Source organism: Corynebacterium glyciniphilum AJ 3170 (assembly GCF_000626675.1).
Lineage (GTDB): Bacteria > Actinomycetota > Actinomycetes > Mycobacteriales > Mycobacteriaceae > Corynebacterium > Corynebacterium glyciniphilum.
Window position 1 is genome coordinate 2,742,546 of sequence record NZ_CP006842.1, and the last position, 115,343, is coordinate 2,857,888.

The window sequence follows — 115,343 nt, forward strand, 5'->3', positions numbered from 1 at the left end:
CCTGGCTTTTCTCACCGGCAAGCGCGTCCCCGCCGTTGTCTTCCTACTCGTGCTCGGCCTGGTGATCGGGCCTTTCGGAGGTGAGCTCGCCAGCAACGGTGAGGCCGTCGACCTGATGCGCGAACTCGGTCTGGGCCTCCTGTTCCTTCTTGCCGGCATGGAGATCAACCCGTCCACGCTGAAGTCCCGGCAAGGCGGCCACGCCCTGTCCACGTGGGTTCTGTGCCTCGTCTTGAGCTTCGGCGGGGCCATGCTGCTGACCTCAGGGGATGCCGGGGTGTCCATCGTGCTGGGGATCGCGCTGACCTCCACTGCTCTGGGAACGCTGATGCCGATCCTCAAGCAGAACAGTCTGAGCAGCACCCCGATCGGTGACAGTGTGATGATCCACGGTGCCATCGGCGAACTCGCCCCGGTGATCGCCATGGCGGTACTGCTGTCCACCCGGACGACGTGGGCCAGCGCCGCCGTGCTCGCCGCATTCTTCGTCGTCGCTATCGTCGTGGCACTGGTCCCCCGGACCGTCCGGACACTGACGCCCTGGATCGGTTGGGCGATCCGGGACGGTGCCGGCTCAACCAACCAGACCGTGATCCGGTCAGTAGTCCTGATGCTCGCCGTCCTCATGGCCGTCGCCGCCGTCTTCGACCTCGATGTCGTGCTCGGCGCGTTCGCGACCGGCATCATCCTTCATCAGATCGTGCCGGATGCCTACCGCCCCGGGCTGGAGGAGCAGATGGAGACAATCGGCTACGGAGTCTTCATTCCGGTGTTCTTCGTGACATCCGGCATGGCAATCGACACCGGCGTGATCGCCGACCGCCCGTGGTTCGTGCTCGCCGTCGTTCCGATCATCTTCCTCACCCGTGGGATGCCGATTTTCCTACGCGAGTTGTGGACCGACACCGGCTCGGAGCTTGAAGGGTGGCGGGAGAAGCTCGAGATGTCGCTGTACTCGGCCACAGGCTTGCCCATCATCGTCGCCGTCACCGGTGTGGCTACCGCGTCGGGCATTATCGGGCAGGAGGAAGCATCCCTGCTGGTCGCTGGAGGAGCGCTGACCGTGCTGATCTTCCCCCTGATTGCACCCGCAGTCGGGACGCCCCGGCGGAAGGACACCACGTCAACTCCGGAACCTGCTTGACGGTAGCCGGCTCTGACAGTCGCCCGGCAGACACAGGCACCGCGTTCCCCGTCGAGTGCACCGACGCGCTACACTATTGCGGTGCGCCCCAGTAGCTCAGGGGATAGAGCACCGCTCTCCTAAAGCGGGTGTCGCAGGTTCGAATCCTGCCTGGGGCACAGATCCTCGAAACGACCGGTCATGGCATATCTGCGTGACCGGTCTTTCTCGTCCTGCCCGGCCACCAGATCCGGTCGCCAAGTATGTGGGTCAACGCCGGCACCAGGAATGACCGCACCAGGAAGGTGTCGATCAGCACTCCCAGCGAGATAATGACCGCAAGCTGCACCAGGAACTGGATAGGGATGACCAGCAGTGCCGCAAACGTAGCGGCCAGTACGATGCCTGCACTGGTGATCACGCCACCGGTACTGACCAAGCCTCGGCTGACGCCGGCGGTGGTCCCGTGCGCCATGGATTCCTCCCGTACGCGGGTCATCAGGAAGATGTTGTAGTCGATCGCCAACGCTACCAGGAACACGAAGGCGTACAACGGTACGGAAGGATCCGAACCGCTGAAGCCGATGAGCGCGAAGATCGCCGCGCCGACCCCCAGGGCCGTACCGAAACTGAGCACCGTGGTCGCCAGCAGCACGAGCGGTGCGACCACCGCCCGCAGCAGCAGCGCGAGCATGACGGTAATGACCAGCAGCACAATCGGAATGATCACGGTACGGTCGGCGACCGACGTCTCCTTGGTATCCAGTTCAGTGGCTGTCGTCCCACCGACCATCGCGCCGAGGTCTGCCACCTCGTCCCGCATGTCCTGGACCGTGTCCTCCGCCGCGTCCGAGTACGGGGAGTTCGTGAGGGTGACCTCCAACAGCACCCGGCCGTCGACCACCGACGGACCGTTCCCTGCGGCTTCTTCGACGGACTGCACTCCGCCCAGTGCCGCGACCGTTGTTGCGACAGCGTCGCCGTTCTCTGCAGGCGCGAGGACGTAGGTGGGGGCACCCGCTCCCGCCGGGAAGTGCCGGTCGAGGACGTCCTGCCCGTCCCGTGCATCGCTCTGCCCGATCACGTAGTCACTGGTGGGCACGCCGTCGGCGTCGAGAGTGAACAGTCCCGCACAGCCGACAAGGAGAAGAAGGCCTACGCCAACCGCAATGCGGCGGGGCGCACGCCCGACAAGATCGGCGACACGTGCCCAGATCCCGTCACGGGCTGGAAGCACATCATCCGGATCCGCCGTCGACGGACGGGGAACTCTGGGCCAGAAGACCCTTCTGCCCAGCAGTGCGAGGACAGCGGGCAGGAAGGTGAGGGAGGTGAAGAATGCTGCGGCAATTCCGACGGCCGCCACCGGCCCGAGCCCTGCATTCGATGCCAGGTCTGACAGCAGGAGACAGAGCAACCCGGCAATCACCGTGGCCGCCGAGGCCAACACAGGCTGCCAGGTGCCGCGGAGCGCCGCCGTGGTAGCGGACCAGGCGCTGTCATGTCGGCCGAGTTCTTCCCGGTAGCGCGCGGTGTAGAGCAGCCCGTAGTCCGTGGCCGCACCGATGACCAGAATGAACAGGATGCCCTGGATCTGGCCGTTGATCATCACGATCCCGGAACGCGCCAGCGCCACATTGACCAGCACCGCAGCACACAACGCGACCATCGAGCTCAGCAGGACGATCAACGGAAGAAACGGCGAGCGGTACACCAGGACGAGGATGACCAGGACCGCCGCGACAGCGACCAGCAGAAGTAGACCGTCGATCCCGGCAAATGCCTCCGATAAGTCAGCGCTGAATCCTGCAGGCCCCGTGACCTGCGCTTGCAGGTCCGTCGGGAGTTCGGACGCCAGTGTGTCCCGGAGCGCGTCAACGGCGTCCGCCGGTGCCGCCGTTTCAGGTGGAAGCACGATGATCTGCACCGCCTCCCCGTCCTCTGACGGCACGGGAGGACTGACCTCCGTCCCCGTTGCACCGGCAGCACCGGCAGCACTGTCCACAGCTGCAGCGAGCCGGTCGGGGAGATCTCCCAGTCCCGCTGGATCCACAGCCTGACCGTCACCCTCGGCGGTGATCACGACGATCGCCGGTGCTGCCCCAGAATCCTGGAAGTCCTCCAACCGGGCGCTGACCTTCGTCGATTCCGCGGACTCAGGGAGGAACGAGGACTGGTCATTGGTGGCCACTTCACTGATCTCGCCGAACTTCGGCCCTCCCACGGCAGCAACTCCCAGCCACAGGAGAATCAGTAATGCGGGGAGCGCCCGCCTCCAGAAAGAGCTGGAACGGGGGGATGGAGCGTCCGGCATGGTGCACTCTCTTCAGTTGGCGTCATGAGTCACCCAAGAATGCCAGAACTCTCCGCCCATAAATTGATGGTCAAAACCACACCGCGCCGCATCCTGGATACTTTAGACCATGTGGTTTAAAATTGAACCGTGCAGTACGAAAATGAGTCGAATAGCCCATCCTTCATAGAACGTGCTCGCCGGGCCCAGATCCTCGCCGCGGCGGTGGAGGTTGTCGCCAACGAAGGCTTCGGCAAGGCGTCACTGGCAAGGATTGCGCGGCAGGCGGGCATCAGCAAAGGTGTCGTCACCTACCACTTCTCCAACAAGGACGAGATCCTCGAACAGATGGTCACGGACTACTTCAATCGCGGTTGGGAGTTCATGGAACCCCGTATCAACGCGCAGCCCACGGCCGTAGGCCAGGTCAAAGCGTGGGTGAGCTCACAACTGGAATTCTTCACCTCGCACCCCGCGGAGTTCTTCGCCATGGCGGCTGTCATGTCCAATCACCTGAACGACGACGGTTCGTCGCGCTACGACAACGACAACCAGGAAGCCGTCGACGGGCTCGCAGAAATCCTGACGGCGGGCCAACAGGAAGGCCAGCTACGCGACTTCAACCCAGCTCGAGTCGCCAACATCATCTTGCGCAGCATCGACGGAGTTCTCAGCTCGTGGGCCACCACGAGGGGTCGAGATGACGGGACCATGAACCTCACGGCCGACATCGAGGCATTGGAAGACTTCATCACCCACGCCATCGAGAAGGAGTCGTCATGAGAGAAATGAGAGAGCCCGTCCACGGCATCGACCGGAAGGCAATTGGATGGTGGATGCTGCAGACCATCGCGGTCATGGTCCCGGTGTTCCTCGGGATGGCCGCCGTAGGCTGGTTCTTCGAGATTACTCGTCCTTTTCTGCCCTATGCCCTCCTCCTCGCCACTGCATTCCTGCTGACCGGAGTGTTCGTGGAACCGTTCTGGCGGTTCCGGGTACACCGGTGGGAGACCACCGATACCGCGGTCTACGCCCGCACCGGCTGGCTGGTGAGGGAATGGCGTGCAGCACCGCTGTCCCGCGTGCAGACCGTCGACGCTAGCCAGGGCCCGTTGGAACAGGCCCTCGGACTCTCCACTCTGGTCATCACCACCGCCTCTTCGTCCGGGGCAATCAAGATCAACGGTCTGGACAAGGGCACGGCAGACCGGGTGGCACACGAACTCACCGACGTCGCAGAGCTGATTCCGGGTGATGCGACATGACCACCACCCCGAGCACGACACCCTCCGCCACGTCAGCCTGGAGTCGATTGAGCTCGCGGGTGATCTGGGTTGACCTCGCGCGGACCCTCCTCTCGTTGATCCCCGGCGTCATTGCGCTGGCGCTGTCTCAGGGAGCCGCATCATCCGGTGCAGTCTGGCCGCTCGTCGCCATCGCCGGATTCGGCGTTCTCGGAGCGTCCGGCGATGCCCTGCGCTGGTTGTTCACCCATTACCGCATTTCAGATTCACAGGTCGAGCTGCGCACCGGTGTCATCCTCAAACAGCACCGGTCATTGCGTCGCGAACGTATCCGAAGCGTGGACATCGAGGCGAAACTTCACCATCGTCTTTCTGGACTTCGCATGGTCAAAATAGGAGCCGGGCAACAGTCCGCCGCCGGTGAAGCAGCATTTACGTTGGACGCACTGTCCCGTGAGGACGCGGTGAAGCTCCAGTCCTCGCTGCTGGCGATCAGCAACGGTGGCCCGCCCACCTCTCCGGACGGGAACCCAGAATCGCGACCTACGCCCGAGACCGACCCGAAAACACCAGCGATTCCCCACCGCGTCTTCGCTACTTTCAGGCCGGGATGGGTCGTGTACAACATGTTCAATGTGTGGGCCTATGTCATGGCACTCGGCCTCATCGGGGGCACCTGGGGAATACTGTCGATGACTGGGGTGGATCTCTTCGGTATCGTCTCCCGGTCGTACAACTGGGAATCACTCGGATGGGTCGGCGGAACTCTCGTTGTCCTTGTCGGGATGACCTTGCTCGGATGGCTCGGCCTGACACTGAATTTCTTCACTGAGTACTGGAAATTCGAGCTAGCCCGAGTCCCCGGTAAGGACGGTACCCAACTTCGCACCCGGCAAGGCATGTTCACGACACGTGAGGTAAACCGGGACGAGAAGCGGATCCGTGGCGTACAGATCGCAGAGCCCCTGTTCTGGCGGTGGCTGAGGGTCACAGACACCCACGTGATCACCACGGGCCTCGATGTGTGGTCATTGTCCGACCCTGCCGCTATTCTTCCCCGGGTTCACCGCAACGTTGCGCGCCGTACAGCTGCCCACGTTCTGGGTGAAGAGCCTGCTTTGTTCGATGCCGCCGTGCGACCGCATCCTGCCGTCGCCTGGGGGCGGCGGATGTGGTGGGCGACGCTCCCGGCGCTTGCCTTGCTCGGGGCACTCGGAGTCGCCGTGTATACCGGGGTCATTCCCCTGTGGAGTCTGTGGGCGGCACTAATTCCCTGGGGCATAGGCCTCGTGGGGGCGACTGTCGCCTACCGTGCGCTCGGGCACACGGACATCGGCCCGTATCTGCTCATCCGTTCCGGACTATTCACCCGGAGCACTGTCGTGCTGCGCCGTGATGCGATCAGCACGATCGCCGTCAGAGAATCACTCCTGCAGAAATGGCTCGGACTACGCACGGTGACCGTCGCGACCGCCGCGGGTTACGGCGGATACGTCATCCCGGATGTTTCAGCCACGGCGGCCACGGAGCTTGCGGAGCGCTGTGCACCCGGGCTGCTGGAGCAGTTCACCACGGACATCAGAACATCACACCCCTGAGTGCCTCTTCAGCAGGGCTTCGAAATCCCCGTCGGGACGTCCGAAACGGGACGGCACGTCGGACTCCGGGACGTGCTGAGCCGCACCTCCACCCTGCCCCGGACGAGACAGATGCAGGGCCAGTTCCGTCGCAGCCTGCCGAATCCGACCCCGGAGCCCTTCTTCCTCGCCGTACTCACCGGTGGCAACGAACACCCCAGTGGGCAGGACTGTCGCCTGCAGGAAAGACAGCAAGGGACGCATCGCGTAGTCGAGGACCATGGAATGCCGCGGTGTCCCGGCCGTGGCCACCAAGCTCACCGGAACCCCCTGCAGGGCATGCTTGTCGAGCGTGTCAAAGAACATCTTGAACAGTCCCGCGTAACTCCCCTGGAACACCGGGGTGGCGGCGATCAGGGCATCGGCACTCCCGACGAGGAGCCGGGCGTCCTCCAGATCCGGAGTCGGGATCATAGTGGTCATAAATGTCGCCAGATCGCCCGCGAGCGCCCGGAGGTCAAGCACGGTGACCTCCACCGCCTCTCCGGAAGCTGCCACCTCATGTTCGGCGGCATAGGCGACCCGGGTCGCGATGTCCCGTGTGCTGGACGGATTGCTCAGGCCCGCGTTGATGACGACGAGCTTTCGGGTACTCACTGTTGGCTCCTCTCCTTCACGGGTTCAACGTCGTGGAACGGATCATTCATTCCTGCCGCTACGAGGGACTCATGCGTCGGCGGCCCGCTGGGCACATGGGCAGGACGCCGAGCCTCGAGTTCGCGCCGCAGCACGGGAACAACCTCGGTACCAAGGATCTCGATCTGCTCGAGAACGACGTCTTTCGGCAGTCCAGCGTGGTCCACCAGGAACATCTGGCGCTGGTAGTCGCCGACGGCGTCGGCATAGCTGAGGTAGCGTTCAATGACCTGGTCCACCGTTCCGACGGTGAGCGGGGTCATCCGGGTGAAGTCTTCCATGCTCGGGCCGTGCCCGTAGACCGGGGCATTGTCGAAGTACGGACGGAAGAACTCCTTGGCCTTCTTCTCGGTCTCCCCGATGAATACCTGGCCACCCAGACCCACAATCGCCTGGTCCGCAGCTCCGTGCCCGTAATACTCGAATCGTTGCCGGTAGGTGTTCACCATAGTCGCGGTGTGCTCGATATTCCAGAAAATATGGTTGTGGAAGAAGCCGTCACCGTAATAAGCGGCCTGTTCCGCGATCTCCGGCGACCGGATCGAGCCGTGCCACACGAACGGCGGGGTGTCGTCCAGAGGACGGGGCATCGAGGTGAAGTTCTGCAACGGCGTACGGAACTCACCCTTCCACGACACGTCCTCCTGCCTCCACAAGGTGCGGAGCAGATGGTAGTTCTCCACCGCCAACGGAATGCCCTTGCGAATGTCCTTACCGAACCACGGGTACACCGGGCCAGTATTGCCCCGGCCCATCATCACGTCCACGCGCCCACCGGTGAGGTGCTGAACGTAGGCGTAGTCCTCTGCCAGACGCACCGGATCGTTGGTGGTGATCAGCGTCGTAGCGGTGGAGAACCGGATCTTCTCGGTCTGTGCCGCCAGGTACGCCATGAGAATCGGCGGGTTCGCCGGGGCGACGAACGGAGGGTTGTGGTGCTCACCAGTGGCGAAGACATCCAGGCCAACCTCCTCGGCTTTCCTGGCGTACTCCACCGTCGCCGAGATCCGTTCATGCGCATCAGGTGCCCGGCCGGTCGTTGGGTCTGGGGTGAGGTCACCGATGGTGAAGATTCCGAAGTCCATGACCCCATAATCCACCCGAAGTAGATGACATGTCAACTACTTTCGAATGCGACGCCCCTTGACCACCCTGTGCACCACCTCAATCACCAGTGCACCGACAGCTCCGACCACCAGTCCGAGGCACATGAGCTGGGTGTTTCCGGGCTCCAACAGAACCAGTTCGCGCAAGAACGGCACCGTGAACAACAGGACATAACCGACCACACACCCCACCAGGAGCAGGATCTTCCACCACACCAGTGGCCGGGCGACGATGCCCAGCACCCAAAGCCCCATCACGATCAGTGCCAGCAGTACCGCCGTCCCCGCCTCGGCCCGCTCAATTTCCGGAGCATCACCACCGGGGTAGACCGCGATCCACATGGCCACCGCGAATCCCCCGACAAGGACGCCGGACGGCACTGCCAGTGACAGCACACGCCGGAGAAACCCGTCACGCGGACGTTCGTTGTTGGGCGCCAACGCGAGAATGAAAGCGGGGATACCGATCGTGAACCAGCCCGTGATCGTCACGTGGATCGGCTGGAACGGGAACGATATGCCCATCACAGCGACGACCAGTGCCAGCACCACCGAGTAAACCGTCTTGGTCAGGAACAGGTTCGCGACCCGCTCGATGTTGCCGATAACCCGACGTCCCTCCCCCACCACTCTGGGCAGGGCGGAGAACCGGTTGGTCAGCAGGACCAGCTGCGCCACGCTGCGGGTCGCGGGAGCGCCTGCTCCCATGGCCACGCCAATATCCGCTTTCTTGAGAGCGAGGACATCGTTGACACCATCGCCGGTCATCGCCACGGTCCTGCCTGCACGGTGCAGGGATTCCACCATCTGCTGTTTCTGCTCGGGGCGCACCCGCCCGAAGACGTTCGCCCTTGCGACCTCCGCGTCGAAATCCGTCTCGGACAGGTCGTCGAGCGTACGTGCGTCCACGGCAACGAGCTCACGGTCCGTCGCACCGCGCGCCACAGCGGCAACGGAGTCAGGGTTGTCGCCGGAGATAATCTTCAGATCAACGTCCTGGGTATCGAAGAAGTCGAGCGTCTCCCTCGCATCAGGTCGCAACTGCTGACCTAATGTCACTAACACCGGCTCGTCGATCGAGGGAGCTTCGGCCATACCGGAACCACCGTCCGGGCTCTGCAGGGTCCCCTCCACACGGCCGAATGCCAGGACACGCAGTCCGCGGTCGCCAAACTCCTGCGCGGTGGTCGCGGCGGGTCCCTCCGACAGCAGAACGTCGGGTGCGCCGAGAATCCATGCATGACCGGAACACTGCACACCGGAGTACTTCCACTTCGAGTTGAAGGGAATCTCAGCACCGTCGAACGGGTCCGGCGCGTCGTAGGCGGCGAGAATCGCCTCAGCGGTGGAGTTACGGTCCTCCTGGGAGGCCACCAGCCGCCCCAGCGCCTCGCGGAATTCATCCGGGGCCGGGGCTCCGTCGGCGGAGTAGGTCCCGTCGAGCTCCATTTCATTGGTCGTCAGGGTGCCTGTCTTGTCGGTGCACACGGTATTGACCCGGGCCAGCCCCTCGATGGCCACAAGCTCATTGACCAGTGCTTTGTACTGTCCGAGGCGGATCACACCGGCAGCGAAGGCGATCGAGGTCATCAGGACAAGCCCCTCAGGAACCATGGGGACGATCGCCGCGGCCATCGACAGGATTGATTCCCGTACATCGGTTCCTGAGCGCACCAGCTGAGTCCAGATCGTCAACACCCCGGTGGGAATCAACAGCCAGGTGATGACCCGCAGGATGCTGTTGATCCCGCTCATCAGGACCGAGTCAGTGAGCGAGAATTCGCTCGCCTCCGCAGCGAGACGCGCAGCGTAGGCCTCCTCCCCCACTTTCTCCGCACGGAAGACGGCGGTCCCTCCGGTGACGAATGATCCGGACAGCACCTCGTCCCCGGCATTCTTGTGCACGGCATCCGCTTCACCGGTGAGTTGCGACTCGTCGACAGCGAACCCGGAGTCCGCGACGACCACCAACGTCCCGTCGACGACGATTTCGTCTCCGGACTTGAGCACGATGAGGTCGTCGACCACGACCTCGGACTGGTGGACCGTGCGGCGTTCCCCGTCGCGTAGGACGGTCGGCTGGGTCTCCCCCACGATGCGTAGGTTGGCCAGCGTCCGTTTGGCGCGGAGCTCCTGGATCACACCAACCGCCGAGTTTGCGATGATCAGCAGTCCGAATGCTGCGTTGATCCATGATCCGGTAGACAGCACGATCACGCACAGGACGCCGAGGATCGCATTGACCCGGGTAAAGACGTTCGCTCGGATGATCTGCCAGACGCTGCGTCCGGTGCTCCGACCGACGGTGTTCGTCCGCCCGTCAGCGACGCGCTGAGAAACCTCGGCCGAGCTGAGACCGGTGAGCGAGACTCCCGTGGTCCTGGCCATCGTCCCTACCGCCCTTCGAAGATCGGGGCGCGCTTCTCCTCACGGGCCCGGCGCGCTTCCGTGACATCCCTGCTGAGCCAGCAGGCACCACCAAGCCGGTCGATCTCCCCGGCAAGCTCGGAATCCGGGTCAGGATTGTTCATCGCCAGTTTGAAGTAGTGCATCGGCATCGGCGCCTGCCGTGACATGGTGCGGGCGAGCTCCAGGGCATCGTGGGATGGTCCACCCAACATCGCGAACCCGTTTGCCACGGCCATGCTCTGGCCGACCTGCGCACCGGCGATGAGGACATTCCGTGCCACCGAGCCGCCCAACAGTTCCACAGCGCGTTGGACCGTCCACCGGTCCAGGCTGAATCCGTGATGGACGGCGGGCACCCACACCCGCGCTTTCGGACCCATCACTCGTAGGTCGCAGGCAAGGACGAGCTGGCATCCGGCACCGACGGCGGGCCCCTGAACATCGGCGATGATCGGGACCGGAGCCTCAGAGATCGCACGGATCATGCGCTCCAGCCCGCTGAAGAAATCTGTGGCATAGACCCCTCCCTTCAGGTTCGCGCCGGCGCAGAAAGCGGGCCCCTCCGCACGGAGAAGAATGACGCGGACCGGATCGCCAGCGGTGACGAACTCCTCAACGGCATCGGCGACAGCACCGCACACATCTGCGTCCAATGCGTTCCGACGGTCCGGGCGGCACAGCGTGATCACCCCGACTGCGGGGACACTCTCGTCCCGCGCCACCCGGATCCCGTCGTTCACCGGCGCATCCTGTCCCTCTGCCATGCCCTCAACTGCCTCTCACCGTAAAGCGGGTTATCCAGTTTCTCTCCGGTGCCCCATTGTCCCCCAAAGTGCAGACAGTGGTGGGCAGACACCGCATTTGAGGGGGGGGTTCCCGGCATCCCCCTATTCCTCGGGAATGCCGAAGGCCGCTTCGCGCGGATCGGCTCCGACGCGCCCGGACGCGTCAGCGTCATCATCCAGGGCGGTGATCTGTGCGATCTCCTCCTCCGTGAGCTCGAAGCCGTTGACGTCGAGGTTCTGACGGACACGCTCCGGCTGACGAGACCGCGGGAAGACCACGATGCCCTGCTGCAGATGCCACCGCACAATCACCTGGGCGGGGTTCACACCGTGTTCCTTTGCGATGGCTGTGATCACGGGATGGTCGAGCAGGCCGCGCCCCAGCGGCGACCACGCCTCGGTGACGATGCCACGCTTGGCATCATCGGCCCGCTGCTCCGGCTGGGAGAGCCCGGGGTGCAGCTCGATCTGGTTGACAGCCGGGACAACACCGGTGGCGTCGATGATCTCGTCGAGGACCTCCGGGTAGAAGTTCGAGACACCGATGGAGGTCGTCTTCCCCGCCTCCCTGGCTGCGATCAGGGACCGCCATGCATCCACGTAGCGTCCGTAGGACGGCAGCGGCCAGTGGATCAACCAGAGGTCGACGTGGTCAAGACCGAGGTTTGTCAGCGAGGTGTCGATAGCTTCGGCCGCCTTGCCCGGAGCCTGATCGGCGTTCCACAGTTTCGTGGTGATGTAGAGGTCATCACGGGTGGCCTCACCGTCGGCGATGGCGTCGGCGATCGCGCGACCCACTTCCTTCTCGTTGCCGTAGGCGGCGGCGGTGTCGATGTGGCGGGCACCGGCGGAGATCGCCGCGCGGGTGGACGAGTAGGCGTCCTCCGGTGAGAGTTCCCAGACCCCGAGGCCGAGCTGAGGGATCTCCTGTCCGTCGTTGAGGGTGACTGTCACACGTGTCTGGTTCGTATCTGTCATGGCGACCAGCGTAGGCTTCCCACGCCGTGCGTGCACTGACGTGAAAACATTCACAGAGGTTGACATAGCATTGTGTTTATACAACACTTTGTGCCATGTCCCCGAAGAAGAAACCGCTGCGCCCGATCCACAACAGGATCCGGGTACTCCGCGCGGAACGGGACATGTCACGCGCGGAGCTGGCGTCGCTGATCGACGTCAACCCCCAGACCGTGGGCGCACTCGAACGGGGCGACCACTCCCCCAGTCTCGACCTCGCTTTCCGCATCTGCGAGGTCTTCGGCCTTCCGGTCGAGGCAGTGTTCAGCCGCACGGAGTTCGCGCCGATGTCCACCGAGATCTACCGGAAGGATCAGCGATGAGCTTCATGGAAGCCCTCAACACCTGGGCCGAGAAGCGGGCAGACCGACGGACTGGACGCTGGATCGCCAGAGCAGAGTCCATCTCCGGTCATCTGCCGAGGTTGCGAACAGACAGCCGGGTACGCGTCTTGATCCGGATCTATGTCGGGTCCCTGGTGGCAGGACTACTCACTGCAATTGGGCAGATCTTCTGGGCCCCGTTTCTGTTCGCATGGATTCCGTTCACCCTCATCGTCTGTACAAGCTGGACTATGCTGCGCACCGTAATCAACAGCCGCGACGTCGCTCCTGACTCCGAACTCGATGAGTACGAAGCGAAGGTTCTCCGTACCTGGCAGGTCGCGGCCTACGGATGGATGACGCTGATCATCCTCACCGTCAGCATCTTCATGGTGTTCGTAGCTGTATTCAACCCCGACAGTCTCGACCGCTGGGTCTACACCGGCGGGCTTCTCACCATTCTCGGAATGATGTCCGCCACGGCCCTGCCCACCATCGCCTACGCGACAACCTTCGGCCCTGTTCCCCCGCCAAACAACTAGTCTGGCCATTGTCACCCCTCAACCAGAGGAGAACTTCATGCCCACCCTCGAACTCGACCATCTCAACAAGACCTTCGGAAGCGGTGATTCCGCGGTCCGGGCACTTACGGACATGACCTTCACCGTGCACCCCGGCGAGATCTACGGTTTCGTCGGCTCCAACGGCGCCGGTAAATCAACAGCCATGCGCATTGCGCTGGGGGTCCTGGCCTCCGACACCGGCGAAGCCAGAGTCGATGGCACGCCGATCAACGACGACATACGACGCACCATCGGGTACATGCCGGAAGAACGCGGCCTCTACGACAAAGAGAAGATTGCCGATCAGCTGATCTTCTTCGGTCGCTTGCACGGCCTCACGAAGCAGGCGGCGACATCCGCCACCACGGATCTCCTGGAACAGCTCGGGCTCGCCGAACGCGCCGAAGCCAAACTCCAGGAACTCTCCCTGGGTAACCAGCAGCGCGTCCAATTGGCGGCATCGCTGGTACACCATCCTGAACTGCTCATCCTCGACGAGCCCTTCAGCGGGCTCGACCCTGTCGCCGTGTCCGTGATGAGCGATATGCTCCTGTCGAAGGCCGCCGAGGGGGTGCCTGTACTCTTCTCCTCCCACCAGCTTGACCTGGTGCAGAGGCTCTGCCACCGGGTAGGCATCATCACCAGGGGTGAGATGAAGGCGGAAGGGACCGTCGACGACCTCCGCAGCCGCGGGCCGGTGCTGTACGAGGTGTCGACGACGGCGCGTGACTGGTATCCGGCCGGCACCCGTGTGATCGCGTCCGACGAGAACTCGGTCGTCCTCGACGCCGGCCATGTCGGCGACCAGGAGATCCTTCACGCCGCCCTCGACGCCGGCACTGTCCACGGCTTCACCCGACGTGTCCCCGATCTCACCGATCTTTTCAAGGAGGTCGTCTCCGCATGAGCACGCGAACAACACCCAGCGCGGGCGCGCCCGGCTACTCGCGGGCCAGCGCCATCCGCACCGTCACAGGACGGGAAATCCAGGTCGCGACGAAGAACAAGGGCATCATAGCCACCTTCATCATTGTCCTGATCGTCGTTGTCGGCGCCATCTTCGTCATCAACTACTTCACCAACAAGGACAGCGACAACCCGGAACTCCTCGTCTCGGGCGCAGACGTAGCCGTCGTCTCTGAAATCGCTGGCGACGGTATCGATGTGAGCACCGTCGATGGCCGGGATGCCGCTGTATCCGCCGTCGAGGACGGAAAAGACGCCGCACTCGTCCGAACCGACGACAGCTTCGAACTCCTCAGTGACGGTAGCCCGGACGCTTCCCTCTCCGCCGCTGCACAGGCTGCGGCCTCAGCAATCGCCCAGAACGACGCGTTAACCTCTGTCGGGGTCGACCCTGCGGAGTTCACCGCTGCTCTTCCCGATGCCACGGTGACCACGACCGACATCTCCGATGACGCGCAGGAAGACACGATCGCCGCCGTGGTCACCACCATGCTCGGCACCATGGTCGTGCTGACCTTTATCATGATCTTCGCCGGAAACGTCGGCGGGCGGGTCACAGAAGAGAAGTCCTCCCGCGTCGTCGAGATCATCCTCGCGACCATCCGTCCGATCGACCTGCTCATCGGCAAGGTTCTGGCCATGCTTGTCATCGGTTTCATCGGTACTGTCGTCATCCTAGGAGTCGCAATGGCTGCCTTGAGCACGACAGGCATGCTCGACGACATCCAGGTAGATGCAGCGACGCTACCGGTTCTCCTCGTCTCCTTCATCCTGGGCATGCTCTTCTTCAGTGCCCTCTACGCCGCTGCCGGATCGCTCGTGAGCAAGGCCGAGGACCTCAGCAGCACCCAGATGCCGGTGATGCTGATCTTCTTCGCGGTGATGTACCCACCGATCTTCGGGTGGAGCGCCCCGGATTCCACGGTGATGCAGGTTCTGTCGTGGGTGCCGCCGATGTCCCTGGGGGTCGCGCCGATGCGTTATGCCGCCGGTGACATGTCCCTCGGATTGTTGGCTGCGTCCTACGCGCTCCTGGCACTGACCACTCTCCTGGTCCTGCTCCTGGTCGCCCGCATCTACCGGGGATCGATCCTGAACAACGGCAAGAAGATGACCTGGATGCGTGCCATCCGCTCCAGCTAGGCGGCGACCAGTGTCATCTGAGCCACCGTAGGGGTCATATTTCTTCTCGGAATTGACCTCTGCGGTGACTCAGATCGTCAACGCTCTCAGCCTCGGGTGTTCACCACAGCGAAACGGGACTGAAATGCACCACCAGTTCACTGGGGAGCATGATTGACACCGTTCCCGTCACCACCGTCGATGAACTCAACAGGATGACTCCCACCCAGGTCGCAGACATGATCGGAGACCTGCTGTATTCCCCCCAGCTCGGAGCGGCCATCGCTGCAGCCGCCCCCTTCAGAAGCCTCGAGCATGTGCTCGACGCGGCTCACCGTGAGCTGTTGCGCCTACCGCGCGTCGAGATCCTCGCCAGTATCCAGGCCCACCCGGTGCTGGGAGAGAAAACCACCGACTCCTATTCACGCGAAGAACAGTCGTTCATCCTCGACTCACCGCCCGAAGTCCTCGTCGAGATCGCCGACCTCTGCCAGCGCTACGAGGCACGGTTCCACCACATCTTCCTGGTCTGCGCCCAGGGCATCGGCGGGCATGAAGTACTGCTCCTGCTCAAACGTCGGCTGGAGAATCCCACAGTCACCGAATGGGAAACCACCGTGCGTGAACTCGGGAGGATCAACGTCCTCCGGTTACGAACGGTGGTCCGGTAGCTCGACCTGCCTGACTGCTAACGCGCGTCCACCAGGTCGATGATGAAGACCAGGGTGCGTCCTGCCAACGGGTTGCCCGCCCCGGCGGGGCCGTAGGCGAGCTCCGGGGGGATGGTGAGCTTCCGACGCCCGTTGACTTTCATGCCCGGGATACCCTCCTGCCAGCCCTGGATGAGGCCGGAGAGGGGGAACTCGATGGTTTGTCCACGGTCCCAGGAGGAGTCGAATTCCTGCCCGGACTCGTAGTCGACCCCCACATAGTGCACCTCGACCATGCCACCGGCCACGGCTTCGGCACCGTCACCGACGGTGATGTCCTCGATGACCAGTTGAGAGGGCGCGGGGCCGGACTGGGGATCGATGGTGGGCTTGCTCATGGAACGTCTCCTGAAGTTTCGCGGGCGTACTAACTGTCTCAGATTACCAGTACACCCCCGGCAGCAGGCGAAACGGCGGATGCCCGGCCGCTGCAGTGTCGCAGCGGCCGGGCATCGGGAGACAGTCCGTCAGACTGCGGCTTTCAACCTAGCGCTTGTCGCGGGAAACGAAGGCGCGCTTGCCCTCGCCGGTGTAGATCTGGCGCGGACGGTTGATCTTCGCCGTCGGCTCGTTGATCTGCTCCAGGTAGTGTGCGATCCAGCCCGGCAGACGACCCATGGCGAACAGGACGGTGAAGAAGTCCGTCGGGAAGCCCATGGCACGGTAAATCAGGCCGGTGTAGAAGTCCACGTTCGGGTACAGCTTACGGGAGATGAAGTAGTCGTCGTTGAGGGCGATGTCCTCGAGCTTCATCGCGAGATCCAGCAGGTTGTCGCCACCGAGGTGGTCAAGGATCTCGTGTGCGGACTCCTTGACGATAGCGGCACGCGGATCGTAGTTCTTGTACACGCGGTGTCCGAAGCCCATGAGCTTGACACCGGGCTCCTTGTTCTTCACGCGGTTCATGAAGTCGGTCGCGTCGCCACCGTTGTCGTGGATCTCTTCGAGCATCTCCAGGACAGCCTGGTTGGCTCCGCCGTGCAGCGGGCCGGACAGAGCGTTAACGCCCGCCGCAATGGACGAGTAGATGTTCGCGTGCGAGGAGCCGACCATACGCACGGTCGAGGTGGAGCAGTTCTGCTCGTGGTCTGCGTGCAGGATGAGCAGCTTGTCCAGTGCCTTGGACAGCACCGGGTCAACCTCGTAGTCCTCGGTCGGGTAGCCGAACATGTTGCGCAGGAAATTCTCGCGCGCATTCAGCTTGTTGTCCGGGTACATGTAGGGCTTGCCCTTGGACGCGCGGTAGGCGTAAGCCGCCAGCATCGGCACCTTCGCCATCAGTCGGTAGGTGTTCTTCTTCTGGAAGTCCGTGTTCAGCGGGTCGAGCTCGTCCTCGTAGTAGGTCGCGAGGATGTTGACCGAGGACGCCAGCACGTTCATCGGGTGCGCGTTGCGCGGGAAGATCTTGAACTGGCTCTTGAAATCCTCGTCGAGCAGCGTGTGACGGCGGATATTGGCGTTGAAGCTTTCGAGTTCCTCGTCATTCGGCAGCTCACCGTTGATGAGGAGGTAACTGACCTCGTTGAAGGTGGCGTTGTTCGCCAGATCAGCGATGTCGTACCCACGGTAACGCAGAATTCCTTCGCCACCGTCGATGTAGGTGATCTCGGAGAGGGTGGAACCTGTGTTCACGTAGCCGGGGTCAACGGTGGTCAAACCGGTTTCGGCGAGCAGCTTGCCCAGTGCGAATCCGGAGTTTCCTTCGTTGGCCTTGACGATCGGCATTTCGTATTCGCCACCGGGGTAGTGGAGAACGGCCTTGTCCTGGTTGTCGGAAGCCATTGACAGCCCTTTCGTTTATTCAGGTACTTCGATGCTTTCGGTTGTGTCCCCTGGGCCGGAGATCACCGACCCGGGGCCCGCCTCGAACCGAGCGGCCCGGCATGAATAAAGCTCATACTGCAGACCGTCGACGATCGTGGGATAGGACACACTGTACCCAATACCCCCCACACGGACACAGTAGGGTCGTACGGTATCCCCGTCAGCCACCCCCGTTGCATCCCGGTGTGTGGGACATCCGGTTCCACGAAATGGCTCGACCGGCTAGGCTGACGACGTTCCCGTACCACCGTGCTTGGAAGACTAGGAAGAGACCAGGAAAGCCGATCATGAGCGACCAGTTCCCCACCCTGCCCGAGAACCTCCTCCCCGCCGACGGTCGATTCGGCTGCGGCCCGTCGAAGGTCCGTCAGGACCAGATTGACGCCATTGTCTCCGGTAGCCGAGACATCATCGGCACCTCGCACCGCCAGCCTGCCGTGAAGAATCTCGTAGGGTCTGTCCGGGAAGGTCTGTCGACTCTCTTCAACCTCCCCGAGGGTTACGAGATCATCACCTCCCTGGGTGGTGCCACCGCGTTCTGGGACTCGGCGTCTTTCGGTCTGATCCGGAACAAGTCCGCTCATCTGACCTACGGTGAGTTCTCCGGAAAGTTCGCCTCAGTGTCCAAGAAGGCCCCGTGGTTGGAGGCGCCCGAGGTCGTCGCTTCCGAGCCAGGTACCGCCCCCTCCCCCGGGCAGCTGGACGGGGTGGACGCCGACCTCGTCGGGTGGGCGCACAACGAGACATCCACCGGTGCGATGGTGGACGTCACGCGTCCTGCGACGGACGCACTGGTCGCCATCGACGCCACCTCCGGTGCCGGCGGGCTGCCCGTGGACATCGCCGAGACCGACGTCTACTACTTCTCCCCCCAGAAATGCTTCGCCTCGGACGGTGGCCTCTGGTTTGCTGCCTTCTCCCCGTCCGCCCTGGAGCGCGTCGAGGAGATCGCCGCCACCGACCGTTATATCCCGGCGTTCCTCGACCTGAAGACCGCTGTGGACAACTCGCGTAAGAACCAGACCTACAACACCCCCGCCGTCGGCACGCTGCTGATGATGGATGCCCAGGTGAAGTGGATGAATGCCAACGGCGGCCTAGACGGGATGGTCGCGCGCACCTCCGAGTCGTCCTCCACGCTGTACAACTGGGCGGAGTCCCGCCCGGAGACCTCTCCGTTCGTCGCTGACCCGTCCAGCCGCTCGCTGGTCGTCGGCACCATCGACTTCGAGGAGTCGGTCGACGCCGACGTCATCGCGAAGACGCTGCGTGCCAACGGCGTCCTCGACACCGAGCCCTACCGGAAGCTGGGTCGCAACCAGCTGCGTATCGGTATGTTCCCCGCCATCGACCCGGAAGATGTACGCACGCTCACCGGCGCGATCGACCACATTCTCGACTCCGGCATCGCCACCAGGTAGCGGCAGAGGCAGGGACACACCCGGACGCCCCGTCACCCTGGTACCCCTGCACCTGACTCACCCCCGGAAGCTCACGGTCTTCCGGGGGTTTCTGCGCTACTGTGGCGGAAAACACCCAGTGGATGGAGGTCCCACCGATGCAGGAACTGCGGTTCGTCAAAGACGACAGCGACCGGGCGTCCCTCGTTCTCCGCATGACCACCGATGAGGGCACCGGCGACACCCCTCGTGACGCCTCTGGTGACGTCACAGAGAGCGCGGGCGTCGCGGAGTTCTTCCTGCCGGTCACCGACGAACTGACGGAGTTCCTCGGCATTCCCACCGCAGTTCCGGAAACGACGGAGACAGAAGACGCCGCAGGGACGACGGATCCCGGGGCCCCTGACACCCCCCGGGACCCGGCCGCACGTGTTGTCGCACCGCTCTCCTCCGGTACACCGGAGCCGGTCGCGGTCCCAACGCGCGAGCGTGTTCACCTGCGGCCCAAGGAGATCCAGGACCGCATCCGCCATGGCGAAACCGTCGAGCAGATCGTCGCGGACACCGGAATGGAAGACCGCCGCGTCCGTCCTTTCGCCGTCCCGATCGCGATGGAACGCAACCGCATCGCCGACATGGCCCGGGACGCGCACCCGGTCCGGGCGGACGGGCCGACGGACAGTCCGCTGCGTGAAGTCCTGGCCGGCGCATTCGCCGCTCGGGGTGAGAGCCTGCGTGCGTCGGAATGGTCCGCAGCGATGGACTCCTCGGACCACTGGGTCATTTCGGTGAGCTGGACGAAGGGGAACCGTGAAGGAGGGTCCCGGTTTGTCGCTGACTTCCGTTACGTGCCTGGCGAGGACGGTCCCGCGACAGCAGAGCCGGTGAATTCGGTCGCCTCGGACCTGATCGACCCCCGTTTCGAACGACCTGTCCGCACGGTCTCGCCTGTCGTACCGACCAGTCGTCAGGACGATGTCGAAGACGAAGACCCGGACGATCCGGCGGGAGAGTCGGGCGTCCCGTCGCGCGACAACGATGCGACCCGCCCGGACAACAGGCCGGTCGATGCGGCATCTGACCCGACGGCGGATGCTCCCGTGGACCTTTTCGGACGTCGCACACACCCTGCTGGCGGGGACAACGACTCAGCCAAGCGGAAGAAGAAGGCCGTCACACCCCACTGGGAGGACGTCCTTCTCGGAGTACGGACGAACCCCAAGGCCAACGGCCGGAACAAGAAGAAGTAGACGACGGTGGGCTCCCCCGACTCCTCCGGTTCCACCGGTGCGCCTGACACGGTGGTGACCCTCTGGTTCGCCACTGCAGCGGTCCCGCGGGACGTTCTCACGGCCGAACCTGCCCCCGACCGCGGTTTCGCCCGGAAGTACCTCGCTCAACTCGGGGTCCGTCTAGAGGCCGAAAGTGACGGTACATCGACCCTCTTCGGGGACTTCTCTTCGCCGACGCATATCGGCGACTTCGACATGAACAGGTCCGCTCCCCCGGGGCGCCGCGAGTTCTATATCGGCGGGTATACGGGTCTATCGATCGTGCAGACGGTCCTCCCCGATGCCGGACTCTTGTCGGAGGTTCCCGTGCCTCTGCGGGACCTCATCGCCGCTGCGGACATTTACGTGACCTGCCGCACCCCGGACGATCCGGACGGGCTTGGCGGCTTCGCCCACTGGTCGGGCGGTGTACTCAAACGGTGCTTCACAGCCACCCGCGACAAGATCCTCGAGGACAACGGGCTTCCCGAACCGTTCGAGGCGCCCTTCTGGGAAGGCAACGTGGAGGCCTCCGGAATTCAGCTGCCGTTCCGCCCCGGGGAATTCGCTGCGGCGGCAGAGGAGTACTGGCTCGGTTTCCGTGTGGAGCGCGAAGGAATCGACATCCCGGTCTGCGCCTTCGCCCTGGACGGGCGCCCGGCGTCACGGCCCGGTCGCAGAGATTCCGGTTCATCAACGGCGCCGCACCGTCCCGTCAGCGCCGTCACCCCGAACACTCCCGGGTACGACGACTACGCCGACGGCAAGGAGTCCGCCACCAAAGCAACCCCCGATCTGCTTAAGGGGGCGGCACTCTCCGCAGTGACCGGGGTGGGACGCGGACTTCGTGGCGGTGTGCGTCTGTTCCAGACAGGCGCACACCGTATCGGCGACGAAGTCCGGCGACGCGCCCGCAACGCCGGACGCTAGGTCACACTCACCGGTCCTCCGTCGCACGTGAATGGTGCTGTCCCCGTGGTGCGAGTGTCGCCAACCCCAGGCCGAAGATAACCCAGGCCGTCAACACCCACCAGGGCATCGTTGCACTCGCGTCAGGGAAGTAACTCACCGTGCGGGTGAGAGTCGTCGTCGCTCCCGGAATGAGCCACTGTCCGATATGCCCGAGCGCTGCCGGCAAGAACTGGTACGGCACAGCGAACGCTGCCCACGGCATGGCCGCGAACAGTGTCAGCACAGCGGATAGGCCAAGTCCCCTCTTTCCGAGAATAGAGTGCATCCCCACGAACAGGGCGCTCGTGGCCGTGAGGGAGAGCGTCAGCGCCAGCCATACCGTCCCGAAGACACCCGGATACACCTGCAGCCATGATCCCAGGACAAGCGCCAGGACGAACCCGGCACCGATGCCGAATCCCAGGACTGCACTGACTCGTTGCCAACGTCCGACGACAGAGAACGATATGAGGACACTCACCAACAAGGCACCCACCGTCAGCGGAATTCCTGCCGTGGTCATCCCCACCCCGTTCGGGTCTCCATCCGAATAGGGAGCGACGTCAGTGTTCTGCACCATGGGCAGGCTACCCGGCACTTCCGATTCCGAGATTCCTTCAGCTACCCCTGCATACGCCTGCTCGCTGACTATCGACTGAAGACGGGAGGATATCTCCGCCATGATGGCATCAGGTACCTGCCCGTTCGCCGAGGCGGTCAGTACCTCAGGCTCCTGTTCAAGCACCAGCGCCCCGATGAAGTCACGTTGCTTAATGCCTTCCACGGCGGCAGGTCGGTCTCCGACGCTCACAAGATCGACGATCTCTCCCAGCTCATTTCCTGCAGCCTGAGTGAACCCGTCAACTGCCTCTGAAGGACCTGCCACAGCCACCGACATACCGTCTGGTTCTGCTTCTGCTGACGGCCAGACGAATGCGAGAACCAGCAACGTCAACGCCAGTGTCGTAGCGGAAACAACACCGCACACTGTGCCCCAACGGCTGGTAGCGTCCTGCACTTCTTCGGTCGTACTCATGCCAACCTCTTCAAAAAACGAATGTTCATTCTCTATAGTGTCCATGAGAAGATTCTCCGGGTCAAGAGGCACGACACAACCATGCCAGTAAGATGTTCCCCACCAACGTCCATGCAGAGAGGCAGCGACCAACTCCATGCCGAGGATCAGTCCTGAACGTCGCCAAGCCCGACGAGAGCAGATCGCCCGTGCAGCAGTGGAACAATTCGCTGCACGTGGCATCCACTCAACGTCGATGGCAAATATCATCGACGCATCGGGCCTCTCGGCCGGGGCCCTCTACACGCACTTCACGGGCAAGGACGAGATCATCACCTATGTGGCCCGCACGACTGTGAGCGGCATCTTCACCGGATTCAGCGAGCTACTTCACCGCTCCCCGCCACCGTCTCCCGGTGCCCTCATGGAACGCATCACAGAGCGGATCGACAGCGCCGATGTTCCTGTCGGGTTCATTGTGCAGGTCTGGTCCGAGGCGGTCACGAACCCGACTGTCCGCGACGCAGCCAACGAAGTCTACGGCGAAGCCTTCGGCTTTCTCCACCAATATTCCCGCTCGTGGCTCTCGACAGCCGGGGGCCTCGACGGTCAGCAAGCAGATGCCCAAGCGCCCCGACAGGCGCGACTGTTTATCAGCCTGATCTATGCGCACATTCTGCAATCCTCGATGCTCGACTCTTACGAGACCCCGACATTCCTCGACGACGTCGCCGGGCTCTTCCCCTCGGGTTGACGCCCCGTCGCAACGCCGGGCAGCCCGGCCGCACGGTCAGCCCGTCCGCTGCAGCAACATAACGGTCATTCCTCGTAACGGTCATGCAACCGCATCCACGTGTAGGGCGGGTCCTGGGGCCACCCTCGGGGCGAGTCCTCCCAGGTCTCCTGGCGTCCGTACGGGGTGAGGTCAAGGAGGTCGAACACCAGCATGAACGGCTCCTCGCCCCGGGCGAATGTGGACCAGGAGTGGAAGAGCTGCTCACCCTGTCGCACAAAAACGCTCAGTGCCTGGCGTTCCTCGCCGTCGACCGTCGCACCGAAATCCTCGTTGAACCTCCGTGCAGCATGTCCCCCTGAGGACACCCACGTGCCGTACGCGCTGAGCTCAGGATAGCCCGGATCGGCACCTACCGACAGGGCTTGCTGGCAGGGCTTGCTGATAGGGCCTGTCGTCAGAACTGCGCGGCGTAGAACCCGATCGCCGCCGACGTCGCCACATTCAGCGAGTCCGTCCCCGGCGACATGGGGATCTTCGCCCGTACATCAGCAGCCCGCATCGCATGTTCGGTCAATCCGGGACCTTCCGCACCGACCATCACGGCCACCTTGTCCGCTCCTGCGACAGCCTCGGACAATGTCGAGTCCGTGTTCGGTGTCATCGCCACCACCCGGTACCCGCGGGACTGCAGGTCGGCAAGACCCCGCTGCCACGTCGTCGGACGGGCACCGATGTGAGCGAACGGGGTGCGCAGCACATGCCCCATCGACACCCGCACCACCCGTCGGTACAACGGATCCGCGCACCCTGCCCCGAGCAATACCGCACCGACACCCAACCCGGCAGCATTCCGGAACAGGGCACCGATGTTCTCGTGGTCGCCCACGCCTTCCAGCACAGCGATCACCCTGTTGTCCGACGGAAGTCCGTCCAGCACGCTCTGCGGCGACGGTTCCTCCGCCCGGTCCGCAGTGGCGACCACACCACGATGCATGTCGAACCCTGCGACGGCAGCAAGCACGTCCCGGGACACCTCGTAGAAAGGCACGCCCTCGAGTCCACGGGCCACCTCCGGAGCAGAGACTGCGACCTGCCGCAGCTGCTCCAATCTGTGGGCGAAACCCACCACCTGGCGCACAGGGAACCGCGACGCCGCCAGTCGAGGCACGACCAGGTTTCCCTCGGCGACCACCAGGCCCTTGCCACCGGGCAGATCCGGGCGTTTGTCAGAGGAGTTCAGGTCGCGGATGTCATCAAGACGGGTGTCTGCCGGGTCAGTAATCGGTACGGGGGCGTCCAACACTGCTCTACCCCACCGCATCCATGATCGGGTCGATGGCGAAGTAGACCACGAACAAGATCGCCACCAGGTACATCAGCCAGTGCAGCGTCCGGCCGCGTCCGGTCACCAGCGCCATGATCGCATAGGCGATGAACCCCATGCCGATTCCGTTGGCGATGGAATAGGTGTACGGCATGATCACGATCGTCAGGAATGCCGGAAGCGCGATCTCGAACCGGGAGAAGTCAATCTCGGTGATCTGCCCCATCATCATCGCCCCGACGACGACCAGCACCGGTGCCGCGGCCTCGATCGGCACCACGGAGTACAGCGGGGTCAGGAACATCGCCGCCAGGAAGATCACACCGGTCACCACGTTCGCCAGGCCGGTGCGGGCGCCGTCGCCGATACCGGCGGCGGAGTCGACGAACACGGTGTTGGACGACGCCGAGACCGAACCGCCGACGGCAGCACCGGCACCTTCGATGATCAGGGCGGTGCGCAGATTAGGCAGGTTGCCCTGCTCGTCGACCAGGCGGCCCTGCTTACCCAACGCGGTCATGGTGCCCATCGCGTCGAAGAAGTTCGCGAGCACCAGGGTGAAGACCAGCAGGCATGCGGAGAGGGCACCGATTTTCGCGAAGGCACCGAAAAGGTCGACGGCGCCGACGAGGCTGAGGTCAGGGACGGAGCCGAGTGAATTCGGGATCTCCGGGGTGGCCATCTGCCATCCTTTGCCCTCACCGAAGTCGCCGGTGAGCGCCTGGACGATCATTGCGAAGACGGTGGTGACAATGATGCCGATGAAGAGCCCACCGCGGACCTTCTTTGCCACGAGGATGCCGCAGATGACCAGGCCGAGCACGAAGGTGGCCGTCGGCCAGGAGGCGATGGAGCCGTCAATACCCAGCGTGACCGGTACAGTGGTTCCGGCTGCGTCAGGGATACGCTGGACGAAACCGGAGTCCACCACGCCGACCATGGCGATGAAGAGGCCGATACCGACGCCGATCGCCGCCTTCAGCGAGTTCGGGATCGCATTGAAAACTGCCTCGCGGAAACCGGTGACTGCGAGGATGACGATGATCACACCGTCGATCACCACCAGGCCCATCGCCTGTGGCCAGGTAAGCCCTTCCGAGGCGACGAACGTGACCGCCACCAGGGTGTTGATTCCCAAGCCAGCGGCGATACCGAAGGGGTACTTCGCAAATACGCCGAACGCGATGGTCATCACGCCAGCGGCCAGCGCCGTAACAGCAGCGACCCGGGAAGTCCCCAGGACATCACCGTTGCCGTCCTCGACCGTCCCCAGGATCAGGGGATTGAGGATGATGATGTAGGCCATCGCGAAGAACGTCACGATACCGGCGCGGACTTCCGTGCCAATCGTCGAGCGACGTGCCGTGATGTGAAAGTACCGGTCGAGGGCCCCTGGTGCTGGTGCGGCGGTCTTCTCGCCGATGGAATCTGACATAAGTAGTAAGAATCGCACCAGGCAGGCCCGCGTGCAACCGGTGTGGCAGCATGGACAGCATGTCCCCTCGCGTTCAGTCGGCGCCGCGTGGCGCACGTACGGTGTCCGTCCTGTCCGTCGCCATGCTGGCGCTCACGATGACCGGGTGTTCTGCAGCCGAGGACGCCGAGGACGCCGTTTCCACCGTCCCGGTGCTGACGGCTGAGATCACAGACGAACACCCCTTCGACTCATCGTCCTTCACTCAGGGCCTGGAGGTTATGCCGGAGGGCGATCTGCTGGTGTCAACCGGTTTGAACGGCGAGTCCAGGATCTACCGTGCCCCCGTCGACGACGCTACCTCCCCCACCGTCAGCGACGACCTGGACGAGCGCTACTTCGGTGAGGGCGCCACCGTACACGGTGACAGGGTATGGCAACTCACGTGGAAATCAGGTGTCGCTTTCGCCCGGGACGCTGACACCCTGGAGGTCACCGACGAAGCCTCCTACGACGGCGAAGGGTGGGGACTGTGTTCCGACGGCGACCGGTTGGTCATGTCGGACGGGTCCCCCACCCTGACCTTCCGGGACCCCACAACGTTCGCCCCGACCGACAGTGTAGAGGTCACCCTCGACGGAGAACCCGTCGACGAGATCAATGAGCTGGAATGCACGGGCACCGGGGATGAACGCACGGTGTGGGCGAACGTGTGGCATTCCGACCGTATCCTGCGCATCGACCCGGCCACCGGTGATGTGACCGGGGTAGTCGACCTGGATCTCCCGGCAGGCGACAGGGACGGTGCCGACGTTCTCAACGGCATCGCCGAGAACCGCGCCGACGGGGCTCCCGACAACAGCTTCCTCGTGACCGGAAAACTGTGGGACACGCTCTACGAGGTGCAGTTCAGTGAGGAATAGCGGTGTGATGTCACGGTCAGCCAACCGGGTGTACGGCCTGATGGGTGCTGACGGGGCGCGCGAATCCGGACTGACCGCACTGATGTACACCTCCATCGCGAACTTCGCGGTGGACGCCGTCCTGGCGGTCTCGCTGGCAGGCACCCTGTTCTTCTCCGCGGCGGAGGCGGAGTCCCGGACATCGGTCGCGGCCTACCTGTTGGTGACGATCGCGCCCTTCGCCCTACTCGCCCCGTTGATCGGGCCCGCACTGGACCGGATCCGCACGGGCCGTCGCCTCGCCCTCTCCCTGACTTTCGCCGGCCGGGTGGTCCTCGCGGCGGTGCTGCTGCAGAACTTCAACTCCTGGATGCTCTACCCTGCGGCCCTGGGCATGCTGGTGCTCAGCAAGTCCTACGGGGTCCTGAAATCCTCGGTCACTCCCCGCGTCGCCCCTGCGGCACTCGACCTGGTGCGCGCCAACGCCCGTTTGACGATCGCCGGGCATATCGGCGGTTCACTGGTCGCCGGCGGTCTGGCCGCGGTGATCGCCTACGTCTTCGATCCTCAGGCGGCCTTGTGGCTCCTGATGGTCGTGGCGTTGTCCGGGATCTACGGATGCGCCCTGATCCCCTCCACCGCCGAACGTGGTCAGGACGAGGTCACGGTCAGCCCGTTTGTCCCGGAAGAGCCTGTGCCAGAGGCGGGGATACGACGGGGGCGTGGTGGGGACACCATAGTCACCCGGTGGCGGCGTTCTATCCGGGTCCGCTTTCCCGATGCTGCACGGACCTGCATGTGGGCGACGGCCCTGCAACGGTGCGGAACCGGGTTCATGACGATCTACGTGGCATTCGTCGCCAAGTCGTCCTCCCATCTGTCGGGTTTTGAACAGCTCTCGATGCTCGCCGCCGTCGGCGCGGCCGGGGGTGTCGGCACGTTCGCCGGGAATGCCCTGGGTTCGCGGATCCGGTTCGCCCGCCCCCGGGTCGCCGTCCTCGTCCTGGGAGCGCTCTCCCTCGGATCGGTGGTGTGCGCGGCGGTGTGGGACGGGGTGGTCACCGCAGCCGTCGCCACCGCTGTCCTGTCACTCGGCAGCGCGATGTCGAAGGTGTGTCTGGACGCGGCGATCCAGTCGGGACTTGACCAGGCGGCCCAGGCATCGGCATTCGGCATCTCGGAGACCGCACTGCAGTTGTCGTGGGTGCTCGGCGGCACGCTGGGGATCCTGCTTCCTCCGGAGCTCACCGTCGGTATGGCTGTACTCGCCGTCGTCGGTACAGTGATGTACGTCAATGTCATCGCCGCGGCGCGCGGTGTCGGTCTGGGAGCCCTGATCGGTCGGGCGAGAAGCCCCCGGTGATCAGGCCCAGCCCCGGCCCCCGTGGACAGGAGTTTCCCCACCGAATGAGCACCGAGAAGCAGCCCCACACACCGGCGCAGAAACCGGCGCAGTCGAAGAAGCAGCGACGCCGGGCCGCCCAGCGTAAGCAGTACATGACTTTCGGGGCGATCGTGCTCCTGGTCGTGGTCGTCGCCGCGGCGGTGCTGGGCTACCAGTACTGGAGCGACAACCGTCCTGCCGCGGATCCCCAGGATCTGAGGGTGACGGTGACCGATGCCGCCGGGGATGAGACAGAGTACGCCCCTTACTCTGTCTGCCAACGGTTCACAGGTGACTGTGACGAAAGCGAGCCCTCCACGATCGAGGTGGGTGCGGACGAGGAAGTCACCCTGTCGCTACCGGACGAGGTCACCAGCCAGGACTGGTCGCTGCTGCAGATCTTCGATGATCAGGCTGCGAACACAGAAAACACCTGGGCGGCCGGCGAGAAATCTGAGGTCACGGTCCGTGGTTCCGCCGAGACCGAAGACGGGGACGGATCAGGCGCCCGCCTCAGTGTAGTGGAGGTCCACGCCCTGATCCTCGGCGAGGAAGACGGCGAAGAGGTGCCCTACGGAGTGGTGTGGGCCTTCAACACCGGCGTGGAGCCGGAGCCCGCCGGCGACCCCACCACCGACTCCGGGGAGTAGCCGGTCAGCTATCGAGTTCGCGGGCGATGGTCCGCAGGATCTCGGCAACCTGCCGCCCCTCTTTCCGGTCAGGGCGACGCCCCGCCTCCAGGCTCGGCTGCACCCGGGACTCCAGCAACGTGACGGTGTCCTGGACCAGCTCATGGAGCTTGTCAGGACTGTACTTGTGACCACGTGCTCCCTGGGACCCCCTGGCCCCCTTCTGCGGTGACGGGGCAGGCCCGTCATCCAGCACCGCCACACGCATGGCCTGCGGGCCCTTTCGTGCTTCGGCGAAGTCGTACTCGAGACGCTGCCCCTTGTGCAGTTCGGTGACTCCGTCGGGAAGTACCTGCGAGCCGACGTAGACGTCCTCACCCTCGGGATTGGAGACGAAGCCGAATCCCCGGTCCGGGTCGTACCACTTCACTTTTCCGGTCGGCATGATGTCGGCCTGTCCTTTCTCTACTTACTCTCTACTCACGGATGGGGAATGCGCCAGTTTACCCGTGGAGCCCCACCGTCGCCTATTAGGTGCCCGCGGAGCCACAGTGCCACCGCGGGGCGAAATGTGATCAAGGTCACAGTCGAATAATAACGGTTCGATAACGTTCGAGACACAGAACGGTAACGCACTGGGCAACGGCGGTTTTGAGCCGGTCCGTGCCCGCGCTCACATCTCGGAACTGCGGACGCAATGCCGCCTGAACAGCCACAAATGTTGCCGATCAGCGTGACTCAATCGTGACAAACCGTTACTGTCGGACCCCAGCAATGAACACCGCGGTGATCCACGGGACCTGATCGCCGCACCACCGACTCCGAAAGGAATCAACCCACATGGGACGACACACCATCCGTAAGAGCAGCTTCAGCACTAAGCGCCTCGCCGTCGCCGGCATGGCAACCCTGGCACTCGGTGCCGTCGCGGCTCCGGCAGCCAACGCCGCCCCCGACTCCGACTGGGACCGCCTCGCACAGTGCGAGTCCGGCGGCGACTGGTCCATCAACACCGGCAACGGCTTCCAGGGTGGCCTGCAGTTCTCCCCGAGCACCTGGAGCGGCTACGGCGGCGACGAGTTCGCAGCCTCCGCCGACCAGGCCTCCCGTGAAGAGCAGATCGTTGTCGCCGAGCGCGTCCTCGAAGGACAGGGCTGGGGCGCATGGCCGTCCTGCTCCTCCCAGCTGGGCCTGAGCTCCGCACCGGAGCAGCGCTCCGCCCCGGCGGCCCCCGCCACCGACAACTACGCCGCCAACCCCCAGGAAGCTGCCGCGGACCTCAGCAGCCAGACCGACTCCCTCGCCATCGACGGCGTGTGGGAGAAGGTCACCGAGGCCTTCGCCGCCAACGGCATCGAGGTTCCGAGCGAGCTGGAGTCCCTCTACAAGGACAACCGCGCTGCCCTCAACGACAACTACACCGGCGCCATCAAGCAGGCCGAGGCTGCAGGCGAGCAGTACAAGGCCGTCGCCGGCAACCTGTTCTAGTCCGCCGCGTCCTGTTCACGGACGCGCACTAGACCCCACGCATTACCAGGGTCCCACCTGACAAAAGGTCGTCGCCCGGAGCATTCCGAACAGTCGGAATGCCCCGGGCGACGACCTTTTCGCCGTGTGTCGCCCGACTAGCGGTTAATCACCGTGTACGGGTGGACGTAAGGCAGCTTCTCAGCGGGGACGGGGAACTCAGCGTCACCGAAGGGGCTCAACGCCCCGGCATCGTCAGCCACGAGCTCGGAGACCGCGTGTTTGCCTTCGGGCAGGTTCTGCGGCCAGCCCGGATCAACGTAGTGCTTCTTCTTTGCGTCAGCCATACCGCCGATCATTCCACATCCCCGCCGTTCAGGCGACTTTCCGGCACGGTCATCCCCGCCGGCGTCTACACCCGGGTGACCACCGGCGGGTAAAGTGACCGTCGTTATGCCTGACTCCTTCCCCACCTACGCCGACTGGCTGTCCGGTCACCCCGACGACGTTCTCGTCGACCTGCTCTGGCGACTGCGTGCCTTCCACCCCAGTTCCCTGGGGTCGGTCTCGGACGTGGCCGCGTTGCGTCGGCTCGACGCCACCGGACTCGCCGTCCTGCACGCCCTCGTCGTCGCCGGGGCGGACCATCAGCCGGTGGAGCTGGAGGATGTCACGACGAACCTCACGCAACTGTGGGACGCCGCCGGTACCGACCCGGAACGCCGCGCGGACACCGCGGCTGTCCGGGCGACAACCCACACGTTGGCCTCCTGGGGGCTGGTCTTCGGGCCGGGCCTGTCAGTGTCGCCGCAGGATCCAACGACAGCGCCGGGTGCGATGAAAGTACCGATGCACCTGCCACCGTTGTTCTCCGCCACGACCGACCTGCCCTGGGTGCTGGTGGACGGCTACCGTTGCCCGATCCCGACCGAGGATCTGCCGGAGGTCCTCAATGCACTGCCGACCCGACAACGCCGTCTGCTCGACACCCTCGAGCTGTCCGGTGGTATCGGGCACTCTGCGACACTCGACGATCCGGAGCGCCCCCTGGCCCGGATGATCGCGGCAGGGCTGCTGGACCGGGTCGACGCTCAGACCGCCCGCCTGTCGCTGCGCGTGTCAGCGAGCATCTCCGGACGCGTCGTGCCCCTGCCCGGCGGGGATTTCAGTGCGCTGGAGAGCCCGGTCGCATCGTCCCGTCCGGACGCCCGCACCGACGCCACCGCGGTCGCGCGGGTGGTCGAGACCGCCCGCCTGGTGGCCGACGTCCTGCAACAGATCGGGAACACGCCCGTACGCCCCCTCAACGCCGGAGGGATCGGGGTACGGGAGATCGCCCGGCTGTCCAAGGCACTGGGCCTCGACGCAGCCGTCGTCAGCGACACGCTCGTCCTGTGCCGTCACGCCGACCTGATCGCGGTCGGGCTACCTGTCCCCGCTCCACAGGACGTCATCGGCAACGGCAACTTCTGGTCATTAAGCGAACGCGGTGCCACGTACCTGTCCGCGCCCCTCTCCCGACGCTGGGCAATGCTCGTCGACGGATGGCGCCACAGCCCGCACGCCCCGTGGTCGGCGCAGGATGACGCCGGCACCGACGCCCACCTGCTGCAGGAATCCCTGGACGCAGCCGAAGCAGCGGCACTCCGGGGTGTCGTCGCCGCCAGTGGACAGGTCATCACGGCGGAGGGACTGTGGCGGATCCGGCCGTCCGTCGCAGCGGTGACATCCGAGGCCGCCGTCGACAATGTCCGCGACGAGTGTGTGATCCTGGGGCTGTCCGCAGACGGGGAACCGTCCTCGGCGGCCGTCGCACTGGCCGCCACCGTATCCGACGGAGACAGTGACAGTGCCGACGAAGACCGGCTCACCGCCGCACTGGCCGACATCCTGCCTGCCCCGGTCGGCATGCTGATCATCCAGGCGGACATGACGATCCTCGCCCCCGGACTGCTCGACGGGGACACCGAAGCGAAACTGCGGGCCTTCGCTGACGTCGAGTCCACCGGTATGGCCAGCGTCTGGCGGGTGACCAGGGAGAGCATGCAACGTGCCGTGGAACGGGGAGAAACCGCCGAAGGTATCGAGGACTTCCTGGCAGGCATGGCACCCGATGTCCCCCAGTCCCTGTGGTACCTGATCCAGGACACGTTCCGCACCCACCGTCCCGAAACCCCGGTGGTCGGCAGCACTGCCGCCAGCGTGTTGACCGCACCCGACGAAAAGTCCATGGCCGCGATCATGGACACCGACGCCGCGGAGGAAACAGGACTCCGCCTGCTCTCCCCCACCGTCGCCGCGAGCTCGGTGCAGTTGTCGCTGGTGGTCGAGGCACTGGAGGACGAAGGTGTGACCATCAGCATCGACGGCGACACCGGCACCGGACGTGCCACCGCGGCACCGGTGTTCTCCACCGTCCCGGACCCGGACCGTCCCGCGACGTCCTTCACACAGGTCGCCGACCAGCTCGCCGGCGCGGTAGAGGGGTTCCGTCGCACCCGTCAGGACGAGGACGACGAGGCGGGCCACAGCGGCGAGACCACACGTGTCCACGAACCCCGTGCCATCATGGCCGCTCTACGTCACGCCTACGACGCAGGGACCTCAGTGGAGATCAGCTACGTCGACGCCACCGGGTCAGCCGTGCACGAGTGGATCTCCGTGGTCACGATGAGCCCGGTGTCGATCATCGGCGTCACCGAGGCCGGTGGTCAGTCGCTGCACATCCAACCGCACCGCGTCGCCTGGGTAGGCACACCGGTAGAAGCGACCGATGAACCGTGACTGACGTGAACGGTGTCAACGCGTAGAATGATCTGGTTGCACAAGCGGCAACGCACACCTGCACCAACCCCTGTGAGGAGGCACCCGTGGGACTCGGCGACGGCCCGCTGATCGTCCAGTCGGACAAGACCGTGCTGCTGGAGATCGGGCACGCCCAGGCGCAGGAGGCCCGCACCGCGCTGGCCCCCTTCGCGGAACTGGAACGCGCCCCCGAACACGTCCACACCTACCGCATCACGCCGCTGGCCCTGTGGAACGCCCGGGCCGCGGGACACGACGCCGAACAGGTCGTGCACGTGCTGGAAACCTACTCCCGGTTCCCCGTCCCCCAACCCCTGCTGGTGGACGTGGCCGAGACGATGGAACGCTACGGTCGGCTCATTCTTGCCAACCATCCCGCCCACGGGCTGGTGCTGGAATCGACCGACCGTGCGGTCCTCGCCGAGATTCGTCGGCACAAGAAGATCCGCCCGATGCTCGGTGAGGAGATTGACGAGGACACCCTCATCGTCCACCCCTCCGAACGTGGCCGGCTGAAGCAGGAACTGGTCAAGGTCGGATGGCCCGCAGAAGACCTCGCCGGCTATGTCGACGGCGAAGCACACCCCATCACGCTGTCCACCGAACAGGAAAACTGGCAGCTGCGCGACTACCAGGAGATGGCCGCCGACTCCTTCTGGGCCGGTGGCTCCGGCGTGGTGGTGCTGCCCTGCGGCGCCGGCAAGACAATGGTCGGCGCAGCGTCCATGGCGAAGTCCCAGACCACGACGCTGATCCTGGTGACCAACACCGTCGCCGGACGGCAGTGGAAGGACGAGCTCGTCCGGCGCACCTCCCTCACCGAAGATGAGATCGGCGAGTACTCAGGCGAAAAGAAGGAGATCCGCCCCGTCACCATCGCCACCTACCAGGTCGTCACCCGCAAGACGAAGGGCGAGTTCCGTGCCCTGGAACTCTTCGACTCCCGTGACTGGGGCCTGATCATCTACGACGAGGTGCATCTGCTGCCCGCCCCGGTGTTCCGCATGACCAGTGACCTGCAGTCGCGCCGACGCCTGGGCCTGACCGCCACGCTGGTGCGCGAAGACGGTCGCGAGGACGACGTCTTCAGTCTCATCGGCCCTAAACGCTACGACGCCCCCTGGAAGGACATCGAAGCCCAGGGCTGGATCGCCCCCGCCGACTGCACCGAGGTGCGCGTACAACTCACCGAGTCCGAGCGCATGGTGTACGCCACCGCCGAACAGAACGAGAAATACCGGCTGGCGGCGTGTTCACCGGCCAAGAACCGGATCGTCCGCAGGATCCTCGACCAGCACCCCGACGAACCGACACTGGTCATCGGTGCCTACATCGACCAGCTCGAGGAACTCGGTGACGAACTCGACGCGCCGGTCATCGACGGACGCACCACCACGCACCGCCGCGAGGAACTCTACGCTGCCTTCCGCAGCGGCGAGTTGCGCGTCCTCATCGTGTCGAAGGTGGCGAACTTCTCCATCGACCTGCCTGGCGCATCGGTCGCGGTTCAGGTCTCGGGAACCTTCGGCTCCCGTCAGGAGGAGGCCCAGCGGCTGGGCCGGATTCTGCGGCCGAAGCCAGACGGTGGCCCCGCATACTTCTACTCCGTCGTCGCCCGCGACACGTTGGACGCCGACTACGCCGCCCACCGTCAGCGCTTCCTGGCGGAACAGGGGTACGGCTACCGCATCATCGACTCGGTCGACCTGTAGGATCATTCACCGTGGTCAGCTTCAACTTCACTGTCGACGAGCCCTTCGCCCGCAAACACAACGAGTTCTTCCGTGACTCCCGCCGGTTCCAGTGGTCGGCCGGGTTGATGGGCGCGATCATGATCGCCGCTGCAGTGATCCTGTTCGTGGTCGTGGACGCGGGCTGGGCGGTGATCGTGGGCATCGCCGCAGTGATCATGGCGCTGATCTGCTTCATCATGGTGCCGGTGTTCCCCCGCCAACTCGGATCGCCGCAACACTACTACGACGCCTACGCGCTTGCCCCCACCGTGATCGCCCAGGTCAACCCACGTGACGTCGTCCTGATGTCGCTGGTGGACACCGCGGCCACCGGTGCCGCCAGGTCACGTCCGGCCCTCGCACTGCGCACCGTGACATCGATCCCCGGGGTGGAACGCAAGGTCGGTGAGCGGGTGCCGGCGATGGCCGTCACCGGAATGCGGTCAGTGGGCCAGCAGGAGCACTGGGAACAGATCTCCCCGATGCCGGTGGCGTGGGGGACACAGGACCGGTCCGTGGTCGCCGAGGCAGAGAAGGCCATCCCGGAGTCGGAGTGGGCCCGGCTGGAGTCCCTGATCGACCGGCTCGAGGACGTGCAGAAGACCCGGCACCTGCTGCTCGAGCTGGAGTAGGTTCCGGCACGTCCCCATGCCGACGCCGAATTGTCGCCCTCCCAGGTAGGAAATCGGGTCGATTCCCGACTCGGGCGGGCGACAATTCGACATACGGGGGCTACCGGAAGCGTTCGGCGATTTCCTGCAGTCTCGCTGCATGGACGGACCAGTCCGCCTCGTCCGGGAGGTTCGTGTTGTTCTTCCGCAGCCCGATGCTGCCGTCGAGTTGTTCCCGCAGGATGTCCGCATGTCCTGCATGACGGGCAGTCTCCGCGATGACATGGGTGGCGATCTCACCCAGACTCTTGCGCCTCCTGTCCGCCGGCCAGTGGCGCACCGTACCAACATCGCTCACCGGACGCCGGGACAACGTCTCATTGGAGAACTCCCAGACCCTGCGGTAGAAGGCGATGATGTCGTCGACAGTCTCATCCGGAGCAAGATAGAGGTCGATGTGCGGGTCAACGTCGGCCTGTTCGACGGTAATGCGCTCGCCTGCGACCGGCCATTCCCGTCCGAAAGTCTCCCCGAAGTAGCCGATTTCGGTGTGTGCGACGTGTTTGACCAGGCCTGCCAGGTTCGTGCCGGTGGCGGTGAGGGGACGGCGCGCGTCGTACTCACTGACTCCCTCCACTTTCCACAGCAGGGCATCGCGACTGGCCTGGAGGTAGTGGAGCAGGAATCCGTTGGTGTCGTCGAGGTTCATGGGTCCATCATGACCCTTGCCTGCGTGGAATGTAGCGTCATGCAGCCCCCAGCTTCTCCCGCTACACTGGGACTCACTGACGGTGATTGTTCAACAATCACCGTCAGTGAGTCCCAGTGCAGAGACGAAAGGCCCCGATGCCCACCATCGACCTGAACGCCGACCTGGGCGAGACCACCGGTGGCATCGCCGTGGCCGACGACCCAGCCATGATCGCCTTGGTCTCCAGCGCCAATGTCGCGACCGGGTTCCATGCGGGTGACCCCCACGACATCGCCGCCACCGTCCGCGCCGCCGCTGAACGCGGAGTTACCGTCGGGGCGCACATCGGCTACCGGGATCCCGGAAACTTCGGGCGAACCACCCTCGACATCGACCCCGACCAGCTTGCCGACGAGACTCTCTATCAGATCGGTGCACTCGATGCCCTGGCCCGGGCCCACGGGACGAAAGTCAGCTACGTCAAACCTCACGGAGCGCTCTACAACACCATCGTGCACGACAAGTCACAGGCCCGGGCGGTCGTCGACGGTGTCCGGGCATTCGGTGACCTGCCGCTCATGCTCCTGCCCGGCAGTGTTGCAATCGACCTCGCCGAGGGTAAAGGCCTGCGGGTGATCCGGGAGGCGTTCGCCGACCGCAACTACACTTCTGCCGGCACGCTTGTCCCCCGGTCGGAGGCGGACGCCGTGATCACCGATCCGGACGCTGTCGCCGCGCGCGTCCTGCAGGTAGCCACCACCGGCGCCGTTACCGCAGTGGACGGCACGGTCCTGCGCGTCGATGCTGAATCGGTGTGCATCCACGGTGACTCCCCGGGCGCGGTGGAGCTCTCCCGGATGATCGTCGAGAAACTTCGCGCCGACGGCATCGATATCAGGAGTTTCCTGTGACCACGGATGCGACACCGGATGCGACACCGGTCCACCGGGTCGGCTCGCGGGCGGCGCTCGTCGATCTTCCGGACCTGGCGACGGCAATGGTCTGGCACTCCCATCTGGCCACCCACCCGTTAAGAGGCCAGCGCGACATCATCGCCGCAGCCCGTACCGTCCTCGTTGTGCTGGATTCACCGTCGGCGGCAACGGCGGCGATGAAGCAGCTCAGGACACTCCGCCCTACCGAAAGCGCTGGCGGGAATGCATCCCGGACTGTGACCGTCGACGTCGTCTACGACGGCCCCGACCTGGAGACGGTCGCTGACCAGCTCGGCACCACGGTCGACGGGGTGATCGAGCACCACACCTCGTCGACGTGGACGGGTGCATTCGGTGGTTTCGCGCCGGGGTTCACCTACTGTGTGGGTGACAAGGTACCGTCCGTCTCCCGCCGGGACTCTCCCCGCACGGAGGTCCCGGACGGAGCCGTGGGCCTGGCGGGTGAGTTCTCCGCAGTGTATCCCCGCAGTTCACCGGGTGGCTGGCAGCTGATCGGCACGTCCGCGACTCCGGTGTGGGACGCATCGGAGCAGGAGCCTGCCCTGATCCGACCGGGCGACCGTGTGGCGTACCGGGCGGTCAGGGAACGGGTGGAGGTCTGCCCGTCGGCTCCCGAACGCGACGGCGACGTGCAGGAACGCGCTTCTCTGACGCTGACCGACCCCGGTCTGCTCACAGTGATCGAAGATGCCGGCCGCCCTGGGCACGGCGGGGTGGGAGTCACCGGCTCCGGTGCCGCAGACATGGCCTCAGCCCAGGTCGCCAACGACGTCGTGGGCAACCACCCCGGAGACGCGGTCCTGGAGAACATCGGCGGACTGTCACTGACGGCCCTGCAGGATGTGGTGGTCGCGGTCACCGGCGCGGAAACCACGGTCACGGTAGACGGTCGCAGCCGAGCGTTGGCCTCTCCCCTGCTGGTCACCGAGGGGTCGACGCTGGTGGTTCCGGGCGTCGACGACCCTCACCACGGGCTACGCAGCTATGTCGCGGTACGGGGCGGTGTCCGGCACAACGGAGAGGTGCTGGGGTCGCTGTCGTCGGATGTTCTCTCGGGTCTCGGGCCAGGTCCACTGGTCGCCGGCTCCGCGATCGAGGTGGGTGCCGGCCAGGTGGCTCCGACCCGTACGGGCACCAATCCGGTGCGTGTCCCGGATGTGCTGCGCGTCGTCGCCGGCCCCCGTGACGCCTGGTTCGCCGACGGAACGGAGGCACTCACGGGTCGGGAGTGGACGGTCAGTCCGTCGTCGAACCGGGTGGGGGTGCGACTGTCGGGCACTGCCGTGAACCGCAGCGACGACCGGGAGCTTCCGAGTGAGGGGATGGTCGCCGGCTCTGTCCAGGTGCCGCCGGACGGTCAGCCCGTCCTTTTTCTACGGGATCATGCCGTCACCGGCGGCTACCCCGTCATCGCCACTGTCATCGCCGAGGACCTCGACGCCGCCGCCCAGCTGGCTCCCGGCGCGACGGTCAGATTCGAGGAGTACACATGAGCACCATCTCATCCGTCCTGATCGCCAACCGCGGGGAGATCGCGGTGCGCATCGCCCGCGCCGCCCACGACCTGGGCATTCGCACGGTCGCGGTGTACACCGACGCCGATGTCGGGGCCGTGCACACCGAGATGACCGAACAAGCGTACGCGGTGTCCTCCTACCTCGACGTCGACGCGCTGCTCGAGGTCGCGTCCCGCGCCGGTGTCGACAGCGTGCACCCCGGGTACGGGTTCCTGTCGGAGAATGCCGACGCCGCCCGCGCGGTGCAGGATGCCGGACTGGTGTGGGTCGGCCCGTCACCGGAGACCATTGAGACCCTGGGCGACAAGATGGCGGCGCGGCAGCTGGCCGAGCGGTCCGGGGCCCCGTTGGCACCGGGTACGTCTGAACCGCTGACATCCTGGGAGCAGGCCCGGGACTTCGCCGAGGACGTCGGTCTGCCGATCGCGATCAAAGCCGCCTTCGGTGGTGGCGGACGTGGTCTGAAAGTCGTCACCGAGGATGACGGGCTGGGGGCGATTGAAGATGCCTTCGCTGCCGCTGGTCGGGAGTCGCAGGAAGCCTTCGGGCGTGCGGAGTGCTTCGTGGAGAAGTTCCTCGCCCGCCCCCGGCACGTCGAGGCCCAGGTGCTGGCGGACATGCACGGTGCGGTCGCGGTGATCGGTACCCGTGACTGCTCGACCCAGCGCAGATTCCAGAAACTCGTCGAGGAAGCGCCTGCACCGTTCCTGTCCGAGGAACAGAACCGGCTGATCGTCGACGGTGCCCGCGAGGTCTGTCGTGCGGCCGAGTACGTCGGCGCGGGGACGGTGGAGTTCATCGTCGCCGAGGACGGCACCGTATCCTTCCTCGAGGTCAACACCCGCCTGCAGGTCGAGCACCCGGTGACCGAGGCCGTCTCCGGGATCGACATCGTCCACGAGCAGTTCCGTATCGCCGCCGGAGAGCGGCTGGGCGTTGATCCGGACGCGGACCCCGCCACCCACGGCCATGCCGTGGAGTTCCGGATCAATGCCGAGGACGTCGCCCACGGCTTCGCCCCCTGCCCGGGGACGGTGACCCGCTTCGAACCTCCGACAGGACCGGGAATCCGTGTGGACAGCGGCGTCCGCTCCGGGTCAACGATCCCGGGCAGCTACGACTCGCTGCTGGCGAAACTGGTCGTGTGGGGGCCTGACCGCGACACTGCTCTGCGGCGGGCCCGCGCCGCCCTCGACGAGTTCCATGTCGACGGTGTGCGGACCGTCCTGCCGTTCCACCGCGACATCGTGCGGGAGCCGGCGTGGACCGCCCCCGACGGCGCGGCAAGCTTCCGCATGTGCACCGACTGGGTCGACCGCGAATACGTACCCGGCGCGCACACCGTCTCCCCTGACGTCACGTTCGACGACATCTACGTCGAGCGCACCACCCTCGCGGTGGAGATCGGCGGAACACTACAGCATGTGCGGGTACCGTCTGTACTGCTGCAGCGCGGGGACGCCGCGCGAGGGGGGAGCACCGCCACCGGGAACAGTGACGGGCACCCCGGGGATGTCCCCGCGCCCTTCGCGGGCACGCTGGTGGAGTGGAAGGTCTCCGACGGTGACACTGTCGAGGAGAACCAGACACTTGCCACGGTCGAGGCGATGAAGATGGAGGCCACCGTCACGTCGCCGGCTTCCGGCACGATCCAGCTCATCGCGGATGCCGGGGACGTCATCGCCCGCGGAGACATCCTCGCCAGGATCGTGGAGGAGTAGACGTGCGTGCCCAGACAGCTGCCCAGCAGCTCCGCCTCGCCGTGTCCGCCGGCGAATTCACCCCGGGGCAGAAGCTCAGCGAGGTCGCGGCGGCGCAACGCTTCGGTATTTCCCGCAATACACTGCGCGAAAGCTATGCCACACTCATCGCCGACGGTGTCCTCGAGCGTATCCCCCATCGTGGCGTGTTCATCGCCTCGCCCGGCGCCGCTGACGTGCACAGCCTCTTCCTCGCCCGCGCCGTCGTCGAGCCCGGGGCACTGTTGTGGGGCGAAGCCCCCGATGTCGAAACCCTGGACAGGATCGTCGCCGCGGCAGAGACACACCAGAAGGCGGACGATCTGGCAGCGACGGCGACGGCGAATCAGGAGTTTCACCGCACCGTGGTGGCAGCGGCCGGTTCGGACCTGCTCAACGAGGAGATGGAACGACTACTCGCCCGGATGCGCCTGGTGTTCCTGCAGGCCGAACGGCGCGATCCCGGATTTCACGGGAGTTTCGTCCCCGTCAACCGGAGTGTTGTCGCTCTGCTGCAGGCCGGTAACCGGGAGGAGGCGGCGTCCCTGCTGCGCGCATCCCTGCTGGACACGAGCGAGTCGCTGTCCTCCCTGATCGGGTGACCTGCACCCGACGGGCCAGAGAGATCAGAAGGGTCAGAGGTCCCCGGTCTCGAGGAATTCCAGCACCCGATCGCGGTACACTCCTGCGTCAATCCCCCGCTCCGCCAGCCACGCCTCCGAGTAATACTTGTCGAGGTAGCGTTCCCCGGAATCGCAGATCAGTGACACCACGCTTCCGCGCTCGCCGGCGTGCACCATCTCGGAGACCAGTCGCAGCGCGGCCCACAGTCCGGTGCCTGTGGACCCGCCGGCCCGGATTCCGGTCACCTGTTCCAGCGCCTGGATCGCACCGATCGCTGCAGCATCGGGCACACCCATCATCCGGTCGACGACGGTGCCGGTGAAACTCGGTTCCACCCTTTGGCGGCCGATGCCCTCGATCCGCGACGGCGCCTGTGTCGTCACCGCGGTGTCCCCCGCCTCCCAGCCTGGCAGGAATGCCGAGTTCTCCGGATCGGCGACGCACAGCCCCGTCATCCGTCCGGTGTAGCGCACGTAGCGGCCCAGGGTCGACGAGGTCCCGCCGGTACCAGCCGTCGCAACGATCCAGGTCGGCTCGGGGTGCCGTTCCATCGCCATCTGACGGAAAACGGACTCGGCGATGTTGTTGTTGCCTCGCCAGTCGGTGGCCCGCTCGGCGTAGGTGAACTGGTCCATGTAGTGGCCACCGCTCTCCTGCGCGATGTCCGCAGCAACCGCGTAGACGGTGGACGGGTCATCAACGAAGCGGACATCGGCGCCGTACGACCTGATCAGACGAACCTTCTCGGCACTGGTGGTCGCCGCGACGACGGTAATGAACGGCACACCGATGAGCCTGGCGAAGTAGGCCTCCGAAATCGCGGTCGAGCCGGATGAAGCCTCAACGACCGGCGCGTCTGGCCGGATCCACCCGTTACTCAGTGCATAGAGGAACAGGGAGCGGGCGAGCCGGTGTTTCAACGAACCGGTAGGGTGCGTCGACTCGTCCTTGAGGTAGAGGTCCACGCCCCATGCCTCCAGCAGGGGGACCGACAACAGGTGGGTGTCGGCGGAACGGCACTGGTCCGCCTTCACTTTCGCGATAGCCCCGGCGAGCCAGCGGCGCCCGTCCCCGTCGTACCGGTTGAGGTCACGCACCCCTACCATCGCGCCAGCCATGCCGCATCGTCGCTAATCCGCCGTCGCCACACGTCCGGGACCCCGAGGATGTGCTCGGAGAGATAGGCCCGGAACTCGTGGCCCGGTGCACTGCCGGTGAAGAAGTCCTGCACCTGCTCTGCCGGTGTGCCTCGGGAGTCCTCGGAGGCCACCGACACCAGTGTGCGCACCTGCGACAACTCCGGAGGGGCAGCGATCAGTTCAGGGGAGATCCGGGGCGTCATGGCCAACAGGAAGTCCGCCTCCTCGACAACGTCCCGGGCAAGCCCGAAGCCGGAGCCGAAGGTGATCAGGCCGGTGCGTTGGTCCGGTCGGTCCCACCCGCGTACCTCGCGGAACGCCGCGGCAACGGCTGCCTGCGTCCGTTCCGGCGACGCATCCTCGCCGTAGGCAGGCAACGGATAGACCAGATCCACCACGGTCACCCCGGACTTCTCCGCCAGTGCGGCGAACAACGGCAGCCAGAGCTGGTCGTGGGCTTCGGCATCGCCGAACCAGCCGGGACCGCCGTGCAGGCTCACCGCCACGGCACCGGTCGGCTCACTCGGAGTAAGCACGGTCCCCTGAACGCCGGCAGGTGTCACCGGTTCCGCCGAGGGACCGGTCTTCAGAAACGCCGATGTCGGCATGGCGTGGTCGAGACCCGCGCCGAGGACCAGCAGGCTGCAGTGGGTGATCAGGTCGGGCACGCGCGCCCACATGCGCTCAGTACGGTCCTTGAGGTCAGCGGTGACCCCGTCAGGCGATTCCGCCGCCTCATCGGTGGTCAACGACCGGAAGATCTCCGGGTAGCTGTCCTCGAAGAAATTCAGCAGCTGAGTCAGCTGGCCGCGCGGGCTGATGCCGTCCCGACCTGCCTGGGCATCCACCGGATGCCCTTTCGGCAACGTCGCGGGGTCGGTCTGCTCGAGGGGGACGGTCTCGTCCGGGTCGGCCCCGGTCGCGGTAATCGGCTGAATGCTCATGACCCCATACTATGGCGGCATGGAATCTCAGCATCACCTCCCCACCCGTGCCCCGTCGACGCCGGCGTCCCGGGTCGCCGGCGTCGGCCCGACGGTCTTCGCGACGATCACCGCTGAGGCGGTACGCACCGGCGCAGCGAACCTCGGGCAGGGCTTTCCGGACGAGGACGGCCCGGCGGGCATGCTGCGTCGGGCCGCCGCGGAAATCACCGGGGGTAACAACCAGTACGGCCCCGGGCGAGGCCTGCCGTCGTTGCGCCGTGCCGTCGCGGAAGACCGCGCGCGCCGTCTCGGGCACGTCGTGGATCCGGAGGACGTGCTGGTCACTGTGGGCGCAACCGAAGGCATCGCCGCCGCCGTCCTCGGACTCGTCGACCGCGGCCGTGAGGTGGTGGTCCTTGAACCCACCTACGACGCCTATTCTGCAGCCATCGGCTTGGCCGAGGCCGTCGCCCGGCCTGTGCGTCTGCTGTTGGACGACGGCAGGTGGCATTTGGACCGGGAGCAGTTCGCCGCTGCGGTGGCGGATGGCCCCGCGGCCATGATCCTCAACTCGCCACACAATCCGACCGGTACGGTCCTGGGACGGGAAGACCTGGAGTTCATCGCCGATACGGTGCGCGACACCGGTGTGGTCGTCATCAGCGACGAAGTCTACGAACGTCTCGCCTTCGACCGTCCCCACGTCGCTTTCGCGACGCTGCCCGGCATGCAGTCACGAACGGTGACATTGTCCAGCGCTGCGAAATCCTTCAACGTCACTGGCTGGAAGACCGGGTGGGCGATCGCTCCACCGGCGCTGCTGGATGCCGTCACCGCTGCCAAGCAGTTCCTCAGTTATGTCGGCGTCACGCCCCTGCAACCGGCGGTCGCGTGGGCGCTCGACAACGCCGACGACTGGAGCGACCGGTGGGGACGCACCCTGCGGGCCCGTCGTGACCGCCTGGCCGGTGTTCTGCATGCGACCGGGCAGGACGTCCTGCACAGCGACGGCACGTACTTCCTCGTCAGCGACATCGCACCACTGCGACTCGGCATCAGTGCCGAGGAGTTCTGCCGTGCCCTGCCGGAGGCAGTCGGTGTCGCCGCCATCCCGGTGAGCAGTTTCGTCGAGGAGGTCGATGAACAGGTCGCGACCCTCGTACGGTGGACGTTCTGCAAGGCCGACGGCACCCTCGACCTGGCGGAGGAGCGATTGCTTGCCGCCGACTGGACGCGCCTGCATAAGACCAGTAACTAATCACTACGATGGTGGCCATGACTCAGATCCGCACCACACATGTAGGTTCACTGCCGCGCACCCCGGAACTGCTGGAGGCCAACCAGCGTCGGAGCACCGGCGACATCAGCCAGGACGAATTCCTCGACATCCTCCAGGACGGTGTCGACAAGGTCGTCCGTCGGCAGGTCGACCTGGGCCTCGACATCATCAACGAAGGCGAGTACGGACACGTCACCTCCGGTGCCGTGGACTACGGCGCCTGGTGGAACTACATCTTTTCCCGGTTCAGTGGTCTCACCATGACCGACACCGACCGCTGGGCCAACGCGGAGAAGGTCCGGTCAACCCCCGGCAACATCCGCCTGACGTCCTTCCCTGACCGCCGGGACCGCGCCGCTTTCAGCGCCGCCTACGAGGACCCCGAGTCCGGCATCTTCACCGGGCGCGCCAAAGTCGGAAACCCGAAGTTCACCGGCGAGATCGGCTACATCGGCGGCGACCAGGTTGCCGCCGACGCCCGACTGCTCACCCATGCGCTGTCTGCCGCGGACAAGTCCACCTCCGAGGGGTTCATCGCCGCGATCTCCCCGGGGTCTGCCGCACGACTGACCGACGAGTACTACGGCGACGACGCTGCTCTGGTCAACGCGTGTGCCGATGCCCTGCACCATGAATACAAGGCCATCACCGACGCCGGCCTGACCGTGCAGATCGACGCGCCCGACCTCGCCGAGGCGTGGGACCAGATCAACCCTGAGCCCTCGGTCGCCGATTATCAGGCGTGGATCCGTATCCGTATCGCCGCCATCAACCGTGCACTCGCGGGCCTGCCGAAGGACCAGACCCGCCTGCACATCTGCTGGGGTTCCTGGCACGGCCCCCACACCACCGACATCCCCTTCGCCGACATCATCGACGAGGTGCTGCAGGCCGAGGTCGGCGGATTCTCCTTCGAGGGCGCAAGCCCCCGCCACGCCCACGAGTGGCGCGTGTGGCAGGACCACGAATTGCCGGAGAACACCCTGATCTACCCCGGTGTCGTCTGCCACTCCACCAACGTCGTGGAGCATCCCCGCACCGTGGCCGACCGGATCCTGCAGTTCGCTGAAGTCGTCGGACCCGACCGGGTCGTCGCATCCACGGACTGCGGACTCGGCGGCCGTCTCCACGAGCAGATCGCGTGGGCGAAACTGGAATCACTTGTCGAGGGCGCACGCATCGCCAGTCGAGACCTGCTGGGGTAGTTTCTTTCGGTTCACGATTGTGTCAGCGTAGGCTGACCTTCATGACTGTTACCTTACGCCCCATCCGACGCACCGTCGGCGTCCTCACCGCCACCTGCTGCATGCTCGCCCTGTCCGCCTGTGCGGGTTCCTCAGACGATGACTCTGCCTCCGGTACCACCGGAGACACCGCAGCCGTCCAGGCAGAAGGGACTTTCCCTCAGACCGTGCCGACGAAGTTCGGTGACGTCACCATCGACGAACAACCCACCACGGTGGTGGCACTGGGGTGGGGTGATGCGGAGACGGCACTCTCCCTCGGCGTCCAACCTGTCGGTGCGTCCGACTGGCTCGACTTCGGCGGGGACGGCGTCGGCCCGTGGATGGAGGGCGCCTACGATACCTCCCCCGAGATCATCAGCACACTGGAGCCGGAGTACGAGGAGATCGCAGCCCTGGAGCCAGACCTTATCCTCGATGTCCGGAGCTCCGGCGACCAGGACCGCTATGACAAGCTCTCCGCTATCGCTACGACCGTCGGCGTTCCCGACGGAGCAGACAGCTACCTGACCCCCCGTGCGGAACAGGTGCAGATGATCGCCACCGCGCTGGGCCGCCCCGATGCGGGGGAGACGATCACCCAAGGCTACGACGACATGGTTGCGGGAATCCGTGAGGAGCACCCCGAATGGGCGGACAAGACCGCTGCGACGGTCGCGCTTTCGTCCACCGGTTGGGGCGCCTACATCCGTGGCTCTGAACGCTATGACACGCTTCTCGACCTCGGGTTCCAGGAGAATACGACACTTGCGGACGAGGAAGTCGGCGATACAGGATTCTCCGTCAAACTCAGTGACGAAACACTGTCCAAGGCCGACTCCGACCTGGTCGTGGCGTTCGCCGTCGGGACGACACCAGAGGACGTAGACAGCAATAGCGCGTGGCAGCGGTTGTCGGCGACCAAGGACGGGCATTCGTTCGCCATGCCGCGCGATATCTCCAGCGCCTACTCACTCGGGTCGCCCTCAGCCATCGAGTTCGCAATGAAAAAGCTGGTTCCGTTGCTTGAGGAGCACACGAACAGCTAATACCAGGGCCAACACCGACTCCCCCGGGTTCTCTGGCGCTGACAGCACGGCGTCATCGGCACCCCACGCAGCGGCGCGAACCTCCTCCGCACGCTCTTGCGCTAATGAGGCCCCAACAGAAGCGGCGATAGATCATCCAGCCCGATGCACCCCGTAACGATCGTTTCCTAGGCGACATCAACGCCGAGCGCGTGTGCTCCAGCAATATCTGAGCTCAAGGAGTTGCGAAGGTGATCCACTTCGTCGTCCGCGAGGCCTAGCAGCTCCAGCCCGGCGTCAAACAGTCCTGCTCGTGGTTTGTAAGAACGAGCCTCCTCGCCGGTGAGGATGAGAGGTACCGGTACATCTATGTGGCGTATCGCAGCATCGAGGTCATGTCTGTCGATGTTCGACACCGCACAGGCCGGAATCGGACATGGACTCAGGAAATCGATACCGCCGCCGCGCTGCTCAGGGGTCCGTCAGTAGTTGAACTGATCGCGTGACAGTTCAGTGGCATCGAGTGGAGAGCCGACCGTGTCGAGAACCGACGATAAAGACTCGATCTCCAAGTCTCGCTGGGCACGAAGGGTCGCACCGCGCAATGCTGCAAGCCACAAAGGGAGGTTCCGACCCCAGGCTGGTGCAAGCGCTGATCCGGAATAATCCGAGTACCCACCGGCTATTCTACGGACAATATTCCGAATGACCGGCCCATCTTCGGCAACGACTGTCCCATAGAAATCCAGCAGCACTCCTCGGTACGGCATGGTAACTAGTACGTCATGCCTAGTCTCACAGGAGCCAGGATCCGATGAGGCCCACCGGCTACTACCGATACCTGTTCTGGGCTATGCTGTCGCCCCATGAATCTGCGGAGCTCGTCGAGACCGGCCAACGGTAGAACAGGGGCCACCGCAGCTTCCACAGCTCCTACACCCCACACAACCTCTGAAAACCACCACCCCAACCCCCGCCGGGGCCGGGCGGCCAGCCGCACCCCCCGGACCACACACACCCACACACACAAAAAAGAGAGGCCCCAGCAGCCAGCCACAAAGCTGACCACCGGGACCTCCCCAGACACTTAATGCCGGCGGCGTCCTACTCTCCCACACCCTCCCGGGTGCAGTACCATCGGCGCAGGCAGGCTTAGCTTCCGGGTTCGGAAAGGGACCGGGCGTGACCCCACCGCTAAAACCACCGACAAACACACACGAAACAAACACACACCCAACCCCGCCAACAACCCCTCCCCAGGGACAAAACCCCACAAAAGAGAAGCCAACAGACTGGTGCACTGTGCCGTTCCAGACACTGCACAATGAACGCGAAAATACCTTCACACTACTACACAACAGAACCACTCGTTACAACGTTAATGTCATCCTCGGTCAATTAGTACCGGTCACCTCCAACACTCACATGCTGTCCAGATCCGGCCTATCAACCCCGTCGTCTACAGGGAACCTCAAACGAAACCTCATCTCGAAACAGGCTTCCCGCTTAGATGCTTTCAGCGGTTATCCCTCCCATACGTAGCCAACCAGCCATGCCACGGGCGTGACAACTGGCCCACCAGAGGTATGTCCAACCCGGTCCTCTCGTACTAGGGTCAGCCTTTCTCAAGTTTCAACGCGCACGGCGGATAGAGACCGAACTGTCTCACGACGTTCTAAACCCAGCTCGCGTGCCGCTTTAATGGGCGAACAGCCCAACCCTTGGGACCAACTCCAGCCCCAGGATGCGACGAGCCGACATCGAGGTGCCAAACCATCCCGTCGATATGGACTCTTGGGGAAGATCAGCCTGTTATCCCCGGGGTACCTTTTATCCGTTGAGCGACACCGCTTCCACAAGCCGGTGCCGGATCACTAGTCCCTACTTTCGTACCTGCTCGACCTGTCAGTCTCACAGTCAAGCTCCCTTGTGCACTTACACTCAACACCTGATTACCAACCAGGCTGAGGGAACCTTTGGGCGCCTCCGTTACTCTTTGGGAGGCAACCGCCCCAGTTAAACTACCCACCAGGCACTGTCCCTAACCCAGATCATGGGCCGAGGTTCAGATATCCAGCACGATCAGAGTGGTATTTCAACAACGACTCCACAACCACTAGCGTGGCCGCTTCACAGTCTCCCACCTATCCTACACAAACCGAACCGAACACCAATACCAAGCTATAGTGAAGGTCCCGGGGTCTTTTCGTCCTGCCGCGCGTAACGAGCATCTTTACTCGTACTGCAATTTCGCCGGGCCTGTGGTTGAGACAGCAGGGAAGTCGTTACGCCATTCGTGCAGGTCGGAACTTACCCGACAAGGAATTTCGCTACCTTAGGATGGTTATAGTTACCACCGCCGTTTACTGGGGCTTAAATTCTCCGCTTCGGTGTTACCACCTAACAGGTCCTCTTAACCTTCCAGCACCGGGCAGGCGTCAGTCCGTATACATCGACTTACCGTCTTCGCACGGACCTGTGTTTTTAGTAAACAGTCGCTTCCCTCTATCCTCTGCGACCCACACCAGCTCCAGCCGAAAAAGCCTTCACCAGCACGGGCCCCCCTTCTCCCGAAGTTACGGGGGCATTTTGCCGAGTTCCTTAACCACAGTTCACCCGATCGCCTTAGTATTCTCTACCTGACCACCTGTGTCGGTTTGGGGTACGGGCCGAATGTGCACATCGCTAGAGGCTTTTCTCGACAGCATAGGATCACCGACATCCCCGCAAACGGGTACGCATCACGCCTCACCCATCATGAACCCCGGATTTACCTAGGGCTCGGGCCACACGCTTACACCACAATCCAATAAGTGGCTCGGCTACCTTCCTGCGTCACCCCATCACTTGGCTACTACCAATTCAGGTCCCGCGCATCCACACACACCAAGCCCACAAAGTAGACCCAGCACACGCTTCAGGGCGGTTAGTATCACTGATTCACCATGGTCGCACACACACGGGTACGGGAATATCAACCCGTTATCCATCGACTACGCCTGTCGGCCTCGCCTTAGGCCCCGACTCACCCTGGGAAGATTAACTTGACCCAGGAACCCTTGGTCATCCGGCGGATGAGGTTCTCACTCATCATTCGCTACTCATGCCTGCATTCTCACTCGCATAGCGTCCAGCACTGGGTCACCCCGCACCTTCACTCGCTACACGACGCTCCCCTACCAACCCACACCCAAAGGTGCAAGTTCCGCGGCTTCGGCGGTGTACTTGAGCCCCACTACATTGTCGGCGCAGAACCACTCGACCAGTGAGCTATTACGCACTCTTTCAAGGATGGCTGCTTCTAAGCCAACCTCCTGGCTGTCTTCGCGATCCCACATCCTTTTCCACTTAGTACACCCTTAGGGGCCTTAGCCGGCGATCTGGGCTGTTTCCCTCTCGACTACGAAGCTTATCCCCCGCAGTCTCACTGCCGCGCTCTCACTTACCGGCATTCGGAGTTTGGCTGATGTCGCTAAGATGGTAGTCCCGCTAAACCAACCAGTAGCTCTACCTCCGGCAAGAAACACACGACGCTGCACCTAAATGCATTTCGGGGAGAACCAGCTATCACGGAGTTTGATTGGCCTTTCACCCCTACCCACAACTCATCCCCTCAGTTTTCAACCTAAGTGGGTTCGCGCCTCCACGACGTCTTACCGTCGCTTCACACTGGCCATGGGTAGATCACCCCGCTTCGGGTCCAGGACACGCCACTAACAACACACTAGTTAGTATTCGCTTTCGCTACGGCTACCCCACACGGGTTAACCTCGCGACGTGCCGCTGACTCGCAGGCTCATTCTTCAAAAGGCACGCCATCACCCCACAAGGAGGCTCTGACGGATTGTAGGCACACGGTTTCAGGTACTATTTCACTCCCCTCCCGGGGTACTTTTCACCATTCCCTCACGGTACTATCCGCTATCGGTCACAACAAGTATTCAGGCTTACCGGGTGGTCCCGGCAGATTCACAGCAGATTCCACGAGCCCGCTGCTACTCGGGGACACTTGCAACCCACATGCATGATGCTTTCACGTACCGGACTCTCACCGTCTACGGCAGGCCATTCCAAACCACTTCCGCTAACACCACACACACAGGCGGCAGGCTGACAGACCCACCACACAAGACCCCACAACACCCCACATGCAACCCCTGCCAGGTATCACACACATAAGGTTTAGCCAAACATCCGATTTCGCTCGCCGCTACTCACGGAATCACTATTGTTTTCTTCTCCTACGGGTACTGAGATGTTTCACTTCCCCGCGTTCCCTCCACACCAGCTATACATTCACCAGTGGGTGACCGCGCATAACCACGGCCGGGTTTCCCCATTCGGACATCCTCGGATCAACGCTCAGTTGGCAACTCCCCGAGGCATTTCGCAGCCTCTCACGTCCTTCATCGGCTCATTGTGCCAAGGCATCCACCGTGCGCCCTTCACAGACAACACTAAAACAAACAAAGATGACTCTACAAAAATTGCATAAAATAAAGAAGATACTCGCGTCCACTATACAGTTCTCAAACAACACGACACCCACAACCACACGCACACCACTGCACGCACAATCAAGAAGATGCCCAACAAAAAGGAGCATGCTGCCCCAGACACCCAACACCGCAACACACCAAGCAACACTTTTTCGCCGACACCACATAAAGCCATGCGACAAACAAACGATGATCCAGACAACGATCTCCACCCGGATTCAACAAAACAGACTACGCAAACCCCCCACCCACACTCAACGCGGGCAAGGCAAGTAAGGCCTGTAACCAAAAAGCTCCTTAGAAAGGAGGTGATCCAGCCGCACCTTCCGGTACGGCTACCTTGTTACGACTTCGTCCCAATCGCCGATCCCACCTTCGACAGCTCCCTAACGAGTTTGGGCCACTGGCTTCGGGTGTTACCAACTTTCATGACGTGACGGGCGGTGTGTACAAGGCCCGGGAACGTATTCACCGCAGCGTTGCTGATCTGCGATTACTAGCGACTCCGACTTCATGGAGTCGAGTTGCAGACTCCAATCCGAACTGAGACCGGCTTTAAGGGATTAGCTCCACCTCACGGTATCGCAACCCACTGTACCGACCATTGTAGCATGTGTGAAGCCCTGGACATAAGGGGCATGATGATTTGACGTCATCCCCACCTTCCTCCGAGTTAACCCCGGCAGTCTCTCGCGAGTCCCCACCATAACGTGCTGGCAACACAAGACAAGGGTTGCGCTCGTTGCGGGACTTAACCCAACATCTCACGACACGAGCTGACGACAACCATGCACCACCTGTATACAGACCACAAGGGAAAACACATCTCTGTGCCGATCCTGCATATGTCAAGCCCAGGTAAGGTTCTTCGCGTTGCATCGAATTAATCCACATGCTCCGCCGCTTGTGCGGGCCCCCGTCAATTCCTTTGAGTTTTAGCCTTGCGGCCGTACTCCCCAGGCGGGGCGCTTAATGCGTTAGCTACGGCACGGAAGTCGTGGAAGACCCCCACACCTAGCGCCCACCGTTTACGGCATGGACTACCAGGGTATCTAATCCTGTTCGCTACCCATGCTTTCGCTCCTCAGCGTCAGTAACTGCCCAGAGACCTGCCTTCGCCATCGGTGTTCCTCCTGATATCTGCGCATTTCACCGCTACACCAGGAATTCCAGTCTCCCCTACAGTACTCAAGTTATGCCCGTATCGCCTGCACGCCCGGAGTTAAGCCCCGGAATTTCACAGACGACGTGACAAACCACCTACGAGCTCTTTACGCCCAGTAATTCCGGACAACGCTCGCACCCTACGTATTACCGCGGCTGCTGGCACGTAGTTAGCCGGTGCTTCTTCTACCACTACCGTCACTGACCCAACAAGGCCAGCTTCGTCATGGCTGAAAGGAGTTTACAACCCGAAGGCCTTCATCCCCCACGCGGCGTCGCTGCATCAGGCTTGCGCCCATTGTGCAATATTCCCCACTGCTGCCTCCCGTAGGAGTCTGGGCCGTGTCTCAGTCCCAATGTGGCCGTCCACCCTCTCAGGCCGGCTACCCGTCGACGCCTTGGTAGGCCATTACCCCACCAACAAGCTGATAGGCCGCGGGCTCATCCTGCACCGAAAAACTTTCCACCACCGACACTAAACGATGGTCCTATCCGGTATTAGACCCAGTTTCCCAGGCTTATCCCGAAGTGCAGGGCAGATCACCCACGTGTTACTCACCCGTTCGCCACTCGAGTACCCTGCAAGCAGGGCCTTTCCGTTCGACTTGCATGTGTTAAGCACGCCGCCAGCGTTCGTCCTGAGCCAGGATCAAACTCTCCATAAAAGCATATCAGCCCTACAAAAAGCCTGAACATACTGGCAAACAAAAAAATACTGAACTACTGACAAAAAATGTCAATCACATCAACCCACACCACCGGGGAGGTGGCACGAGCCGAAAAACATCAACACCAATCAGCAGCACAATAAGAAAAGAACAATATTTAACAAGCAATCACGCTTGCCGGTATCATCCCAAACCACCGCGCCACACAACCGGTGCGACAAAAAAATACTTGGTTTGTTACGCTATTGAGTTCTCAAACAACACACGCACACAACAATCCCCACCAAAAACAGTAGGAAGCCGCTGCGGCTGATTCACAAGGTACACCACCACATTACCGGAAAGCAACCCAAAGGTTAACAACCGATCACGGCCATCCTTGCCGTCGCTACCACCCGGACAACATCCCGGCGTCTCGCTGACTCGCATCAATCTACACACACCCCCACCACACCCACAAACCCACAGGTCAGTGCTTGTGATGGCGTCCTTCGCCACCGGACTCCCGCTCTACCGTGGCTCCGAGCTCGACGAGCTTTTCGACGAACCCGGGGTAGCCACGGTCGATATGGAAGACGTCGTTCACCTGGGTGACACCGTCGGCACACAGACCCGCAAGAACCAGGCCGGCGCCAGCGCGGATATCCGAAGACCACACCGGCGCAGAGCTGAGTTCTTCCACGCCGCGGATGCTCACGTGGTGGCCGTCGATCGTCATGTCCGCGCCAAGTCGCGTCATCTCATCGACGAAACGGAACCGTGACTCGAAGATATTCTCCGTGATCACACTCATTCCTTCGCTCACCGCACACAACGCAATGGCCATCGGCTGCAGGTCCGTCGGGAATCCCGGGAACGGGAGAGTCTGGTAGTCCACTGCCGTCGGTCGCGCCTCCTGAGACACCCGAAACCCCGTCGGATACGTCTCGACTTTCGCCCCTGCCAGCTTGAGCTTTTCAAGAACCAGGTGCAGATGGGCCGGGTCGATGCCGCCGACTGTGATGTCGCCCCGGGTCATCGCAGCAGCGTAAGCCCAGGTCCCTGCGACGATCCGGTCGCCGACCACCTCATGCTCGACCGGGTTGAGTTTCCTGACACCGGTGACAGTGATCGTGTTACTTCCCTCGCCTTCGAGCTGTGCCCCCATGTCACGAAGCATGTGGCACAGATCAACGATTTCCGGTTCGCGGGCTGCGTTGTCCAGGACCGTGGTGCCCTCGGCAAGAACCGCGGCCGTAAGGATGTTCTCCGTCGCCCCGACGGAAGGGAAGTCCAGCATGATCTTCGCACCAGTGAGCTTCTCGGTTTCGGTGACGACGCAACCGTGCTCGATCCGGGTCTTCGCGCCCAGCTTCTCCAGTCCCGACTGGTGCATATCGAGCGGCCGGCTACCGATCGCGTCCCCACCCGGTAGCGCGACAACTGCCCGGTGGCACCGCGCGGTCAAAGGGCCGAGAACGCATACAGAGGCACGGAACTGCCGAACCGCGTCAATGTCGGCGTCCGACGAGATCTCGTCGGGCGTGTGAATCGTGACGGTCCCCCCGTTCAGCTCGACCTTGCATCCCAGCCCCCTGAGCACATCGGCCATATAGGGGACGTCCGCGATATCGGGACAGTTCCTCAGGACTGTCGTCCCTTCAGCGAGGAGTGCTGCCGACATGAGCTTCAGGACACTGTTCTTGGCCCCGTCGACCCGGACCGCACCGTTGAGACGGGCACCACCAGTTACAAGGAAATGATCTTTCACCCGTCCCATCCTACCCGGGGATCAGGGGAGAGCACCGATCCTGCGCGCGGCATTGACCGCCTCATAGCGTGTGTGGGCTCCGAGCTTACGCATGACCGACCGAAGGTAGCTCTTCACCGTCTCCGCGCCGATCCCCATCTCTTCCGCCGCTTCAACGTTGGTGTGCCCCAGTGCGACACAAGCCAGCACATCGAGCTCGCGTGCGGAAAGCTTCGTCGTCTGTTTGACCCGGACGGGGCTCACCATCTGATCGCAGAGGATTTCCAGGTCACGACGGATCTCGTCGTCGACGACACGATTGGCGAGCATCCGCAGCCGGGAGTGCGTCGCCCTGACCTGCTCCCACTCCGCACCAGTCATCGAACGAGGTGGCTTCGCAGAGGACTCCCGCACCCCGCCGCCGTCTGTCCGACGCAGGGCGATATTGACGGCAAGGTCCTGCTCCAACACCCGGGCGGTCATCGTGACCTCCTCGAGCACCTTGTCACCCATCCGAACCGGCGAGTGGACTCCTGCATAGAGAACTCCACGCATGTCCCGACCGACGATGACCGGCACGGCAACAATGGAGTGCAGCCCCTCGTCCCGAACGGGACGGTCGTACTCGTGGGAAATGGATTTGGCACGCGCGTAGTCGGAGACACCGACCGGGCGGCGGGTCGCCATCACCCTGCCGCCAACACCCTGACCAGAGTCAATGGTGAGGTTGTTGAGCGCTGGGGTCCGCAGCCCCACCCACTGGTTGATCACCATGCGCCCGTCCGGCTGGCACGACCCGAACATCGTGACGGGAATCCCCGTCGAGTTCTTCAGTGACGACAGTGCTGATCGGATGGCGTCGTCATCATCCCGGTGACGCTGCTGCTCCACGGCGCACCTTTCTGTTGTGATCGAATGTCACCCCCGATCAGGTCACACCCGAGTGCGGGGGAACACGGGGTTTACAGACTTCGAGTATAGAAAGGTCTGAGTCTTCCCCCAAAACCTGCTGGTCCGGGCCCCCTCCCCCGCACCGGGGTTGTTCCCCCACCCCCGGGAAACAAAAGCCGAACACCCCCGTTTTCCTACCTACTCTGCGGCTAGCCGAAGGATCCGTTCAAGACCATCGTCGACGGTCTTATCCGCACTCTCCACGAGCTTCTTGGCGATCTTCCCGCCCAACAGCGGGATCCCGACCTCGGCGATGATCTCGGCATTGACGGTGGCTGATGACTCGCCCGCCCGGGTGTAGGCCATCACCACCGTCATCGTCCCCATCCCTTTGGGCAACGGAGTGACTGTCGTGGACGTGAAACCGTCATCCTCAATCGCCGTGATGTCCGAGGTCTGTTCCATACTGAAACCTGCGCTGCCGTCGTCCTTTTCACGGGCCGCGACCACACGGGCATACACCGACCCGTCCGCGTTGACTTCTCTCTCCGCTTCCGTCACCACAAGTTTCGACGTAGAGGCATTGTCCACAGTGAGGAGATAGGTCTCCGATGAGGCGATCTCGTGGACTTTATCCAGAGGGAGATCAATCGTCCTGGTGAGTTCGGCACTTTTGGACATCTCAGCGGTGCCTCCACTCGGGCTTGCGCTTTTCGACGAAGGCGCTCATCCCCTCCTTCTGATCCTCGGTGGCAAACAAGCCCCAGAAGGCCTCGCGTTCCTGACGCAGCCCTTCGAGTAGCGGCGTGTTCAGCGCGGCATCCACCGCCTCCGTTGCCGCAGCCAGGGCAACCGCTGACTGCGCCGCCACCGAATCGGCAATGGTGGCGACCTCATCGAGGAACCCGTCGGCCGCGAGCACGCGAGACACAAGGCCGGAGCGTTCAGCTTCCTCTGCACCCATCATCCGGCCCGTGAGGATCAGGTCCATGGCCTTGTACTTTCCGACGGCGCGGGTGAGCCGCTGGGTGCCACCCATCCCTGGAATAACACCCAGTGTGATCTCCGGTTGCCCGAATTTTGCCTTCTCACTGGCCAGGATGATGTCACCCATCATCGCCAGCTCGCATCCACCGCCGAGCGCAAACCCGGACACCGCGGTGATGATCGGCGTCTGCACCGTAGTGACACGCTCCCACATGGCGTAGAAGCGCTTCAGCTTGATATCCGGCCACGTCTGGTCCTTCATCTGCGTGATGTCGGCCCCGGCTGCGAACGCCTTCTCGGAACCGGTGATGACAATCGCGCGGATCGACGGGTCAGCGTCGAACTCCTCGAGGGCACCGACGACTTCTTCCATGACCGTCTGATTCAACGCGTTGAGCGCTTTGGGACGGTTGAGCGTGATGGTCGCGACTGCCCCGTCAACTCCCCCGATACTCGTGATGATGGTTTCAGCGTCCTGCCCTGTGTGTTCAGTCATACCTCGATTGTGTCACAGGATCCTCCCCCGCAAGCGTGCTCCACACCGATCCCCGTGGCGAGGTGGGGCAACATTGTGTAAACTGGCCGCAGAATGCAGACAGACCGATCGGTCTGTTGGACTGAGGGAAACGAAAGGACCATTGACCAGCATGGCTAAGATCTACGAGAACATCACTGACCTGATCGGCAACACCCCTCTGGTGAAGCTGAGCAAGCTGACCGAGGGGCTCCCCGGCACTGTCGCGGTGAAGCTCGAATCCGCCAACCCCGGCAATTCCGTCAAGGACCGTATCGGTGTGGCGATCATCGAAGCGGCGGAGAAGGACGGTTCCCTCAAGCCCGGCGGGACGATCGTCGAGGCCACGTCCGGCAACACCGGCATCGCGCTGGCCACCGTCGGCGCGGCGCGCGGCTACAAGGTCATCCTGACGATGCCGGAGTCCATGTCCCTGGAGCGGCGCATCATGCTCCGGGCCCTGGGCGCCGAGCTGGTCCTCACACCCCCGCCCGCCGGTATGCAGGGCGCCGTGGACAAGGCCAACGAGATCGTCGAGTCCACCGAGAACGCGGTCCTGGCCCGCCAGTTCGCCAACCCGGCTAACCCCGAGGTGCACTACAAGACGACCGGCCCGGAGATCTGGGAGGACACCGACGGCAAGGTCGACGTCTTCATCGCCGGCGTCGGCACCGGCGGAACGATCTCGGGCGCCGGAAAATACCTCAAGGAGCAGAACGAGAACGTCCGCGTCGTCGGCGTCGAACCCAAGGACTCCCCCCTGCTCACCGAGGGGACCTTCGGCCCGCACAAGATCCAGGGCATCGGCACCAACTTCTTCCCGGACAACCTCAACAAGGACATCCTTGACGACGTCTACGACGCGACTATCGAGGACTCCGTCAAGTACGCCCGCGAACTCGCGGCCCAGGAAGGCATCCTGGTCGGCATCTCCACCGGCGCCAACATCTGGGCTGCCCTCGAAGAAGCAAAGAAGCCGGAGAACGAAGGCAAGTTGATTGTCGCGATCGTCGCCGACTTCGGTGAGCGCTACGTGTCCACCCTCCTGTTCGACGACCTGCGCGACTAAGCGTACGGTCCACCCGACCCTCACGGCCCCGGAGCACGGAAACGTCCGTATCATCAGGTGACATCCACCTGCACGGACGTGACCGAGCGCCGAGGCCGTTTTCCATGCAGAACCGCGACATACCTTAACGCCCGAGAAGAAGGAGGACTCCGCCGGTGAGTCTGCTGCGCACGATCAAGGAAGACCTGGACAACGCAAGGACACATGACCCTGCAGCCCGCGGGGACCTGGAGAATGCCCTGGTGTACTCCGGTCTCCACGCGATCTGGAGCCACCGGATCTCGCATCGCCTGTGGGTACGCGGCGCCAAGGGCCCCGCACGGATACTCAGCCAGTTCACTCGGTTCCTCACCGGTATCGAGATTCACCCGGGTGCCACGATCGGGCGGCGATTCTTCATCGACCACGGCATGGGCGTCGTCATCGGTGAGACCGCTGAGATCGGGGACGACGTGATGCTGTACCACGGCGTCACCCTCGGCGGCTCTGAACTGGTGCAGCGTAAGCGCCACCCCACGATCGGGGACGGGGTGATGGTCGGTGCGGGCGCCAAGGTCCTCGGCCCCATCACCATCGGAGCCCGCTCAGCCATCGGCGCCAATTCGGTGGTCACCAAGGATGCGCCGGCAGACTCCATCCTCATCGGAGCACCGGCGAAGGTCCGCCACCGTAAGGCTGAGGAGCGCACTCCGCTGGTCGACCCCGCCGGCTATGTCAACGACATGCAGAACAACATCTAGCGCACCAGGTCAGCGTACTCAGGGTTCTTGGCGATGAACCCCTCCACCGCCGAGCAACTCGGGAGAACCCCGAAGCCTTCGGCACGCGTCGCATCCAACGCCGCAGAGATCAACGGGCTCGACAGACCCCTGCCCCGGAAAGCCGGGTCGATGACAGTGTGGTTGAAGTCGCGCACCTGGCCGAGCTGGACGTAGGCTGCGTAGCCGGCGACGACATCACCGAGTTGCAGGACGTAACGACTGGCGTCGACGTCATGGGTCACGGAGATACTCTCTGTACTCATGGCAACAAGTGTAGGCCCTCCCGCAGAACACCAGGGTTATGTCGGTCTGGCCCCTCGACACCACCATAACCCTGGTGCCTCGGCCGACCAGGTGCGCACCGAAACACAGAATCCCCCCTCAGCACGGGAGTGCCGAGGGGGATGTTCACTGTGCCCAGACCAGGGATCGAACCAGGGACCTTACACTTTTCAGGCGTACGCTCTACCAACTGAGCTATCTGGGCAAGAAAGCCCGGAGGAGAACCTACGGACTATCCAGCGACCCTGACGAGACTTGAACTCGCGACCTCCGCCGTGACAGGGCGGCGCGCTAACCAACTGCGCCACAGGGCCATGCATCACCAGCGGTCTGACCGAAGCCGATCGCTGTGCACGATGGGTTACTGTACACAGCACCCCGGGAGTCAGACAAATGCAATGGTCAGCCGTCCACGGCGGACAGAATCTCTGCCAACAGTTCATCACTGCGCGCCTGCCCGCCAGGGTCCGAAGATCCCCCTGTCACCAGAATCTCCACAGCACCTGTCCTCTCCGCGAGCGCGGTGACAGCGGCGGTAACCTCGTCCGGACTGCCGTATACCGTCGCCGCGAGCCCTCGCGCGATGCGCTGACGCTGCTGAGCCGTCAGCTCGGCTTCATCCAACGCTGCAACAGGCCGCAAAGGCATGAACCGTCCCGTGCTCCTCGACAACACCTGCGCCCACACCTCGGGAAGGATGAGAGCCCGTGCCTCCTCACGGGTCTCCGCGACTGCGATCTGACACGACGCGACAGCGCCCTCCACGTATGCCGGCCGGGGACCACCGAGGATGATACCGAGCCCGAGCTGCCGAGCCATCTCAAGGGACCGCGACGAGCCCCCGGTCAACAGGAACAGGGAGGGAGGTTCATCAACGCTCGGCCGCAACGTTACCGACGTCTCTCCCCGCAGGTAGCTGACGACCTCGCTGAGGTCCGCAGCGAATCCTGCACGCGCTTCGCCTGCATCCTCCGACTGGCGGAGCGCCCGCCTGACTGCCGGGGTGAAGCCCGGGGACGAACCGAGTCCGATATCGACCCTGCGAGGAAACAGGGACTCCAGCACAGCGGCCTGCTCAGCCACGACTATCGGCGCATGGTCGGGCACCATGATCCCGGCGGTCCCCACACGAATCGTGTCCGTCGCCTGCCCCACCGCCGCGGTAAGAATGCCGGGTGCACTACCAGCGATACCGGGAACACCATGGTGCTCAGCGACGAGAAACCGGTGGTATCCGAGCGCCTCCGCGAGCTGCGCCCGGTCCACGACAGCCTGCACCGCCTCGGCGTCAGTAGAGCCCTCGACAGTGTTGGCCCGGTCAAGAAGGGAGTAACGCATGTCTCCCAACCTAGGCCATCCGGATGATGGACGAACGATGCAGCGGGCGCACACCGTGATGGTGTACGCCCGCTGGCTGCTCCTACTGCGACCCTGACGAGACTTGAACTCGCGACCTCCGCCGTGACAGGGCGGCGCGCTAACCAACTGCGCCACAGGGCCATTATCTGGTTGTACGGAAGACGAATCTTTCGCAGTACTCCCAACGGGATTCGAACCCGTGTTGCCGCCGTGAAAGGGCGGAGTCCTAGGCCACTAGACGATGGGAGCCCTACCTCAAGCAGGAGAGTACACGGCAAACGTGCCCGCTCCTGTTCGGCAGCCCGTTCAGAATAAACTACCGACCACCAATTCGCCAACACGGGGCACAAACACCATGTCAAAGACTATTTCTTCGAGTAGTCCCGGGCGCCGAAGATCGCTGTACCGACGCGGACACATGTCGCACCCTCGGCGATTGCAGTGCGGAAGTCGCCCGACATGCCCATGGACAGTTCCGTCAACAACTCCGGGTCCACCACAGCATCACTGCGCGCACTGTCCAGAATTCCCCGCAACTGGGAGAAACACCGCCGGACCTCACCGATGTCATCGGTGTTCGAGGCCACAGTCATGAAACCACGGACACGGAGACGGTCGCACCGGGACGCTGCAGCGAGGATTGTTCCTACGTCCTGAGGCGCAGCACCCGTTTTCGCATCTTCCCCGGAGGTGTTCACCTGGACCAGGACATCCAGTCTGCGGTCCAGTGGATCAAGCCTGCGCTGCAATGCCTCGGCGAGCCGGACCGAGTCCAGCGCCTGGAATTCATGGGCGTGCTCGGCAATGACCTTCGCTTTGTTGGTCTGCAGGTGGCCGATCGCGATCCACCGCACCGGCAGGTCGGACATCTCGACCGCCTTCCGCTGGACCTCCTGTGGCTTGTTCTCGGCGAACTCGTGCATGCCCGCTGCCACGGCAGAGCGAAGCCGCTCGACGGGGACTGTCTTGCTGACAGGTAGGAGCCGCACCTCCGCCGGGTCCCGTCCTGCCTCCAGCGCCGCGGCGTCGACCTGAGCGCGAACGGCGGCGACAGCGTCCCTGAGGTCGTTCACATCGTCGTGTTCCCCATCGTTGTGCATGTTCACCGAGCCTAGTCGAGCATGCCGCCCGGGTTGCACCTGCGCGGGATCAGAGCCTCAGCACCGGTGCCGCCTTAACCACCGTCTCCTCGTACTCGCCGTCCGGGGTGGACTGGGAGACCACAGCACCACCCACCCCGTAACTCAGACGTGAGAACGATCCGTCTCCGGCGTACTCAGCGACGAGGGTCCGGATCACCACCGAAAGATCGACAGAACCGTCCAACGAAAAGTAACCGATCGCTCCGCTGTAGATCCCGCGCGGCCGGTCTTCAAGGTCCTCGAGAATACGCATCGTCCGTTCCTTCGGTGCTCCGGTCATCGACCCGGGAGGAAACGCAGCGCGGACGGCGTCGGTCCCGTGCAGGCCGGCGCCCAGCTCTGCAGTGACTGTGCTGACCAACTGGTGAACCGTCGCATAGCTCTCTACATTGAAAAGCTCCGGGACGTCGACGGTGCCCGGCGCGGCGACACGTCCGAGATCATGACGAACCAGATCGACGATCATGAGGTTCTCCGCACGGTCTTTCTCGCTGGCCCTGAGTTCAGCACGGATACTCTCATCGATTTCCGCCGTTTCCCCGACCGGTCGGGTTCCCTTGATCGGCGACGAGGTGATCCGTCCTTCCACGTCGACGCTGAGGAACCGCTCCGGAGAGGTCGACATCACCGTCGCACCCGGCAACCGGAGGTAAGCGCCGAACGGAGCCGCGTTGTCACGCCGCAACCGGTGGTAGAGCTCCAGGGTGTCCGGCGGTCCGTCTGTCGGAGTCGCCTCGAGTGTGGTCGTCAGGCAGGCCTCGTAGGTTTCGCCCTCGCCGATCAGTCGTTGAATCTCGCGAACCTTGGCCGCATAACCGGCCCGCTCGTGGAGCCCGACGGCCAGGGATCCGCCACCGGAACGTTCTCGTTGCTCCACAGACAGTCTCCGGACCACACGAGCAACCTCCGCCTGCCACTGCTCGCCGTCGGCCCCCTCCAGCGACAGGAGGCGGACTTCGTCCGTTTCATGGTCGATGACGACAGCCTTGTCGAGGAACAGTAGGCCTGCATCAGGTACCGGGGACGCATGCCGGTTGGCAGCCCCCTCCCCCTGGGAACAGTCACTCTTTACCCCGTACCCGAGGTAACCAACCCAGCCGAGGCGGAAACCACCGGCCACGGACGGGTCGGACGAGCCGTCAGTGATGTTCCACTGCGCAAGATCCGCCTGCATCCAGCTCAGTACGTCATCGTCGGTGACCTCCCGGTGACCGTCCCGCGTGATGTCCAGCGTCCCGGCACCGACGTCGGCGGTGATGACCGTGTCCGAGGCCCCCATGATGCTGAATCTCGCCCGGGGGTCCTGGTCACGGTTCCCGTCCAACCACACCGCATACCGGGAGATGGCGGCGTTCCCGTAAAGGCGGTGAAACAGTTCCTCGGAAAGGAGCCGGGAATCACCACCGGGCAGGGGCACCGTCCGCACCCGCAGACTCCTGATCCTGCCGTGGGCCCGGGTCAGGGCAGCGAAGTTCGCCAGCAGTTCACGACCGTAACTGGACTTCACCGACTCCGGGTGGAACTGCACTCCCCACAGCCGCGCATCGGGCACGCTGAGTCCCATCACCGTCCCGTCCGCACTATGCGCGGAGACCTCGACATGTGGCGGGACATCCGAGACAGCCAGGGAATGGTAGCGCACGACATCAAACGACGTGGGCAGCCCGTGGAACAGGTCACTGCCGTTGTGCTCGATGCGGGAGAGCCGACCGTGCACGGGCTCCGACGCAGGTCCGACCGTCGCCCCGTACATGTGGGCGATCAGCTGGTGGCCGAGGCAGATGCCCAGCACAGGCAGGCCGAGTGCGACGGCGCTGCGAATGACGTCCGTACAGATACCGACATCAGCGGTCTTCAGCGGTGTTCCCGGCCCCGGAGAGATGACCACGTTGTCGACGGTTGCCAGAAGTGTGCCTCCGTCGGACGCCCAACCGTCCCAGTCGTTCGGGACGACGACGGGAGAGACGCCGTTGACCCGGGTGAGGTCATGCACGAGGTTCCAGGTGAAGGAGTCGTGGTTGTCGATGAGCAGCGTTCGGATCACCGGGATCACACTACGTCACGCCAGGGACAGGAAAAGCTTCTCCATCTCGTCTTCCCAGTCTTCCGGAACGTCGCCGTCCTCTGCGTTGAGGCAGTCACGCATACCACCCGAGATGGCCTTGACCCCGGCGCGGTCAAGCGCGCGGGACACGGCGGCGAGCTGGGTGACGATGTCCCGGCACTCGCGGTCGTTCTCGATCATCGTGATGACCCCGTCGAGTTGGCCACGGGCACGCCGCAGTCTCTTCAGAACGGCATCGGAGGTCGGATCGGTGAGTTTCACTGGAAGCTCCTGGAGAGGTCGGATCATGTGAGGGGATACTTTCGTCACTATACCCGCGCCGACACTACGTGTTTCCACCGTCGTCTGACTCTCCGGCCAACGCCAGCCAGGTCTTCACGACGGTGTCCGGGGTCAGCGACATCGATCCGATACCCTGGTCCACCAGCCACTCCGCGAAGCCAGGGTGGTCGGACGGACCCTGCCCGCAGATGCCGACGTACTTGTCGCGCGCCACGCAGGTATCGATGACCGACCCGATAACTTTCAGGACCGCCGGGTTGCGTTCATCGAAGTCATGGGCCACCAGGTCAGAATCGCGGTCGACGCCCAGAACCAGCTGGGTCATGTCATTCGAGCCGATGGAGAAACCGTCGACATGGTCGAGGAACTCATCAGCCAGAAGATAGTTCGACGGCACCTCGCACATCATCACGACCTGCAGCCCGTCCCCCGCCGGATCCGCTGCGCCGGATCCGCGTTCCAACCCGTGGGTCGCCATGACGTCAAGCACGTCCTGTAGTTCGTCCACGGTGCGCACGAAGGGGATCATGATGCGGACATTGGCCAACCCCATCTCCTCTCGGACCCGTCGCAACGCCTCACACTCCAGGGCGAAACAGCCCCGGAAGTCGTCGGAGACATAACGTGCCGCACCCCGGTAGCCGATCATCGGATTCTCCTCCCTGGGCTCGAACTGCTCGCCGGCGAGAAGGTTCGCGTACTCGTTGGTCTTGAAGTCCGACAGTCGCACGATCACCGGATTCGGATCGAATGCCGCCGCGATCGTCGACACGCCTTCAGCCACCCGGCGGATGAAGAATTCCTCCGGGGACGGGTACGCGGCGGTGATCTCGTCGACCTGCGACCGAACGTCGTCGGACAGCGAGTCCGGTTCCAGGAGTGCTCTGGGGTGCACGCCGATCTGACGGTTGATGATGAACTCCATCCGTGCCAGTCCGACCCCCTCATTGGGCAGTGACGAGAACGCGAAAGCCTGGTCCGGGGTGGCGACGTTCATCATCAGCTTCGTCGGAATCTCCGGCATGGCGTCCAGGCGTGTCTCCTTTTCTTCGAAGGCGACAGTCCCGCGGTAGACGCGGCCTGTGTCCCCCTCGGCACACGAGACAGTCACCTCGTCCCCGTCCGGCAGCACGGAGGTTGCGTCACCTGTACCAACGATGGCGGGGATGCCCAGTTCTCGGGCGATGATCGCCGCGTGGCAGGTCCGTCCCCCACGCTCCGTGATGATCGCCGAGGCCCGTTTCATCACCGGTTCCCAGTCCGGGTCGGTGATCTCGGCGACGAGCACGTCGCCGGTATCCATCGTCTCCATGTCACGGATGGAGCGCAGCACCCGTACGGGTCCTGATCCGATACGTTGGCCGATGGACCGGCCCTCCGCCAGAACCTCGGCCGAGTCGGCCGCCGCCCGGTCGATGTCGAACCGGGTCAGGACCTGCCCGTCCTGCCCCCGCCGCGACACCACGGTCTCCGGTCGGGCCTGCAGGATGTAGAGCTGACCGTCCACCCCGTCACGCCCCCACTCAATGTCCATGGGACGTCCGTAATGTTCCTCGATCGCGACGGCGTGGCGGGCCAACGCGGTGACCTCGTCATCGTCGATGGAGAACTGTGCACGGTCGGCGGCGTCGACGTCCTCCCACCGCGTGGCCGAATCGATCCCCGTCCCCTCGGCGTAACGCATCGCGACCGCCTTCTCCCCCACGGTGCGGGAGAGGATGGCGTCCTTACCCGACTTCCCGTCCTTGATCGCGGGCTTGTAGACGTAGAACTCATCGGGATTCACCGCCCCCTGCACCACCGCCTCGCCGAGACCGTAGGACGAGGTAATGAACACCGCGCGGTCGAAACCGGACTCCGTATCCACCGTGAACATCACGCCGGACGCCCCGATGTCAGTGCGCACCATACGTTGGATGCCGGCGGACAGCGCAACGTCAGCGTGCACGAATCCATGGTGAACACGATAGGAGATCGCCCGGTCATTGTAGAGCGAGGCAAAGACGGCCTTCACCGCCTCGAGAAGGTTATCGACACCTCCGATATTGAGGAAGGTCTCCTGTTGACCAGCGAAGGACGCGTCGGGGAGATCTTCGGCCGTGGCGCTGGAACGAACCGCCCAGGTGACCTCGTCCGGACGGGGGTCAGAGGCGACAAGCTCCTCGTAGGCGTCCCGGATGTCGCGCTCCAGCTCCTGCGGGAAAGGCTGCTCCAGGATCCAGCCGCGGATCTGCTCGCCTCGTCGGGAGAGCTCGGTGACGTCATCGATGTCGAGGTCCTCGAGAATCCCCTCAATTTTCTTGTCGAGGTCATTGACGGCGAGGAAATCACGGAATGCGTCGGCGGTGGTGGCGAAACCACCGGGGACACGTACTCCGGCATCGGCAAGATTGACGACCATTTCACCGAGCGAGGCATTCTTGCCGCCAACCTGAGCGACGTCGTCCATGCCGATGTCAGTGAACGCGAGGATAGTGGTCATGGTGGTGTTCCTGTTCCTGTCCGGGGATGGTGGGCCCCTACGGCTGTCGCAGATTCATCCTGGTGAGGATGACACTGGACATCTCCTCAACGCTCATGGCATGGGAATCGACGTAGGGGATCGTGTGGGAGCGGTAGAGCTTCTCCGCCTGTCGCAGTTCCGTACGGCACTGGGAGACACTGGCGTACTGACTGCCAGGCCGGCGTTCCCCCCGGACCTGGCTGAGCCGCTGCACCGTGGTGGTCAGTCCGAACAGTCTGTCCTGGAAAGGAGCGACAGCGTCCGGCAGACGACCGGGGGTGTCGTCGTCGGTCAGTGGATAGTTGGCAACCCGCAGACCGTGCTGCAGTGCCAGGTACATCGCCGTCGGGGTCTTTCCACACCGGGACGGGGCGAGGATAATGAGGTCCGCACTGTCCAGCCCACGGAAACTCGCGGCATCATCATGCTCGATGGTGTACTCCACGGCGTTGATACGGTCGTGGTAGCGGCCGAGGTCGCCGACCCGGTGGTACTCCGTCGCCGTGCCCGTCCGCTCTGCACCCAGGATCTGTTCCAGGTGGGTCAGGTGTGCCCCCAGCAGATCAATCACGTCGCCGGACGCATTCGAGACGATATCCGCGACCGCGGCGTCCCCGATCGTGACGAAGACGATGGGCAATTCGTCGTCCTCCCCCGCGATTGTCGTGACCGCCCGGGCGGCGGCTTCCACGGAGTCAACGAACGGAAGGACACGCCTACGGAACGAGAACCCGGGGAACTGGGCGAGCAGTGCATTGCCCTGGGTCTCCGCGGTGATGCCTGTGCTGTCGGACACGAAGAATACGGGCCTAGGTGACATACGCCACCACCTCCGTTCTCCGATAGACGCCAGCACGAGACCACCCGACTTTAACACTCGATCCGGTCACCCATGTCCGAATTCACCCCCGTTCAGGCCTAGCTGACGTCGGCGGTGCGTGTAACATCCGGATGCTGACGTTCGGTCGCATGAGTTGCAAGGCTTTCATCACCATCACCACACCACTGATGTTCCGGAAAGGAGTCGAGCAATGACCTCCCGGACGCACATGACACACCACCCCCGAATCCTTGCGGCCGCTGCGGCCACGTTCCTTGTCGTCGGCGGGGCCGCCGCACCTGTCGCCACTGGTGAGGCCCAGCCGCCACTTCCGTCAGCTACTGTCCCGGCGCCAGGTGCCCCCTCTGCTGAGGAGGCGGCGCAGATCGCCGCAGAGCGCACCCCTGACACTGCCGTTGGTCCGTGGACAGCTGACGGAGCCGATACCACCTCCTACGACCCCCGCCTGGCGCTCTCCGCAATCGTCCTCAACGTTGAGGGTGCGACGGCAAGCTCACCTCAGCAGATGGCCCTGTTCGACCACGGCGTGTACGTCGGCACCACGGTCCCGGAGAGCTATCCGTACCAGCAGGTGACCCGCATCGCCGACAACATCGTCCAGGTTGACTACCGGTTCCTGCTGCCCGGCGATCCCCATGCGGACCCGAGCGGCACGGCAACGTCCCACTACGTTCTCTATCCACAGCACATCGAACGCACCGGGGCATTACCGCCCGGCGGTGGCATGCCACCTGTGGGGTAACCGCCACCACGCGGCTCGGAACGTACGGTAATGGGTATGACGGATGATGAAACACTGGGTATCGGCGACCTGGCGGAGCGCATCGGGGTGACACCTCGCGTGCTACGACACTACGAACAGCAGCAGCTCATCTCACCAGGGCGCATGGAGAACGGCTACCGGTTCTACGACCGACGTCAGGCGATACGTGCCGCAAACATCAAAACGCTGTTCGACCTCGGGCTCAGCGCCGATGATATCCGTCCGCAGATCTCTGAAGGCTGCCTCGACACGCCCCTCGGAGGCCGTCCTGCATGCCAGGAGGAACTCGCGCCGATTCACGCACGGCTCGACACGCTGGATGAACTCATTTCCCGCCTTGAACGGTCCAGAGACCGGCTGCAGAAGCATGCGGACAGCATCACTGCGTCTCTCGAACGATCCCGCTGACTCGGGCACACCAACATCCCGGTCCCCCTTCGGTTTGACCTTGACGCTAGCGGCATAGTCCTACGTTTGCGCGGTCAGTAGTTACCGACCCGGAGAGGACCGTCCACCCATGCCGCTTTCCCCGCACTCGACCGCCACGACCGCGTCCATGAGATGGCTACCCGGCCTACTGCTCGCAACGTTCGTCATCGGAACGGACGATTTCATCATCGCCGGTATCCTGCCGGAACTTGCCGTGGACTTCGACGTCACCGAGGCGGCGGCAGGACAGCTCGTTACAGTATTTTCCCTCGTGTACGCCGTCGCTGCGCCGGTCATGGCCCTGCTCACCGCACGACTGTCCCGACGCAAGCTGATCGTCGGAGGGCTGACGGTCTTCGCACTGGTCAACGCAGCCACCGTTTTCGCCCCCTCATACGCTGCACTGATGGCGCTGCGAGTAGCCGCTGCGCTGGTGGGGGCAACCATCACTCCCGCCGCATTCGCCACGGCGGGAAGTCTCGCCCCTCCCGAACGCAGTGGTCGTGCCATCGGCGTCGTCGCCGCGGGGCTCACCGTGTCTTTGATCGTCGGGGTCCCGGTGGGGTCCTGGTTGGGCGAGCTCTTCGGTTGGCAGTCTACATTCGCCCTGGTGGCCACACTGACCGGTGCCGCAGTCATCATCACCGGGACAACTCTCCCCGCCATTCCGGGGCCACCTGCCACAGGACTCCGGGAACGGTTGACGCTACTACGACGCCCCTCAGTGCTGAGCTGCGTTGTCGGCACCGTCATCGGTGCGACCGCCGGCTTCATGCCCTACACCTTCATCGCGCCGGTGGTCACTGACCTGACCGGAGTTGAACGGACTTTGATCCCGGTGACAATCGGCGTCATCGGCGTTGCTGGAGCGATCGGGACCGTCGCCGGAGGACGGTTGAATGACCGGTGGGGACCTGATCGTACGATCCTGACACTGATGGCTGTCATGGCCACAACGACCGTGCTGTTGGCACTGGCCGGTCCACTGTTCGGTGGCAATGCGCCATACTGGCTCCTCCTCACGGTGCTCGCCGTGTGGGGTGCCGCGGTGTGGGCGTATAACCCGCCGATGAACGCACGGGCCCTGCGCCTGGCAGCAGAAGCCGGAACGGAGGCCGTGGCGCTCAACACCAGTGGCCTGTACATCGGCATCGCCGTGGCCGGGGCGCTCGGCGGCGCCGCTCTCACCACCGGCAACGGGGCCCTGTTGCTCGCGGTGTCCGGCACCGTCGTCATCCTCGGACTGGTGTTCATGACGTGGGCCATTCGTCGTTTCCCCAGCAGTGCGCCCCTCAACCAGTAGCGTGCTGCGCGTTGCTGCGGTCAGCCCTCACCCAGGCGGTAGCAGAACAAAAGTCCACAGTTGTGTCACGTACGACGGTGGGTAGACAGCCGACAGAGCTGCCGTCGGCGCGGTGTCATTCCGCGACCGTGTCGGACACGAGGTGAAGGCATTCCGAAATGCAGGGCGGGTGGACCCCGCGGAGAACTGAGCGCGGATAATACCAGTCACCGGTGAAACAGAGATCGTTCCGCTGCAGCGGAACCGCCCGGTTCGCCGGGACGAAGACGTGGGGGCGGTTTCGACGTTCAAAACCGCCCCCACGTGCTCGTTCCAGGCTCACACCCCAGACCCGTACCCGTACCGGGCAACGCACAAGCCCCCGGTCAGTGACCGGGGGCTGTGCTGTTTGTGGGCCCTGTGGGGCTCGAACCCACGACCTGCGGATTAAAAGTCCGTAGCTCTACCAACTGAGCTAAAGGCCCGCAAACGCACCCCGCCGGGCGAGGTGCGTCGTTCAGTCTAGTGCATGCACTACTTCTGCATCGAACCGGTCTCCAGGAACCGGGTGTGGAACTCGAAGGCCCTGGACAGGTCATGCGGGGTCTGCTGGAACTTGCTCTTTGAGGCAGCCTCGACGTACTCCTCCAGCAGCGGCTTGTAGGAGTCGTGCGCGACGTCGATCATCTTCTTCACACGGTCACGCGGTGCCAGGCCGCGCAGATCGGCGAAACCGTTCTCCGTGATGATCACCATGGCATCGTGCTCATGGTGGTCAATGTGGGACGCGAAGGGCACGATGGCGGAAATGTCGCCGCCCTTGGCAATCGACGGGCTGATGAAGGAGGACACCTGCGCGTTGCGGGTGAAGTCACCCGAGCCGCCGATACCGTTCATCACGCGCGAGCCGGACACGTTGGTCGAGTTGATGTTGCCGTAAATGTCGGCCTCGATCATGCCGTTGGTGGCGATCAACCCGAGGCGGCGGATGACCTCAGGGTGGTTGGAGACCTGCTGCGGGCGCAGGATGATGTTGTCGCGGTACCGGGCGGCTTCCGCGTTCATCTTCTCGGCGTACTCCGGGGACAGGGAGAAGGACGTCGCGGAGGCGACGGTCATCTTGCCGGCGTCGATCAGGTCGACCATGCCGTCCTGGATGACCTCGGTGTAGGCGGTGATGTTCTCGAACTTCGAGTCGAGCAGGCCTGCCATCACGGCGTTGGGCACGTTACCGACACCGGACTGCATGATGTAGCGGTCGTATGCGAGGCGACCTGCCTTGACCTCACCCTCCAGGAAGTCCAGGAAGTAGCCGGCGATCTTCTTCGAGGTCTCGTCCGCCGGGGTGAACGGTGCGTTGCGGTCAGGACGGTCGGTCTCGACGATGGCCACGACCTTGCTGGTGTCGAACTCGATGGCGGTGCCACCGATACGGTCACCGGGGGCCGTGATACCGATGGGGGTGCGCTGTCCCGCCGGCTCGATGCGGTAAATGTCGTGCATGCCCTCGAGGTCACGGGACTGCCACTCGTTGACCTCGATGATCACCTTGTCCGCGGCGTCGATGTACTCGATGTTGTTTCCCACCGCGGAGGACGGGACCACGGTGCCGTCCTCGCGGATGGCAACAGCCTCGATGATGGCAACGTCGAACTTGCCGAAGAATCCCTCCTGCACCTGCTTGCCCAGGTGGGAGAGATGGATGTCCCAGTACTTCGCCTCTCCGGCGTTGATCTGCCCGCGCAGGACCGGATCGGAGTTGTAAGGGGTACGGAAACTGATGGCGTTCGCCTCGGCCAGGACACCGTCGCAGTCGACGGCGGTGGAGGCCCCGGTGAACAGTTCAATCTGGAACTCGTCACCGCGGTCATGGGCAGCTTTGGCACGCTCGGCGATAGCGGTGGGGAGAGCCTTGGGATACCCCGCACCGGTGAACCCGGAGGTACCGACCTTGTCACCGTTGTTGACGAACTCCGCAGCCTCCTGGGCTGACATGACTTTCGACTTCAGACCGCTGTGTGCGATGCGCTCAGACACTCTTTCTCCTCTGCTTTGTCCCGGTGTATCGGAAGTATCTCTGTAAATATCACGACTTGTTTCTGTAGCAAACGTGACTTCTGCCACCATTGATAGCACATCAGTGCCGGATGACGGCAGTTCACAGGATGGTGCGGGTGTGACCACACACATCCGAGTGTAGTGGCCGTCCAGATCACACCGCTTTGCACCTCCCCCGCCCTGGTGTGAGAATCAGGGGGTGAGCACCCCAACGACCACCGCACCTGCACCCGCACTCTCCATCGGACGCTTCGACCTCGATTCCCCCGTCGTCCTTGCGCCGATGGCGGGGGTGACCAACGTCGCCTTCCGGACACTGTGCCGCGAGCAGGAACGGGCACGCATGGGAAGCGTCGCCGGGCTCTACGTCTGTGAGATGGTCACCGCCCGCGCACTGGTGGAGCGCAATCCGAAGACGATGCACATGACCACCTTCGCCCCGGATGAGGACCCCCGCAGCCTGCAGCTCTACACGACGGACCCGGAGTACACCTACCGGGCGGCACGGATGATCGCCGAGGAGGACCTCGCCGACCACATCGACATGAACTTCGGATGCCCGGTGCCTAAAGTCACCCGACGCGGCGGCGGCTCCGCACTTCCGTTCAAGCGGCGCCTCTACGCCTCGATCGTGCGGGCGGCCGTCACCGCCGTATCGGATGCCGGGCACCCCGAGATCCCGGTGACGGTGAAGTTCCGGGTCGGCATCGACGACGACCACCACACCCACCTGGACGCCGGACGTATCGCCGCTGACGAAGGCGCGTCCGCCGTCGCATGTCACGGCCGTACCGCCGCACAGCGTTACTCCGGCACCGCAGACTGGGAGCAGATCGCCCGGCTGGTGGACCACATGGACGGCACCGGGGTCCCCGTCCTCGGCAACGGCGACATCTTCAAAGCGTCCGACGCCGCGACGATGATGGCACGAACCGGATGCGACGGAGTCGTCGTCGGCCGCGGGTGCCTGGGCCGCCCCTGGCTCTTCGCCGAGCTCTCCGCCAACCTCCGCGGACTCCCCGCCCCCGAGGAACCCACCCTCGCCGAGGTCTGCCGCATCATCATGCGCCACGCCGAACTCTTGTCCGCCCACGAAGGGGAGACGTACGGCGTCCGTGAAATGCGCAAGCACATGGCCTGGTATATGCGCGGGTTCCCTGCCGGCGGCGAGGTTCGTCGGCAGCTCTCTCAGATCACCGACCTGGAGTCCCTGCGCGAAGTCCTCGAGCCGATGTGGCATTCGGACGCCAGAGCCGTCGACGCCGACGGTGCCCGTGGCCGCCAGGGGTCGCCCGGCAAGGTCGCTCTGCCGGACGGCTGGCTCGACGACCCCGAGGACCTGACCAGTGCGGTTCCGGAGGATCCGGAGGCCGACGGAGCAGCCGCCAACGGCGGTTAATGACTCGGGCGAAAGTACCCGTATTCACCGAGCGAAATAGCCGCCCCGCCCGTACACTGGCGCCATGCGTACCGTGTATCAGGAACAGATGCGGATCTTCGCCCATGAACTCGCGGTCATGGCCGATCAGGTCCGACAGATGATGTCGCAGGCGTGTGACGCCCTGTTCAACCAGGACATCGACACCGCAGAGCAGGTCCTCACGTCTGTCACGGCGATCGAGGAACTCCGTCAGAGCGCTGAGACACGGTCCTTCGAACTGCTGGCACTGGAAGGGCCTGTCGCACGTGACCTGCGTCAGGTCGTCTCGGGCACCTATATTGTGGAGGATCTCGCCCGAATGGCGGCCCTCGCGGTCCACATCGCCCGTACGGCACGTCGCCGGCACCCGGAGTCCGCGGTACCGGAGATCACGCAGCCCTACTTCCGCGAGATGGCGCGGCTGGTCGACGGCATCGGAGAGAAGCTGCACGACGTGCTCGTGACCTACGACCCGGAGAAGGCGATGGAACTGGCCCTCGACGACGATGCGGTCGACGACCTCCACGAGCACATGTTCCACATCACCGGCAAGAAAGAGTGGCCTTACCCTGTCTCCGCAGCGGTGGACGTGACACTGCTCTCCCGGTTCTTCGAGCGCTACTCGGACCACGCCGTGAACATCGGGACCCGCGTGGTCTACCTGGCCACCGGGAAGCGTCCCCAGGAGTACGAGCTTTCACGCCGCTCGGAGGAGCAGCAAGAGACGATGCGCGAGCAGTTCGACGAGATCCGCCGCCGCTACGGTTCGGACTCGTTCTAGTCCGCCCGACTGGCCACGGACAGCGCCGCCAGCGCAGCATCCGCCAGCACCTCCGGGGGCTGCGCCGCATCCACCCGCACACCGGGTTCGTCGGCGCGCAGACGTTCAAGTTCGGCGTACTGCGCCTGCAGGACGTCTTCCTCCGGGTAGGCCCCGGTGCGCTTCAACGACCGCTCCCGGATGACGTCGGCGGTACCGTGGACGTGCACGAAAAACACGAAGCCCTCCGCTTCACGGAAGATGTCGCGCGCGCGACGCCCCAGCCCCAGACTCACCACCACGGTCGAGTTCCCCTGCTCCGCCTGCTCGGTGAGCCAGTCACGGATGGCGTACGCCCACGGCAGCCTTTCCTCTGGCGTGAGAAAGCCACCCCCCTGCATTTTCCGACGAACCTCATCGGGCTGCAGGTCCACCGCAGTGGCCGCGGTGAAACCGGTGCGCTTCTGCAGTTCTGCGGCGAGCGGCGCTTTGCCGCTGCCGCTCACCCCCATCAGGACGATATGTACCGGTGCCATCACCGACTCCTTTCCACTGTGCCCCCACTCTGGCACAGAACAGCCGTCGGGGGTGGAGAAGGTCTATCCGAAACGCCCTGAGATGTAGTCCTCGGTCTCTTTACGGTCGGGGCTCTCGAAGATCTTCTTCGTCGGGCCGACCTCGACCAGGGTCCCCGGCTTGCCGGTGGCCTCCAGGGAGTAGAACGCCGTCTGGTCGGAGACCCGCGCAGCCTGCTGCATGTTATGGGTGACGATCACGATGGTGAACTCCTCCTTCAGCTCGTGGATGAGATCCTCCACGGCCAGGGTGGAGATCGGGTCCAGGGCTGAACACGGCTCGTCCATCAACAGAACCTCAGGTTCCACGGCGATGGCCCGGGCAATGCACAGACGCTGCTGCTGACCACCCGAGAGCCCTCCACCGGGCTTGTCGAGACGGTCCTTGACCTCCTCCCACAGATTCGCCGACCGCAGAGAGCGCTCGGCGACCTCACGCAGCTTCTTCTTGTTCTTCTCTCCCGAGAGCTTCAATCCGGCGATCACATTCTCCTCGATGGACATCGTGGGGAACGGATTCGCCTTCTGGAAGACCATGCCGATCGTGTTGCGCACGGCGACCGGGTCAATACTGCGACCGTAGATGTTCTCGCCGTCGAGGAGGACGTCGCCTTCCACGTAGGCACCGGGAATCACTTCGTGCATCCGGTTCAAGGTGCGCAGGACGGTGGATTTTCCGCAACCCGACGGCCCGATGAACGCCGTCACCGAACGGGGCGGCACCTCCAGGTTGACGTCCTTCACCGCGTGGAAGTCGCCGTAGTAGATGTTCACGTCGTGGAGATCGAGGCGTTTCGCCATGGGACAGTTTCCTTAACTGGACTTGATCGAGAACTTGTTGGAGATGATCCGGGCGCCGATGTTCAGTGCACCGATAAGAATCACCAGGGTGAGCGCCGCTCCCCAGAGCCGGGACAACACCTCGTCACTGGCCTGGAGCTTGTACATCTCCAGCATGAACAGGGGCAGGGAACTCTGGTTGCCGTCGAAGACATTCCAGTTGATCACCGGTGTCGCCCCGACCAGGATCAGCACCGGAGCGGACTCTCCCATCACACGGGCGACGGCGAGCATGACGCCGGTGACGATGCCGGACAACGCGGTGGGCAACACGATGCGCATGATCGTCTTCCACTTCGGGACACCCAGGGCGTAGGCGGCCTCACGCAGGTCCATCGGGACGATACGGAGCATCTCCTCGGTGTTGCGGACGATCACCGGCACCATCAGCAGTACCAGGGACAGGGAAACGGCGAATCCGGACCGTTCGAAACCGAACATCGTGATCCACATGGCGTAGACGAACAGAGCGGCCACGATGGAGGGCACCCCGGTGAGGATGTCGACCATGAACGTGGTCGTGCGCCCCAGCCAGCCGCCTCGGGAGTACTCCACCAGATAGACGGCGGTGAAGACTCCGACGGGCACCGAGATCACCGTGGTGACCGCCACCTGAGTCAGCGTTCCGATGACGGCATGCACGATGCCGCCACCGGCGACGTTCGAGAGCTGCCCGAACATGTCGAAGACCCACCAGTCCACGCTGAGCAATGCGGGGACACCCCGTTGCACCAGGACGAACAGCACCCACACCAGCGGGAGGATCGCCAGTCCCATGGTGGCGTAGATGACCGCGGTGGCCATGGCGTTGCGGGCCTTGCGCCCGGTGGAGATGTCACTGAAACCGCTCGGCGCAAGTGCGGAGTGCGGACGGTTGTCGAGATCGGGGGGTCCACTGGGTACAGACGTGGCCATCGCTGTCGTCCTCCACTACTTCCTGTTGTTGACCAGGGACCGGGCCGCGGCATTGACCAGGAAGGTCAGCACGAACAGCACCAGTCCGGCGGCAATGTAGGCGCCGGCCTTGAGGTCGTCGTTGAATTCTGGCGCGGCGTTGGCGATGGCGGTGGCGAAGGTCGTTCCACCGTCCATCAACGAACCGCGGAAACCGGGCGCCGAGGCGATGACCATATAAAGCGCCATCGTCTCTCCCAGCGCCCTGCCAAGCCCGAGCATCGCGCCGGAGATGTAACCGGACTTACCGAACGGCAGTACCGTCATCCGGACAACTTCCCACCGGGTCGCGCCGAGGGCGAGTGCAGCCTCGACCTGACCACGCGGGGTCTGGACAAAGACTTCACGGGCGGTCGCGGCGATGATCGGCAGGATCATGATCGCCAGCACCACACCGCCGGTGAAGATATTACGGCTGGTGGAGAATGCCGGTGACGTCCCCTGCTCCCAGTCGAAGAGGATGAATCCGCCGGCCCAGCCGACGAGCCATTCGTAGAATCCACCGAGGGCGGGCCCGAGGACCTGCATACCCCAGATGCCGAAGACGATGGACGGCACGGCAGCCAGAAGGTCGATGACGAAGCCCAGGGGACGCACCGCACGCTTCGGGCAGTAGTTCGACAGGAAAACGGCGACACCGAGCGCGATGGGCATCGCGATGATGAGTGCCAGCACGGAGACCATCACGGTGGTGAAGAACATGTTCGGGATGCCGAACTGCATCCAGCCGCCGTCGTTGGAACTGTAGTTCAGGTCCCACCGGTCACCGTAGGTGAAGAAGCTGAACAGCCCGTCGCGTTCCCGTGACAACGCGGGAATGGCCTGGAGAAGCAGGAACAGGCCGATGGCACCGATGATGACCGTGATCAACACCGCAGCTCCGGTGGACAGCGACTCGAAGATGCGGTCACCGGTGCGCTTCACCGAGCCAGTGGCGGTACCGGCACCGTCGGTGCCACCGGGGCCGGCAGCCCCGGAGGGTTCCCGGCCCTGACTTCCGTCCTGCGCGGTGCCGGCGTCGGTTCCCGACTCCGTCCCTGGGTGTGAGTTGGTCATGCTACTGGAGCGCATCCACGGCGGTCTCGAGCTTCTCCTTGAACGAGCCGCTCAGCGGGATGTAGCCCGCTTCTTCCAGCTGATCGTTCTGATTGTCGAGAACGGTGTGCAGGAAGTCCTTGACCCGGGCACCGGTCTCTTCGTCGTAACCGGCCGAACAGACGATCTCGTAGGTGGTCAGTGCCAGCGGGTAGGCACCTTCCTCCTTCATGGCGAACAGCGCCTCGGAATCGACGACGAGATCATTGCCCTCACCGGAGAAGGCGACCTGGTCCAGTGCCTTGTTGACAGTCTCGGCGTTGAGCTCGGTCGGACCGGCACCGAAGTCCAGATTGGCGATGCCGAGGTCGTTAGCGGTCGCGAAACCGGACTCGACATAGGTGATGGAGCCGTTGGTGGCCTTGACCTGGTCAGCGACGCCGGAGGACCCCTGCGCACCGGAACCGACCCGAGTCGGGAAGGTCTTGCCTTCGTCCTCCCACAGGCCGTCGGTGGCGGTCTTCAGGAAGGACTGGAAGTTGTCCGAGGTACCCGATTCTTCAGCACGGTAGAGCACGTCGATGGGCTGATCGGGAAGATCCACGCCCTCGTTCTCTGCAGCGATGGCCTCGTCGTTCCAGTTGCGGATGTCGCCCTTGAAGATCTTGGCGACCGTGTCGACGGAGAGGTTGAGGTCATCGACGCCGTCGAGGTGGAAGGCCACTGCGACGGGACCGACGACCATGGGGAGGTGCCAGGCGGGATTGTCCTCGCAGCGCTTCGCGGCCGCTGCGGCCTGTTCCTCATCGAGGGGTGAATCCGATCCGCCGAAATCGACCTGGTTGGCGATGAACTGCTTCTGGCCGGCTCCGGAACCGGTCGCGTTGTAGGCCAAGACCGCACCGGGGACGGAGGACGAGTAGGAGACACCGAACTGCTCCATCGCCTTCTGCTGGGAGCTGGCGCCCTCACCGCGGAGTTCACCCTGGGTGTCAGAGAGTTCGTAGGAGCTCTCGGAGGCGGTACCGCCCTCGCCTCCACCAGAGTTCGAGTTCGAGCAACCGGTGAGGACGAGAGAGCCGGCGGCGACGGTCGCTGCCGCGGTGGTCAGCGTGCGGCGGCGGGTGGTCGAGATCTTCACAGTGGGTAGTCCTTACACATGCGTTGTGGGTTGACGACGCACCGTACGTTAACGCCCCTGGGTGGACGTCAGACACCGCGAAAGTGAACGGAAGATGAATACTCAGATCATGCCGCGGTAGACGACATCCCGGTGCACGACCTCGAATCCGAGTCGTCGGTAGGTGGCCACCGCTGGGACGTTGTCGCCCTCCACATACAGGTCCACAGCGTCAGCACCCCCATCGAGCAGGTATCCGATCCCGAGCAGGGTCACAGGTCCACCGAGACCACGGCCACGTGCGGCGTCGGCCAGACACACCACGTACACCTCCCCGTGCGGGTCACCCTCGGGGCGTTTCGTCCAGTGGAAACCCAGGCACTCACGGTCGTCGAAGAGGAAGATCACGCCGGTCGGGTCGAACCAGTCCGCACTACGCGCCTCTTCCAACTTTCCGAGATCCCAGCCCCCCTGCTCGGGGTGCCAGGCGAACGCCTCGTTGTTCACCCGGAGCCATTCGGTGTCCACATGCTCCGCCCCGAATACCTCGCACGCCGCGGGATAGTCCAGGACGGTCAGCCCCTCGCGCTCGACGGTGGTCTTCGCGTCATCCCGACCGGTGAGCAGCGCGGCACGGCGGTCGGGATCGGTGCAGTCGACGGACATCTTCAGCAGCTCCCGCACGGTCCGGGCACGGCGCCCGTCGGCGAAGTTCTTCGCCGAGTCCAGGTCACCGTGCGACCAGACGCTGAGCTGGCGCTCAACGTCCAGGTGACGGCCTATCTCCCGCAGCATCTCAGTCGCTACCCCCCGGCGTCGGGCGTCCGGGTGGACCGCCAGTTCAGCGACATAGGACGGGTTCACCGACACCACACCGACGAGCTGGCCGTCGACCTCGGCGATGAGATGACGGTACCCGTCTTCACCCACATCGATACTGCGCAAAAACGCCTCACTGTACGCCGGTACCCCGTCCACCTCCTCGACGGCGGAGAGAAGGCGTCTGATCTGGTCGGCAATCCCGTCGTCCCGCGTGGCGTCATCGGGGAAGAACTCCCGGTACACAGGGTTCAACGGCTTGTTCTTGGCGTTCATCGCGGCTCTCCTCAGGGGGCGTCGAGTTCCACAGCTTTGTACCCCACATTACGCACCGTGGCGATGACCTTCTCGTACTCGTGACCGAGCTTCGCCCGCAGTCGACGCACATGTACATCGACGGTGCGGGTCCCGCCGAAATAGTCGTACCCCCACACGTCCTGCAGGAGCTGTTCACGGCTGAACACCCGCCCGGCATGCTTGACCAGGAAGTACAGCAGCTCGAACTCCTTGTAGGTCAGGTCCAGCGGGCGACCTTCGACACGTGCGACATAGGTGACCTCGTCGACGATCAGACCTCCGATGGTGGCGACCTGGCTGTCCTCGGCCTCTTCGACGGGGACGGGGCGCCGCGTCATCAACATGCGCAGGCGTGCGTCAACCTCGGTCGGGGTTGCCGAAGGGAGCAGGAAGTCATCCACCGCCCACGACCCGTCCAGCGCGATGACACTCGTTTCCTCGATGGCGACGGACACCGGCAACGTCGGATACGCGGCAGCGACCGACCGGCAGAGGTCCCGGGCGCCCAGAAGATTGCTTCCGGTGACGTCGATCATCACGACCTCGGCACCACCGATCTCCTTCACGGATCCCGGCGCCGGCGGGAGGAGCACCACCTCATGGGACAGCAGGGCCAGCGACGGAAGCACCTCTGAGACCTCATCTTTGTCAGAGAGCACGGTCAGTTTCACGGCCGTCGTCCTTCCTTCGGTGTGTCTTGCCGGGAACGCTCCGCTCCGGCACCGACACCACTTTACACCGGCCGGACCTGCGCAATCCCGGTGACCGACCACTGCAACAGCATCGAAACGAAGACGTAACAATCCGCGCATTCGGCGCAGCCCCCACCGCTTTGTATGCTGGGGCGGTGACCGAGACCACCCGCCAGAGCACAGGACGCCGCCCCCGACGGACGGTGACGACCGTCGTCCTGATCGTGGTCGCCGTGCTCGCTGCGACTCTCGGGGTCGCCGTCGTGGCGGACAGTCTGGTGGCTGCACGGGTCGAGAAGAGGATCTCGGACCGGATCTTCCGGGAGTCACACCTGGCCACCCCTCCCCACGTCCAGGTGACCGGACTTCCCTACCTCGCCGCGGTCTTCACACACGAGGTGCCGTCGATCCAGGTGGAGTCCACGGACGTGGAGATCCCCGGGTTTGGACGGGTGACGGTGTCCTCCTCCGCCACGAAGATCACTCTCGGTAAGGACGCCGTCTTGTCCGGAGACTTCACTGACGCCCCGGCGCGGGAGGTCTTCACCCGCATCCAGATGGACACCGTCGAGCTCGGCGACCGCATGGGCATCGACGACCTCGGACTGACCTCGCAGGACGACTCCTCCCCCACCGGCGGCTGGGAGACCGAAGCCTACCTCTCCGGCTCCCCCGAAGGCCTGTCAGACGAAGACTCCGGACGTTACGAGGTCGGGGTTCGCCTGCGGGTGTGGCAGGGCGACGTCTACCTGACGCCAACGGACATCACCGACACCCCGAACTCCACTGATCCCGACGACCTGGACGATGACGTCACTGAGCATGTCCTTGACGCCTTCACCCTGGAACTTCCTGGCGAAAACCTCCCGTTCCGCAGCCCCCCGCGACGGGTGTACACCGCCGGCGGGACGCTGTTCATCGAGGCCGAACAGAATTACACACGCGTCAGCGTCGCTGACCTTGCGCCGCAATCCGGCCCGTTGGACGAGGACGAGCAGGCGGGACTCTGATCCCCGGAGTGACCCGGTACGCTGTCACACATGACTAGCGACAACCCCATTTCAGGTAACGATGCCGTCGCACGGGCGGAAGAACAGGCCAAGCAGACCGCCGGGCGCAACATTCCCACCATCGGTGACCTCCCCGTCGCCGAGGACACCGCCAACCTTCGTCAGGGACCGAATCTGCACGACGGACTCCTGGCGCTGCTGCCGCTCGTGGGCGTGTGGCGAGGCGAAGGCCATGCCTCCCCCGTCGGTGGTTCCGACGAGTACGCTTTCGGCCAGCAGATCGTCTTCGCCCACGACGGCGAGAACTACATCAGTTACAACTCACGGATCTGGCGTCTCGACGACAAGGGCGAGGCCACCGGTCAGGACGTCCGGGAGACCGGGTTCCTCCGCATCAGTGAGAACGACGACATCGAATTCCTCACCGTGCACAGCACAGGTGTCGTCGAGGTCATGTACGGCCGCCCCCGCAACGAGCGTGCCTGGGAACTCGAGAGTGCCTCCACCCTGGCGTCCGAAACCGGCCCGGGTGCCTTTGGCCCCGGTAAACGCCTCTACGGCCTGATGCCGAACAACAACCTCGGCTGGGTTGACGAGCGCATGGAGAACGCGGCGAACGGCGGCAACGGCGATCTGGCTCCGTGGATGTCTGCCGAGCTGTCCCGTGTCATCGGGTAACTGTCCGGTGGCCACCAGGTGACCACCGGATAGCCGGGGAATACCCGGCTCAGGCGGTGGCTGCCTCGACGGCCAGCGCCTCGACATCGTCAGCTGTCGCGGGCCGAGGCAACTCGACCCCGTCCAGTTCGGTGACCCTGGCGTGGATACGCACCGAGGACACCAGCCAGACACCGCCAGCAGCCCTCAGGTCCGCCACCGTCAACGGTCGTTGCTCCGTCTCCCACCCGCGTCGGCGAGCCAGAGCGAACAGCGCCGCCTGAGTGGTACCGGGGAGAACGCCCGCCTGCTGACTCGGGGTGACCATCGTCCTGCCGGTCACCGCGACCACCGTGGAGGTGGGGCCCTCCAGGACGCGGTCGTCGTCGCCGATGAAGATGACGTCGTCCAGCCCCCGTGAGGCGGCATGGCGGAGAGCTGCCATGTTCATCGCGTAGGACAACGTCTTCGCCCCCACCAACGCCCAGGGTGAGTCGTCGGAGATGCTGAGGCTGAAGCCCCGGTGGGCGGTCATCACCCGGACCCCCTGCTCGCGCTGACGCACCACAGACGGTGACTCCGCACTGATCGTCACCCACCCGGTCACGCTGCCGGTCGACTCGCGCCCCCGTGAGTACATCCACCGCAGAGCCGCTTCCCCGCCGCCGAGGTCGTCCCACGCGGACAACGCCATATCAGTGGCCTGCAGCCACCGGTCGACCTCCGGGGCCGGCAGATCAAGCAGCGAGGCGCCCCGCACGAAGCGGTCCCGGTGAAGGTCGAGATTCCGAACCCGCCCGGCCCGCACCATCATGGTCTCGAAGATGCCGTCCCCGCGACGGGCCGCCAGGTCATCGATGTAGATGACGGGCACTGTGGGGTCGATGATCTCCGGCGGCAGGCCCTCTGCCGGACGGACGTCGACGGCTATGTCCCGGGGGTTCTCACTGGTGTTGATGGCGCTCATGGCGACCAGTGTAGGGGTTCGCCCCTGACACAGGGCCCGATCGGTACTAGGGTGGTTGTTGTGAGTCAGACGCACAGCCCCCTGATCGATCACGTTCCAGGGGCAAGCACGGAAGATGGTTCAGGCTTCGAGGGGCACCGGGGTTACCTGGCAGCCACGGCGAGGCACTACGGGCGACCGCTTATCGAGCAGTCGCTCGTAGACGGCGGCGGACCCGGGGTAATCGACGGGTGGTCGCACACGGCGATCATGGTCACCGGCCCTGATGCCGCCACCTGGCTGAACGACCTCATCTCCCAGAAGGTCGACGCCATGACGGTGGGCTCGTCGACACACGGCCTGATCCTTGACATACAGGGGCGTGTCGAACACGCCTTCGGGATCTCCGCTGTGGACGACGGCACGTTCCTGCTGGACGCTCCAGGGGACTCGGACGCCATGGCACTGGCTGATTTCCTGTCCAAGATGGTCTTCTGGTCGCAGGTCGAGGTCACCACACCGGAGCTGTCACTCATCAGCGTGGTCAATCCGGACCACTCGCCCGCCACTGCTGCCGGCGCAGGTCTTCCCGACGGGGTTGCCGGACTGCCCGGTGACGCGGCGACTGCCGTCCGGTACTGGACAGCCCGCACCCTCGGCGGACACCCGGTAACTGATATGTGGCTCGACACTGCCGCGCTGACAACCTGTTGGGACTCCCTGGTCTCAGCCGGGGCCCAGCCCGTTGGCGGATGGGCGGCGGACGCCCTGCGGATCCGTGACCGTCGGCCACTACTCGGCATCGACACCGACGAGCGGGTGATACCGCACGAGGTGCCCCGTTTCATTGGCGGGGACACCCCGAGTGCGCACAGCGCGACCCAACTGGCACGCGCCGACGACGGGCCGACCACGTCCGCGGTGCACCTGAACAAGGGATGCTACCGGGGCCAGGAGACGGTCTCCCGGGTCCACAACCTGGGGCGACCACCACGACAGCTGGTGGTGCTGCAACTGGACGGCTCTGGTCAGTCGCTGCCCGAGGTGGGCGCGGCAGTGCTCGCCGGTACTCGGAGCGTGGGGCGGATCGGGCTCACCGTCCAGGACGCTGACGACGGCCCGGTTGCTCTAGCTCTTGTTAAGCGGCAGGTCATCGAGAAGCTCGCGGCAGACCGGGAGTCAGGCGGGCACGAGACTCCCCCGTTGACCGTTGACGGCGTCGATGCCGCCGTAGATCCGGACGACATCGTCGTCGACAACACGGTACGACCGGGCCGGGCCGCGGTGGACAAACTGAAAGGAAAAATCTGACCGGCATTCACCTGCACATACAGTGGTGACACGCGATTCAGGGCGGGCCTGGTTCTGACAACTGCGCCTGCACCCGCTATGGTGGGGACAGAACAGAATCACTGAAAGATGCGAGAGCAGCTCAAATCCCTGGCTGCTCCATTGACAACCCGAGGGGGTCAGGCCATGGGTCGCGGCCGTGCCAAGGCAAAGCAAACCAAGGTTGCCCGTCAGCTCAAGTACAGCTCTCCAGACATGGATCTCGAGAGTCTCCAGCGTGAGCTGTCCACTGAGAGTGGGCATTCCACCGAGGACGACTACGAGGAGTGGGACGACTGGAGCGCCGAGGAGGATGAGGGCCGCTGACGGCCCTTCTCCGTCCCTTCATGCAGTGACCGCCGGTGCCCGTGCCGGTCCATGCCGTTGAATCAACGACATGGATCGACCCGGACGCCGGTTTTCACGTACCCCAACAACTGACAGAGGGCTGTTTTCGAGCACGGATGCGCCGAGTCGGGTGTAACTCAGCGCATCCGTGCTCGAAAACCGCCCCAGACCCCCGCCAACGTCAGGTGCGCGGGTACTCCCCCACCAGTTCCGCGCGTGCGGAGGGCTCGTTCTCCGAACCGTCCTCGGCCGCCAGCCGGACATGTCCCAGGTTCCAGGCATCGATGTGGCGGGCGGTGAGCATGGCGAGTGCACGCTCAGCATCGTCCTCACCGACGACGGCCACCATGCCGACCCCCATGTTGAAGGTCTTCTCCATCTCGTCCTGCGAGACCTTCCCCAGCTGAGCAATGGTGCGGAAGACCGGGGCAGGCTCCCAGGAGCCGCGGTTGAGCTCGGCGACAAGCCCCTCGGGAATGACCCGGGCCAGGTTGGCAGCCAGGCCACCTCCGGTGATGTGCGAGTAGGTGTGCACGTCGCACTCCGCCGCAAGGGCGAGGCAGTCGAGGGCGTAGATCTTCGTCGGCTCCAGCAGTTCCTCACCGAGGGTGCGCCCGAAGTCAGAGACGTAACCGTCGAGTTCCAGCCCGGCCTTCTCAAGAAGGACGTGGCGGGCGAGGCTGTATCCGTTGGAGTGGAGCCCGGAACTGGCCATGCCGATGACAACGTCGCCATGCCGCACCCGGTCCGGCCCCAGCAGCTTGGCTTCCTCGACGACACCGACAGCGGTCGCGGAGACGTCGTACTCACCGGGTTCCATCAGCCCCGGGTGCTCGGCAGTCTCTCCGCCGAGGAGGGCACAACCGGCGTCAATGCAGCCTGCGGCGATGCCGGAGACGATCTCGGCGACATGCTCGGGAACAACTTTGCCGATGGCGATGTAGTCCTGGAGGAACAACGGCTCAGCACCGCAGACCACCAGATCGTCGACGACCATGGCGACCAGGTCACGGCCGATGGTGTCGTGCTTATTCATGGCCTGGGCCACCGCAAGCTTCGTCCCGACGCCGTCGGAGCCTGAGGCCAGGAGGGGCTTGTCATAGTCCCCGAGGGCGAACAGGCCGGCAAAACCACCGAGCCCGCCCCGGACCTCGGGCCGGGTGGCTTTCTTGGCCAGGGGCGCGAACATCTCAACGGCACGGTCGCCGGCCTCGATGTCCACGCCGGCGGCAGCGTAGCTGGTGCCGCCGGAGTTGTCGCGGGGATCGGTCAGGTCAGTCAAAGTAATACGCCTTCACTCGCGGTGATTGTCGTGCAGGAATCTCCTGCATTTAGCCGAACCCAGCCTACCCGGTACGGTGTCCGATCCCCCTACTCAGATACCCCGGACCACGGGAATCCAGTGCGATACATCACCGGCATGCGCGCCCGACACCTCCGCCCCCGCGGTGACGGCACCGTCGAGGTCAATGATTCCCCCTGCCAGTCGCAGCCACGTCAGCGCATCGCACTGGACCACATTCGGTGGTGTTCCCCGTCGATGCACCGAGCCTTCAATGCACTGCACCGCAGCGAACGGTGGCACCCGCACCTCGACACTGTGCCCTGGGGCGTCCTGCTCCAGCTGAGCGGTCGTGAGCCGCACCGCGGCTGCAACTGCGCTGCGTGACGGGCGAGACTCATTCTCTGGATCCTTGACCCACGGCCACACGTCCAGCATCGCCGTCCGTACTGCAGCGGGGTCCGTCGTCTTTGTCGACCTCTCTGACATGACCTCGATGATACGGGGATAACCCGGACTGTAGGATGTTGGACATCACCAGTGAGACGAAAGGCAGATTGTGGCAGTAACAGGGGCAGACGAGCAGGAGCGGACGCTGCAGCCGGAGACGACACTCCGGTTCATGGCGGCGCCGACCGACGTCCTGATGCAGGGTGCCCGCGGTGTCCACGGCGGTCGTGTCCTGGAATGGATCGACAAAGGCGCCTACGCCTGCGCCGTCGGCTGGTCCGGCGCGTACTGCGTGACGGCGTATGTGGGCCACATCCACTTCACCCGCCCAATCCCTTCCGGCCACATCGTGGAAGTGCGGTCACGCATCGTCTACACAGGTCGTTCTTCCATGCACATTGTCAACGAGGTGCTCTCCGCGGATCCGCGTGAAGGTGTCTTCACGCGTGCCTGCGACTGCCTCGTGATCTTCGTGGCCATGGACGAGAACCGTAAGTCGATGCCCGTCCCCCACTTCGAACCTGAGACCGACGCCGGTGTCCGCATCCAGCAGGCCGCCCTGTCGCGTGTGCAGCTGCGCAAGGCCATCGAAGAGGAGATGCTGAAGCAGAGCTACTCGTCTGATCCGGCGGCGACTACGGCCCCGCGCATGACCCACCGCTTCATGGCCAAGCCCACCGACGTCAACTGGGGCGGCAATGTCCACGGTGGCACCGCGATGGAGTGGATCGACGAAGCAGCGTCCGCCTGTACCTCGGCGTGGACGGGTGAGCGCACCGTGGCTGTCTACGCGGGGGGCTTCCGTTTCTATCGTCCGGTCCACATCGGCGATCTCGTGGAGGCCGAAGCCCGCATCATTCGTACGGACGTGCGCAGCATGTCTGTCTCGGTGCACCTGCGCGCCGGTGACCCGCGGGAGGGTACCGGCAATCTCCCGGTCGCCATCCACGCCTCCATGACCTACATCGCGACAGACATCGACGGCAACCCGCTGGCCGCCCGGCAGTTCACGCCCACCACCCCGGAGGACAAGCGGCTGTCGCAGCACGCCGCCACGCTGCGCGAGCTGCGCACCAAGTACCGGCCGATGCCACTGGTGGAGCCGCTGCGGGACGAGAGCCAGTACCCGATGAACTAGTTAGAAAACCTGGACGTCCACGATCTGGTAATCGCCGTCTCGTTCGAGCATCAGAACGGAGCCCTTGTAGCTGTCATTGCCGTCCACGACACCGACACGAACAAGGCTGTCCGCCTCCTCTCTTGAGTAACCCTCGTCGTCGAGCATTTCGTAGAACTTGTCGATGTCCCCGAGCGTGGTCATCTTGAGCTGGTCCCCCGCGAGTGCCTCGCCGGCAGTGAGATCGCTGCCGCCGAACAATGAGTCCATACCGCTGAAGGAGCCGTCCCCACTGAGCTTCAGCTGCGACAAGACACTGTCCCGGTCCTGGTAGGTGGAATTCTCCTGGATCCAGGAGCGCAGGTCGTCGGAGTTACCTTTCCCGAGCATCTCGTTGGCGGTGCTCTTCGCGTCCTTCAGGTCGTCGCCCCCTCCGAAAAGGCCGAGCGCCCACCCTGCCAGCCCGACGATGACGGCGGTGACCACGGCGGTGATGCCGATGGCGAGCAGCTTGGACTGCCTGAAGGAGTCCTGGACCTGCTTCGCGGTGGCGCCGGCCTGCTGCTGGAACTGCGCGCCCTTACCCGGTGCAGTGGCACCCGCGGGCGCGGACTGCTCTCCGATGTCGAGCGCGGCGAGCTCGCGCAGGGAGGCGACGTCTATCTCCGGCGCGGAGGGATCGTCGAGCCGCTGGTCATAGAGTGAGCGCCTGCTGTCATCGCCGAGGACCGCGCGGGCAGTGGAGAGCTGGTCACGCATCCCGGCGTCCGCTGTCGGTGTCGTCGCGAGACGAGCGTCGATCTCGGCGGCAAGGTCGGCGGACGAGATCTGACGGGACAGCCCGAGGGACTGGTAGAGGTCAAAATGTGCCATGAGAGTGTTTTCCTTCGTGATCTGCAGGTTCGATGACGGTCTAGTACCGGGATACGTCGGTGATGCGGTAGTCCCCGTCACGTTCCACCAAGGTCACGATTCCCTTGTAGTTGTCGGTGTCGTCCCGGATACCGATGACGACAATCGACTCCGCCTCCTCCTTACTGATGCCGTCATCCTCAACATCCTCGAAAAGGACCTCCGCTGACTCTCCAGCAGAAATGGCCAACTGCTCGATGGTCAGACCCGTTGACGCATGCAATCCGGCCCCGCTGAAGTGCGAGTCCATCCCGCTGAATGAAGACGACCCGGAGTCGCTGACGTTCATGGTGGACAGCACATCGTCGCGGGTCTCGTGGACGGTGTGGCCCTGGAGCCAACTGCGCAGGTCATCCGCACTGTTCTGCTCGAGCATCTCGTCAACTACCTTCTTCGGCGCGGAGAAGTCCGCCGATTTACCTCCGGTCAGCGATCCAATCCCCCAGCCGGCCAGAAGCACGACCACGGTGGTCACCACCGCGGTGATACCGATGGCCAACCCTTTGGACTGCTTGAACGAATCCTGAACCTGCCGCCCGGCCCCGGTAACCTTCGCCCCGGCCGTCCGGGCGAACTGCCCGGACTTTTGCTGGGATTGACCCCCCTGCTGGGAGGAAGGGACGTCGTCGCCAACGTCGAGCGCGGCAAGGTCCTTCAGGGACGCCACGTCGATGTCTTCGGCGTTGGGGTCATCAAGTCGCTGGTCATACAGCGCCCTGCGGGTGTCATTGCCCACCACAGCCCTGGCGGTGGTCAGTTCATCGACAGCGGCAGCATCATCCTTCGCCACTGCTGCCAATCTGTCGGCGAGTTGCCGGTCGAGCTCCCTGGTGGGGGCACTCCTGTCCAACCCCAGTGACTGGTATATGTCATAGTGCGCCATAAGAATTCTTCCCTCTTGAAAACGTCGGATGCCGCGCAGGCACCCATTGAAGTCAGAGGAAGCTTATCAACAGCTCAGACAGGAAACGGCCCGTTGTGGGGAAATCTCCCCACAACGGGCCGCGCACCCGGGCGAACCGTAGCCCCGTGTTACTCCACGACGGAGTTTGCACCGACAGCGTGGCTGAACAGCGAGGGCAACGTGCCCTCCCATGCTTCCTTGGCGTCAGCGACCGGCACCGTGAACTCCGCGCCGACGGTGGTCACGGCGATCTGCGCGGCAGCCGCCGAGCCAGCGTCATTGTCCCCGTCAGCTGAGACGCTCGAACCGATACGGTTCACCGGGACGCCGTGCCCGGCGAAGACCGCCTCGACTTTCTCCACAACGGAGGAGTCAGTGGCGTCGACCGCCACGAGCACACGCGTAGCGGTCTCAGAGAACAGGCCGGTGAACAGGTCAGCGACAGCATCGCCGGACGTGGCTTCCGTGGACAGGGCAGCGACCGGGTCCACGGACACCGATGCCCCCGACTGCGCGGCGTACTCCACGACGGCCTGCGAGAGACCTCCCTCAGACAGGTCGTGAGCCGAAGCGACCGCACCGCGTAGTTCCCCGAGCGCAGCGCCGAGACGCTGCTCTGCCGACAGGTCCACTGCCGGCGGCATCCCGGCCAGGGTCGAGTGCTCGACCTGCTGCCAGATGGAACCTCCGAGTTCATCGGCGGTCTCTGCACCGGCGAGCAGGAGCACGTGGTCTCCAGCCCCGGGACGGGTCGGGATCCGCGTTGCGACATCGTCGATGGTCCCGAGCACAGCAATCACCGGTGTCGGAAGAATGGCCTCCGCGCCGGTCTGGTTGTAGAAGCTGACATTGCCGCCGGTCACCGGCACGGCGAGTTCGGCGCACCCGTCGGCGAGACCGTGTACGGCCTCACGGAACTGCCACATCACACCGGCGTCCTCCGGGGACCCGAAGTTCAGGCAGTTCGAGACCGCCACCGGCGTGGCCCCGGTCACCGACACATTGCGGTACGCCTCTGCGAGTGCCAGGCGGGCACCGGTGTTCGGGTCAAGCTTCGTGTAACGTCCGGATGCATCGGTCGACACGGCGATGCCACGGCCGGTCTCCTCGTCGATGCGCAGAACGCCTGCGTCGGCGTCCTTGGCCAGGACGGTGTTGCCTCGAACGTAACGGTCATACTGCTCAGTGATGAAGGCACGCGAGCACAGTGCAGGCGATGCCGCGAGGTCCAGCATCGTCTGGCGGACCTCCTCAACTGAGGTAGGACGGGCGAGGCCGGGTTCTGCGTTCAGGGTGTCCTGGTCATCCGGACGGGTGACAGGTCGCTCGTACACGGGTCCTTCGTCTGCCATGGTGGCGGCATCAGCGTCGACCACGATCTCACCGCGGTGTTCGATGACCAGATGGTCACCGTCGGTAACTTCGCCGAGGTCAGAGGCAATGACCTCCCACTTGTCGCAGACGGCCATGAACGCATCGACGTTGTCCGGAGTGACCACGGCCATCATGCGTTCCTGAGACTCCGAAGAGAGGATCTCCGCGGCGGTCATGCCTTCGGCACGAAGGTGGACCTTGTCCAGGTTGACGTGCATTCCGCCGTCACCAGCGGCGGCGAGCTCGGCGGTCGCACAGGACAGGCCTGCGCCGCCGAGGTCCTGGATACCGACGACCACGCCGGCGTTGTACAGGTCCAGGCAGCACTCGATGAGCACCTTTTCGGCGAAGGGGTCTCCGACCTGGACAGCGGGGAGCTTGCGCTCGGCGCCTTCCTCGAAGGTGTCGGATGCCAGCACGGACACACCGCCGATCCCGTCCAGGCCGGTGCGTGAGCCGAAGAGGATCACCCGGTTGCCAACGCCGGAGGCGAACGCGAGTTTGAGATCGTCGCTCTTGAGCGTCCCCACACAGAGCGCGTTGACCAGCGGGTTGCCTGCATAGGAGGCGTCAAAGACAGTCTCACCGCCAAGGTTCGGCAGGCCGAGGCTGTTACCGTACCCGCCGACACCGGCGACCACACCGGGCAGCACACGCTGGGTGTCCGGGGCGCCTGCCGCGCCGAAGCGCAACTGGTCCATCACAGCAACCGGGCGTGCGCCCATGGCCATGATGTCGCGGACAATGCCGCCGACACCGGTCGCCGCACCCTGGTAGGGCTCGACGTAGGACGGGTGGTTGTGGGACTCCACCTTGAAAGTGACGGCGTTACCGTCTCCGATGTCGATGACGCCGGCGTTCTCTCCGATACCGGCGAGCATCTTGGACTTCATCTCGTCGGTGGTGGTCTCACCGAAGTACCGCAAGTGCACCTTGGAGGACTTGTAGGAGCAGTGCTCCGACCACATCACCGAGTACATCGCCAGTTCGGCGTCGGTGGGACGACGGCCGAGGATGTCACGGATGCGCTGGTACTCGTCGGGCTTCAGGCCCAGCTCGGCCCACGGCTGGTCGAGCTCCGGGGTGGCGGACGCGTGGGCGACAGTGTCGTTCACGATGTTCACGGAGTTATCGTCAGTCATTTGTTGTATCTCCTCAGGCTGCCACGGAACCGACGGCGGACAGGAACATCTCCAGGCCGTCCAACGACGGCCCGGTCAGGGTCTCGACGGCGTGTTCCGGGTGCGGCATCAAGCCCACGACTCGTCCGTTGGCGGAGCTGATTCCGGCGATGTCATTGACCGACCCGTTGTAGTTGTCGGTGTAGCGGAAGACGACACGTCCTTCGGCCTCAAGCTCGGCGACGGTGTCGGCGGCGGCCTGGAAACGGCCTTCCCCGTGCTTGGACGGAATGAGGATCTTCTGGCCCGTCTGCAGTGAGCTGGTCCACGCGGTCTCTGCGTTCACGACCTCCAGCACCGCATCGGTGCAGTGGAAGTGGAGCCCCTGGTTACGGGTCAACGCACCAGGCAGCAGACCCGACTCGGTGAGGATCTGGAATCCGTTGCAGATCCCGAGGACCGGCATTCCACCGGCAGCCTTCTCGACCACGGAACGCACCACGGGCGCCTGGGCGGCGATAGCCCCGGAGCGCAGGTAGTCCCCATAGGAGAATCCACCGGGGACGACAACGGCATCGACGTCCTTCAGGTCTGCGTCCGCGTGCCACAGCTCGACGGCTTCGGCACCGGCGATACGCACGGCCCGTGCGGCGTCGACATCATCCAACGTCCCGGGGAAGGTGATGACACCGATGCGCGCGGTCACTCGGTGGCCCCGGCGGATCCGGTGATCTCGGTGGACACGACCTCGTAGTCCTCGATCACGGTGTTGGCGAGCAGCGTCGAGGCGACGCGCTCGAGGTCCTCGGCAGAGACGGAGTCATCGACCTCCAGCTCGAACCGCTTACCCTGGCGGACATCCTTGACGCCGGAGACGCCGATACGCCCCAGCGCACGGACGACAGCCTGTCCCTGGGGATCCAGGATCTCGGCTTTGGGCATGACATTGACTACGACACGTGCCACGAGTTTCCTCTTGTTTCCTTGCTGTTAGCTGTAGGTGGGGAACAAGGCACAACCATACCGGGTGGCACGGACATCGCGAACCGACGGTCTCAGGGCTGCCAGCGTTCCGTACTGGGTTTCTGGTCTGCAGGCTGAGGAGAGGCACCGACGGGCTCGACGATCTCGTCGTCGGTCGAGTACTCGAAGGTCTTCTCCCGATCCAGAACAGCATTCGCCTGGGCCATGTCCAGCGACTTCGTCCACTTACCGACGAGAAGGGTCGCCACGGCGTTGCCCGTGAAGTTCGTCAGTGACCGTGCCTCGGACATGAACCGGTCGATACCGACGATGATGTCGACCCCGCCGAGCATCTCGGGACGGTGCGCCTGAAGCCCCGCCGCAAGAGCAGCAATACCGGCTCCGGACACACCAGCAGCACCCTTGGAGGCGATGATCATGAACACGAGTAGTCCGATCTGTTCCCCGAGACCCATCGAAATGTTCATTGCATCAGCGATAAAGATGGACGCCATGGTCAGGTAGATGGCGGTACCGTCCAGGTTGAAGGAATAGCCGGTCGGCACAACGATACCGACGGTGGCCTTGTCCACTCCCGCGAACTCCATCTTCTGCATCAGCTGCGGCAGTGCAGACTCCGACGACGAAGTGCCGACGATGAGCAGGTACTCCCGCCCGAGGTAGCGCAGGACCTTGAAGATACTCAGTCCTGTCGAGGCACGGAGAATAGTACCCAGGACGAGGACGATAAAAAGCACACACGTGATGTAGAAGCCGAGCATCAACGTGATGAGCTGCCAGACAGCGTCCATCCCCGTGCCTCCCACGACACCGGCCATAGCTCCGAAAGCGCCTACCGGCGCAACCCAGAGAATCATGGACATGACTTTGAACACGACCTTCTGCGCCAGCTCGATACCGTACAGGCAGGGGCCGGCGATCTTGTTCGGCATCGCCTGCAGTGCGAAACCGACGAGCAGCGCCACGAACAGCGTCTGCAGGACAGCCTGTTCGGGATCAGTGAAGGCAGAGACGATCGTGTCCGGAATGATGTTCTGAATGAAGCCGAAGAAGCCACCTTCACTCTCTGCAGCTGCATCGACATCGCCGCTACCAGCGGAAATCCCCAGTCCTTCACCCGGCTGGATGAAGTTCCCGACGAGGAGCCCGATACCAAGAGCGAACGTCGACATGATCAGGAAGTAGACCAACGCAATACCGCCGGCCTTACCGACGGTGGCCGCCTCGCGGACATGGCCGATACCGATGACGATCGTGCAGAAGATGATCGGTGGGATCACCATCTTGATCAGGCTCACGAACATCGTACCGAGGGGTTTGAGGCCTTCTCCGACCCCAGGAGCGAGCAACCCGACGGTGATTCCGGCGATCACAGCGACGATCACGCTGAGATACAGCCAGTGAGACTTGTCTTTCGGCTTCGCGTTCGTCCCGGCGTCTGCACCTTGTGTGGTGGCAGTCACCTCGGGACCCTGTTCGTTTGTCATGGAACAGCAACCTACGCCTGAACACCCCCTCTCACAAAGCGGGAAAGTGCAGGTGAACTTGGTTTACTGCACGATCAGGGGTGCAAAATACCCCCGAGGGTACTCAACCCAGCAGCTCCGTCGCCCCCATCCGGTCAAGCTCCCACGCGGTCTCGAAAGCGGACTGCCGCCACTTTTCATAACGCCCGGATACTCCTCCGTGACCTGAGGTCATGTCCGTCTTCAGCAGGAAATCGCCGACGCCCTCGACATCACCGGCAACCTCACGCAACTTCGCAATCCACTTCGTCGGTTCCACGTACAGCACCCGGGTGTCGTTGAGACCGCTGATCGCCAGAATCGACGGGTACGCCTGGGCGGTCACGTTCTCGTACGGGGCATAGGTCGACATGTAGTCATACACGTCCGGATCGTGGTACGGATCGCCCCACTCCTCCCACTCGGTCACCGTCAGCGGGAGCTCCGGCATCAGAATGCTGGTGAGCGGGTCGACGAAGGGGACCACCGCTTCGATACCAGCGAAGCGGTCCGGGGCCATGTTCGCCACAGCTCCCATAAGCAGGCCACCAGCGGAACCGCCTTCCGCCACCATCTTCTGCGGCGAGGTGATCCCCGCAGCGATCAGGTCGTCGGCCACGGCGATGAAGTCAGTGAAGGTGTTCGTCTTCTGCAGCATCTTGCCCTGCTCGTACCAGTGACGCCCCATCTCACCACCGCCGCGGACGTGCGCCACCGCGTACACCACACCACGGTCCAGCATCGACAGCCGGAACACCGAGAAGTACGGGTCCATGCTGGCCTCATACGAGCCGTAGCCGTACAGCAGGACCGGGTGCACAGTGCCTTCAGCCAGCGGATCCACGTCGGTGCGGTGGATCAGGGACACCGGGATCCGTGCCCCGTCGGACGCAGTGACCCACCGTCGCGAGGCAGTGTAGCGCGACCGGTCGAAGTCACCGAGCACCGTCTGCTCACGACGCAGCAACCGCTCCCCGGTCCGCAGGTCGATCTCCCACACCTGCGCCGGCGTGACGTAACTGGTGTAGCTGATGCGCAGGACTGGGGACTCCCACTCGGAGTTGCCGACGGTACCGGCCGAGTAGATCTCCTCGTCGAACTCGATCGGTTCAAACCGCCCCCAGCCACCCGCAGCATCCGAGACGTCCATCAGGGACAACTGCTCGATGGCGTTCTCCCGGGTAGCGAGCACGAGGTGGTCGGCGAAGCAGTCCACCCCCTCAACCCTGACATCGTCACGGTGCGGGACGAGGACATCATAGGACGCGTCGTCGAAGCTGCCGATCGTACCCACCGGACAATGGCCGACCTCACCGTTGGGCAGGCCGTCGAGTTCCTCCCGGACGACCAGCCAGGCGTCCTCCCCGCCGACCACGACATGGTCGACGTCGTACTGCACGTCCTTCTCCCGCGGACGGATACAGGTCAGTTCGCCCTCCGGGTCGCCTGTCTCCTCCGAGACATCGAGGTACCAGGTTTCGGAGGTGGTCTTCGAGGCAGTGGAGACCAACAGGAAGTGCTCGGAGCGGGTCACTCCGAGACCGGTCCAGTACGCTTCATCCTCCTCACGGAAGACACACACGTCCTCACTCTCCGGCGTACCGATCTTGTGCCGCCAGATCTCGTGGGGACGCCATGCATCGTCGACCCGCTGGTAGAAGAGGTAGTCGTCGCCGACCCACGTGGCACCGTAAGCGACGCCTTCCAGGGCATCCTCCAACAGGACGCCGTTGACCAGGTCCTTGATCCGCAGGGTGAACCGCTCGTCGCCGACAGTGTCAGTCGAGTATGCCAACAAGGTGCCGTCCACGGTCACGCTCGCTGCCCCGAGGCTGAAGAACTCCTCCCCTTCTGCCAGCACGTTGCAGTCCAGCATGACCTGCTCACGGGCCGCGGGCTCCCCGGGGACGATCTCGGGTGGAGTCCAGGACGCCGCCGCGTCGGCGGTATCGACGGGGATCCGGCACATGGTGGGATAACTCTTCCCCTCCTCGGTGCGGGAGAAATACCACCACAGCCCCGAGCGCACCGGAACCGACAGGTCGGTTTCCTGGATCTTCGACTTCACCTCGTTGAAGACCGCGTCCTCCAGGGGCTTGAGGTGGGCCGTCCGTGCGTCGGTGTACGCGTTCTCCGCGGTGAGGTGTGCCAGCACCTCGGAGTTGTCCTTGTCCCGCAACCACTCGTAGTCGTCGACGACATCACGCCCATGGAAACTACGGGTGACGGGCTTCTTCTTCGCTACCGGTGGGTTCGCATCCATGGGACACGATCGTAGCGCCCACCGGAAGGGAGCAGGTTACCGGTCGGTGCAGGTGCCGATCCAGTCGGCGAAACGCTGGCCGGAGATTCTCTCGTAGGCGTCCACGTAGCGTTCGCGGGTCGCCTCGACCACCGGGCCCGGGAGCTCAGGCGGCGGAGTGCCCTCATTCTTGTCCCACCCCGACTTCGGCCCGGTCAGCCAGTTGCGTACATACTGCTTGTCGAAGCTGGGCTGAACCTTGCCCTCCTCGTAGGAGTCAGCCGGCCAGTAACGGGAGGAGTCGGGCGTCAGCACCTCGTCGCCGAGCACCAGGTTACCGTCCGCGTCCAGGCCGAACTCGAACTTGGTGTCAGCCAGGATGATGCCGTGTTCCGCGGCGATTCCGGCGGCCTGGGTATAGATCGCGATCGAGGCGTGGCGCAGTTCCTCGGCACGCTCCCGGCCGAGCCCCTCGACGACCACGTCGAAAGAGACGTTCTCGTCGTGATCGCCGATCTCCGCCTTGGTTGCGGGGGTGAAGATCGGCTCCGGCAGTTTGGACGACTCAGTCAGACCGTCCGGGAGTTCCACGCCGCACACCGACCCGGTCTCCCGGTACTCGGCAAGCCCCGAACCGGTGAGGTAGCCGCGGACGACGCACTCAAACGGCAACATCTCAAGTTTGCGGCACACCTGCGCCCGCCCCAAGGACTTCTGCGGGATGCGCTCATCGTCGGCGGGGCCGGCAAGGTGGTTCGGGAAATCAATGCGGCCGAAAAAGAAGTCGCTCATCGCGGTGAGCACCCGCCCCTTGTCCGGGATCGGGGTCTCCAGCACAAAGTCGAAGGCGGAGATCCGGTCGGTGGCCACCATGAGCAGGGTGTCCTCGTCGATCTCGTAGATCTCGCGGACCTTTCCCGCGGAGAAATGGGTGTAGTCGGACAAGTCGGGTCGCATGGCCTGCAGAGTCTAGCCCTCACGACCGGCAATCTCCACGTGCCCCCGCAGACCTCACGCGAGAGGTGCCGACGGGGTTTTCTGTTTCACCATGCGAGACAGGGAAGAATCACTAAACTTTCCATTTTCGACGTTTCCTGTACACCTCACGAAAGTGCCATCCATGAGAATCCGACCCCGTCGGGCACTGGCGGCGACCCTCACCGGGCTAGCCCTGCTGCTCTCCACGACGGCGTGTGTACCGGACCGGGACGACATCCCGTCCGACTACATCACGTTCTTCGGCGGCGAACCACAGAATCCGCTGCTGACCACCAACACCAACGAAGTCCAGGGCGGTGAAGTCCTCCGTGCGATGTATACCGGCCTGGTCGGCTACAGCCCCGACGGCGAGCCGTACAACGCCGTCGCCGAGGACATCGAACCGAACGACGACTCCTCCAGCTTCCACGTGACCCTGAAGGACGGCTGGACCTTCACCAACGGTGAACCGGTCACTTCCGCCAGTTTCATCGACGCCTGGAACTTCGGTGCAACCTCGGCCAACGCCCAGCTCGGCGCGGACTTCTTCTCCGCCATCGAGGGCTACGACGATGTCGCCGGCGAAGACGCCACTGCGACGGAGATGTCCGGCCTCACCGAGATCAACGACCGTGAATTCACCGTCGATCTGTCGGCGCCGGATGCCTCCTTCCCCACCCAGCTGGGGTACTACGCCTTCTCCCCGCTGCCCCAGGTCGCCTTCGATGACGTAGATGCCTTCGGCCAGCATCCGATCGGAAACGGTCCCTACATGTTCGACGGAGACGATGCCTGGCAGCACAATGTATCGATCCAGCTGAAGGCCAACCCGGACTACGCCGGCGACGACAAGGCCCAGAACCCGGGTATCGCCTTCAAACACTATGCCGACGTAGCCACCGCCTACGCTGACCTGCAGTCCGGCGACCTGGACCACATGCGCGAGAACGTCGGTCCGAGGGCTCTTCCCAGCTACCGGGTGGACTTCCCCGACAGCAACGACGACGCCCCTTATGCGGCTATCCAGAACTTCACCATCCCCGAGAACCTTCCCGGTTTCCAGACGGATGAAGAAGGTCGGCTGCGTCGTGCCGCGATCTCCATGGCCATCGACCGGGATCTCATCATCGACAAACTCTTCTTCGGTGGACGACAGGTCGCCGAGGACTTCGGCGCTCCCACCCTCGAAGGCGGTATCGCGGATGTGCCGGGCAAGGAGGTGCTGACCTTCCAACCGGACAAGGCCCGCGAACTGTGGGAGAAGGCCAACGAGATCAACCCCTACAGCGGTGAATCGTTCCAGATCGCCTACAACGCTGACGGCGGGCACCAGCAATGGGTCGAGGGCGTGACCAACAGCATCCGCCAGGTGCTCGGCATCAAGGCCTCCGGTAAGGCCTACCCCACCTTCCAGGCCCAGCGTGACGCGATCGTCAACCGCACCGTGGGATCTGCCTTCCGGTCCGGATGGAACGCCGACTACCCGTCCATCTCGTCCTTCCTGGTCTCCAACTACCGCACCGGCGGTGGGTCGAATGACGGCGACTACTCGAACCCGGAGTTCGACGACCTGCTCGCACAGGCATCGTCGTCTCCCGATTCCGCGGCTGCCCAGGCCTACTACGACGGCGCGCAGGCCGTCCTGATGGAGGACCTGCCGCAGATCCCCCTGTGGTACTACGCTGCGACCACCGCCTGGAACCCTGACCTGCACAACGTGGAGACGAACTGGCAGGGTATGCCCGTCTACACCGCGATCACGAAGGACGGTGAGTGACCGTGTGGTGGTACCTCGGTAAACGACTGCTCCAGCTCATCCCCGTCTTCTTCGGAGCGACCTTCCTCATCTACGCCATGGTCTTCCTCATGCCGGGAGACCCCGTCCTCGCTCTGGCCGGAGACAAAGCCGCCGAACCGGCTGTCCTCGACCAGATCCGCGCCGACTACAACCTGGACAAGCCCTTTCTCGTCCAGTACCTGCTCTTCATCGGCGGGTTCTTCACCGGCGACATGGGCACAACCTTCTCCGGCCGTGCCGTCACCGAGGTCCTCGCCGAGACCTTCCCGATCACCATCCGGCTGGCGCTGATGGCTCTGGTCATCGAGGCTGTGATGGGCATCGTCTTCGGCCTGATCGCGGGGCTGAAGAAGGGCAAGTGGTTCGACTCGACTCTGCTGGTCGTGTCCCTGTTCATCATCGCCGTGCCGACCTTCGTCATCGGCTTCGTCGGCCAGTTTCTCTTCGGCATCCAATGGGGTGTTGTCCCGCCGACGGTCGGCTCCGACGGCTCCTTCAGCCGACTGCTGTTACCCGCCATCGTGCTGGGTATGGTCTCCTTCGCCTACGTCCTACGGTTGACGCGGTCCGAAGTGGCACAGAACCTGCGCGCCGACTTCGTCCGCACCGCCTCGGCCCGCGGGCTCTCCCGCGGCGTCGTCGTCCGCGATCACGTCCTGCGCAACTCACTGGTCCCGGTCGTCACCTTCCTCGGCGCCGACCTCGCCACACTGATGGGCGGCGCGATCGTGACCGAGGGCATCTTCAACATTCACGGTGTCGGTGGACTGATCTTCCAGTCCGTCAGCATCGGTGAAGCCCCCACCGTGGTCAGTGTCGTGACGATTCTGGTGGTCATCTTCGTGGTGGCCAACCTCATCATCGACCTGCTCTACGCCCTGCTCGACCCGAGGATCCGATATGCCTGACACCCACAACCGTAACCAGCGCTGGGTCGCCGACGTCGTCACCGAGGACGTCCTCACCCGCGACCAGCTCCTTCCCGAGGACGCCCCCGCAGGCTTCTGGGGCACCGCCTGGCGCAACCTGCGCCGCCGTCCGATGTTCTGGGTCTCGACGGTGATCATCCTCGCCGTCCTGCTCGTCACCGTGTTCCCCGGTCTGTTCACGTCCACCGACCCCACCGCCGCGACGCTGGAGGACTCCCTCGAGCCCGCCCGCGACGGCCACCCCTTCGGCTTCACCCAGCAGGGCTACGACGTCTTCGCCCGCACCATCTACGGTGCCCAGGCATCCGTGGTCACCGGCCTGGTGACCACCCTCGTCGTCGCGATCCTGGGCGTGGTGGTCGGCGCCCTCGCCGGCTACTTCGGCGGCTGGATCGACGCCGTCCTCTCCCGTCTGACCGACATCTTCTTCGCCGTGCCGCTGCTGCTCGCCGCGATCGTGCTCATGCAGCTCTTCGACGTGCGCAACGTGTGGACCGTCGTGCTCGTGCTCTCCGCGTTCGGCTGGCCGCAGATGGCGCGCATGGTCCGTGGCGCGGTGCTGCAGGCCAAGAACAACGAGTATGTCCAGGCGTCCCGCGCCCTCGGGCTGACCCGCGGCAGGATTCTCATCCGACATATCCTGCCGAACTGCCTCGCCCCGATCATCGTCATGATGACGACCAACCTCGGCATTTACATCGTCGCCGAAGCGACACTGTCCTACCTCGGTGTCGGCCTGCCGCCGGACACCGTGTCGTGGGGCAACGACATCTCCACCGCACAGGACGTCCTGCGGCTCTCGCCGGAGATCCTCTTCTACCCGGCCGGTGCGCTCGCGATCACCGTCCTGGGATTCATCCTGCTGGGCGACACCCTCAAGGACGCCCTCGACCCGAAGGAGCGCACCCGATGACCGACGCACCCCTGCTCTCCATGCGCGGTGTCGACATCGCCTTCGGCACGCAGAAAGCCCCGAAACCCACCGTCTTCGGCATCGACCTGGACATCTGGCCCGGTGAGACCGTCGCCATCGTCGGCGAGTCCGGCTCCGGCAAGTCCACTACCGCCATGAGCATCATGGGCCTGCTGCCCGGCGAAGGACACGTCACCGACGGCGCCATCACCTTCAAGGGCGAAGACATCACCCACGCTTCATCGAAGCGGTTCACCGGACTGCGCGGCGACAGCATCGGCCTGGTCCCCCAGGACCCGATGAGCAACCTCAATCCGGTCTGGACCATCGGCCACCACGTCAAGGAAGCGCTGAAGGCCAACGGCATCGCCACCGGGTCCGCAGCACACAAACGTGCCGTCGAACTGCTGGAGGAAGCAGGGCTCTCGGACGCTGACCACCGCATCAGCCAGTACCCGCACCAGTACTCCGGCGGTATGCGTCAGCGTGCGCTGATCGCCTGCGGGCTTGCCGCGCGTCCGGACCTGTTGATCGCTGATGAGCCGACCTCAGCGCTGGACGTCACCGTCCAGCGCCAGATCCTCGACCACCTGCAGAGCCTGACCGAGGAACTGGGCACCGCCGTCCTGCTGATCACCCACGATCTCGGACTCGCCGCCGAACGCGCCGACCGCATCGTGGTGATGAGCCAGGGACATGTCGTGGAATCCGGACCTGCGCTCGAAATCCTCCAGGACCCCCACCACCCGTACACCCGCAAGCTTGTCGCCGCTGCCCCCTCCATCGGCGCGAGGCGCAGCGACGTCCAGGTGACGGAACCGGCAGACACCGATACCGGCGAGGCATCCGACAGTTCCGCACCCTCTTCCGACAACCCGCTGATCACCGTCGAGAACCTGACCAAGGTCTTCCAGGTCCCCGGCGACAAGCCGTGGCGAAAGGAGGATTTCACCGCAGCAGACGACATCAGTTTCTTCCTGCGCCGCGGGCGGACGCTGGCGCTGGTCGGCGAGTCCGGCTCCGGCAAGTCGACCGTCGCGCAGATGGTGCTCGGTCTTCTGGAACCCACGTCCGGAAAAGTCACTTTCGACGGGACCGACGTCACCGACCTGGACCGGAAGGAGGAACTCGCCTTCCGCCGCCGGGTCCAGCCGGTGTTCCAGAATCCCTACGGCTCGGTGGACCCGATGTACTCGGTGTTCAATACGATCGCCGAACCGTTGAAGATCCACGGCGTCGGGTCGAAAAACGACCGTGAGAAGCGCGTCCGAGAACTACTGGACGTGGTCGCCATGCCGCAGTCGATGATGTCACGCTTCCCCGGAGAGCTCTCCGGGGGGCAGCGCCAGCGTGTGGCGATCGCCCGTGCCCTGGCGCTGGGCCCGGACGCACTCATCCTCGACGAAGCGGTCAGCGCGCTCGACGTGCTGGTGCAGTCCCAGGTCCTGGACCTACTGAACCAGCTGCAACGGGACATGGACCTGACGTACCTGTTCATCACCCACGACCTCGCGGTGGTCAAGCAGATCGCCGACGAAACCCTGGTGATGCAGCACGGGCGGATCGTGGAGCGTGGCGAAACCGACGACCTCTTCGATAACCCGGAGCAGGAGTACACGCGCCGACTGCTCGATTCCATCCCCGGCGGGACGATTCCCCTGCACCAGGGGTAGACCGGCAAGCATGCCCGGTCCCTCTCCTGAGACCCCGGGGCATTGGTGGTTTTCGCGCCTTCAGACCACCAACGCCCCGGGGTCTCAGCACGCCAGGGCCCGGCCATCCCTCCGGACACGGGTCCAGACCACCGCGAGAGCAGTCAATCCCAGGGCAGGAACAGCGCCCAGGAGCAGGAACACGTACTCAAGCCCCTCACCCTGTGACGCCCCGGCCGGCTGGCGGTTCCTCCCGTTCATTGTCGTAGACCACCCAGATTCCCCACGCGAGGACTCCCCGCACCGGAATGCCGAACAGAGCGCGGAAACCGAGGATGAACACGAGTTCTTCGGGGAGTATAGGGGCGACGTTCCCAACCCTGAGATGAGCCGTCCGGCCCGATTTACCCGGCACCACCTATGTCGCCAGATCAGAAGAGGTGACGGAGAAAGGTCTCCGGCTCACCGAGGAACCGGCGCCAGTTCTGCACGAGAGTCAGGTCGTCATAGTCTTTCCGGTGAATCCCGCTGTCGTCCAGTTCGAGAATGTCTGCCCCCGGTGCCGAGGCAAGAAGGGGCGAATGGGTGGACAGGATGACCTGCGAGCCACGCTCAACGAGTTGTGCAATCTGAGCCAGCAGCAGCAGGCAACCGTTGAACGACAGGGCTGACTCGGCCTCGTCGAAAATCCAGAGCCCCCTGATACCTGCCCTATCAGTGAAGAACTCGATGAACGATTCTCCGTGGCTCTGGAAATTGTGGCGACCCACACTGCCGATTCCATCCAGGTAGGCAAAGTGGCTGTGCATGGTCTCGGCACGGAGGAACACGCCTTTCCTCGAGGCACCTCCGGCACGGATCAGCTTCAGGTTGTCCGCGAGGCCGGATTCTGTCCGCTGGGTCGAGTGCATCGCGTTGCGCGTGCCACCCTCCGGGTTGAGCCCGTATGCCTCCGCGATCGCCTCGACGAGCGTCGACTTCCCTGATCCGTTCTCGCCGACCAGCACGGCTAGTCGCGACAGGTCGATACCGTTGTCAAGCACGTCTTTAACAGCGGGGACCGTGGCGGGCCAGGCGCTGCGGTCCGCCGGATAGACGGCCAGTTCCTCGACCCTGCGTACCGGAAGTGGAGACGGATAGGGCATGGGGCCAGTGTATCGCCCCCACCCCCGGGCGTCCCGGCATCAAATGAGGTACCGGACGACGCCGGGGGTGACGGCGGACACTCACGCCGACCACCGTTTCCGAAACAGAACCATCACCCCGGACGCCGATGGCATAGTGGACGCTGAAAGCATGTGTCAGCAGTCACAGTACAGTCGCAGCGCCGCCTGGGGCCGCTGACACGGTTACGCACCCCGAGCACCCGAGCCTCTAGGAGTTCCACCCCGTGGAGAAGCACACCGTTCGCGTTCACCCTTCTGCTGAAGAGTTCCCGAAGAAGGAGCACCTGGCCTGGAAGGTCGCCGAAGTCGCGGCCGATCCGGTGGCCGTCCCGCAGGATTCCGCCGACATGGCGGTAAACCGCATCATCGACAACGCCTCGGTGGCGGTCGCGTCCGTGCTGCGCCGTCCGCCGTCGACGGCCCGCTCCCAGGCGCTGAGCCACCCGTACTCCCCCGGTTCGACGGTCTTCGGTGTTCCCGGCACGTACTCGCCGGAGTGGGCTGCCCTGGCCAACGGCACCGCCGTGCGCGAACTCGACTTCCACGACACCTTCCTGGCTGCCGAGTATTCCCACCCGGGTGACAACATCCCGCCGATCCTGGCCACCGCCCAGCACAAGGGACTGTCCGGCGCCGAGCTCGTCCGGGGCATCGTCACCGGCTACGAGATCCAGGTCGACCTGGTCAAGGGCATCTGCCTGCACGAGCACAAGATCGACCACGTCGCTCACCTCGGCCCGTCGGTCGCTGCCGGCATCGGCACGCTGCTCAAGCTCGACACCGAGACCATCTACCAGGCCATCGGCCAGGCGCTGCACACCACGACCGCCACCCGTCAGTCCCGGAAGGGCCTGATCAGCTCCTGGAAGGCATTCGCACCGGCCTTCGCCGGCAAGATGGCCATCGAGTCGGTCGACCGTGCGATGCGCGGCGAGGGTGCACCGTCCCCGATCTGGGAAGGCGAGGACGGGGTCATCGCCTGGATGCTGGACGGCAAGGACGCCAACTACACGGTGCCCCTGCCCGCCCCCGGAGAGGAGAAGCGCGGCATCCTGGACACCTACACCAAGGAGCACTCCGCGGAGTACCAGTCCCAGGCCCCGATCGACCTGGCACGGCGTATGGGCCAGCAGCTCCGCGACCAGGGACAGGACCTGTCGCAGATCGAGTCCATCGTCCTGCACACCAGCCACCACACCCACTACGTCATCGGCACCGGTGCGAACGACCCGCAGAAGTTCGACCCGGACGCCTCCCGGGAGACGCTCGACCACTCCGTGATGTACATCTTCGCCGTCGCCCTCCAGGACGGTGAGTGGCACCACGAGCGCAGCTACTCCCCGGAACGGGCGCACCGTGGCGAGACCATCGAGCTGTGGAACAAGATCAGCACCGTCGAGGACCCGGAGTGGACCCGCCGCTACCACTCCACCGACCCGAATGAGAAGGCTTTCGGCGCGCGTGCCGTCATCACCCTCACCGACGGGACGGTCCTGGAGGACGAGCTGGCCGTCGCCGACGCCCACCCGCTGGGAGCGCATCCCTTCACCCGTGAGCAGTACATCGGCAAGTTCCGCACTCTGGCCGAAGGTCTGGTCGATGACAAGGAGCAGGACCGCTTCCTCGAAGCCGCCACCAACACTCTGGAGCTCGGTGCCGGCGACCTCAACCAGCTGACCGTCACGTTCTCCCAGGATGCGCTGGCACGCGCGCCGAAGATCACCGAGGGGCTGTTCTAGATGCCCGGCCTGTTCTCAAGCAACGTCACCCCCACCGACCGTCGTACAGCGTTCCGCAAGGCATTGACGTCCGGGACGATTCAGCGGTTGCCCGGTGCTTTTTCACCCCTGGTGGCCCGGGCCATCCAGGAAGCCGGACTGGACGGCGTCTACGTCTCAGGTGCAGTCGTCGCAGCGGACCTTGCACTTCCGGACATCGGACTGACCACTCTCACCGAGGTGGCGGGACGCTCCCGGCAGATCGCCCGCGCCACGGACCTGCCCGTCCTGGTCGACGCAGACACCGGGTTCGGTGAACCCATGTCCGCTGCCCGGACGGTCAGCGAGCTGGAAGACGCCGGTGTTGCGGGGTGCCACCTCGAAGACCAGGTCAACCCGAAGCGGTGCGGCCATCTCGACGGCAAGGAGGTCGTCCCGACCGAGTTGATGCTGCGCAGGATCACTGCCGCCGTCAACGAACGTCGCGACGATTCTTTCGTGATCTGTGCCCGTACCGACGCTGCCGCAGTCGAAGGCATCGACTCCGCCATCGAACGGGCGAAGGCCTACGCCGATGCCGGGGCCGACCTGATCTTCACCGAGGCACTGCACACCCCTGCGGACTTCGAGAAGTTCCGTGCAGCGGTCGACACTCCCCTGCTGGCGAATATGACCGAGTTCGGGAAAACCGAGCTGCTCAGCGCGAGCACGCTGCAGGACATCGGCTACAACGCGGTGATCTACCCCGTGACCACCCTGCGGATCGCGATGGGTCAGGTCGAGGCAGCGCTGAGCGACATCGCCGAGACCGGCACCCAGACCGGTTGGATCGACCGCATGCAGCACCGTTCCCGATTGTATGAACTGCTGCGTTACAGCGAGTACAACGCCTTCGACACAGATGTCTTCACCTACACCAGACCGGACGACAACTAGCTCCGACCGGCACCACCACCCGACACCACCACACGGTTGTCACCACCAACTGAAAGGACTTTCCTGATGAGCGAGAACAACACAGAGATCCGCAAGGGCCTCAACGGCGTCGTCGTCGACTACACTGCCGTGTCCAAGGTCAACCCGGAGACCAACTCCCTGACCTACCGCGGTTACCCCGTTCAGGAGCTTGTGGAGCACTGCAGCTTCGAGGATGTCGCCTACCTGCTCTGGAACGGCGAACTGCCCACCTGGCGCGAGTTCCAGGAGTTCGGCCAGCGCGAGCGTGCGCTGCGCCCGGTCACCCGTGGACTACTGGATCTGATCGCCTCGTTACCCAAGACCGCCCACCCGATGGACGTGGTCCGCACGGCCGTGAGCTGGCTGGGCACCCAGGACGTCACCAACGAGGACAACGGCTCGGACACGGTGCGCCGGACGGGACTGAGCCTGCTGGCCAAGCTGCCGGCGATCATCGCCTACGACATGCGTCGTCGGCACAACCTGGAGTTCATCCCGCCGTCACGCACCCGGGACATCGCATCGAACTTCCTGTACATGTGTTTCGGTGACGGACCGGACTCACCCGCGAACAACATGGACGACGTCAAGGCGTTCGACCAGTCGCTGATCCTGTACGCGGAGCATTCGTTCAACGCCTCCACGTTCACCGGTCGCGTAATCACCTCGACGACGTCAGACGTCTACTCGGCGGTCACCGGTGCCATCGGTGCGCTGAAGGGTGCGTTGCACGGCGGCGCCAATGAGGCCGTGATGCACAACTTCCTCGAGGTCGATGATCCCGCCAAGGCCGAACAATGGGTCCTGGACAAGGCCGACAACAAGCAGAAGATCATGGGCTTCGGCCACCGTGTGTACAAGAAGGGCGATTCGCGGGTTCCGTCGATGGAGAAGGCGATGCGCCGCACCGCCGCCAACCACGACGGTGACAAGTGGGTCCAGATGTACGACAACATGCAGGCTGCGATGGAAAAGCGTACCGGCATCCTGCCGAACCTGGACTTCCCCGCCGGCCCGACGTACTACATGCTCGGTATCGACATCCCCTTCTTCACACCGATCTTCGTGATGGCCCGCGTTGTCGGATGGACGGCCCACATCGTAGAGCAGAACGAGTCCAATGCACTGATCCGCCCGCTCAGCGCCTACAACGGCGAAGACCAGCGGGTCGTCGAGGAGAACATCGGACGCTGACGGGTACCCGGGCTCCCCTGCACCCGTTTTCTTGCACGCACCCGTGCTGACGGTCACCACCGTCGGCACGGGTGCGTTGCCATCCGCATCCCCTTCTCGACAGTGGCGTAGATCACCAGTATTCTTTAAGGCTGGTCTGACCACACAGCTCCGATTGAACCCACCTGCACCCGGAAAGGACGCCTTACATGGCTGACCCTGCGAACCACACCGGCACCACCACACCCGCCGGCACCACGACACCACCCGCGTTCTCCAAGATCCTCGTCGCCAACCGCGGCGAAATCGCGGTGCGTGCCTTCCGCGCCGCCTACGAAACCGGGGCATCCACCGTCGCGGTCTACCCCCGCGAAGACCGCAACTCCTTCCACCGCTCCTTCGCCGATGAGGCGGTACGCATCGGCACCGAGGGTTCGCCCGTCAAGGCATACCTCAACATCGACGAGATCATCCGCGCCGCAAAGCAGACCGGGGCTGACGCCGTCTACCCCGGTTACGGCTTCCTCTCGGAGAATGCGGAACTCGCCCGCAGGTGCGCCGAGAACGGCATCACCTTCATCGGCCCATCCCCGGAGACCCTGGACCTCACCGGCGACAAGTCCGCCGCGGTCGAGGCGGCCCGCCGGGCCGGACTCCCGATCCTCGACGATTCAGCCCCTAGCGAGGACATCGACGAGCTCGTCTCCTTCGCAGAAGGACGCACCTACCCGCTGTTCGTCAAGGCTGTCGCGGGTGGCGGAGGACGCGGCATGCGCTTCGTCGGTTCCCCCGACGAACTGGCAGAGAAGGCCGCCGAGGCGTCCCGTGAGGCCGCCGCGGCTTTCGGTGACGGTCGTGTCTACATCGAACGTGCGGTGATCAACCCGCAGCACATCGAGGTGCAGATCCTCGGCGACACCCAGGGCGACATCATCCACCTCTTCGAGCGTGACTGTTCCCTTCAACGTCGTCACCAGAAGGTCGTGGAGATCGCCCCGGCCCAGCACATCTCCGAGGAACTGCGCGACCGGATCTGCGCGGACGCGGTGACGTTCTGCAAGTCGATCAACTACTACGGTGCCGGCACCGTGGAGTTCCTCGTCGACGAGAACGAGAACCACGTCTTCATCGAGATGAACCCGCGCATCCAGGTCGAGCACACGGTGACCGAGGAGGTCACCTCCATCGACCTGGTGAAGTCGCAGATGAACATCCTCGCGGGCGCGTCCCTCGAGGATCTGGGCCTGAGCCAGGACAGCGTCCAGCTGCGTGGCGCCGCCCTGCAGACCCGTATCACCACCGAGGACCCGAACAACGGTTTCCGCCCGGACACCGGCACCATCACCGCGTACCGCTCCCCGGGTGGAGCGGGTGTGCGCCTCGACGGCGCCGCGTCCCTCGGTGGCGAGATCACCGCTCACTTCGACTCGATGCTGGTGAAGATGACCTGCCGTGGTGCGGACTTCGCCCAGGCGGTCACCCGTGCCCAGCGCGCCCTCAACGAGTTCACCGTCTCCGGTGTCGCCACCAACATCGGTTTCCTGCGAGCGCTGCTGCGTGAGGACGACTTCCAGAACAAGCGCATCTCCACCTCCTTCATCGCCGACCACCCGTGGCTGCTGCAGGCCCCGCCGGCCGATGATGAGCCGGGCCGACTGCTCGACTACCTGGCCGACGTGACCGTCAACCGGCCCAACAGCGGGCGCCCGACGGACATCGTCCCGCGCCGTAAGCTGCCGGCCGTCGTCGCCCAGCGCGACGCGAAGTCCGCTGGCGAGGGCGTCATGGCGCCGCCGGTGCCGCTCGGCACCCGCGACCGGCTCCTCGAAGTTGGTCCGGCGGAGTTCGCCCGGCAGCTGCGCGCACAGAAGCCCCTGGCTGTCACGGACACCACCTTCCGTGACGCCCACCAGTCCCTGCTCGCCACCCGCGTGCGCACCACCTCCCTGGTCTCCGCGGCGGAGGCCGTCGCCCGGCTCACCCCGGAGCTGCTCTCCGTCGAGGCCTGGGGCGGTGCAACCTACGACGTCGCACTGCAGTTCCTCCACGAGGACCCGTGGGAGCGGCTGGACCAGCTACGCGAGGCGATGCCGAACACCAACATCCAGATGCTGTTGCGCGGCCGCAACACCGTCGGGTACACCCCGTACCCGGACGTGGTCTGCAGGTCCTTCGTCACCGAGGCCGCGAAGAGTGGTGTGGACATCTTCCGCATCTTCGACGCCCTCAACGACATCGACCAGATGCGCACCGCCGTCGACGCGGTCCTGGAGACGGGCACGGGTGTCGCCGAGGTTGCGATGGCCTACGCTGGTGACCTCTCGAACCCTGCCGAAGACCTCTACACCCTCGACTACTACCTGCATCTGGCCGAGCAGATCGTCGAGTCCGGCGCCCACGTCCTGGCAATCAAGGACATGGCCGGACTGCTCCGCCCGCAGGCTGCGTCCACCCTCGTGTCCGCACTCCGGTCCAACTTCGACCTGCCCGTGCACGTACACACCCACGACACCGCCGGCGGCCAGCTCGCCACCTACCTCGCCGCGGCGGACGCCGGCGCGGATGCGGTGGACGGTGCTGCCGCGTCGATGGCAGGGACCACCTCCCAGCCGTCGCTGTCCGCGATCGTCGCCGCCTTCGCCCACACCGACCGGGACACCGGCATCTCGCTGGACGCGGTGAACTCCCTGGAGCCGTACTGGGAGGCCGTCCGCTCCCTCTACAGCCCGTTCGAGTCCGGCCTCGCCGGTCCGACGGGCCGGGTCTACACCCACGAGATCCCCGGTGGTCAGCTGTCCAACCTGCGGACCCAGGCCACCGCTCTCGGCCTCGGAGACCGTTTCGAGCTCATCGAGGACGCCTACGCCGGTGTCAACAAGCTGCTCGGTCGTCCGACCAAGGTCACCCCGTCCTCCAAGGTCGTCGGCGATCTCGCGCTACACCTCGTCGGTGCCGGTGTGACGGTCGAGGAGTTCGCCGCAGACCCGCAGAAGTACGACATCCCTGCCAGTGTGATCGCCTTCCTGCGCGGTGAGTTGGGCACGCCGCCCGGTGGCTGGCCGGAGCCGCTGCGTACGAAGGCCCTAGAGGGCCGCGCATCCACCGCCTCCCGTGTCACCGAGGTCCCGGCTGAGGAGGAGGATCACCTGAACGGTGACTCCTCCGAGGAGCGCCGGGCCTCGCTGAGCCGCCTGCTGTTCCCGAAGGAGTCGGAGGGCTTCGCCGAGCACAAGCGCAACTTCGGTGACGTGTCGATCCTGTCGGACCGGCAGTTCTTCTACGGCCTCGAGGAGGGTGAGGAGACGGTGGTGCGGATCAAGGGCAACCCTCCGATGGTGGTCCGCCTGGATGCCGTCGGTGAACCCGACGAGAAGGGCATGCGCCAGGTCGTGATGAACGTCAACGGCCAGATCCGCCCGATGCGGGTGCGGGACCGGTCGGTGGAGTCGGTCACCGCAGCCGCCGAGAAGGCAGACCCGTCCCTGGCCGGTCACGTCGCCGCACCATTCGCCGGGGCCGTCACGGTCACCGCCAAGGTGGGTGACACGGTCGCTGCCGGTGATGCGGTGGCGGTGATCGAGGCGATGAAGATGGAGGCGTCAATCACCGCCCCGGTCGCCGGCAGGATCGCCCGGGTGGTGATGAGCCAACCAACGAAGGTTGAAGGCGGCGACCTCCTCGCCGTCGTGGAGTAAGCAGTCGTGGAGTAAGCAGTCGTGGAGTAGCGAGACCGCTGCTGGAGTTCACAGCATTCCCCTGAAAGGTCTCCTCCGAAATAGTTCTAGCCCCGTGCACGCATCCTCACCGGATGTGTGCACGGGGCTAGAACTATTTCCACCGCTGGGCAGTCGGTGTCGCCGGCAGTGTCCGCAGCGTCGGCGCCTGGCCCACACCTTTGAAGGCGACACGCTCTAGACGACAGGCCCTCTGGACCCGTCCACGACCCGTTTCATCACCATGGTGGAGTTCAACCGCTCCACCCCTGGCAAAGTGCCGAGCACGGAATCGTAGAGTTCCTGGTAGCCGGCCATATCGCGGGTCAGTGTCCGCAGGATATAGTCCGTCTCCCCGAAGAGCCGCTCTGCCGAGACGATGGCCGGCTCTGCTTCGACAGCGTCCTCAAACGCGGCGACGGTGGCCTGGTCAGTTCTGCCCATGGTCACCATGACCAGCGCCTCGAAGGTGAGACCGAGCGCCTCGGGATCCACCGCGGCATGGTACCCGCGGATCACCCCCGTGTTCTCGAGATCACGGAGCCGACGGTGACATGTCGACACACTCAACCGCGCCTGGTCGGCAAGGTCCGTGACGCTCATCCGTCCATCCTCCTGGAGCAGTGATACTATTTTCCGGTCAATCGCATCCATGGAAGATATCTTCCCACACATGCCCGGATAGACGCCGAAACTTCGAAACACATTCCCCACTACCTGCAATAAGCTTTCATGTTATGGAAGCTACTCTGGTCCTGCAGTTCGCAGTCACGGCCGCACTACTGACTCTGGTCCCCGGCGCGGACTGGGCCTACGTCATCAGCACAGGCACCCGCAGCCGGTCCGTCGTCCCTCCCGTTCTCGGACTCGCCAGCGGATACGTCGTGCTCGTCGCCGCCGTCGCAGTGGGCGTCGGCGCCCTGGTCTCGTCGCACCCGGACGTCCTCACGGTGGTGACGCTCGTCGGCGCCTGTTACATCACATACCTGGGGGTGAGCACCCTGCGAAACCTGCGGGGCGCCGACGGGACCCTACTCCTCACCGACGAGGGATCACCCGCGGACGGCAACGACGGACTGCGCCTTTACCTGCGGGGTATGGGTGTCAGCGGCATCAACCCGAAAGCGATGCTGATGCTGCTCGTCCTCCTGCCGCAGTACCTGACCCCCGACGGATGGAGCTCAACCGCCCAGACCGGACTCCTCGGCAGCATCTTCATCCTCGAGGTCGTCGTAATCTACTTCGGTGTCGCTCTTTTCGCCCGGTCACTGCTGCTGGGTCGGCCTCGACTGAACACCGCAGTGACAGGGGTCTCCGGAGTCCTCCTGACCGGGTTCGGGATCTGGCTGCTCCTGGATGTTCTCGCGTTCTAGAGGATGTCGTCCGGCCGGTAGAACGCGGCCTCCGGGTGGGCGGAGACCAGCGCGTTGATCCGGGCAAGGACCCGGTCGACCTGGTCTTCGGCCGCACCGATGAACGCGTGACGGTCGGCGAGCGCATTGCTCAGCGCGTCTTCGTCGAGCGGAAGCCGCTCATCGGCCGCCAGACGCTGGACGAGGTCCTGGTCCGCACCGTTCTCCCGCATATTGAGCGCCACGGCAACCGCGTTCTCCTTGATGACCTCGTGTGCCGTCTCCCGTCCCACTCCGGCGCGGACCGCCGCCATGAGGATACGGGTGGTGGCGAGGAACGGGAGGTAGCGTTCAAGCTCCCGGTCGATCATCGCCGGGAACGCGCCGAACTCGTCGAGGACGGTGAGGAACGTCTCACACATGCCGTCGAAGGCGAAGAACGCGTCGGGGAGAGCGACACGGCGCACCACCGAGCAGAAGACGTCACCCTCATTCCACTGTGATCCGGCGAGGTCAGAGGCCATGGTCATGTAACCGCGCAGGATGATCTGCATGCCCCCGACACGCTCGCAGGACCGCGCGTTCATCTTGTGCGGCATAGCGGACGAGCCGACCTGCCCCTCCTTGAACCCCTCGGTCACGGTCTCGTTCCCCGCCATCAGGCGGATGGTCATCGACAATGATGACATCGCCGCACCCAGTTCCACCAGAGCAGAGAGGGCATCGAAGTCGAGTGAGCGCGGGTAAACCTGTCCGACGGAGTCGAATATTCTGGCGAAGCCGAGTTCATCGGCGATGATCTGCTCGAGGGCGGCCAACTTCTTCGCGTCACCCCCCAGCAGGTCGAGCATGTCCTGGCTGGTGCCCATCGGCCCCTTGATCCCTCGCAGCGGGTAACGGTCCAGCAGGTTTTCGATACGCTCGATCCCCACCATGAGTTCATCCGCCGCGGAAGCAAAACGCTTGCCCAGGGTCGTCGCCTGTGCCGCGACGTTGTGCGACCGTCCTGCCATCACCAGGGACTTGTACTCCGCGGCATGGCGCCCGATCTGGGCGAGGACGGCGACGGCCTTGTCACGGGCGATGGTCAGCGACCGGTGGATCTGCAGCTGCTCCACGTTCTCGGTCAGATCCCGGCTGGTCATCCCTTTGTGGATGTCCTCGTGGCCCGCCAGCGCATTGAACTCCTCGATGCGCGCCTTCACGTCATGCCGGGTGACCTTTTCACGCTCCGCGATCGAGTCGAGGTCGATGGTGTCGATGACACGCTCGTAGTCGGCGATCGCCACACCGGCGATATCGATGCCCAGGTTCTTCTGCGCCTTCATCACCGCGATCCACAGGCGGCGCTCCATGAGGATCTTGTCCTCAGGGCTCCAGATAGCAGTGAGTTCAGCGGAGGCGTAGCGGTTCGCCAGGACATTCGAGATTTTCTTTTTGTCAGCCACGGCAACCAGTATCCCATAACCAATTGCCACAGTGACTACTGTGCAAGGCTGGTGCCCGGCCCTGGTAGTCACGACTGGTTCGCGATCATCGGTGACCGCGTCGAGGACCTCGAACGATTCAGCACGCGCTGGCAGGGAAAGCCACGCTATCCTAACTCCATGAAACTTCTTCGCGCAGTCGGCGCGGTCCTGGTGCCGGCGGTCGCCGTCGGCTTGTCCCTCAGCTCCTGCTCCTCTGGATCCGGAGACGACACCGCGTCCGATTCACCGGATTCAGCAACCACGTCACAGGCGTTTCCGCTGACCGTGAACCACCATCGCGGATCCACCGAGATCCCCGAAGCGCCCCAACGCATCATCGCCCTCGACAACGCATTCCTTGACTACGCGGTGGACCTGGGCGGCACCGTCGTCGGCGTCTCCGATATCGGCGCCGAACTGGTCCCGACCTACCTTGACGACGACCAGGCAGAACGCGCCGCGGATGTCGAATCTGTGGGGAACATCGCGGAACCGCAGCTGGAGAAGATCGCGGCTCTGCAACCTGATCTGATCCTGTCCTCCGACGTGCGGCACAAGCAGTACTACGACCAGCTCACGGAGATCGCCCCCACCGTGTTCAGCGAAGACACCGGGGACACCTGGCAGGAGAACTACCTGTTGACCGGCGAGGCGCTGGGGAAGAAAGAGCAGGCCGAAGGCCGACTCACCGCGATCCGCGACCGCGCCGGCCGCATCGGCGACCGGATTCGGGACGAGGGCCCGGACGATGTACCGGATGTCAGCGTCGTACGGATCAAGGACGAGAATACGATCAGGCTGTACGGAGAAGACACGTTCTCTGGTTCTGTGCTCGCGATGGCAGGTCTGCCGCGTCCCAAGAACCAGGAGTCCGGGTACCCGGGGCAGGATTTCGGAATGTATGTGGTTTCCCGGGAAAATCTCGACGAGGCGGATGCTGACCTGATCCTTGTGTCTGTTCCCGAAGAAGGCACCGCCAAGGCGAAAGAGTGGGCCGCCATCTCGGACGCCGTGCTCGGCAC

General features: G+C 64.1%; 98 protein-coding genes, 6 tRNA genes, 3 rRNA genes and 1 pseudogene (2 of these 108 cut by a window edge). 50 read left to right on the forward strand and 58 right to left on the reverse strand.

Annotated elements, in window-relative coordinates; genetic code table 11:
* Together CGLY_RS12805 and CGLY_RS12810 are read left to right on the forward strand one after the other, a co-directional pair.
* A protein-coding gene (locus tag CGLY_RS12805) for a cation:proton antiporter (protein ID WP_038549996.1) crosses the window boundary here: on the forward strand, positions 1 to 1,144 show its 3' portion. Its footprint begins 59 nt before the window's first position; the window shows 1,144 of its 1,203 coding nt (coding positions 60-1,203); the start codon falls outside the window, past its left edge; the stop codon is at positions 1,142 to 1,144.
* Positions 1,145 to 1,229: 85 nt separating this feature from the next.
* Positions 1,230 to 1,302: transfer RNA gene (locus CGLY_RS12810), tRNA-Arg, on the forward strand.
* Positions 1,303 to 1,322: 20 nt separating this feature from the next.
* Here the strand turns inward: CGLY_RS12810 and CGLY_RS12815 are convergent.
* Entirely contained in the window at positions 1,323 to 3,437 is a 2,115-nt protein-coding gene (locus tag CGLY_RS12815; protein WP_038549997.1) for an MMPL family transporter, read from the reverse strand.
* 129 nt (positions 3,438 to 3,566) lie between these two features.
* Here CGLY_RS12815 and CGLY_RS12820 point away from each other — a divergent pair, with 129 nt between their 5' ends.
* From CGLY_RS12820 to CGLY_RS12830, 3 genes are read left to right on the forward strand one after another with little or no spacing between them, the layout of a single operon-like run.
* On the forward strand, positions 3,567 to 4,199 hold the full coding sequence (locus tag CGLY_RS12820) for a TetR/AcrR family transcriptional regulator (RefSeq protein WP_038549998.1): 633 nt from the start codon (positions 3,567 to 3,569) through the stop codon (positions 4,197 to 4,199).
* The gene (locus tag CGLY_RS12825; protein ID WP_038549999.1) at positions 4,196 to 4,681 is read left to right on the forward strand and encodes a PH domain-containing protein; all 486 of its coding nucleotides are present in this window, start codon (positions 4,196 to 4,198) and stop codon (positions 4,679 to 4,681) included. The genes CGLY_RS12820 and CGLY_RS12825 overlap by 4 nt, the downstream gene beginning before the upstream one ends.
* Positions 4,678 to 6,258, forward strand: coding sequence for a PH domain-containing protein (locus CGLY_RS12830; protein WP_038550000.1), 1,581 nt, complete (start codon positions 4,678 to 4,680; stop codon positions 6,256 to 6,258). The genes CGLY_RS12825 and CGLY_RS12830 overlap by 4 nt, the downstream gene beginning before the upstream one ends.
* Here the strand turns inward: CGLY_RS12830 and CGLY_RS12835 are convergent.
* From CGLY_RS12835 to CGLY_RS12855, 5 genes are all read right to left on the reverse strand, one after another.
* On the reverse strand, positions 6,247 to 6,894 hold the full coding sequence (locus tag CGLY_RS12835) for a CE1759 family FMN reductase (RefSeq protein WP_052540171.1): 648 nt from the start codon (positions 6,892 to 6,894) through the stop codon (positions 6,247 to 6,249). The two genes, CGLY_RS12830 and CGLY_RS12835, sit on opposite strands and share 12 nt — an antisense overlap.
* The gene (locus CGLY_RS12840; protein ID WP_038550002.1) at positions 6,891 to 8,018 is read right to left on the reverse strand and encodes an LLM class flavin-dependent oxidoreductase; all 1,128 of its coding nucleotides are present in this window, start codon (positions 8,016 to 8,018) and stop codon (positions 6,891 to 6,893) included. Before CGLY_RS12840 ends, CGLY_RS12835 begins: the two co-directional genes overlap by 4 nt.
* A 36-nt stretch (positions 8,019 to 8,054) precedes the next feature.
* Complete coding sequence (locus CGLY_RS12845) at positions 8,055 to 10,427, reverse strand: HAD-IC family P-type ATPase (protein WP_038550003.1); 2,373 nt, start codon at positions 10,425 to 10,427, stop codon at positions 8,055 to 8,057.
* Between the two features lie 5 nt (positions 10,428 to 10,432).
* Positions 10,433 to 11,212, reverse strand: coding sequence for an enoyl-CoA hydratase (locus tag CGLY_RS12850; protein ID WP_081803926.1), 780 nt, complete (start codon positions 11,210 to 11,212; stop codon positions 10,433 to 10,435).
* A gap of 123 nt (positions 11,213 to 11,335) precedes the next feature.
* On the reverse strand, positions 11,336 to 12,211 hold the full coding sequence (locus CGLY_RS12855) for an aldo/keto reductase (RefSeq protein WP_038550004.1): 876 nt from the start codon (positions 12,209 to 12,211) through the stop codon (positions 11,336 to 11,338).
* A gap of 95 nt (positions 12,212 to 12,306) precedes the next feature.
* On the opposite strand from CGLY_RS12855, the gene CGLY_RS12860 reads away from it, so the two are divergent.
* The 5 genes from CGLY_RS12860 (at position 12,307) to CGLY_RS12880 (ending at position 15,895) form a co-directional block, all read left to right on the forward strand.
* The gene (locus tag CGLY_RS12860; RefSeq protein ID WP_038550005.1) at positions 12,307 to 12,573 is read left to right on the forward strand and encodes a helix-turn-helix transcriptional regulator; all 267 of its coding nucleotides are present in this window, start codon (positions 12,307 to 12,309) and stop codon (positions 12,571 to 12,573) included.
* Complete coding sequence (locus CGLY_RS12865) at positions 12,570 to 13,115, forward strand: hypothetical protein (RefSeq protein ID WP_038550006.1); 546 nt, start codon at positions 12,570 to 12,572, stop codon at positions 13,113 to 13,115. Before CGLY_RS12860 ends, CGLY_RS12865 begins: the two co-directional genes overlap by 4 nt.
* Before the next feature lie 37 nt (positions 13,116 to 13,152).
* Entirely contained in the window at positions 13,153 to 14,043 is an 891-nt protein-coding gene (locus CGLY_RS12870; RefSeq protein ID WP_038550007.1) for an ABC transporter ATP-binding protein, read from the forward strand.
* A complete protein-coding gene (locus CGLY_RS12875) occupies positions 14,040 to 15,245 on the forward strand; it encodes an ABC transporter permease (protein WP_052540173.1) in 1,206 nt (401 codons plus the stop codon). The genes CGLY_RS12870 and CGLY_RS12875 overlap by 4 nt, the downstream gene beginning before the upstream one ends.
* A 149-nt stretch (positions 15,246 to 15,394) precedes the next feature.
* Entirely contained in the window at positions 15,395 to 15,895 is a 501-nt protein-coding gene (locus tag CGLY_RS12880) for a 2-oxo-4-hydroxy-4-carboxy-5-ureidoimidazoline decarboxylase (protein ID WP_038550009.1), read from the forward strand.
* 17 nt (positions 15,896 to 15,912) lie between these two features.
* Here the strand turns inward: CGLY_RS12880 and CGLY_RS12885 are convergent, their stop codons facing one another.
* Both CGLY_RS12885 and CGLY_RS12890 read right to left on the reverse strand, forming a co-directional pair.
* Positions 15,913 to 16,272: an FKBP-type peptidyl-prolyl cis-trans isomerase gene (locus CGLY_RS12885; RefSeq protein WP_038550011.1), complete on the reverse strand. Its 360-nt coding sequence runs from the start codon at positions 16,270 to 16,272 to the stop codon at positions 15,913 to 15,915.
* Between the two features lie 148 nt (positions 16,273 to 16,420).
* Entirely contained in the window at positions 16,421 to 17,716 is a 1,296-nt protein-coding gene (locus CGLY_RS12890; protein WP_038550012.1) for a citrate synthase, read from the reverse strand.
* Positions 17,717 to 18,045: 329 nt separating this feature from the next.
* Between CGLY_RS12890 and serC the strand changes: the two genes are divergently transcribed.
* From serC to CGLY_RS12905, 3 genes are all read left to right on the forward strand, one after another.
* On the forward strand, positions 18,046 to 19,179 hold the full coding sequence (gene serC / locus CGLY_RS12895) for a phosphoserine transaminase (RefSeq protein WP_038550013.1): 1,134 nt from the start codon (positions 18,046 to 18,048) through the stop codon (positions 19,177 to 19,179).
* Between the two features lie 101 nt (positions 19,180 to 19,280).
* Complete coding sequence (sepH, locus tag CGLY_RS12900) at positions 19,281 to 20,408, forward strand: septation protein SepH (RefSeq protein WP_227590275.1); 1,128 nt, start codon at positions 19,281 to 19,283, stop codon at positions 20,406 to 20,408.
* A gap of 6 nt (positions 20,409 to 20,414) precedes the next feature.
* A complete protein-coding gene (locus tag CGLY_RS12905; protein ID WP_052540175.1) occupies positions 20,415 to 21,359 on the forward strand; it encodes a DUF6928 family protein in 945 nt (314 codons plus the stop codon).
* Between the two features lie 7 nt (positions 21,360 to 21,366).
* Here CGLY_RS12905 and CGLY_RS12910 read toward each other — a convergent pair whose 3' ends face one another.
* Positions 21,367 to 22,416, reverse strand: coding sequence for a hypothetical protein (locus tag CGLY_RS12910; protein ID WP_038550015.1), 1,050 nt, complete (start codon positions 22,414 to 22,416; stop codon positions 21,367 to 21,369).
* Positions 22,417 to 22,651: 235 nt separating this feature from the next.
* Here CGLY_RS12910 and CGLY_RS16850 point away from each other — a divergent pair, with 235 nt between their 5' ends.
* Complete coding sequence (locus CGLY_RS16850; RefSeq protein ID WP_052540177.1) at positions 22,652 to 23,149, forward strand: TetR/AcrR family transcriptional regulator; 498 nt, start codon at positions 22,652 to 22,654, stop codon at positions 23,147 to 23,149.
* Positions 23,150 to 23,214: 65 nt separating this feature from the next.
* On the opposite strand, the pseudogene CGLY_RS12920 reads toward CGLY_RS16850, so the two are convergent.
* The 3 genes and pseudogenes from CGLY_RS12920 to CGLY_RS12930 form a co-directional block, all read right to left on the reverse strand.
* Positions 23,215 to 23,499, reverse strand: a pseudogene (locus CGLY_RS12920) (DUF899 family protein); the annotation flags it as partial.
* An 86-nt stretch (positions 23,500 to 23,585) separates the two neighbouring features.
* The gene (locus CGLY_RS12925) at positions 23,586 to 24,452 is read right to left on the reverse strand and encodes a TrmH family RNA methyltransferase (protein ID WP_081803929.1); all 867 of its coding nucleotides are present in this window, start codon (positions 24,450 to 24,452) and stop codon (positions 23,586 to 23,588) included.
* Entirely contained in the window at positions 24,439 to 25,890 is a 1,452-nt protein-coding gene (locus CGLY_RS12930) for an NCS2 family permease (protein ID WP_038550016.1), read from the reverse strand. The genes CGLY_RS12925 and CGLY_RS12930 overlap by 14 nt, the downstream gene beginning before the upstream one ends.
* A 59-nt stretch (positions 25,891 to 25,949) precedes the next feature.
* Between CGLY_RS12930 and CGLY_RS12935 the strand changes: the two genes are divergently transcribed.
* Genes CGLY_RS12935 through CGLY_RS12945 form a run of 3 tightly spaced genes read left to right on the forward strand, consistent with a single transcriptional unit; the run spans position 25,950 to position 28,805 of the window.
* Entirely contained in the window at positions 25,950 to 26,792 is an 843-nt protein-coding gene (locus tag CGLY_RS12935) for a glutaminyl-peptide cyclotransferase (protein WP_227590276.1), read from the forward strand.
* Between the two features lie 7 nt (positions 26,793 to 26,799).
* Complete coding sequence (locus tag CGLY_RS12940; RefSeq protein ID WP_052540179.1) at positions 26,800 to 28,134, forward strand: MFS transporter; 1,335 nt, start codon at positions 26,800 to 26,802, stop codon at positions 28,132 to 28,134.
* A 44-nt stretch (positions 28,135 to 28,178) separates the two neighbouring features.
* Positions 28,179 to 28,805 (forward strand): DUF2771 domain-containing protein, encoded by a 627-nt coding sequence (locus CGLY_RS12945; protein ID WP_052540181.1) that lies wholly within the window; start codon positions 28,179 to 28,181, stop codon positions 28,803 to 28,805.
* Positions 28,806 to 28,809: 4 nt separating this feature from the next.
* On the opposite strand, the gene CGLY_RS12950 is transcribed toward CGLY_RS12945, so the two are convergent.
* On the reverse strand, positions 28,810 to 29,229 hold the full coding sequence (locus CGLY_RS12950; protein ID WP_038550018.1) for a cold-shock protein: 420 nt from the start codon (positions 29,227 to 29,229) through the stop codon (positions 28,810 to 28,812).
* 395 nt (positions 29,230 to 29,624) lie between these two features.
* On the opposite strand from CGLY_RS12950, the gene CGLY_RS12955 reads away from it, so the two are divergent.
* Positions 29,625 to 30,272, forward strand: coding sequence for a resuscitation-promoting factor Rpf1 domain-containing protein (locus CGLY_RS12955; RefSeq protein WP_038550019.1), 648 nt, complete (start codon positions 29,625 to 29,627; stop codon positions 30,270 to 30,272).
* A gap of 137 nt (positions 30,273 to 30,409) precedes the next feature.
* On the opposite strand, the gene CGLY_RS12960 is transcribed toward CGLY_RS12955, so the two are convergent.
* Positions 30,410 to 30,598 (reverse strand): hypothetical protein, encoded by a 189-nt coding sequence (locus tag CGLY_RS12960; protein ID WP_038553016.1) that lies wholly within the window; start codon positions 30,596 to 30,598, stop codon positions 30,410 to 30,412.
* Positions 30,599 to 30,704: 106 nt separating this feature from the next.
* On the opposite strand from CGLY_RS12960, the gene CGLY_RS12965 reads away from it, so the two are divergent.
* The 3 genes from CGLY_RS12965 to CGLY_RS12975 all read left to right on the forward strand — a co-directional run bounded on the left by CGLY_RS12965 (position 30,705) and on the right by CGLY_RS12975 (position 35,421).
* A complete protein-coding gene (locus tag CGLY_RS12965) occupies positions 30,705 to 33,035 on the forward strand; it encodes a helicase-associated domain-containing protein (protein WP_038550020.1) in 2,331 nt (776 codons plus the stop codon).
* Positions 33,036 to 33,121: 86 nt separating this feature from the next.
* Complete coding sequence (locus CGLY_RS12970; protein ID WP_038550021.1) at positions 33,122 to 34,768, forward strand: DNA repair helicase XPB; 1,647 nt, start codon at positions 33,122 to 33,124, stop codon at positions 34,766 to 34,768.
* Between the two features lie 11 nt (positions 34,769 to 34,779).
* Positions 34,780 to 35,421 carry a DUF3239 domain-containing protein gene (locus CGLY_RS12975; protein ID WP_038550022.1) on the forward strand — a complete coding sequence of 214 codons (642 nt, stop codon included), beginning with the start codon at positions 34,780 to 34,782 and terminating at the stop codon, positions 35,419 to 35,421.
* Positions 35,422 to 35,521: 100 nt separating this feature from the next.
* Here the strand turns inward: CGLY_RS12975 and CGLY_RS12980 are convergent, their stop codons facing one another.
* A complete protein-coding gene (locus CGLY_RS12980; RefSeq protein WP_052540183.1) occupies positions 35,522 to 36,109 on the reverse strand; it encodes a DinB family protein in 588 nt (195 codons plus the stop codon).
* Positions 36,110 to 36,246: 137 nt separating this feature from the next.
* Between CGLY_RS12980 and CGLY_RS12985 the strand changes: the two genes are divergently transcribed.
* Genes CGLY_RS12985 through CGLY_RS13000 form a run of 4 tightly spaced genes read left to right on the forward strand, consistent with a single transcriptional unit; the run spans position 36,247 to position 40,905 of the window.
* Positions 36,247 to 37,002: a LamB/YcsF family protein gene (locus tag CGLY_RS12985; protein ID WP_038550023.1), complete on the forward strand. Its 756-nt coding sequence runs from the start codon at positions 36,247 to 36,249 to the stop codon at positions 37,000 to 37,002.
* Positions 36,999 to 38,540: a 5-oxoprolinase subunit B/C family protein gene (locus tag CGLY_RS12990; RefSeq protein WP_038550024.1), complete on the forward strand. Its 1,542-nt coding sequence runs from the start codon at positions 36,999 to 37,001 to the stop codon at positions 38,538 to 38,540. Before CGLY_RS12985 ends, CGLY_RS12990 begins: the two co-directional genes overlap by 4 nt.
* Positions 38,537 to 40,285 (forward strand): acetyl/propionyl/methylcrotonyl-CoA carboxylase subunit alpha, encoded by a 1,749-nt coding sequence (locus tag CGLY_RS12995; protein WP_038550025.1) that lies wholly within the window; start codon positions 38,537 to 38,539, stop codon positions 40,283 to 40,285. Before CGLY_RS12990 ends, CGLY_RS12995 begins: the two co-directional genes overlap by 4 nt.
* Positions 40,286 to 40,287: 2 nt before the next feature.
* Positions 40,288 to 40,905 (forward strand): GntR family transcriptional regulator, encoded by a 618-nt coding sequence (locus CGLY_RS13000; RefSeq protein ID WP_038550026.1) that lies wholly within the window; start codon positions 40,288 to 40,290, stop codon positions 40,903 to 40,905.
* A 33-nt stretch (positions 40,906 to 40,938) separates the two neighbouring features.
* Here the strand turns inward: CGLY_RS13000 and CGLY_RS13005 are convergent, their stop codons facing one another.
* Entirely contained in the window at positions 40,939 to 42,045 is a 1,107-nt protein-coding gene (locus CGLY_RS13005) for a PLP-dependent cysteine synthase family protein (protein ID WP_038550027.1), read from the reverse strand.
* The gene (locus CGLY_RS13010; RefSeq protein WP_038550028.1) at positions 42,027 to 43,010 is read right to left on the reverse strand and encodes an alpha/beta hydrolase family protein; all 984 of its coding nucleotides are present in this window, start codon (positions 43,008 to 43,010) and stop codon (positions 42,027 to 42,029) included. Before CGLY_RS13010 ends, CGLY_RS13005 begins: the two co-directional genes overlap by 19 nt.
* Before the next feature lie 19 nt (positions 43,011 to 43,029).
* Here CGLY_RS13010 and CGLY_RS13015 point away from each other — a divergent pair, with 19 nt between their 5' ends.
* The 3 genes from CGLY_RS13015 to CGLY_RS13025 are packed head-to-tail and all read left to right on the forward strand — an operon-like array spanning position 43,030 to position 46,543.
* Positions 43,030 to 44,250 (forward strand): aminotransferase class I/II-fold pyridoxal phosphate-dependent enzyme, encoded by a 1,221-nt coding sequence (locus CGLY_RS13015; RefSeq protein WP_052540185.1) that lies wholly within the window; start codon positions 43,030 to 43,032, stop codon positions 44,248 to 44,250.
* A gap of 17 nt (positions 44,251 to 44,267) precedes the next feature.
* The gene (locus tag CGLY_RS13020) at positions 44,268 to 45,476 is read left to right on the forward strand and encodes a cobalamin-independent methionine synthase II family protein (protein ID WP_407080797.1); all 1,209 of its coding nucleotides are present in this window, start codon (positions 44,268 to 44,270) and stop codon (positions 45,474 to 45,476) included.
* A gap of 41 nt (positions 45,477 to 45,517) precedes the next feature.
* Positions 45,518 to 46,543, forward strand: coding sequence for an iron-siderophore ABC transporter substrate-binding protein (locus tag CGLY_RS13025; protein ID WP_227590277.1), 1,026 nt, complete (start codon positions 45,518 to 45,520; stop codon positions 46,541 to 46,543).
* A gap of 1,070 nt (positions 46,544 to 47,613) precedes the next feature.
* Here CGLY_RS13025 and rrf read toward each other — a convergent pair.
* From rrf to CGLY_RS13060, 7 genes are all read right to left on the reverse strand, one after another.
* Positions 47,614 to 47,730 (reverse strand): 5S ribosomal RNA (rrf, locus tag CGLY_RS13030).
* Between the two features lie 171 nt (positions 47,731 to 47,901).
* Positions 47,902 to 50,980, reverse strand: a 23S ribosomal RNA gene (locus CGLY_RS13035).
* Between the two features lie 342 nt (positions 50,981 to 51,322).
* Positions 51,323 to 52,850: ribosomal RNA gene (locus CGLY_RS13040) — 16S ribosomal RNA — on the reverse strand.
* Together the 16S, 23S and 5S rRNA genes form the textbook arrangement of a ribosomal RNA operon.
* Positions 52,851 to 53,322: 472 nt before the next feature.
* Complete coding sequence (murA, locus tag CGLY_RS13045; RefSeq protein WP_038553030.1) at positions 53,323 to 54,603, reverse strand: UDP-N-acetylglucosamine 1-carboxyvinyltransferase; 1,281 nt, start codon at positions 54,601 to 54,603, stop codon at positions 53,323 to 53,325.
* Between the two features lie 21 nt (positions 54,604 to 54,624).
* On the reverse strand, positions 54,625 to 55,473 hold the full coding sequence (ramA, locus tag CGLY_RS13050) for an acetate metabolism transcriptional regulator RamA (RefSeq protein ID WP_038550029.1): 849 nt from the start codon (positions 55,471 to 55,473) through the stop codon (positions 54,625 to 54,627).
* Positions 55,474 to 55,671: 198 nt separating this feature from the next.
* Entirely contained in the window at positions 55,672 to 56,154 is a 483-nt protein-coding gene (locus tag CGLY_RS13055; protein WP_038550030.1) for a DUF2505 family protein, read from the reverse strand.
* A gap of 1 nt (position 56,155) precedes the next feature.
* Complete coding sequence (locus tag CGLY_RS13060) at positions 56,156 to 56,956, reverse strand: enoyl-CoA hydratase-related protein (RefSeq protein WP_038550031.1); 801 nt, start codon at positions 56,954 to 56,956, stop codon at positions 56,156 to 56,158.
* 151 nt (positions 56,957 to 57,107) lie between these two features.
* On the opposite strand from CGLY_RS13060, the gene cysK reads away from it, so the two are divergent.
* On the forward strand, positions 57,108 to 58,043 hold the full coding sequence (gene cysK / locus CGLY_RS13065) for a cysteine synthase A (protein ID WP_038550032.1): 936 nt from the start codon (positions 57,108 to 57,110) through the stop codon (positions 58,041 to 58,043).
* A gap of 155 nt (positions 58,044 to 58,198) precedes the next feature.
* Positions 58,199 to 58,783, forward strand: coding sequence for a serine O-acetyltransferase EpsC (gene epsC, locus CGLY_RS13070; protein ID WP_038550033.1), 585 nt, complete (start codon positions 58,199 to 58,201; stop codon positions 58,781 to 58,783).
* Here epsC and CGLY_RS13075 read toward each other — a convergent pair.
* From CGLY_RS13075 to CGLY_RS13125, 11 genes are all read right to left on the reverse strand, one after another.
* Positions 58,780 to 59,067 (reverse strand): GNAT family N-acetyltransferase, encoded by a 288-nt coding sequence (locus CGLY_RS13075; protein WP_038550034.1) that lies wholly within the window; start codon positions 59,065 to 59,067, stop codon positions 58,780 to 58,782. The genes epsC and CGLY_RS13075 overlap by 4 nt on opposite strands.
* A 151-nt stretch (positions 59,068 to 59,218) precedes the next feature.
* Positions 59,219 to 59,291, reverse strand: a tRNA-Phe gene (locus CGLY_RS13080).
* A gap of 35 nt (positions 59,292 to 59,326) precedes the next feature.
* Positions 59,327 to 59,400, reverse strand: a tRNA-Asp gene (locus CGLY_RS13085).
* 88 nt (positions 59,401 to 59,488) lie between these two features.
* A complete protein-coding gene (locus CGLY_RS13090; RefSeq protein ID WP_038550035.1) occupies positions 59,489 to 60,424 on the reverse strand; it encodes an MsnO8 family LLM class oxidoreductase in 936 nt (311 codons plus the stop codon).
* Positions 60,425 to 60,512: 88 nt separating this feature from the next.
* A tRNA-Asp gene (locus CGLY_RS13095) sits at positions 60,513 to 60,586 on the reverse strand.
* Between the two features lie 35 nt (positions 60,587 to 60,621).
* Positions 60,622 to 60,694: transfer RNA gene (locus CGLY_RS13100), tRNA-Glu, on the reverse strand.
* Between the two features lie 116 nt (positions 60,695 to 60,810).
* Complete coding sequence (locus tag CGLY_RS13105; RefSeq protein WP_038553032.1) at positions 60,811 to 61,545, reverse strand: YggS family pyridoxal phosphate-dependent enzyme; 735 nt, start codon at positions 61,543 to 61,545, stop codon at positions 60,811 to 60,813.
* A 49-nt stretch (positions 61,546 to 61,594) separates the two neighbouring features.
* Positions 61,595 to 63,631, reverse strand: coding sequence for an aminodeoxychorismate synthase component I (gene pabB, locus CGLY_RS13110; protein ID WP_052540954.1), 2,037 nt, complete (start codon positions 63,629 to 63,631; stop codon positions 61,595 to 61,597).
* A gap of 15 nt (positions 63,632 to 63,646) precedes the next feature.
* Positions 63,647 to 63,940 carry a metal-sensitive transcriptional regulator gene (locus tag CGLY_RS13115; RefSeq protein WP_081803930.1) on the reverse strand — a complete coding sequence of 98 codons (294 nt, stop codon included), beginning with the start codon at positions 63,938 to 63,940 and terminating at the stop codon, positions 63,647 to 63,649.
* A gap of 37 nt (positions 63,941 to 63,977) precedes the next feature.
* Positions 63,978 to 66,416 (reverse strand): phosphoenolpyruvate synthase, encoded by a 2,439-nt coding sequence (gene ppsA, locus CGLY_RS13120; protein ID WP_038550037.1) that lies wholly within the window; start codon positions 66,414 to 66,416, stop codon positions 63,978 to 63,980.
* Between the two features lie 37 nt (positions 66,417 to 66,453).
* On the reverse strand, positions 66,454 to 67,233 hold the full coding sequence (locus CGLY_RS13125) for a pyruvate, water dikinase regulatory protein (RefSeq protein ID WP_265101949.1): 780 nt from the start codon (positions 67,231 to 67,233) through the stop codon (positions 66,454 to 66,456).
* A 235-nt stretch (positions 67,234 to 67,468) separates the two neighbouring features.
* Between CGLY_RS13125 and CGLY_RS16855 the strand changes: the two genes are divergently transcribed.
* The 3 genes from CGLY_RS16855 (at position 67,469) to CGLY_RS13140 (ending at position 69,773) form a co-directional block, all read left to right on the forward strand.
* Positions 67,469 to 68,020: an LppP/LprE family lipoprotein gene (locus tag CGLY_RS16855; RefSeq protein WP_052540187.1), complete on the forward strand. Its 552-nt coding sequence runs from the start codon at positions 67,469 to 67,471 to the stop codon at positions 68,018 to 68,020.
* A 36-nt stretch (positions 68,021 to 68,056) separates the two neighbouring features.
* Positions 68,057 to 68,449 carry a MerR family transcriptional regulator gene (locus CGLY_RS13135; protein WP_052540188.1) on the forward strand — a complete coding sequence of 131 codons (393 nt, stop codon included), beginning with the start codon at positions 68,057 to 68,059 and terminating at the stop codon, positions 68,447 to 68,449.
* Positions 68,450 to 68,558: 109 nt separating this feature from the next.
* Positions 68,559 to 69,773: an MFS transporter gene (locus CGLY_RS13140; protein ID WP_052540189.1), complete on the forward strand. Its 1,215-nt coding sequence runs from the start codon at positions 68,559 to 68,561 to the stop codon at positions 69,771 to 69,773.
* Between the two features lie 391 nt (positions 69,774 to 70,164).
* On the opposite strand, the gene CGLY_RS13145 is transcribed toward CGLY_RS13140, so the two are convergent.
* Both CGLY_RS13145 and CGLY_RS13150 read right to left on the reverse strand, forming a co-directional pair.
* Positions 70,165 to 70,237, reverse strand: a tRNA-Lys gene (locus CGLY_RS13145).
* 49 nt (positions 70,238 to 70,286) lie between these two features.
* Positions 70,287 to 71,789, reverse strand: coding sequence for an acetyl-CoA hydrolase/transferase family protein (locus tag CGLY_RS13150; RefSeq protein WP_038550039.1), 1,503 nt, complete (start codon positions 71,787 to 71,789; stop codon positions 70,287 to 70,289).
* A 304-nt stretch (positions 71,790 to 72,093) separates the two neighbouring features.
* On the opposite strand from CGLY_RS13150, the gene dusB reads away from it, so the two are divergent.
* Together dusB and phoU are read left to right on the forward strand one after the other, a co-directional pair.
* Positions 72,094 to 73,209 (forward strand): tRNA dihydrouridine synthase DusB, encoded by a 1,116-nt coding sequence (gene dusB, locus CGLY_RS13155; RefSeq protein ID WP_265101972.1) that lies wholly within the window; start codon positions 72,094 to 72,096, stop codon positions 73,207 to 73,209.
* A gap of 64 nt (positions 73,210 to 73,273) precedes the next feature.
* Positions 73,274 to 74,011, forward strand: coding sequence for a phosphate signaling complex protein PhoU (gene phoU, locus CGLY_RS13160; RefSeq protein WP_038550041.1), 738 nt, complete (start codon positions 73,274 to 73,276; stop codon positions 74,009 to 74,011).
* Here phoU and CGLY_RS13165 read toward each other — a convergent pair.
* The 7 genes from CGLY_RS13165 to CGLY_RS17435 form a co-directional block, all read right to left on the reverse strand.
* On the reverse strand, positions 74,008 to 74,526 hold the full coding sequence (locus CGLY_RS13165) for a gluconokinase (protein ID WP_038550042.1): 519 nt from the start codon (positions 74,524 to 74,526) through the stop codon (positions 74,008 to 74,010). The two genes, phoU and CGLY_RS13165, sit on opposite strands and share 4 nt — an antisense overlap.
* A gap of 63 nt (positions 74,527 to 74,589) precedes the next feature.
* The gene (pstB, locus tag CGLY_RS13170; protein ID WP_038550043.1) at positions 74,590 to 75,366 is read right to left on the reverse strand and encodes a phosphate ABC transporter ATP-binding protein PstB; all 777 of its coding nucleotides are present in this window, start codon (positions 75,364 to 75,366) and stop codon (positions 74,590 to 74,592) included.
* A 12-nt stretch (positions 75,367 to 75,378) separates the two neighbouring features.
* Positions 75,379 to 76,320 carry a phosphate ABC transporter permease PstA gene (gene pstA, locus CGLY_RS13175; RefSeq protein WP_038550044.1) on the reverse strand — a complete coding sequence of 314 codons (942 nt, stop codon included), beginning with the start codon at positions 76,318 to 76,320 and terminating at the stop codon, positions 75,379 to 75,381.
* A 15-nt stretch (positions 76,321 to 76,335) separates the two neighbouring features.
* Positions 76,336 to 77,415, reverse strand: coding sequence for a phosphate ABC transporter permease subunit PstC (gene pstC, locus CGLY_RS13180; RefSeq protein WP_038550045.1), 1,080 nt, complete (start codon positions 77,413 to 77,415; stop codon positions 76,336 to 76,338).
* Between the two features lies 1 nt (position 77,416).
* On the reverse strand, positions 77,417 to 78,529 hold the full coding sequence (gene pstS, locus CGLY_RS13185; RefSeq protein ID WP_038553048.1) for a phosphate ABC transporter substrate-binding protein PstS: 1,113 nt from the start codon (positions 78,527 to 78,529) through the stop codon (positions 77,417 to 77,419).
* Between the two features lie 108 nt (positions 78,530 to 78,637).
* On the reverse strand, positions 78,638 to 79,609 hold the full coding sequence (gene mshD / locus CGLY_RS17430; RefSeq protein ID WP_144313691.1) for a mycothiol synthase: 972 nt from the start codon (positions 79,607 to 79,609) through the stop codon (positions 78,638 to 78,640).
* Between the two features lie 11 nt (positions 79,610 to 79,620).
* Complete coding sequence (locus CGLY_RS17435) at positions 79,621 to 80,301, reverse strand: winged helix family transcriptional regulator (RefSeq protein WP_038550046.1); 681 nt, start codon at positions 80,299 to 80,301, stop codon at positions 79,621 to 79,623.
* 176 nt (positions 80,302 to 80,477) lie between these two features.
* Between CGLY_RS17435 and CGLY_RS13200 the strand changes: the two genes are divergently transcribed.
* Entirely contained in the window at positions 80,478 to 81,332 is an 855-nt protein-coding gene (locus CGLY_RS13200; RefSeq protein WP_052540190.1) for an LmeA family phospholipid-binding protein, read from the forward strand.
* A 30-nt stretch (positions 81,333 to 81,362) separates the two neighbouring features.
* Entirely contained in the window at positions 81,363 to 82,010 is a 648-nt protein-coding gene (locus CGLY_RS13205; protein ID WP_081803931.1) for an FABP family protein, read from the forward strand.
* A gap of 49 nt (positions 82,011 to 82,059) precedes the next feature.
* Here the strand turns inward: CGLY_RS13205 and CGLY_RS13210 are convergent, their stop codons facing one another.
* Positions 82,060 to 82,956: an aminodeoxychorismate lyase gene (locus tag CGLY_RS13210; protein ID WP_052540191.1), complete on the reverse strand. Its 897-nt coding sequence runs from the start codon at positions 82,954 to 82,956 to the stop codon at positions 82,060 to 82,062.
* A 60-nt stretch (positions 82,957 to 83,016) separates the two neighbouring features.
* Here CGLY_RS13210 and ygfZ point away from each other — a divergent pair, with 60 nt between their 5' ends.
* The gene (gene ygfZ / locus CGLY_RS13215; RefSeq protein WP_038550048.1) at positions 83,017 to 84,246 is read left to right on the forward strand and encodes a CAF17-like 4Fe-4S cluster assembly/insertion protein YgfZ; all 1,230 of its coding nucleotides are present in this window, start codon (positions 83,017 to 83,019) and stop codon (positions 84,244 to 84,246) included.
* A gap of 165 nt (positions 84,247 to 84,411) precedes the next feature.
* Positions 84,412 to 84,591, forward strand: a complete 180-nt coding sequence (locus CGLY_RS13220) for a DUF3073 domain-containing protein (RefSeq protein ID WP_038553056.1) — start codon at positions 84,412 to 84,414, stop codon at positions 84,589 to 84,591.
* A gap of 202 nt (positions 84,592 to 84,793) precedes the next feature.
* On the opposite strand, the gene purM is transcribed toward CGLY_RS13220, so the two are convergent.
* Together purM and CGLY_RS13230 are read right to left on the reverse strand one after the other, a co-directional pair.
* Positions 84,794 to 85,894, reverse strand: coding sequence for a phosphoribosylformylglycinamidine cyclo-ligase (purM, locus tag CGLY_RS13225; protein WP_407080798.1), 1,101 nt, complete (start codon positions 85,892 to 85,894; stop codon positions 84,794 to 84,796).
* 93 nt (positions 85,895 to 85,987) lie between these two features.
* Complete coding sequence (locus CGLY_RS13230; protein ID WP_038550049.1) at positions 85,988 to 86,383, reverse strand: sterol carrier family protein; 396 nt, start codon at positions 86,381 to 86,383, stop codon at positions 85,988 to 85,990.
* 133 nt (positions 86,384 to 86,516) lie between these two features.
* Between CGLY_RS13230 and CGLY_RS13235 the strand changes: the two genes are divergently transcribed.
* Complete coding sequence (locus CGLY_RS13235) at positions 86,517 to 87,482, forward strand: acyl-CoA thioesterase (RefSeq protein ID WP_081803932.1); 966 nt, start codon at positions 86,517 to 86,519, stop codon at positions 87,480 to 87,482.
* On the opposite strand, the gene CGLY_RS16860 is transcribed toward CGLY_RS13235, so the two are convergent.
* The 8 genes from CGLY_RS16860 to CGLY_RS13275 all read right to left on the reverse strand — a co-directional run bounded on the left by CGLY_RS16860 (position 87,483) and on the right by CGLY_RS13275 (position 97,460).
* Positions 87,483 to 88,334 carry a hypothetical protein gene (locus tag CGLY_RS16860; protein ID WP_052540197.1) on the reverse strand — a complete coding sequence of 284 codons (852 nt, stop codon included), beginning with the start codon at positions 88,332 to 88,334 and terminating at the stop codon, positions 87,483 to 87,485.
* A gap of 40 nt (positions 88,335 to 88,374) precedes the next feature.
* A complete protein-coding gene (locus tag CGLY_RS13245) occupies positions 88,375 to 89,256 on the reverse strand; it encodes a hypothetical protein (protein WP_038550051.1) in 882 nt (293 codons plus the stop codon).
* Between the two features lie 149 nt (positions 89,257 to 89,405).
* The gene (purL, locus tag CGLY_RS13250) at positions 89,406 to 91,793 is read right to left on the reverse strand and encodes a phosphoribosylformylglycinamidine synthase subunit PurL (protein WP_038550052.1); all 2,388 of its coding nucleotides are present in this window, start codon (positions 91,791 to 91,793) and stop codon (positions 89,406 to 89,408) included.
* Positions 91,794 to 91,806: 13 nt separating this feature from the next.
* Complete coding sequence (purQ, locus tag CGLY_RS13255; RefSeq protein ID WP_038550053.1) at positions 91,807 to 92,478, reverse strand: phosphoribosylformylglycinamidine synthase subunit PurQ; 672 nt, start codon at positions 92,476 to 92,478, stop codon at positions 91,807 to 91,809.
* Entirely contained in the window at positions 92,475 to 92,738 is a 264-nt protein-coding gene (gene purS / locus CGLY_RS13260; RefSeq protein WP_038550054.1) for a phosphoribosylformylglycinamidine synthase subunit PurS, read from the reverse strand. Before purS ends, purQ begins: the two co-directional genes overlap by 4 nt.
* Before the next feature lie 89 nt (positions 92,739 to 92,827).
* Positions 92,828 to 94,243, reverse strand: a complete 1,416-nt coding sequence (locus CGLY_RS13265; RefSeq protein WP_038550055.1) for a cation:dicarboxylate symporter family transporter — start codon at positions 94,241 to 94,243, stop codon at positions 92,828 to 92,830.
* A 103-nt stretch (positions 94,244 to 94,346) separates the two neighbouring features.
* Positions 94,347 to 96,524 (reverse strand): S9 family peptidase, encoded by a 2,178-nt coding sequence (locus tag CGLY_RS13270; protein ID WP_038550056.1) that lies wholly within the window; start codon positions 96,522 to 96,524, stop codon positions 94,347 to 94,349.
* Between the two features lie 36 nt (positions 96,525 to 96,560).
* Complete coding sequence (locus CGLY_RS13275) at positions 96,561 to 97,460, reverse strand: phosphoribosylaminoimidazolesuccinocarboxamide synthase (protein WP_038550057.1); 900 nt, start codon at positions 97,458 to 97,460, stop codon at positions 96,561 to 96,563.
* A 163-nt stretch (positions 97,461 to 97,623) separates the two neighbouring features.
* Here CGLY_RS13275 and CGLY_RS13280 point away from each other — a divergent pair, with 163 nt between their 5' ends.
* The 4 genes from CGLY_RS13280 to CGLY_RS13295 are packed head-to-tail and all read left to right on the forward strand — an operon-like array spanning position 97,624 to position 102,794.
* Positions 97,624 to 99,258 carry a peptide ABC transporter substrate-binding protein gene (locus tag CGLY_RS13280; RefSeq protein WP_038550058.1) on the forward strand — a complete coding sequence of 545 codons (1,635 nt, stop codon included), beginning with the start codon at positions 97,624 to 97,626 and terminating at the stop codon, positions 99,256 to 99,258.
* Between the two features lie 2 nt (positions 99,259 to 99,260).
* Complete coding sequence (locus tag CGLY_RS13285) at positions 99,261 to 100,187, forward strand: ABC transporter permease (protein ID WP_038553065.1); 927 nt, start codon at positions 99,261 to 99,263, stop codon at positions 100,185 to 100,187.
* Positions 100,180 to 101,121, forward strand: coding sequence for an ABC transporter permease (locus CGLY_RS13290; RefSeq protein ID WP_038550059.1), 942 nt, complete (start codon positions 100,180 to 100,182; stop codon positions 101,119 to 101,121). Before CGLY_RS13285 ends, CGLY_RS13290 begins: the two co-directional genes overlap by 8 nt.
* Positions 101,118 to 102,794 (forward strand): dipeptide ABC transporter ATP-binding protein, encoded by a 1,677-nt coding sequence (locus CGLY_RS13295; RefSeq protein WP_038550060.1) that lies wholly within the window; start codon positions 101,118 to 101,120, stop codon positions 102,792 to 102,794. Before CGLY_RS13290 ends, CGLY_RS13295 begins: the two co-directional genes overlap by 4 nt.
* A 410-nt stretch (positions 102,795 to 103,204) precedes the next feature.
* Here CGLY_RS13295 and CGLY_RS13300 read toward each other — a convergent pair whose 3' ends face one another.
* The gene (locus tag CGLY_RS13300) at positions 103,205 to 103,918 is read right to left on the reverse strand and encodes an AAA family ATPase (RefSeq protein ID WP_038550061.1); all 714 of its coding nucleotides are present in this window, start codon (positions 103,916 to 103,918) and stop codon (positions 103,205 to 103,207) included.
* A 245-nt stretch (positions 103,919 to 104,163) separates the two neighbouring features.
* On the opposite strand from CGLY_RS13300, the gene prpD reads away from it, so the two are divergent.
* The 4 genes from prpD to CGLY_RS13320 all read left to right on the forward strand — a co-directional run bounded on the left by prpD (position 104,164) and on the right by CGLY_RS13320 (position 111,482).
* Positions 104,164 to 105,678 carry a 2-methylcitrate dehydratase PrpD gene (prpD, locus tag CGLY_RS13305; protein ID WP_038550062.1) on the forward strand — a complete coding sequence of 505 codons (1,515 nt, stop codon included), beginning with the start codon at positions 104,164 to 104,166 and terminating at the stop codon, positions 105,676 to 105,678.
* On the forward strand, positions 105,679 to 106,593 hold the full coding sequence (prpB, locus tag CGLY_RS13310; protein WP_038550063.1) for a methylisocitrate lyase: 915 nt from the start codon (positions 105,679 to 105,681) through the stop codon (positions 106,591 to 106,593).
* A gap of 66 nt (positions 106,594 to 106,659) precedes the next feature.
* Positions 106,660 to 107,808 (forward strand): bifunctional 2-methylcitrate synthase/citrate synthase, encoded by a 1,149-nt coding sequence (locus CGLY_RS13315; protein WP_038550064.1) that lies wholly within the window; start codon positions 106,660 to 106,662, stop codon positions 107,806 to 107,808.
* A 188-nt stretch (positions 107,809 to 107,996) separates the two neighbouring features.
* The gene (locus tag CGLY_RS13320; protein WP_052540200.1) at positions 107,997 to 111,482 is read left to right on the forward strand and encodes a pyruvate carboxylase; all 3,486 of its coding nucleotides are present in this window, start codon (positions 107,997 to 107,999) and stop codon (positions 111,480 to 111,482) included.
* A gap of 216 nt (positions 111,483 to 111,698) precedes the next feature.
* Here the strand turns inward: CGLY_RS13320 and CGLY_RS13325 are convergent, their stop codons facing one another.
* The gene (locus CGLY_RS13325) at positions 111,699 to 112,103 is read right to left on the reverse strand and encodes an Lrp/AsnC family transcriptional regulator (protein WP_320406888.1); all 405 of its coding nucleotides are present in this window, start codon (positions 112,101 to 112,103) and stop codon (positions 111,699 to 111,701) included.
* A gap of 134 nt (positions 112,104 to 112,237) precedes the next feature.
* Here CGLY_RS13325 and CGLY_RS13330 point away from each other — a divergent pair, with 134 nt between their 5' ends.
* A complete protein-coding gene (locus tag CGLY_RS13330; RefSeq protein ID WP_038550066.1) occupies positions 112,238 to 112,873 on the forward strand; it encodes a LysE family translocator in 636 nt (211 codons plus the stop codon).
* Here CGLY_RS13330 and purB read toward each other — a convergent pair.
* Positions 112,870 to 114,309: an adenylosuccinate lyase gene (gene purB, locus CGLY_RS13335; protein ID WP_174411446.1), complete on the reverse strand. Its 1,440-nt coding sequence runs from the start codon at positions 114,307 to 114,309 to the stop codon at positions 112,870 to 112,872. The genes CGLY_RS13330 and purB overlap by 4 nt on opposite strands.
* A 150-nt stretch (positions 114,310 to 114,459) precedes the next feature.
* On the opposite strand from purB, the gene CGLY_RS13340 reads away from it, so the two are divergent.
* Positions 114,460 to 115,343 carry the 5' portion of an ABC transporter substrate-binding protein gene (locus tag CGLY_RS13340; protein ID WP_038553072.1) on the forward strand. The gene runs 133 nt beyond the window's last position, so the window shows 884 of its 1,017 coding nt (coding positions 1-884); it begins with the start codon at positions 114,460 to 114,462; its stop codon lies beyond the right edge, outside the window.

Excerpts from the sequence above, each read along its gene's own strand:
- CGLY_RS12940 (WP_052540179.1), top strand. The coding sequence starts at position 26,800 with ATGTCACGGTCAGCCAACCGGGTGTACGGCCTGATGGGTGCTGACGGG.
- CGLY_RS12830 (WP_038550000.1), top strand. The coding sequence starts at position 4,678 with ATGACCACCACCCCGAGCACGACACCCTCCGCCACGTCAGCCTGGAGT.
- dusB (WP_265101972.1), top strand. The coding sequence starts at position 72,094 with ATGGCGGGGGTGACCAACGTCGCCTTCCGGACACTGTGCCGCGAGCAG.
- CGLY_RS12960 (WP_038553016.1), bottom strand. The coding sequence starts at position 30,598 with ATGGCTGACGCAAAGAAGAAGCACTACGTTGATCCGGGCTGGCCGCAG.
- CGLY_RS13245 (WP_038550051.1), bottom strand. The coding sequence starts at position 89,256 with ATGGCGCACTATGACATATACCAGTCACTGGGGTTGGACAGGAGTGCC.
- CGLY_RS12825 (WP_038549999.1), top strand. The coding sequence starts at position 4,196 with ATGAGAGAAATGAGAGAGCCCGTCCACGGCATCGACCGGAAGGCAATT.
- pstB (WP_038550043.1), bottom strand. The coding sequence starts at position 75,366 with ATGGCGAAACGCCTCGATCTCCACGACGTGAACATCTACTACGGCGAC.
- CGLY_RS13135 (WP_052540188.1), top strand. The coding sequence starts at position 68,057 with ATGACGGATGATGAAACACTGGGTATCGGCGACCTGGCGGAGCGCATC.
- cysK (WP_038550032.1), top strand. The coding sequence starts at position 57,108 with ATGGCTAAGATCTACGAGAACATCACTGACCTGATCGGCAACACCCCT.
- CGLY_RS12855 (WP_038550004.1), bottom strand. The coding sequence starts at position 12,211 with ATGACAGATACGAACCAGACACGTGTGACAGTCACCCTCAACGACGGA.
- CGLY_RS16855 (WP_052540187.1), top strand. The coding sequence starts at position 67,469 with ATGACCTCCCGGACGCACATGACACACCACCCCCGAATCCTTGCGGCC.
- CGLY_RS12885 (WP_038550011.1), bottom strand. The coding sequence starts at position 16,272 with ATGAGCAAGCCCACCATCGATCCCCAGTCCGGCCCCGCGCCCTCTCAA.
- phoU (WP_038550041.1), top strand. The coding sequence starts at position 73,274 with ATGCGTACCGTGTATCAGGAACAGATGCGGATCTTCGCCCATGAACTC.
- CGLY_RS12875 (WP_052540173.1), top strand. The coding sequence starts at position 14,040 with ATGAGCACGCGAACAACACCCAGCGCGGGCGCGCCCGGCTACTCGCGG.
- CGLY_RS12965 (WP_038550020.1), top strand. The coding sequence starts at position 30,705 with ATGCCTGACTCCTTCCCCACCTACGCCGACTGGCTGTCCGGTCACCCC.
- serC (WP_038550013.1), top strand. The coding sequence starts at position 18,046 with ATGAGCGACCAGTTCCCCACCCTGCCCGAGAACCTCCTCCCCGCCGAC.
- CGLY_RS13330 (WP_038550066.1), top strand. The coding sequence starts at position 112,238 with ATGGAAGCTACTCTGGTCCTGCAGTTCGCAGTCACGGCCGCACTACTG.
- CGLY_RS12840 (WP_038550002.1), bottom strand. The coding sequence starts at position 8,018 with ATGGACTTCGGAATCTTCACCATCGGTGACCTCACCCCAGACCCAACG.
- CGLY_RS13140 (WP_052540189.1), top strand. The coding sequence starts at position 68,559 with ATGCCGCTTTCCCCGCACTCGACCGCCACGACCGCGTCCATGAGATGG.
- CGLY_RS12845 (WP_038550003.1), bottom strand. The coding sequence starts at position 10,427 with ATGGCCAGGACCACGGGAGTCTCGCTCACCGGTCTCAGCTCGGCCGAG.
- CGLY_RS12880 (WP_038550009.1), top strand. The coding sequence starts at position 15,395 with ATGATTGACACCGTTCCCGTCACCACCGTCGATGAACTCAACAGGATG.
- CGLY_RS13280 (WP_038550058.1), top strand. The coding sequence starts at position 97,624 with ATGAGAATCCGACCCCGTCGGGCACTGGCGGCGACCCTCACCGGGCTA.
- CGLY_RS12925 (WP_081803929.1), bottom strand. The coding sequence starts at position 24,452 with ATGCGGTGGGGTAGAGCAGTGTTGGACGCCCCCGTACCGATTACTGAC.
- CGLY_RS13205 (WP_081803931.1), top strand. The coding sequence starts at position 81,363 with ATGACTAGCGACAACCCCATTTCAGGTAACGATGCCGTCGCACGGGCG.
- CGLY_RS13015 (WP_052540185.1), top strand. The coding sequence starts at position 43,030 with ATGGAATCTCAGCATCACCTCCCCACCCGTGCCCCGTCGACGCCGGCG.
- CGLY_RS13270 (WP_038550056.1), bottom strand. The coding sequence starts at position 96,524 with ATGGATGCGAACCCACCGGTAGCGAAGAAGAAGCCCGTCACCCGTAGT.
- CGLY_RS16860 (WP_052540197.1), bottom strand. The coding sequence starts at position 88,334 with ATGGCACATTTTGACCTCTACCAGTCCCTCGGGCTGTCCCGTCAGATC.
- CGLY_RS12995 (WP_038550025.1), top strand. The coding sequence starts at position 38,537 with ATGAGCACCATCTCATCCGTCCTGATCGCCAACCGCGGGGAGATCGCG.
- CGLY_RS12910 (WP_038550015.1), bottom strand. The coding sequence starts at position 22,416 with ATGAGTACGACCGAAGAAGTGCAGGACGCTACCAGCCGTTGGGGCACA.
- CGLY_RS13055 (WP_038550030.1), bottom strand. The coding sequence starts at position 56,154 with ATGTCCAAAAGTGCCGAACTCACCAGGACGATTGATCTCCCTCTGGAT.
- CGLY_RS12950 (WP_038550018.1), bottom strand. The coding sequence starts at position 29,229 with ATGCCGACCGGAAAAGTGAAGTGGTACGACCCGGACCGGGGATTCGGC.
- pstC (WP_038550045.1), bottom strand. The coding sequence starts at position 77,415 with ATGACCAACTCACACCCAGGGACGGAGTCGGGAACCGACGCCGGCACC.
- CGLY_RS16850 (WP_052540177.1), top strand. The coding sequence starts at position 22,652 with ATGGCAAATATCATCGACGCATCGGGCCTCTCGGCCGGGGCCCTCTAC.
- CGLY_RS12985 (WP_038550023.1), top strand. The coding sequence starts at position 36,247 with ATGCCCACCATCGACCTGAACGCCGACCTGGGCGAGACCACCGGTGGC.
- CGLY_RS13010 (WP_038550028.1), bottom strand. The coding sequence starts at position 43,010 with ATGAGCATTCAGCCGATTACCGCGACCGGGGCCGACCCGGACGAGACC.
- CGLY_RS13295 (WP_038550060.1), top strand. The coding sequence starts at position 101,118 with ATGACCGACGCACCCCTGCTCTCCATGCGCGGTGTCGACATCGCCTTC.
- CGLY_RS13315 (WP_038550064.1), top strand. The coding sequence starts at position 106,660 with ATGAGCGAGAACAACACAGAGATCCGCAAGGGCCTCAACGGCGTCGTC.
- CGLY_RS13060 (WP_038550031.1), bottom strand. The coding sequence starts at position 56,956 with ATGACTGAACACACAGGGCAGGACGCTGAAACCATCATCACGAGTATC.
- CGLY_RS13115 (WP_081803930.1), bottom strand. The coding sequence starts at position 63,940 with ATGATCCGACCTCTCCAGGAGCTTCCAGTGAAACTCACCGATCCGACC.
- ppsA (WP_038550037.1), bottom strand. The coding sequence starts at position 66,416 with ATGACCACTATCCTCGCGTTCACTGACATCGGCATGGACGACGTCGCT.
- CGLY_RS13235 (WP_081803932.1), top strand. The coding sequence starts at position 86,517 with ATGGCGGCGCCGACCGACGTCCTGATGCAGGGTGCCCGCGGTGTCCAC.
- CGLY_RS13075 (WP_038550034.1), bottom strand. The coding sequence starts at position 59,067 with ATGAGTACAGAGAGTATCTCCGTGACCCATGACGTCGACGCCAGTCGT.
- CGLY_RS13020 (WP_407080797.1), top strand. The coding sequence starts at position 44,268 with ATGACTCAGATCCGCACCACACATGTAGGTTCACTGCCGCGCACCCCG.
- CGLY_RS12955 (WP_038550019.1), top strand. The coding sequence starts at position 29,625 with ATGGGACGACACACCATCCGTAAGAGCAGCTTCAGCACTAAGCGCCTC.
- CGLY_RS13275 (WP_038550057.1), bottom strand. The coding sequence starts at position 97,460 with ATGCGACCCGACTTGTCCGACTACACCCATTTCTCCGCGGGAAAGGTC.
- CGLY_RS12865 (WP_038550006.1), top strand. The coding sequence starts at position 12,570 with ATGAGCTTCATGGAAGCCCTCAACACCTGGGCCGAGAAGCGGGCAGAC.
- CGLY_RS13210 (WP_052540191.1), bottom strand. The coding sequence starts at position 82,956 with ATGAGCGCCATCAACACCAGTGAGAACCCCCGGGACATAGCCGTCGAC.
- CGLY_RS13325 (WP_320406888.1), bottom strand. The coding sequence starts at position 112,103 with ATGAGCGTCACGGACCTTGCCGACCAGGCGCGGTTGAGTGTGTCGACA.
- CGLY_RS13230 (WP_038550049.1), bottom strand. The coding sequence starts at position 86,383 with ATGTCAGAGAGGTCGACAAAGACGACGGACCCCGCTGCAGTACGGACG.
- CGLY_RS13320 (WP_052540200.1), top strand. The coding sequence starts at position 107,997 with ATGGCTGACCCTGCGAACCACACCGGCACCACCACACCCGCCGGCACC.
- CGLY_RS12890 (WP_038550012.1), bottom strand. The coding sequence starts at position 17,716 with ATGGCTTCCGACAACCAGGACAAGGCCGTTCTCCACTACCCCGGTGGC.
- CGLY_RS13025 (WP_227590277.1), top strand. The coding sequence starts at position 45,518 with ATGACTGTTACCTTACGCCCCATCCGACGCACCGTCGGCGTCCTCACC.
- CGLY_RS13265 (WP_038550055.1), bottom strand. The coding sequence starts at position 94,243 with ATGACAAACGAACAGGGTCCCGAGGTGACTGCCACCACACAAGGTGCA.
- CGLY_RS13300 (WP_038550061.1), bottom strand. The coding sequence starts at position 103,918 with ATGCCCTATCCGTCTCCACTTCCGGTACGCAGGGTCGAGGAACTGGCC.
- CGLY_RS12870 (WP_038550007.1), top strand. The coding sequence starts at position 13,153 with ATGCCCACCCTCGAACTCGACCATCTCAACAAGACCTTCGGAAGCGGT.
- CGLY_RS12860 (WP_038550005.1), top strand. The coding sequence starts at position 12,307 with ATGTCCCCGAAGAAGAAACCGCTGCGCCCGATCCACAACAGGATCCGG.
- CGLY_RS13220 (WP_038553056.1), top strand. The coding sequence starts at position 84,412 with ATGGGTCGCGGCCGTGCCAAGGCAAAGCAAACCAAGGTTGCCCGTCAG.
- CGLY_RS13005 (WP_038550027.1), bottom strand. The coding sequence starts at position 42,045 with ATGGCTGGCGCGATGGTAGGGGTGCGTGACCTCAACCGGTACGACGGG.
- CGLY_RS12935 (WP_227590276.1), top strand. The coding sequence starts at position 25,950 with ATGTCCCCTCGCGTTCAGTCGGCGCCGCGTGGCGCACGTACGGTGTCC.
- CGLY_RS12980 (WP_052540183.1), bottom strand. The coding sequence starts at position 36,109 with ATGAACCTCGACGACACCAACGGATTCCTGCTCCACTACCTCCAGGCC.
- CGLY_RS13105 (WP_038553032.1), bottom strand. The coding sequence starts at position 61,545 with ATGCACAACGATGGGGAACACGACGATGTGAACGACCTCAGGGACGCT.
- CGLY_RS12850 (WP_081803926.1), bottom strand. The coding sequence starts at position 11,212 with ATGGCAGAGGGACAGGATGCGCCGGTGAACGACGGGATCCGGGTGGCG.
- CGLY_RS12945 (WP_052540181.1), top strand. The coding sequence starts at position 28,179 with ATGAGCACCGAGAAGCAGCCCCACACACCGGCGCAGAAACCGGCGCAG.
- pstA (WP_038550044.1), bottom strand. The coding sequence starts at position 76,320 with ATGGCCACGTCTGTACCCAGTGGACCCCCCGATCTCGACAACCGTCCG.
- CGLY_RS12815 (WP_038549997.1), bottom strand. The coding sequence starts at position 3,437 with ATGCCGGACGCTCCATCCCCCCGTTCCAGCTCTTTCTGGAGGCGGGCG.
- CGLY_RS13090 (WP_038550035.1), bottom strand. The coding sequence starts at position 60,424 with ATGCGTTACTCCCTTCTTGACCGGGCCAACACTGTCGAGGGCTCTACT.
- purL (WP_038550052.1), bottom strand. The coding sequence starts at position 91,793 with ATGACTGACGATAACTCCGTGAACATCGTGAACGACACTGTCGCCCAC.
- CGLY_RS12930 (WP_038550016.1), bottom strand. The coding sequence starts at position 25,890 with ATGTCAGATTCCATCGGCGAGAAGACCGCCGCACCAGCACCAGGGGCC.
- CGLY_RS13290 (WP_038550059.1), top strand. The coding sequence starts at position 100,180 with ATGCCTGACACCCACAACCGTAACCAGCGCTGGGTCGCCGACGTCGTC.
- CGLY_RS13165 (WP_038550042.1), bottom strand. The coding sequence starts at position 74,526 with ATGGCACCGGTACATATCGTCCTGATGGGGGTGAGCGGCAGCGGCAAA.
- prpB (WP_038550063.1), top strand. The coding sequence starts at position 105,679 with ATGCCCGGCCTGTTCTCAAGCAACGTCACCCCCACCGACCGTCGTACA.
- mshD (WP_144313691.1), bottom strand. The coding sequence starts at position 79,609 with ATGAACGCCAAGAACAAGCCGTTGAACCCTGTGTACCGGGAGTTCTTC.